Genomic DNA, 113226 nt, shown 5'->3' on the forward strand with positions numbered 1-113226 from the left:
TCTTGGGTCGCCACGCCCACGAGGAGAACATCCACGCCGACAGCCTTGTCTACATGCTGGCCTCACTGGGCATCAACCCGCACGAGTGCGAGGCGATGTTTGAGGATGTCGATACGATCAAGAAGAAGACGGAGTTTGTGGTGCGCAACAGCCGTTCGCTGCGCCGGGACTTCGACCTGACGAAGACCGAGAACAAGCAGGCCTTGGCCAAGAACATGTTCCTCTTTGGTCAGGTGATGGAGGGCACGCAGTTTTACGGCCTCTTCGGCATGGTGCTGAGCCTCTACCGCCAGAACAAGTTCCCGGGCATCGGCCAGATGTTCCGTTATACCCTGCGCGACGAGTCCAACCACATTCAGGTCTTCAAGAATTGCATGCTCGATCTGGTGGCCGAGAACCCCGACGTGTGGACGAAGGAGTTTCAGGACGACCTCGTCGCCACGATGAAGGAGGGCATCACGCTGGAGAAGGAGTTCATCCGCGACTGCCTCCCGGTCAACGCTCTGGGTCTCAGCGCCGACGAATTTATCCAGTACATCGACTACATCGCCGACCGCCGCCTCGAATCCTGCGGGCTGCCGGTCCTCAATCCGGGCATCACCAACCCGTTGCCCTGGCTGGCCGAGATGATGGACATCCGCAAGGAGCAGAACTTCTTCGAAGGCCGCGTCACCGAATACCGCAAGGCTTCGTCTTTGGCCGAAGTCGACGAAGACGATCTGTAGAATCCGGGTATTACAGAAGAACACGAAGAGCACAAAGTAGATCCATTTGAACAGAAGTTAGGAGAGGAAGAGAGTTTTGCGGATTTGTTTGAACCGCAGGCCGAACTCTACCCTCTCCTCTTCGTGTCCTTAGTGCTCTTCTGTTAAATTACTCCTCTCACTCCCCTAACTTCTGTTCCAATCACTTTTAAGGCTACGTCCCATGATTTCGACCCACTTTGACGAAGATCTCGCGCTGAAGCGCTTCATTACTGCCCCCGCCGACACCAAGCCGCGCTTTGACTGGCGTGGCACCGTGCGGCAGGATTCGCTGTTCTCGCCCGAACTCGTGCCGGCCACCATCAAGGTGCGCCGCGACGACGAGGTGCTCGACTTCGACCTCGCCGAGGTGGCCGACAAGATCGGCCTGGCACTGACGAACCTGCTCCTCAGCCGCGATACCGACGAAGACCTGATCTTCACCCCGAAGAATCAGGAGTTCGTGGGTGCGGTCTCTCGTTCGGTGGGTGACCGCCTGGCCAAGCTGGTCAACGAAGGCAAGCCGCTGACCCTGAGCCCGCGCGAGATCGACCTGCTGGTCGAAAAGATCCTGCTCGATCACAATGCGCCCGACGTGGCCAAGAGCCTCCTGCTCCTGCGCAATGCGGGCGAGGAAGAGCTGGAAGCGCCCTTGAGCGTGCGCGTGATCCGCCGCAACAACCGCGAAGTGCCGTGGGACTCGAACAAGATCGAGATCGCGGTGCGCAAGGCCTTCCTCACGATGGGCCTCGACAGCGAGCCGGCCGTGGTCGTCTCCCGCACGGTGACGGAGCGCGTGCGCAACCTCAACGTGGGCCGCGTCCACATCGAGGAAATCCAGGACATGGTGCAGGAAGAGTTGATGCGTCAGGGCCACTTCAAGGTCGCCGAAGGCTACATCCTCTACCGCGCCCACCGCCGCCACATCCGCGAACAGCAGGAGGTGGAAGTGCCGCGCGACGACGACCGCCAGGCCAGCATGATCCTCGTGACGATGGAGGATGGCCGCAACGAGTTCTGGGACGGCCTCGATCTGAAGCTGCGTATCGAATACGCCACCATCGGCCTCGCGCTCAACCTGAGCAACGACGCGATCGAGCAGGAGCTGCGCCGCTCCGTCTACAGCGAGATGAAGTATGTGGACCTCAAGCGCACGATCATCCTCAACGCCAAGTCGTTGATCGAGCGAGACGCAGACTTCACCAAGTTCGCCGGTCGCATCCTGCTGACCTACATTTACGAAGAGGTGCTGGATTGGGACATCGCCCGCGATGGCATCGGCAAGCTCAAGGACGCCCACCGCCGTGGCTTCAAGCGTTACCTGCGCCGTGGCGTGCAGCTCGAGCGTCTCAACCCGAAGGTGGTCGAAGCCTACGACCTCGATCAGTTGGCCGACGCGCTCGACCCGAATGCCGACATGGACTTCGATTACCTCGGCATCCAGACGCTGTACGACCGCTACCTCATCGTCGACAAGAGCGCGAGCCCGCACCGTCGCCTCGAAACGCCGCAGTATTTCTGGATGCGCGTCTCCATGGGCCTCTTCTTCCGCGAGGAGAAGGCGACCCGCGAGGGCCGCGCGATGGACCTCTACAACCTCTACAAGAGCCGTCGCTTCTGCTCCAGCACGCCCACGCTGTTCAACAGCGGCACGATGCACAGCCAGCTTTCGTCGTGCTACCTCTACAAGGTCGACGACTCCATCGAGAGCATCATGGTGCGCGGCATTGCCGAAAACGCCTTCCTCTCCAAGTGGGCGGGCGGCCTCGGTGGCTCGTGGACGAGCGTGCGCGGCACGGGCAGCTACATCAAGGGCACCAATGGCGAGAGCCAGGGCGTGATCCCCTTCCTCAAGCTGCACAACGACCAGCTCGTGGCCGTCAACCAGGGCGGCAAGCGCAAGGGCAGTGGCTGCGCCTACCTCGAAACGTGGCACAACGACGTCTACGACTTTCTGGAGCTGCGCCGCAATACGGGTGACGACCGTCGCCGCACGCACGACATGAACACGGCCAACTGGATCCCCGACCTGTTCATGAAGCGCCTCGCGCTGCGCTCCGAGCCCGGGGCCAAGAAGCATTGGACGCTCTTCCGCGCCAACGAAGTCTCCGACCTGCACGACCTCTACGGCAAGGCCTTCGAGGAGCGTTACGAGCAATACGAGCAAGCGGCCGAAGAGGGCAAGATCTGGAGCCGCCAAGTGCCCGTGGTCGACCTCTGGAAGCAGATGCTCAAGATGCTCTTCGAGACCGGTCACCCGTGGATCACCTTCAAGGACCCGTGCAACGTCCGCAGCCCGCAGGATCACACGGGCGTCATCCACAGCTCCAACCTGTGCACGGAGATCACGCTCAACACGAGCAAGGACGAAACGGCCGTCTGTAACCTCGGCTCGGTGGTGCTCGAAAACCACATCAAGGCCGATGGCAGCCTCGATCTCGAAAAGCTGCGCGAGACGATCCGCATCGCGGTGCGTGCGCTGGACAATGTGATCGACATCAACTTCTACCCGACGGACGCCGCCCGCACCGCCAACAGCCGCCACCGCCCGATCGGCCTCGGCGTGATGGGCCTGCAAAACGCGTTGTTCGTCAAGGGCATGTCGTTCGCCAGCCAGGAAGCCGTCGAATTCAACGACGAGTTCATGGAAGCGATCGCCTACTTCGCCTACGAGGCCTCCAGCGACCTCGCGGCCGAGCGCGGCACCTACGAGACCTACCAGGGCAGCAAGTGGAGCCGTGGCCTGCTCCCGCCGGACACGCTCGACCTGCTCGAGCAGGAGCGTGGTATGCCGCTCGACGTGGCCCGCGGCGGCAAGCTGGACTGGGACGCCCTGCGCACCCGGATCGGCCAGCAAGGCATGCGCAACTCCAACGTGCTCGCCATCGCCCCGACCGCTACGATCAGCAACATCATGGGCAGCAGCCCGTGCATCGAGCCCACCTACAAGAACATCTTCGTCAAGAGCAACCTCTCGGGCGACTTTGTGGTGCTCAACGCCTTCCTCGTGCGCGACTTGAAGGAGCGCGGCCTGTGGACCGACGAGATCCGCGACGCCCTGAAGTACTTCGACGGCGAACTGAGCAAGGTCGACGGCATCCCGCAAGACCTGCGCGAGCGTTACCTGACGGCCTTCGACGTGCCCTACGAGTGGGTGATCAAGGCCGGTGCGCGTCGCCAGAAGTGGATCGACCAAAGCCAGTCGCTGAACCTCTGGCTGGCTGAGCCCGACATGAAGACGCTCAGCCACATGTACCGTGCCGCCTGGGAGCAAGGTCTCAAGACCACCTACTACCTCCGCACGCTCGGCGCCTCCAATATCGAAAAGGCGACCGTGACGATGAAGCAGAGCAAGACCCCCGCCGCCGCCCCGCGCAAGACCTTCACCGAAGAGGAGAAGCTCGTCTGCTCCATCGAGGCCATGCGCAATGGCGAAGAGTGCGAAGCCTGCCAATAAGGTAGCTTCTGCTCGATTCGTTCACCTTTGCACGCTCCCGGTTCTCCGCCGGGAGCGTTTTTTATGTTTGGAAGGGCGTCTGCCGTTACGCCTGCAGGCTGGCGGTGAGGGCGGCGTCGAATTTCTGCGGGGTGGGCCAGGCGGAGACGAGGGCGAGCGTCGCGCAGGTGGCCATGAGGCCGAAGAGCGGCAACACGCCATATTCGCCGCTGACCCAGGCCGAGGCCGTGCTGAGCGCGCCGGAGATCAGGAACTGCAGCGTCCCCAGGATCGAGGCGGCGACCCCGGCATTACGCGGGAAGAATTCGAGGAAGCAGGCTTGGACGTTGGGCCCGATCGCGCCCACGATGCCCACCGAGATCATCAGAAACGGTACCACGGTGGTCAGCTCCGGGCGCAGGCTGTAGGCCAGGCAGAGGCCGATCAGCGTCACGCTCTGGATCAGCACGCCCGTGCGCAGGACCTTTACGGGGCGGACTTTGCCGATCAGGCTGCGGCTGACGAGCATTGAGCAGATCATGGTGGCGATGTTGGCCGCAAAGAGGATCGAGAACAGGCGCTTGCTCGCGGCAAAGTGCTCCTGATACAGCATCGAGGCATTGGTCACAAAGATCAGCACCACGCTGTAGCACATCGACATCACGCCCACGAAGTGCAGCGCCAGCGGGTTTTTCAACACCATTGAAAACGACTCCACCAGCGTGAGCTTGCCCATGGTAGGGATGTGGTGCGTAGCGGGCTTGAGGCCGCGCATCAGCGCCAGGGATACGACGATGGCGTAGAGGGTGAGGAAGATGAAGACGCCATGCCAGTCGGCAAATTCGAGGATCAACGTGCCCAGGCTGGGGGCTGCCGCCGGCGCGCACATGGTGATGAGCCCTACCATGCCGAAGAGCTTGGCGGCCGCGTTGCCCGATACCCGGTCGCGTATGATCGCGGGCACCGAGACGATGGCGAAGCCGCCGCCCAGCGCCTGGAAGAAGCGCAGGATGTAGACGCCCTGCAGCGTCGTTTGCGTGGCGATGCCGATGCAGCTGAGGATGAAAATGAAGAGCCCGGCCAGCAGGATGTGCTTGCGGCGAAAGCGATCGGAAAGGTACCCGCCGATGAGCTGGCCTACGGCGATGCCCCACATGTAGACGCCCACCGTTGCCGACACCTTGGAGATCGGCTCGTCGAAATACGCTGCCATGTCGGGAAAGGCGGGCAGATACGCGTCGATGGACAACGAGGTGAGGGCGGTGACGGAGGCAAGCAGGGCGGTGAACCGCAGCGAGGTGGCCGGCGATGAAGAATGGCGGGCGTCGGTAGACATGTAATTTCCGAAAGGAATTAAATGGTTGTATGATGCAACTTTTCGGCTATTCTAATGCTGACGTCAACCGCAAGATATTTTTTCCTCACTCCCACCCTCGCCTCATGTCTGTCGATCCGCATCTCCCTCTCGCCCTTGGTCAAGTAGTCCGTGGTTTTCGTGCCGAGTGGGGCGCGCGCATGCAGGCCCTCGGGTATAGTTTTTCGCTGGTGCACTACCACGCGCTGCTGTTGATCGAAGAGCAACCGGGGCTGCACCTGCAGGGGATTGCCGAGCATTGCGCGCTGGACAAGGCCAACATCACGCGCATGGCAAAAGAGCTCGTCGCGCAACACCTGGTGCGGCGCGAGCCCGACCCGAATGATCGTCGCTGTGCGCGTCTGGAGTTGACAGATGAGGGTAGGCACCAATTGGCAGAATTGAAGGCGGTCAAGGAGTCGCTGAATGAGCAGATGTACGGCCACCTCTCGCCCGAGGAGCAGCGCCTGTTGAGCGACTTGCTGAACAAGGCGCTCCGGCGCCCTACCGAGGGGTAGGGCTTGGCAACCAAGCTACTAGCGGTATGGTAACCTGTTTTAACCGCCGTCCAAGAACGTAAGGGATTTTGCGGTCCTTCAAAAGCTGTTGTCTTCAGTCATTAGCTCGTATGTACTGGATGCGTCAGGATTCTAATGGGCTTCTGCTGGTCCAGTAGTTTTTTCTCTAAGCTTCGTCTGAACAATAAATCATGAAATTGTCTCTCCTTTTTCCTCTGGTGGCAGGCGCCATGGCCTTGGGCGCTCTCACCAATTCGATCTCGGCCATGGTGAATGTCACCACGCCCGCGATCCCGATTTCCATCTCCGGCAGCGGTAGCTATGCACTTGACCTCAATGGCGACTCGATCACCGAGGTGACGATGTCCTTCTACGACTCTCTCGACTTGATGCGCATCGCGAGTTCAAACGGCACGCGGTGGGTGCAAGACCCTGCTGGAATGTCGAACTTCCCAGCTCAGTTGGGCGACGAGAGGTTCATCGACAGTAACGACACCTTTGTTACCGCCCCCGGTTGGAATTTTGGACCCCGATTGACGGAAGGAGCTGGTTGGATTGACCCCGTAACGGGTGAAGGCGGTGGCGGCATTGGGTTTATCGGTTTCGAATTCACGATTGGCACCGATACCCACTACGGTTGGGCCCAATTCGATTTCCCAGGAGGTGAGGCGGGTTATAGCATCTTGGCTTACGCCTACGAGACGACCCCCAACACGGGTCTTTATACGAGTGCCCCGGTGGTCCCCGAGCCTGCCGCGACGGCAGCCTTCGCCGGCCTTGGGATCGCGGGCTTCGTCCTCCTGCGCCGTCGCAAGCAAAGCTAGCGCAGCGCCAGAAGCACCTACGATTTTTCTTTCACCGGCACGGCATACGTGCCGGTTTTTTTGTGCCTTGCGCTCCTTACTTGCGCGCATCCGCCGCGCGTTTGCCGGTTTCCTTTTCCAGAGCGTCGTTGACTTCAGCGCCGAGCAGGGCGACGAAAGCGCTGAGGTAGAGCCACATCATGAGGATCACGACCGCGCCGAGGCTGCCATAGGTCTTGTTGTAGCTGTTGAAATTGGCGACATACCACGAGAACAGGCCGGAGCCGATGATCCAGAGGATCGTGGCGATAGCGGCCCCCCAGGTGTTCCATTGCCAGTGCGGCGGCTTGCGGTCGGGGCCCACGCTGTAGAGCAGGGCGAGCACGCCCATGACCATCGCAAAGAGGAGGACCCAGCGGGCGAAGGAGATCAGCCCCAGAGACCAGCCGGGCAGGTTGAGGGCGCTCATGATCGGGGGCAGGGCGACGACTGCGCCGATCGCGATGATGCCCGCTACCGTGATGCCGACCATCAGCCCGAAGCCGATCAGGTTGGTGCGGATAAAGCCGCGCGTCTCTTCCTCGTGGTAGATGAGGTTGAGCGCCTGCATCATGCCTTTGGTGGCGCGCGAGGCCCCCCAGAGCGCGAGCGTGATGCTCACGACGGCACTCCAGCCAGCCACTGTGGTTTGCGTGGTGATGGCAGTTACCTGGCCGTGGATGATCTGGTAAACCTGGTCGGGCATCATGCCGCGCACGCCTTCCAGCTGTTGCTGCACCTGCTGGGGGTCGGAAAGGAGGCCGTAGAGGGCCACTAGTGCGGCGATGCCCGGGAAGAGGCTCAGCAGGAGGTAAAAGGCGACGCCGGAGGAGACGAGCGCCAGAAAGTCCTTCCCCATGCTCTCCTGGGTCAGGCGGATGACGTGCCACCAGCCCTTGAGCGAGAGCTGGTGTGGCAGCTCGTGGCTGCGCTCGTGGGCGGAAACCGTGGGATTGAGGCTGGGCATGGCGAAGAGAGAAAGAGTGGGGGCGTCAAAAACTCCCCGTAGCCGGAGCTGACGGGGAGTGACGGGTTGAAAGTTTTAGTGGACTTCGGTTGGTTGCTTGTGCGGGTGCTTGGCCTCGGCTTCGGCGGCTTCGCTTGATTTTTCGGCCACGCGACGGGCGCGGGCGGTCAGCTCTTCCGGGGTGAGCCCTTCTTTTTTCAGATCTTCACGCGTATGGTCGGCTACGTGTTCGGCCTTTTCTCGGAGCTGCTGCGGCGTGAGGCCCTCGTTCTTGGCTTCGTGGCGGGCCGTCTCCATGGCGGAGCTGACGGCATGCTTGCCGCGCTGCACGAGGTCTTCGGCCTGGGCGCGCGTGTTGTCACGAATGCGCTGGCCGTAGGTGCCAAGCACTTGGCGCTCCTGGCGGCTGCGGGGCAGCGCGAGGCCGAGCAGCAGGCCGGCCACGGCAAAGCCGGCGGCGACGGCCAAGGGGTGGCTTTCGGTCGTCGCCTGGAGGCGCTGGCGACCGTCGTGGTAAGAGGCGGAAACGCGCTCCTTCACCTGGTGGCCTTGGGCGCGGGCACGCTGCTTGGCGCGGCTCATGCCTTGGCGGGCACGGCCAGCGTAGCCGTGGGCGCGGTCGGAGGCGCGGCTGGCGGCGCTGGGGCTCGAGTGGCTGGGCATGGTGGTGGCGGAGGGAGGGGTGTCCCGCAGAGGCAGGCTCCCGCCTCCGTGGATTTGAGTCGGTTGATGCTGCTGCATGGCGGGGTCGGTTTGGAGTTCGTCTGGGTTGAGCGCGGCGGCGCGGAGGTTCTCCCGGTTGGAAGGGGCCTCGGGGTCGCGGCGCAGGTGGTGGTCGGAATTCATGGTATCCTCTTCGGATTGGTGGAGTTTACCGGCGCCAATCGCAGCCAGGGCCACGCCGGAGGCGATGAGCCCGCAGGCAAAGGGATGGCGCCGCACAAAGTTACCGGTGGCATTGGCACCGTTCTGGACGACGTTCATGACTTCGTCCGGTTTGATTTCGGAGATCCAGGTCTGCGCTTCGTGGACCCATTCGCGCGGGTGCAGGCGGTCGGCCAGTTGGTCGAGCGTGGCGTCCATGCGGGCACGGGTGAGGCGGATTTCCTCGGCCCATTCGTCGCTGCTGCGCTCGCCGTCGAGTTGCTGGCGCTGGCGGATCAGGGCCTGCTCGCGCGCCACTGGGTCTACGACATCGCGGTCTTGATTTTGGACTGAGCCCATTGTTGATCCTCCTTCAGCGTTTTGGCGGTTTTCTCGGGGCGGGCGCGGGAGTCGGCGAGCTTGGCCTTGCCCTGCTGCAGCAGGATAAAGCCCACGATACCCGTGACGACGGCGACCGATAGCGGCGCGAGCCACACGAGCAGGTGCTCATCCATGCCCCACGCTTCGAAGGCCGACATCAGCGAAGTGCCGATCGTCCACAAAAGCACGAGGAAGGCGGCATGCAGGATCAGGGCGCCGGCCAGCAGGGCCATGGAAGCCCGGATGTAGTGGCGCACCATTTCCTGCGTCTCCTGGCGGGCCAGCTTCACTTCCTGCCGCACGAGCAGCTCGGCCTCGTCGCGCAACTGGCGCAAGAGGTCAGCCAAGCCCACGTCGGCATGGGGGGGTGGCGGTGGCGTATGGGTCTGCGTATCCACGGCTTAGCTCTGTTGAGAGTTCAGGGTGCCGGCGGAAAGGGCAGCGGGGTCGGCGGCGGTGGTCTTCGGGCGCTGCGGGGCAGACGGGTCGACGCGCCACTCACCTTCCGTGTGAGCGCTGTAGGCTTGGCCGCGCGGCGTGTTCTCCGGCGTATGCGGCCAATCGTCCTGCGGGCCCTCGTCTTCGTATTGGGAGACGGGGGAGGCGGTCAGCACGCGGCTGAGCGCAAAACCGGCGGCGAAGGCCAGGCCGAAACTCACTCCCGGGTGGCGACGGACCCAGCTGGAGGCATCGTCGGCCATCTCGCGCAAGCTGCGGTCTTCGAGGTAGTCGCCCGCCTGGTAGCAGGTGTCGGCGAGGCGATCCAAGTAGTCGCCTGCCCCGGCCAGACTGCTTTCTTCGCCGCGCATTTCGTCGGCGGCAGCATGGGCGGCGTCGCCGTAGCCGCGGATCACGTCGCTGAAGCGGTGGCGCTGGGCGTCCACGCCGCTTTCGACTTGCGACTGCACGTTGTGGCGGGCCTCACGGGCACGCTCCTTCACCTCGTCTTTCAGGTGGCGCGACTGCTCACGGGCGGTCTCGCGGAAGCCTTGATGCTGGGTGTCGCCGTGGCCGGCTTCATCGTGCGGCTGGGCGGGGGAAGGTTCGTTTTTGGGGGAGTAATAATGAGTTTCGGTAGGCATGGCGTCTCCTGGTTGATTGACGTTCTGCCCACCTACTTACATTTTTGATGCCAGCCTCGATTTGGGAGGCGTTTGACCGCTGCTAGCGCCTGAATAAGAGCCGCTTATCAAAGTTGGCGGATCCAAACGGGGATTGCCTGCCATGCAAGGTGCACGGCGCTGGATCAGGCAAAATGGCGCTTATCGACGCCCACGCCCCAGAGATGGGAATGCCCCGCGATCATCAAAGGTGGCGGCAATGGCTTCCTGCAAGACGGGACGCACCCGGTTGGCCAGCTCGGCATTGGCGTAGGCGGCCCACGCAATGGGCGTAGTAGTATCGAGCGGGGCGTCGAGCGGGTCTCCATTGGGCTGCTCCACCACGCCCCCCAGCTCCTGCAGAATCAGGGAGGTGCACAAGTCGTAGGGGTGGCAGGCCAGCTTTTGCGGCAGGCGCAGGTGGGTATTCACCAGGGGCCGCAAGTCGAGGTGGAAGCGGTCGCGCCCGGCCGCCAGCTCATACAGTTGGCCGCCGGTGCTCAAATACTGGTCGTCGAAGACTTCCGCGCCATGCAGGGTGGTGTTGAGCCCGAGGCCCTCGATCAGGCGTTCCTCCAGCTCCGCCAGGCGTGCCTTGCCGGTAGGGAAAAACTTCACCACGGAGTAAAAACCGTGCTCGATTTGGGCGCGCGGGTAGGGGGCCGGCTTCCACTCGTAGTTGCGGCCCGTAATCACGTCCATCCGGCACGACATGACGCCTTCTCCCCGGGCGGCCGAGAGTTGGTCCCCGATGTATTGCTTGCTGCATGGCAGCTCTGTCATCACCGCCACCTGAATGTCGGCCAAAGTGTTGTAATGGAGCCGCTGAGGGGCGAGCCCGGTCAGAATCCAGGCCGAGCGCTTGTCGAACATAAAGGGCCGCGTGCCGTCGACCGGGTCGATGATGCACTTGACCACCGTGCGGTGCAGGGGCGTGCGCGGCGGGAAGGTGACGGGCTCCGGGCCTTCGAGGCCTTCCATCACCAGCTCGACGGGGTAGTCCTGGGGCCAGTGGTCGGCAAACCAGCGCAGGATCACCTCTTCACTCCGGGCGTCGACCCGGTAGATGACATCCGCGCGCGAGACACGATCGATTTCGGATTGCCGTTGTGCGCCGCCCGCCTGCCGTGCCGCCAGGATCTGCGACTGCAGATGGCGGTGGAGCACGCAGACTTTGCGTCTGAGCACTTCCCAAGGTATTTCAAGAGCAACCGACGACATACGTTTCTCTCATAGATAAAGCGCGAGCCAAAAGAAAGCAAAAGTATAGGTTGAGAATGGTTTATTGTCTAGGCCTAAGCGCTTATACATAGGCCGTTAAGTGGTCTAAATGGCTTGTATTTGGCGGGAATTTTCAGCCGTGCTTTCGGTCTTTTGATATAGCCAGCGCAAGGCGGTCTCGAAGTGGTAGACCGGCAGCGAGTAGTGCCCCTCGCCCTCCACTGGAAAGAACGAAGCCCCGGGGATCTGCTCGGCCAGCCAGCGGGTCTTGGCCAAGGGCAGCGTCTGATCGTCGCAGCCATGCCAGAAGGCGACCGGGCGGCGGATCTCGCGCCACGGGAAGCCCCAATCGGCCAGAAACAGCTCGCCATCCTGCAAGACGGGGGCTGGGCCATTGCCGTAGGTGCCGTGCGCCATCGCGGTGTAGGCGGGCAGCGCTTGCGGCTCCTGCATCGCCTGGCGGTCGCGCGAGGGCAGGACAGGGAGGATCGCCTTGACCATCCAGCGCTCGGGCATCCACCGGGTGTAGAGCGTCGCGAGCTTCAGCGCCTGCAGTTGCAGCCCGGGCGCACGTTGGCGGATCGAGAGCAAGAGGCGGAAGACGGGAAAGAGGTCGCTCCAGTCGTCGAACTCGCTCAACGGCGGCGCCCCGCAAAGCACCGCCACTTTATCGACCCGCTCCGGTAAGGCCCAGGCGGTGGCCAGCGCATAAGGGCATCCGCCAGACTCGCCCATCACGTGGCAGCGCCCGATCTGCAGGTGGTCGAGCAGGGCGGCCATTTGCGCCGGGTAATCGGCAATGCGCCGCTCCGGCACGGGTGAACTCAGCCCCAGCCCCGGTCGGTCGGGCACGATCAACCGCACCCCGTAGCGGTTCACCAGCTCGTAGGCGTGCAAGGGCTGCAGCCGGCAGCTTGGCCAGCCATGCATGAAGAGCACGGGCTTGCCCTCCCGCAGCCCGATTTCTGCATAACCCACCACCTGCCCATCGGGCAGCTCCAGCGTGCGACTAAATTCCGGTGCCTTGAAATCCAGATTCATGACAGATGCTATTGCTCAACGCATGCCGGAATGGTGGGGTTGTGCCGTAAGGTGCAGACAGGTAGATGCTTATCGGGTTTTTCTTTTCAATCCAGGCAGTGAGTTGAGGGCCAGAATTGTCTGTTGCTATACATTTAGTGTCGTGATGGTTCCGGGCAATGCTGGAGAGGGCCTCCTTGGGTTCCAGGCAGGGCGCGAGCGGACGCAGGGTAAGCTTGCGCAGAAGCGCGGGCAGGCTATGATCACTACCATGAAGACGATGACCCTGCAAATGCCTGACCCCGTCTACGAAGACATCATGGTATTGAGCCGGGATACGGGCCGGTCGCCGGGAGAGTTGGTTTCGGAAGCGATGGCAGCCTACCGCGCGCGGATGGTGCAAAAGCCAGCCTCGCTGAAAAACCGGCGACCGACGAGTGTCGGTGGCCCGATTGCCCCGGCTTATCAGGATCGCGATCTATTGGACGAGATGCGGCATGATCCACGGGATTGATACCGACTTTCTGGTCGCCGTTGAGATTACGGACCCCCGTTTCATCTTCCCGCAGATTGTCTGTTGACGGATCTTTTGGGAGAAGGCCATACGTTTGCCTTGGCCCCGCAGACATTGGTGGAGTTCATTCACGTCGTTACCGACTCCAAGCGGATGCCGCAGCCTTTGCCGATGGCCGATGCGGTTTCGCGGGTCGAGAACTGGTGGAATGCAGAAGAAGTCGTTCCGGTGTTCCCCAATCGCGAGGCAGTGAATCGACTGGGAGGATGGCTCAGGATCCACCGGTTGGGGCGTCGCAGGCTGCTCGACACCCTGTTGGCCGCCACGCTTTTTGAAAATGGGATTCAACGCCTCATTACGAATAATGAGGCGGATTACCGCGTCCTGAACTGCTTTGAAATCCTGAGCTTCAAGGAGCGCTGATCTTATCTTCCGGCCCTCACTCCACCGGCAGCTTTTCGCGCTTGGCCGGGTTGGTCTCCTTCAAATGGCGGACGAGGACGCGGCTGCGGCGGTTGGCATCGGCCGTGCGGGTTTGCAGGCTGGAGGGGATTTCGGTCGGCTCCGTTTCGGCAAAGCCGAGGATCTTGGTGAAGTAGGCCGAGGTCTGGGTGCTGAGGGCGTAGACGCGCTCCAGCCCGGTCTTTCTGGCCTCTTCGATCGCGTATTCGACCATGGCGCGGCCAATGTGGCGGCCCTGGTAGATGGGGTGCACGAAGACGCTGGCGATCTCGGCGCTCTTGCCGTCTTCGAGCGGGCTGAGGCGGCAGCAACCGATGATGCTGTCGTCGATCTCGTAGACGCGGTAGTCGTCGATATGGTCTTCCAGCTCTTCGCGGGTGCGCAGCCGCAGGCTCTCTTCGCGCACGCCGATGAGGGTGAGGCGGTGGATCGAGTCGACATCGCCACTGCGGGCACGGCGGATCTGCGCGTAGGGGTTGGCGTGGATCATCGAACCGATGCCGACCTTCGAGAATATTTCGGTCAACAGGCCGTCGGGGATGCGGGCGTCGATGAGGTGGGCGCGCGGGGTGCCGGCCTCGATCGTCTTGACCGCGTGCAGCGCCTTGCTGCGGACGGGTTCGTCGATGGCCTCGGGTTCGCGGTCGAGCAGCTCGCGCACTTCCTGCACGGAGACGTTGAGCTGGAATTCGCCCCGCACACTGAGGCCGGGGTAGAGGGTGAGGAAGATGAGCTTGCTCGCCTGCAGCTCCAGTGCGAGGGCGGAGGCGAGGTGGTCGGAATTGAGGCGGTAGGGCCAGCCGTCGCGGTCGAAGGCGATGGGGCTGAGCACGGGCACGATGTCGTTGTCGATCATCGTGCGGATCATCTGCTTGTCGATTCGGTCGACCTTGCCCGAGTTGAGCTGGTCGACGCCCTTGAGCAGGCCCCGCTCGGTCGCGCGCACGGCGTTGGCGTTGGCGCAGCGCAGCCCGTTTTGGGTGAGGCCGCGGACGAGGCGGTGCTCCAGCAGGCCGGCGACCTCAATCGCCAGCTCCAGCGTCGCGTCGTCGGTCGGGCCCTCGCCCCGGTAGTCGGTAATGGCGAGGCCGCGCTCTTCGGCTGTCCGGCGCAGCGGTTCGCCAATCCCGTGGGTGATGACGATGCGGATGCCGAGGTTGTGCATCACCGCGAGCTCCAGCACGAGGTGGTGCAGGTTGTCGTCTTGGATCACCGCGCCGTCGATGGCGATGATGAAGACGTGCCCCCGCCATTGCGGGACATACTTGAGGATCCCGCGCAAGTCGGCGGGCTGAAGCTCACGGGCGGCCGTGCGGTCCATTGGCATAAGGGCCTTCTGTAGGCCAAGCGGCCGGCAAAGGCAAGTGCGGGGACGTTCTGGGCTCCAACGGGCTGCCTACGGCAGGGGCGTCGGCGTGTAGTCCGGCGGAGGGGGCGGCAGCTCGGTGGGGGGCGGGGGTGGCGTAAAGTCGGGCAGGCCGGATTTGGCGGTGGCCACGACGCGGAGGTAGAGCGCCTGGTTGCCGTTGAGGTTGTAGGGCGACTGCGCCAGATCGGGCAACGTCACGCGCACCAGCCCATCGACTTCCGTGCTGGCGAGGCCCGACAACTCCGTCCAGGCTCCCGATGGCTCGTGGGTCCAGAAATAGCGGTAGTTGGCGGAGGTGGCCTTCGGGGTGAAGGTGAGGAAGAAGCCGTTGTCGATCACGAGGTTCGACTTCAGGTAGGAGGTGCCGTCTTGGGGGTTGGTGCCGAGCCAGATTTCCTGGGCATCGGTGTAGCCGTCGCGGTCGGCATCCTGGGCGTGGGCGGCAAGCGGCAGGCCAGCGCAAAGGGCACCGGCCAACAGCCAAGTCAGTCTGTGGGGTCGATCAATCATGGTGAGAGAAAGGCAGCAGTAAGGACTTCCGCCACCCACGGCAAGGCGTAAGACACAGGCGCTCTCAGCGCGGAGGCGGTGTGTAGTCTGGCGGCGTATCCAGGGGCGGAGGCTCCGTGGTCGGAGGAGGCGGGGGCACATAAGTGGGGGGTGGCGGCAGTGGTGGCGCCGTGCCCACGGTTACTTCGACACGGAAGAACAACGCTTGCGTATTGGCATTGTAGGGCGCTTGCGTCAGGTCGGGCAGGACAAACCAACGATAGTCGCCATTCGGATGACCCGTGGTGTAGCCAGATTCGAAATACATCAGCGGGACCCATTCGCCGGCTACCGGATCAGTCGTCCAGTAGGGCACATAACTCGTCGTGCTGGGCCAGTCCGTCCAGTATCGGAGCTGGAGGTCGCCATTGGCATAGACCAGAGACGCATCGAGTGAGGGTAGCGGATCATCGGCGCAGACAGGTGCCGTCAGGCCGATCAGGCTGAGCGCAACAAGAGGTAAGGCAGGCTTCATGGGAGAGGATTTTCGGGGGGTGTCATGGATGGAGGTGGTGTCGTCGGGCCGCTCTCCGGCGGATCAGGCGGCAGAAAATAAGGAGCGCTGGGCTCCAGAGCGATGGAGATGGCAAAGTAGACCGGTCGATCCCAATCGATCGCAGTCCATTCATCATTCAGGTCTGCTCCTTTGCGAGGGTGGACCGGGTCTGTCCAAGGCTGCGTCGACAGGTAGATATAATGCCAGCTGACGAAGTCGTAGGTGTAGTAGCAGTGGTATCTTGCGCCTGCGGTGTAAGGCTCCGGGAAGATGTAGATGGATTCGTCGTGCCACTCTAGCGAGGCCTTGATGTAGATGACACCGTCGGTTGGATCGAGGCCATAGCGGGCCTCCTGCCGGTCTGACGTCCCATCCTTATCGAAGTCGCCAATGCCGTTGGTCGAGGTCAGATCTCCAAAATAGCGGATCTCCCATTCGTCCAGCAGGCCGTCGTCGTCGGCGTCGTAGAGGCGCGGGATTTGATCCCACCCGACCGCGAGGTGGGCGCAGGAAAATAGAAGCGTAAATGCAGCAGCGCGCATCGTTATGATCGAGGTAATGAACCGTGTAACATAACCGCAAGCAAGATGGTGGATATGCCTGGAATAGATACCTTTAAACACATCATTCCACTAAGGGGATGGCGCTGCTCCGTTGCTTTACCGCGATGCGGAAGTAGACGGGTTGGGCCTCCGCATAGAAGGGTGCCTGGCGGATATCCGGGAGGCTGATCAGGCGCGAGCCGGGTTGGTAGAATGTACTCCAGTCGTAATCCCAGGTGGTGCCTGTCACGGGTTGCCAAGGCCCGGTATCAAGGTCGTGCGTCCACTCGACCGTGTAGGTGCTGAAGCGGGTGTCCACGTAGCTTGGCTCCAGACACCAGCCGGTGGGGTCGCCACCGGGGAAGCTGTAGGAAAATCCCGCCCAGTTCTGGAACGCAGGAAAGCACCCCGCTTGAACGCGGAAGTTCTCTTCCGCATTCACGGGAGAGCGACGAAACAGAAATTCCTGAGCGTCGCTTTGGCCATCGCCATCGTAATCGCTCGTGGCATCGGCGGTGGTGAGGTTGCCGAACAGGCGCATCTCCCAATGGTCGGGCAGGCCGTCGGCATCGCTGTCACCATCGCCCCGCGTGATGAAGAAGCTGCGAAAGCTGTTGGTGTAGACGCTCAGCACATCCTCGGCGACCTTCTGCGGCACTTGCACACGAGGGGAATACTGCGGCTCTGGATCTGAGGGGACTCCAAGCTGGCCGTAGTCGTTCTGGCCGAAGGCCCACAGGCTGTCGTCGGTCTTGATAAAGAAGCCGTGGCGGTTTTCGCTGGCGACGACTTCCCGGACGTCTTCGGCCAGGACAAACGGGACCGGAACTGGATTGCCGGCGGGGGTTTCGAAAGTAATGTCTGCCCAACGATCCCCACATTCCCACAGGCGTCCGTTGGCGGTGAGGAAAAGGCTGAAGCGCGAGCCGGCGGAGATCTTCACCACATCGGTTTGCAGCAGGATGGGCGATGAAGCGTCCACCAGAGTGCCGTCACCCAGCTGCCCGCTCGAGTTGCTGCCCATGCCCCAGAGCGTCCCGTCGCTTTTGAGGAAAAGCGTATGCTGATCGCCTACGGCAACCGAGACGACTCCACTTTCGATTTCGGTCCAGTCCGCCCGACTTTCCAAATCTCCGGTGCCGAGCTGGCCGGTTGAGTTGTAGCCCCGCATCCAAAGGGTGTGGCTGGTATCGATCCGGGCAGAATGACGAAAAGGTCGGTAGACGACAGTATCACTTGGGAGGTCCGAGAGCTCGCCATTTTGTGATGATGGAGTATATAGGTTGCCGTCTTCCTTGCGATAGATCGAATCTGCCAGCAGGTATTCCACTTCCGTATCGGCAAATCGAGCGTCCCAGCGTTGTTGTAGCCAGAGCGCACCATCTTGGCGGAGGAAGAGCGTTTCGCCGCTCGCTGAAATGTCAGTAACTCCGGTGGAATGGTAGGTAGGAATATGGCCAGCCATATCGCCGGTAGCGCCCTCGTTGTAGTCGATGTCGCCCATTTGCCAGACGGTGCCGGCTGGGCGAGGGGAGACGTTGGCCGTCGCGGCAGCACTATCGACGTGGCCTTCGCCATTTGAGATCCGCACCCAGTAGGTGGTGGTGGCCGTGAGGGGGAGCGTGACCAGCAGGGGGCCGGTGGCACCGGGCACCGGAGCCGTCGTGTCGCCTGTGTTCCCGGTGTACCATTGGTAAGCGAGATCGGCACCGGAGGCTTCGACCTGGAAGAACGTCGCCTCGCGGGTGGCGAGCGAAACGGAGGCCGGTTCGGTCGTGATGCTGGGCGCGGCGGCCCAGATCGTGGAGGCGAGGGTGATGGCAAGGGCCGCAAAGAGAGCAGCAGTGGGCGCAGGATTCACTCGAAGACGTTGGGTGCGGGGCAACGGCAAAGCAAGTCTCGTGTGAACGGTTAACCTCAAGCGAATCATTTTTCAGCTTTTCCCACGTCCGTTTTCATTTCTGCATTGCCAACGGTAAGGGTGCCGATTGCCTAAGGTGCATGCGCTGGTTGTCGTGGGGTTACTGCTTCAGGTTGGTGGCGGGGCTGTTGCTCGGCTGCCCGCTGGCAGAAGCCGCTGCGGTGCCGCTGGTCGAGCGGGTGGAGTTTGCCGAGCGCGCGCCCGAGCGCCAACGGGCGGAGTGGATCGAGGTGTGCGTGCACCTGCAGGCGCGGCGCGTGTCGGGCGAGGGCGAAGTGGCGCCTTGGCGGGTACGCTTTTCCGGCCTTTGGGCGGCGCAGCGGGGCGAGGCGAAGCAGTGGGCTGCCGTGCAGGAGACGACGTTTGCGCCTCCGTCGGTCGAGACCCGCCTCGCGGTGAGCTTTTTCGTGCCGCCCGGAGTAGTCGAGATGTGGCAAATGGAGGCCGAGCCGACGGCGTGGCGTGTGCAGGTGTGGACGGGTGATCAGGAGATCGCCGTCGCTCCGACCATGTATGCGACGGCCTTGAGAGACCGGGAGGCGGCGCAGGCGTTTTTGCTCCGCGTGGCGGATGCGCGGGTGCAGGAGAGCCGTTGGCTGCTGCCGGCGCGGGCGACTCCGTTTTACCAGCCCGAGGACCTGCGTTGGCCGCTGTGGCCCGCGTTTCTGGAGGTGGGGCGATGAAGCCGCGCGGCCGGTTCGAGCTATGGATCGCGCCCACCCGTGTGCGGCTGCAAGGGACGGGCGTGCGCCAAGAGGTTGCGGTCGCGCCGGGTGCGGATGCGCAGGCGGTGGCGCTCGAACTGGCGCGCGAACACTGTGCCCCCGGCAGCGAATTGAAGATCTTTTCCGCCGCGCTGTCGCTTTTCGTCACCCGTTGGGAGTCGATGGTCTGGCCTCCCGTGCGTCCACCCGCCGAGGTGCTGCCGCTGGAGCCCAGGCAGCTCCATTGGGTGCGTCAAGGGCCGTGGCTGCTCGTGGTGCGGAAAGAGGCGCTGGCGGCGTGGCTGGCGGAGTTTGCCCGGGCGCACCTGTGGGTGACGAAGCTCGTGCCGCTGATGGCTTCTCACTTGCCGGACGATTCGCCCGCCCGCGAAGTGCGCCTGATCGACGACCAGAAGCTGGGCTGGGCGGCGCTGCTCGTCGTGTACGAGACCTTTGTGCGCGTGGAGCCCTTGGCCTCGAACCCGGAGACGTGGCCCGAAGCCATTGCTTCCGCCCGCACCGAGCTGAACCGCGAGGAGCCCGAGAGCGTGCCGGTCTATGCCTGGCAAAACGGCGAGCGCCGGGTGCCGCCGGTGGAGGGGCTGAAGGGCTTGGGCGAGCCCTCGAAGCTCTCAATGCGTTTCGACCTGCGCGATCCACAGAGCCGGAATGTCGCCGACGCTGCCCTTTGGTGTGGACCTTTTCGTGCGGCGGCCGCGGCGCTGACGTTGCTGGTCGCGTTTCAAGCCTACCGCTGGCAGGAGCTGCGTGAAGAGGCCGCACAACTGGAGGCCGAGCAGGTGGCGCTTGAGGCGCGTCTGGCCGAGTTGAAGGGGGACCGCTTTATGCGGATAGACCTGCCTTGGGCAGAGGCGACCGGGCAAACGTTGGCACCAGCCCGCAGGGAGGAAGAGCGCTTGCAACGGATGCTGGAGGTCCTGAACGAGGTTGCACAGCCCATTCCAAACCTGCACTTTACGGCTTGGCGCCTGGAGGGCGATACCGTGACCCTGTCGGGCCTGATCTGGAGCTTTAATGAAGCGGAAGCGGATCGCGATCCGGAGGTGCCGGCCAACTTTCAGGTGCTACTGGATCGGTTGGATGATCGGCTGGGGGTCGAGATCATACAAGTGGAGCCTCAGGAGCCGGGACGGTTGGCGTTCACATTCAGACTTGGGGAGCTGCCATGAGGTTCCTGCCGGGCATACCAGTCACCTTGCTTTGCTTCATCTGCCTCCTCTTGTGCAATGAAGTCCTGCGGGTGGTTATTCGATCGCGGGAAGATTCCCAGCGGGTAAGCGAATATGAAATGCACCGCTTAAGAGGCGAGGTGGCGCGTCTGGAATCCCTGAAGGCCTCGGAGAAATTGACTGCTTACGTGGCGGAGGCCGAGACTTGGAGGCCAGAGGCTTCGCGGCTGGAGGGAGGTTGGGACGTCCGTTGGCTGCGGCAGCAACAGGAGTGGCGGGCGCAGCTTGCCGATCGTTACGCGGTGGATCCAGAGGACTACGATTGGGGTATGCCTTCGAATCGGGACCGCTCGGTGCGGGAGGTCTGGCTGGCGCAGGCGGGCGTGCTGTATCCCCGGATTTGGGAGGCGCTTCCTCAGTTACCGCAGGTTCGCTGCTCGGTGGAGATGGCTGGACCGACGAATTTACGGCTGATCACCTGGGAAGTTCACTTTAGGGGAGAGACTCCTGATTTGGCACGGTTGGAATCAGCGCTCCGAGCGTCGCCGCTCAAGGTGGTCGTTACCGCTTTGGAAGTGGCTTCCGTTGCGCCCGAGAAAGGCCTGCTTCAGTCCGATGAAAGCCAATTTGTAGTGCGCTTCGTAACCCTACCGCCGGAGGCCTACTGGTGAACTTACGCTATTGGATCGTCGTGTCGCCTTTGGTTTTAGCCTCTCTAGCTTGGTGGGATGCTACTCGCCAAGCTAGAGACTTGCCTGTGTTTGTGCCTGCCGCTGGGGATACGTTGCCTGCGTTGCCCGCAAACATGCCCATTTTCCCTTCCAGCACCGACGGCGACTTCCGTCTCTTCGACGGGCCGGCGTTGCGGTGGGGGGAGGACGGGCTGGAGATCGTGCGGCCGGTGGGGGAGGGCACGGTCTTGCCGCGGCTGGAGGTGGTGGCGGTGGAAGAGCTGGATTACCGGCTGCGGCTGGAGGCGGCTTACGTGAAGCCCGATGGCGCGGAGGCGGTGCTGCTTTTCAATCGGGAGACGCAGCGCAACCTGTCGTTGTCGCCGGTGGGCGCGGTCGACGAGTGGCAGGTGGAGCTGCGTGGGCAGACGCCGGACGGGTTGCGCGTGCACGACCGGGCGCTGCAACGCGACTTGATCCTGCCGCCGGGCCGGGATGTGCCGTTGGGCGAGCGCCAGATCACCTTCCGCACGGCTGCGGGGCAGGTGGTGACGTTGCAACCGGGCCTGTCCGTCAACCTCGAAGACTGGCGGGTGGAGCTGACGGCTTCGACTGCCTCCGGCTACACCCTGCGCTGGACCCGCGATGGTCAGAGCCGCCTCGAAACGTATCCGCTTACGACTCCGTAACCCTTTGTTTATGCGCCGCCTGTTTTACGCCAGTCTTGCCCTCGCGGCTCCGCTTTTGAGCGCGGAAGTCACCATTACGCCGGTCGACCGGATGGCGCTCGCGCTGCAGGCCCAGCGGCAGGGCGATTGGCGCACGGCCGAGCTGCACCTGACGAAGCTGCACGAGCTGTCGCCCAACGACCCGCGCGTAAACCAGATGCTGGGCGAAGTCCGCTCCAAGCAACCGCCCGAGGGCAAGCTGCTCGATCTGGTGGAGCTGGAGAGCGAGCGGCTGGAGCCCAGCGGGCCGGTGGTCCGCCCGACGCCCAAGCCTGCCCCGGTAGCGGTGGACGAGCCAGAGCCGGAAGCCGATTTGGCCAAGTTGGAAAAATCGCGCTGGCAGACGCGGAGTCGGCTGCTGGAGCGGGTGGAGGATTCGTGGCAGTGGCCGGAAAGCGAGTCGCGCCTGGCCGAGCCCCGCCCCACGCCGGAGACGGAGGCGCTGCGCAGTCGGCTCGACACAGTGGTGCTGCCGCGTGTCAGCTTTACCAGCATGCCGCTGAGCCGCGTGCTCGACGCCCTCTCGACCATGAGCGAGGAATTCGACCCGGCAGGCGGCGTCAACCTCGTGCTGATGGATCCCGGCGGCAACGACCCGGACGTGACGATCACCCTGCGCGGGCTGTCGCTGGCGCGCGTGCTCGATCTGGCGGCGGGCAGCGTGGGCTACGAATACGACGTGCAGCCCGATGCGGTGGTGGTGCGGCCTCGGGTGGGGCCGGGCACCAACCTGGAGACGGCGTTCTTCCCGCTCAACCGTTCGACCCTGATTCGCCTGATCGGCGTGCCGGAGCGCGAGCTGGCGGGCGAGGCGATCGACCCCTTTGCCCCGGCCCCGGCGCTGGAGTCGGGCGCGCCGAGTGGGCGGCTGCGTTCGCAGGAGGAGGCGTTGCGGGCGTTTCTGCAGCGGGCGGGCGTGCCCTTCGAAGGCGTGGCGGGGGCCAACCTTGCGCTGGCCGACGGGCAGATGATCGTGACGCAGACGCCGCGCAACCTCGAACGCGTGCGCAACCTCCTGCGCCGTTACCGCGAGGTGAAGCAGGTCGAGATCGAGGCGCGTTTCATCGAGGTGCAGCAGGGCGACCTGGAGGAGATCGGCTTCAACTGGCAGGTGACGAGCGGCAACGACCGTTATCGCTCCGGCAATCGGCGGCTGTCGCAGGCCATCAGCCCCACCTCCGCCGGCAACGCCCTGCGCATCACCGGGCCCAGCGCCGGCCCTTCGGGCGAGCTGACGGTGCCGCAAGACGCGCCCCAGCTCTCGCGCGAGATCGACCTCGGGGCCGACGTGGTCGACCCGCTGGCCGACATCTCGGGCGTGCTGGGCGGCGCGCAGGTGCAGCTACTGTTGCGCGCGCTGGAGCGCAAGACGGGTAACGACCTGCTGAGCGCGCCCAAAGTCACCGTGCTTTCGGGCAAGACGGCGGAGATCGTGGTCGCACAGGAGCTGCGTTACCCGCAGAACTTTGGCGACCTTGACGCGCAGGTGGGCCGAGGCGATTCCGACGCGGGCAGCGCGGGCGTGGCCATCACCACCGGCACCCCGCGCGACTTCACCACCCGCAATGTGGGCGTCGAAATGGCCGTGACCCCAACGGTGGAGGAAGACGACAGCATCAGCCTGTTGCTGGAGCCGCAAGTGACCGAGTTCGAAGGATTTGTCGAATACGGCGGCACCAGTGTCGCGATCTCCAGCGGCAACACCGTCACGGTGCCCAGCGGCTTTTACCAGCCGATCTTCAGCGTGCGCAAGGTGAAGACCGAAGTCACCATCTGGGACGGCGCCACGGTCGTCATGGGCGGCCTCACCCGCGAGCAGGCGGTCAAGATCGAAGACAAAGTCCCCCTCCTCGGCGACATCCCCCTGCTCGGCCGCCTCTTTCGCTCCGAAGGAGAGTCGACACAGAAGCGAAACTTGCTCATCTTCGTCAGCGCCCGGTTGGTTGATCCGGGCGGTGGGGAGTAGAAGATTCAAAAGGAGCTAAAAGGTGAGTCATTAGCTGATCCTCTTGTTTCTCAAGTATGTTTAGTGATCCATGGCTTGTTCTAAAAATTTCATCTTTAGCAATTTTTAGCCTTTCAAGGTAAGGGACGACTCGGCTTCTAACCATATTGATGTAGGTGTTTATATCCGTCTGAGAGGCCGGAATTTTGTATCCGGAGCTGCTGCTAGCCACTATAACATTGTTGCTTCTGAGCTTGTTGATTATATTTCTGCGTAAGAAGTCCGTGTTTATCTTTTGATCTCTGAACTGTTCATTGAGATTTTCGCAAATGGCTGGACCGCTTAAATAGGAGTTAGGGTTTTCTAAATTGTAGTTGATTAGCATTTCCACTGTTGCGACGTGATATTCAAAGTCAGAATCATGTTCTTTGTTGCTGACGAAGATGTTTGCTAGCCTGATGCTGTGGTCAGCGATTATGCCATCATGCTTCTCCTGCTCTAAGCTTTCTGTAGTAGCTTCAACTGTAACAGGCGGGTATGGCCACCAGCTGCTTTGCAGTATATTTTTCCTCAAGATCTCAAGTACAGGGGGATAGCTGTTTGAATCGTATTGCCGCCGTATATTTCCCGCAGCTAGGTCAGCGATTCCTAGGAGTGGTTCATCTTTGTCATTTGTGAACTGGAAATCGTAAATAGGCCAGAGGCTCTCCGAGAACTTGGACCTCAGATACGATTCGAATCCTTTCATGAAGTCGGGGCTTCCATATTCGTCAGCGCGTATCACGAGGTTTTCGTAGGACCGAAAAATCAAATCATAAATTTTTCGGTAGATATACTTAAAATAGCTTTTTTTGTACTGAAGACCCGAGAATTTATGGATGTTACGTTTGTCAATTGAAAGAATAACGATCTTAAAGCCTCCCATGGCCATCTCGTTAAGAATTAGATTAATCCGAGGCTTGTTGCCGCTCTTTAGCTTGCTGGTCTTCATTCCATTCCCCCCGAACTGCTTGTTCTTGATCTCTAGCGCGGCTAGGCGTTGAGAGTGGATCAAGCTTTCGGGAACAACCACTGCTGCTATTACATAGAATGGGCTTTCACCTTTTTTATCCGCATTTAGATCTGTGTTACCGGATTCATCTAAAAATACCCATGTCCTCTCTGCGGTCATCATGAGCCGCGAGATTAAACTGCGTCCAAAGAGATTTAAAGAAGTAAATAACCTATTTTTAGTTATGTCTATGTACTGGAGAGAGCGCTACCAAAAGAGCTTCTCGCGCAATCGGGCATGAACTTCTTCCGCCGGAATGGGCTGGACCTTACCACTTTCGAGGTCGTGCAAGCGGCGAACGATTTCGGCCTCCCAGGCTGGGCTGAGGTCGTCGCCCTGCTCAAAACTCTCTAATAGCTGCTTCACCAGGTAAGTCCGATCTTCCTTGGGCAAAGCCAAGGCTTCCCGGCAGAGCGTTTCCGTTCGCGTGTCCATGCCGATAATATGAAGTCCCACCGCTCACACGTCAATCGAACCGCTCGCGCCCACCTCCGTTTGACCCCCTGCCGTCTCTGTAGTATCGTCGGGTCAACGCGTTATGGGATTAGAACTGGAATATCACTCGCTGGCGGAGGCGGCGGAGAGCGCGCAGCGTCTGCTCGACGATAATTGGCAGGGCACGCATACGCTGCCGGCCAAGGGCATGTATCCGCACGCGTGGTCGTGGGACAGTGCGTTTGTGGCCATCGGGCGCGCACGGTATTCTCCGGAGCGGGGGGCGGAGGAGCTGCGCAACTACTTCCGCGGGCAGTGGCGCAACGGCATGTGCCCGCACATCGTCTTTACGGATTGGGAGACCGATTACACGCCGGGGCCGCAGTATTGGGAGACGCATTTCCGCAGCGACGATGCGCCGGACGACGTACCGACGAGTGGATTGATCCAGCCGCCGATCCACGCGACGGCGGCCTGGCATGTCGCGCGGTTGTGGGACGACGAGGCGGCGCGCACGGCCTTCCTGCGCGAGATCTACCCCAAGCTGAGCGCCTGGCACGACTACCTGTACCGCGAGCGCGACCCGTTGGGCGAGGGGCTGGTTTACATCCGCCACCCGTGGGAGAGCGGGCGCGACAATTCGCCGGTGTGGGACCAGTTGCTGAGGCGCTTCGACCTCCAGGCGATCGACATCCCGCAATACCGGCGCGGAGACGGCGACAACTGGAAGGAGGCGGGCCGCCCGAGTAACGCGGAATACGATGCGTATATGTTTCTCGCCGAGCAGGCCAAGCGGGAGGGCTACCGCGAGCGTTCGCTGCAGCGCGTCTGCCCCTTCCTCGTGCAGGATTTGCTCTCGAACACGGTGCTGGTGCAGGCCGAGCTGGATTTGATGGAGATTGCGCGCGCCATCGGCGAAGACGTGGACGGCCACCAGGCGCGGGCGGACAAGACGGCGGAGGCCATGCGCCGCAAGCTGTGGGATGGCCATCTCAATACCTTCCTGCCCTACGATATTCAGCAGGGGCGTCGCTTGCACAGCCACGAGCTGGGCGGCTTCACTCCGCTCTTTGCCCGCATCCCCAACGACGAGCAGGCGGCCCAACTGGTGGAGCAGATCAAGAGCGAGGCCTACTCTGGCAGTTGCCACTACCGCAGCTTCACCGCCGCCGGCTACAGCCGCATCGAGTCGGGCTACCAGCCTCGCAATTACTGGCGCGGGCCGCTCTGGCTCAACATCAACTGGCTGATCTACCGGGGCCTACTCGACTATGGCGAACACGAATGGCTCGCCAATCGCTTGTTGCGCTCGATCTACGTGCTGCCGCTGCTCTCCGGCTTTCGCGAGCATTACAACGCCGAGAATGGGGAAGGGCAGGGCGCGAAGGATTTCTCGTGGTCGGCCGCGCTCTTTCTGGAGGAGTTCCACTCCGGCAGCTTCGAGCGCCTCGGCATCGACCCCAACGCAGAGATCGGCAGCTACCAGGCCGCGCTAGAGCTGGGGGTGGAGGAGTAGGGGGGAGGGGGCCGCTCGACCGGAGGATCAGCGGATTTGCCACGTGGCAACCGCCAAGTCCGCAAGCTTGCGCTGGCGGTCCATTATTGCTTCAAAATCCCATCTTTCATATTCCGAAATCTCACGTGTTATGGATAGCTTTGATCGTGAGTAGACAGCCTTTTTATTCTCAAAAGGCTGATTTCCGATGTTAGAATTCTCCGAAGTGGGTAGCAACGTCAAGTTGCCAAGTCTATTCACATATGACTCAGCTGTGGTCCTATTTTGATTCCACTCTGGCGAGGGAGACTCTGGTAGGATATGTTCAAGATTTACGTCGTCAGGATTGTCGTTGGCTATCAATTCTGAATTCTCTCTACGATTTTTTTGATTTTCTAGCGCGCAAAGATAATAGCGTGCTAAATAGCTCTTACCGACGGATGCGGTGATAAACGCCTCTTTGAATTGAGCATCTGAGGGTATATCTTTTTTTGATGCTTCCTTGAGTGACTTGTAGTTGGTAATCTCACCACTAGTTATGTTTTTTGCCTTTGTCGCATAGAAAATCTCTAAGTCGCTGCTTCCTAATCGGCCTAGAATGTAAAATCGAACAGAAAGGGAGACTAATAGTTGCAAGGTTAGTTCAGTGTCTTTCTTGTTGAAGTTTTGGAGCGCAGCAAGTATAAGTGGGCGGACCTGAGTCATGCGGAGCAGGTTGAGCGTTGCCATGTGCATTCTGGTGGTATGGGAATAGGCGTTCCATACCTCATGGTTTGGGTTTAGAATGGCAGCATAGACTTTGGCACCTTCGCCGAAAAGACAGGCAGTGTCGATAGCCGATTGCATACTGGTGACCCTAGATCGAATGCTCTCATACAGCTCTCGCTCCCTCGTGAGCCCCTGCTGAGTGGACCACATGTGGCGGATATAAGAAATGGTGTATTTTTCCGCTTCAACCGCAGAAAGAGCGCTGGTCATTGCGGACCAATAGTGTTGCGCTTCATTGATTCGATCTCCAGCGCGATTGAAAAGGAAGTTCTTTAGAAGATCAGAAATTGCAAGATCAAGCCCTCTATCGTTCAGGGTTTCAAAAATTGTAAATGCATTCGCTCCGTCTGGAACTTGTACCCGAATTACCTTTGCTTGTTTGTCTAAGAAGTCCAACCAATCCATTAAATGATTAGATGGGTCGTTCCTAGTTTGTGCTAGGTTTTTAACATGCCGCCTGGCGAGTTCTGCGGCTTTCTTGATGTTCTTATGTGAATCGCTTCCAGTTTCAATTGTTTTTTTCCTTTTTTGATTTTCGTACTTTAATACAAACTTTAAAAAGAAGTCGTTGTCCGTCGTGTTAAGCGTGAGGTTAGGCTGTAGTTCCTGTGTCCTCCGGTTCTGCGAAAGTAGGTAATCGCTCTCAAGGCTCGTGGCGCGGGCAGCGTCTTTGGATTCTATAAGATAATCTCTTATTGCCGCTATGAGAATTGAGCAGGTCGCAAGTCTTTGTTGACCGTCAACAACCTGATAGGACCTCTTATCTTCAAGCAAAACGATTGACCCTAGGAAATATTCCTTTCGGCCTTCGCTAATAGCGGTTTCAATATCTTTATATAGATCTTCAATATGTCGAGATTCCCATGCATAAGACCGCTGGTAGCAGGGCACGACCAAGTTTTTTTCTTTTAAGATGCTGCCGATTCCTGAGATAGTGAAGTCAATGCTATTATTATGTGACATAGGTTTGCTTTTTCGCTTTTTTAGCCGTTCTTCCTGCGGTGATCAAGGAAATATCCTCACGGCTTAGCGCAGAGACGGCTTTGAACCTTCTGCCTTCCCCCGCGCACATCCCTTCTTGAAATCTCGCCGGAACGCGCCTTATCTTTCTCGCTTCGCTTTTTCTGCAACGCTTTACCCGACTTTACTGACGATCCACATATGGCAAACCAAGCAACCGAGACGCATACGTTTCAGGCCGAGGTGCGACAGCTCCTCGACATCGTCATCCACTCGCTCTATACCGACCGCGAGATATTCCTGCGCGAGCTGGTGTCCAACGCATCGGACTCGCTCGAAAAGCTGCGCCACTACCAGCTGAAGGGGGCTGAGCTCTACGACGCCGACCTGCCGCTGGAGATCAACGTGATCACCAACGAGGAGACGGGCACGATTACGATCCAGGACTACGGCATCGGCCTCACTCACGAGGAGCTGATCGAAAACCTCGGCACCATCGCGCACAGCGGCTCCAAGGCTTTCGCCGCCGCGCTGAAGGAGGCCAAGGAAACGGGTGCCGACGCGACCCAACTGATCGGCCAGTTTGGCGTGGGCTTCTACAGCGCCTTCATGGTCGCCGACGAAGTGAAGGTCTACACGCACTCCTACAAGGGCGAGGGCCAGAGCCTCGTCTGGACTTGCGACGGCTCCGGCAGCTACACGATCGAAGAAGCGCCCGATACCCAGCGTCGCGGGGCCAAGATCGTGCTCAAGCTGAAGGAAGAGGCGAAGGACTTCGCCAAGAAGGAGCGCGTGCAGGAGATCCTCAAGCGTTACAGCAGCTTCGTGACGCACCCGCTCAAGCTCAACCACGAGCGCGTCAACCAGCTCGACGCCCTCTGGATGCGCAGCAAGAGCGACGTGAAGCCGGAGGAATACACCGAGTTTTACAAGTTCCAGGCCAACGCTTTCGACGAGCCGCGCTACACCCTGCACTTCAGCGCCGATGCGCCGCTGGCGATCAACACGCTGCTCTTCGTGCCGCAGGAAAACCTGGAGCGCTTCGGCTTCGGCAAGTTCGAGCCCAGCGTGTCGCTCTACTGCAAGAAGGTGCTGATCGACTCCAAGCCCGAGGGCCTGCTGCCCGAGTGGCTGCGCTTCCTCAAGGGCGTCGTCGACAGCGCCGACCTGCCGCTCAACATCTCCCGCGAGTCGATGCAGGACAGCGCGCTGGTGCAAAAGCTGAGCAAGGTCATCACCAACCGCTTCATCAAGTTCCTTGGCGAAGAGGCCGACAAGCGCCCCGAGGCCTACGCAGAGTTTTACGACACCTTCGGCAACTTCATCAAGGAGGGCGTCTCCAACGACTTCACGCACAAGGACAAGCTGGCCAAGCTCTTGCGCTTCGAGAGCAGCCTGACCGAAGGCGGCAAGCTGACCAGCCTCGACGACTACATCGGCCGGATGAAGGATGGCCAGGACACGATCTATTACCTGCAAGGGCCGAGCCGCAAGTCCATCGAAGAAGGGCCGTATCTGGAAGCCTTCAAGGCGCAAAACATCGAAGTGCTCTTCCTCTACGAGCCGATCGATGAGTTTGTGCTGGGCCGCCTCGGCACCTACAGCGAGAAGAAGCTGCTCTCGGCCGACAGCGCCGAAGCCGCACTCGAAGACGTGCAGGGCGAAGGCGAGCCGCTGGGCGAAACCGAATCCAAAGAGCTGACCGACTGGCTCAAGGAGCGCCTCGGCGAGAAGGTGAAGGAGGTCAAGACCTCCAAGCGTCTCGTGGGCAGCCCGGCCGCCGCGCTCAATACCGACAGCTTTATGTCGCCCAACCTGCGCCGCGTGTTGCGCCAGACCCAAGGGGACGACGCGATGCCGCCGATGCAGATCCAGCTCGACCTCAACCCGCGCCACCCGCTGGTCAAGCAGCTGCACACGCTCAAGGGCACCGACCCGGAGCTGGCGGGCCTGATCGCCGACCAGATCTACGACAACAGCATGGCGGCTGCCGGCTTTGTCGAAGACCCGCGCTCGATGGTCAACCGCGTTTACGACCTGCTCAACCGCCTCGCCCAGAAGTAGGGGGTACAGGGCAGTCGATTTTTCCTCACGGGCACCCTCTTTGCAGGGTGCCTTTTTTGTGGCTTCGCGGGAGGGGCGGCCGTGATGCGAGGATAGACGGTTAAGCCCTGTCTATAAAATCCGAGTTATAGGGTGAATTCTGGCTTGATTCCGCTGGGTATACCTCTCGGTAGCGTCAGGCTTTAACCTTGCCAATTCGGGTGCGCCGAAGCATGCTCTGCCCCCTGTCCGCTTGTCCTTTATTGCGTTATGACGGCTATTGCTGAACCTGTTGCCAAACCCGCCCCAGGGAAAGACGCCCCTCCCAGCCTCGACCAAAAGGCCTACGTGCTCGATACGCCGCTGGAGCTGACGTCGTTCATGGAAATGCATCAGGTAGGGGACGATTTGATCGTCTTCAAGAACCGCAAGAGCAAGACCTACCTCACGGTCAACCGCACGCTGGCCAAGATCATCCTTTCCTTTCGCAAGCCCACCCGGCTCAAGGACCTGTTCCCGATCCTGATCGAAGACCGCCTCTGCCCGCGGCTCGACGACCTTTACGAGTTGATCCTGCAGGCCCGCAAAGCCTACATCCTGCTCGGGCCGGACGAGGAAGAGCCTGCCTTCCCCATCGTCAACTGGCGGGGCGCCTTGCGCTCGGAGATGGCGACGGTGGTCTCGCTGGCTTGCATCGTGGTGGGCCTCGGCTGCTGGTTGTTCCAGAGCCAGCACGAAGACCTTTCGATCTTCAAACCCAACGTGATCTCGCTGGCCGCCGGCTATCTAGGGATGTGCCTGGCGATCAGCATCGGGTTCATCTTCGGTGCCTCGCTGGCGAACTGGCAGGAGCGCGAGATCTACCGGGCGCGCTTCAACGTCGCTTCGCTCTTCCCGCACTTCCATGTCGACCTGCGCGACTTGCAGACGGCGGGCACACGGGTGGAAACCGAATCGGCCCTCGTCCAGATCGCTCCGCTCTTTCTGCTGTTGGGCGGCGTCAGCCTGGCCTACCCGTCGGCCGCGTGCGTCGTCATGGTGTTTACGCTGCTGCAGATGCTGCCGGTCAAGGGCTCGGCCATCCGCATCCTGTTGCGTTCCCGCTTTGCCCGCAAAGAGCTTTCGGTGCACGAACACCAGGACTTTGTGGGCAACCAGACGTGGAAGCGCAGCGTCTACAACTTCAAGCAGAACCTCTCGATCAGCTACCTGTTCGCGGCGTTTGGCTACTGCCTGGTGTGGCTCGCCCTGGCGGGCGGGGTGCTCTACATGACCTACGAGATCACCGGCGCGACGTTCCTCGACTTTTTCTTTGCCGGCCGCGACCTCCAGCGCACGGCCATCCTCGCCGGCATCCTGACGTTTGCGGCGGGTACGATTACCGCCCTCGGGATCGTGATGGAAGCCTACTTCAAGGCCAAGACGCGCGAGAAGAGCCTCGCCGCGCGGCCCAGGAAGGTGCAGACCGGCCCGCAGCCGCACGAGGTGGCGCTCCAACAACTGGCCGAGCAGATCCGCGATGGCGCGGCCGAGCTGGAGCTGGAGCTGCTGCACGAGACGACGCTCTTTAACCAGACTTCGCTTCTGGGCCTGCACCGCCTGCAGGGTTCCCTCGGCTTCGAGCGCTTCCAGAAGGGCGACGTGATCTTCGACGGCGAGGGCCTGATCGACCGCGCCCTCTACATCTGCTCCGGCGAAGTGGAGATCGTGAAGCGCTACCAGACGGGCCGCAAGGTGCCCGTGCCCAACCAGGGGCCCAACACGATCATCGACCAGATTTCGATCATGTATGGCACCGAGGGCCACACCACGGTGCGCGCACTCACGCCGGTGACCTGCGTCTCGTTCATGCTGGAAGACTTCAAGAAGCGCATCATGCCCGTGCTCGGCTGGAATCACCTCGAGCGCATGCTGATCCGCGAGACCTACCTCAAGCGCCTGTCGCTGACCCAGAACCTGGAGCAGGGCACCCTCGATTACCTCGCGGGGCAGGCCAAGATCGTCCAGTACAAGCAAAACGAGACGGTGATTAAGGAGGGTGGGGACAACTTTTACTTCTACATCCTGCTGCAAGGGCGCTTCGACGTCTTCAAGGGCCGTCGCCGCGTAGGTAAGCTGAGCTACGGCGAGTTTTTCGGCGAGCTGGGCATCCTGCTCAATTCGCTGCCGACGGCCTCCGTGGTCAGCATCGAAGGCTGCATCTGCCTGCTCATCCACAAGAGCGCGATCCTGCAGGCGATGGGGCAAGACTACGAGTTTGCGATGGTCGTCGAGCAGGAGGCCAGCAAGCGCCTCGGCAAGCCCGTCTTCCCGCTCAAAGGTAGCCGCTTCACCAACATCGGCGGCCTGGGACGTGCGACCTAGAGCGTCAACTGCAGTATCCCGTTGTCTCGTAGCCCATTTGCCGTAGACTGGCAAACTTATGGGCCACGATCACCACCATCACGGTCATGGGCATCACCACCACGACCACGGGACGGAGAACGTCAGCGACGCCGGGCTGCTCTGGGCGGTGATCATCAATTTAGGGCTCTCGGTCGTCGAGTTTGGCGCGGGGATCTTCTCCGGCAGCGTCGCGCTGATGGCCGATGCGGCCCACAATACCAACGATGCCGCCGCGCTGCTGATCGCCTACATCGCGCGCAAGATCTCCAAGCGCGGGGCCGACCGCCGCTTCACCTTCGGCTACCGCCGCGCGGAGCTGATCGGGGCGATGATCCAGTTGACGGCTCTCATCATGGTGGGGCTTTACTTGCTCTACGAGGCGGTGATGCGCTTCTTCGATCCGCAACCCATCCTCGGCGGCTGGATGATGGGCGTTTCGGTGCTCGCCATCGTGATTGACCTCGGCACGGTCGTCCTCCTGTGGTCGCTCTCCAAGGGCAGCCTCAACGTGCGGGCGGCCTTCCTGCACAACCTGACCGATGCCGGCGCGTCGTTTGCCGTGCTCGTAGGCGGCGCGGCCATCTACTGGCTCGACTGGACCTGGGTGGACCCGGTGCTGACGCTGATCATCGCGGGCTACATCCTCTGGATGTCCGTCGGCATGCTCAAGCAAACCTCCCGCATTCTGATGGAAGGCGCGCCTCCGGGGCTCGACCTGCAGGCGCTTTCGCAGGCGGTGACGGAGGTCGAGGGCGTCCAGGAAATGCACCACCTCCACGTGTGGGAGTTGGATGAAAACCACCGTGCGCTCGAAGGCCACCTCGTGCTCTCCCCCGGCACCGACCCCAACGAGCGGGACGCCATCCGCCGCCGCGTCAAAGACCTCCTGCACGACCGCTTCGACATCAGCCACTGCACCCTCGAACTCGAATCCCACACCTGCGCCTGCGACGACCGCGGGCGGTTGGTGGCGGGGCATTAGGGTTGGAAAGCTGGCACCCGAAGGGTGCAATGCGGCAGGGTGACCTTACCGGAAGTCTTCGCTTCGCTCGAAATCCGGCTAGTGGCTGCAAGCCAAAGGCTTGTGTGAAATGTTGCACCTGTTTCGTCGAGGGCCTTGGCCTCGCATCCGCAGGATGCCAGCTATCTAGCCGCGATGTCGCCGCAGGCGACTTCCGGTTGTGTCCGCCACACCAGCCAGCATCCGCAAGGATGCCAGACAATCAGATCGTCCAGCCCTTTTCTGGTTAAATAAACCGCCCTTACGACCCACAGAGCGCGAACATCGCGATACCGGCGGCGACGCCGGCGTTGAGGCTGTTGATCTTGCCCTGTTGCTCGACGCGGACGATGTATTCGGCCTGATTGATGATGAACTGGCCGACGCTCTTGTCTTCGCCGCCGATCACGAGCAGCAGCTTGTCGGGGATCTGCTTGGCGAGGTCGCGCAGGTCGATCGTGCCCTTGGCGTCGAGCGCGGCCACCTTGTAACCGGCTTCCTGGGCCAGTTGCACGTATTTGTTGGCCGTGCAGTCTTTCGCGATCTGCATGAACTCGGCCGCGCCGGCGGAGACCTTGACCACGCTGGGGTAGACATCAGGCACGCCCTTGGTCGGCAGCAGCACGCTGGTAAAGCCGAAAATCTCGGCGCTGCGGAGGATCGCGCCCACGTTATGCGGGTCTTCCACGTTGTCGAGCAGCAGCAGGCGGGGCGGGGCGTTTTCGAAGACGCTTTCGAACTTCGCGTAGGGGTAGGTGCCCGTGCGCAACACGACGCCCTGGTGCTCGCGCGAACCGCTGAGCTGGATCAGGCGACCCTTGTCGCACAGCTCGACCGGCACGCCTTGGCGCTGGAGCAGGTCGTGCAGTTTGGCGAGCCGACCGCTCTGGTAGGTCTGCTCGTTGAGGAAGGCGTCGTAGACGGTGCGGCGTCCGGCCCGCAGGCACTCGAACGCGGGGTTCAACCCATACAGAAATTCACGCGATGATTTGGCCACGGCTGAAAATGGAGCATGCTTGGCCGCTCGCCGTCACGCGGCAAGGGGAAAACGAGTCTCTGCCTAATCCCGCTCGGTGCTGAGGTCGGGGATGCGGCTGAAGGCGATGCGCAGGGGCGCTTCTTTCATGCCGCCGAGGGCGCTGCCCATAAACACGGTGCGGGAGCCGAAGCGCTGGTTGAGCGCGTCCATCGCCTTGTCCATATGAGCGCGGCGGGGGTCGTCGAGCAGCTCGGGGAAGAGGGAGCCGGCGACGTTTTCCGCCGGGCTCAGGTCGGTCAGCGTAACCGCGACCTTGAGGGGGTAGCCGTGGTGGGGGATGTCTTCCCACAGGCGATTGAGCGCGGCCGTCAGCTCTCGGGTGTCCTGGACGGCCCCGAGGCGCAGGTGGCGCTTGTGTTTCTGGTTGCCCATCAGGCGCACGCTCAGCTCGAGGGTGCCCGCGAAGTAGCCCATCTTGCGCAGGCGCAAGGCGGCCTTTTGCAGCAGGCGGTGGGTGATGGCGCGGGCGCTCGTCCAGCTACGCTTGTCGGGCGCGATGACGTGCGAATGACCGACCGTACGCCGCTGGGTCTCCGTACCGTCCCAGTCTTCGCCGCGCAGCCGCGCGTAGTAGCGCAGGCCCTCGATGCCGCCCCACACGTCGCGCATTTCCTCCTGGCTCAGTGCGCAAAGCTGCTCGACGGTATGGACGTTATGGGCTTTGAGCCGGGCGTCCATCGAGGGGCCTATGCCGTAAAGGTCTTTTGGCTTCAGCTCGTAGAGTGCTTGCGGGAGGTTTTGGGGCTCGATGATCATGAGGCCGTTCGGCTTGCGCATCCCGCTGCCGACCTTGGCCGTGAAGAGGTTGGGGCCGACGCCGACCGAGCAGGTGACGCTGGGGCCGATCTGCGCGGCCAAGGCCTGCTTTACCTGCTCCGTGATGCGGCGCACCTCAGCGGGGCTCTGCCAATGCGTGGGGAGCAGGCCGTACATCTCGTCGATCGACATGACGGCTTCCACATGGAGGCAATTCTCGATAATGGCCTTCATCTGCTCGTGGATCTTGAGGTAGCCATCGTGCTTGGCCTCCACGAAGACGATCTCGGGGCAGAGGCGGCGGGCTTCGGCCACCTTCGTGCCTGTGCGTACGCCAAACCGCTTGGCTTCGTAGCTGGCGGCGATGCAGCAGGTGCTGTCGGCCAGCATGGGCACGACGCCCACGGGTTTCCCGCGCAGCTTCGGCTTCAGGTGCTGCTCGCACGAAGCGAAGAAGCTGTCGAAGTCGAAAAACATGTAGCGCAGGGCCATGGTGAAAGTATTCGAATGTTCACCTGAAAAGCAAGTGCAGCCATACTCCCTTTTTTGACTGTAAATTTTACAGGGGTGGGTAAGGGCCTGTAAGTTTTACCGGGTTCCCCAAACGCACTTCGTTTAAACGATCTGTAAAAGCAATTCTTACTCGCTCTATTACAAATACTTAAGGCATTGCGTGGGATGATTGGCATGAGGTAAGCAACCTAGAAGGTGTAAAACGAACACTTCTCGTCATGCACCACGCTTCCACCACCACCTCATTTTACTCGGCTCGCATCCTCCTGCTGGTCGGCCTCGCCGACACGCTGCACCCGCAGCGTCTGGCAGCCCGCTTGGCGTTCGCGGAGGAATTGCAGGCTCAAGGGCATCAGGTGACGCTGCTGGTTCGCGCCAATCGGCGCTTGAACCTCTCGCCGTCGCTCCCCCTGGTGCTCCACACCTACGGCTCGCCTTTCACGGCGGGGCGCCGGGCGGCCGAGTTTACGGCGGAGGAAGTGACCGCAGGCCGCCAGGCGCTGCGCCGGCTGACGGAGGAGAAGACCTTCGACCTCGTGCACGTATTCGGGGTCCACGCGGCCTCCAGCATCGTCCGGCCAGAGCTGGCCCAAAGCGCCCTGCCCTGGGTGGTGCACGTCGAAGACGACGAGCTGCGCTCTTGCCTGGGCCGCCGGGTGTTCCACGAGCCTTTTGTGGACACGCTGAACAGCGCCTTCGGCATCACCACTTCTTCCCAACTGGGCCAAAGCCTCGTCCGCGACTGGGCACATCGCAGCTCGACCGTGCTGCCCACGGCCACCGAGCCTTGCCGCCAGCAGCTGGTCAACCTCAGCAAGAGCGTCGTCCCCATGATGTTCATCCGCATCCTGGGCAACGAACGCGGCCAGCTGGAGCGTGCCCTGCGCCTCGTGGCCAGCCTGCAGCGCGAATCGGCCGTGCTGGCGCAAATCTACGCCCCCGGCTTTGCGGTGGGTGAAGTCGAGCGCCTCGCAGTGACGCTCGGTGCCCGCTTGCGGGTCCACTCCCGCCTCAGCGAGCGCCTCGAAGAAACGCTGCTGCGCTACTCGGCTCTTTACTTGCAGATCAACGACGGCGAAGACGCCCAGCAGATCGAGAGCAACCTGCTGCAGGCCCTGCGGTTCCGTGCGGCGGTTATCACGACGCGCAGCCCCTTGGCCAGCGGCCTCGTGCGCCACATGGAGACGGGCCTCGTGCTCGATGAGCACAACGAGCAGGCCTGGCTAATGAGCGCCCGCTTTATGCTCGAATTCCCCGAGCGTCGTCGCAGCCTCGCCGAGCGCGGTGGCCAGTTTGCCAAGTGGTACCTCGATGCCCACCGCATCGCCCACGAAGCGACCGCCGCCTACGCCTTTTACATCGACTGGGCGCAACGTCACCTGGTGGCTTGATTCACACTTTGGGCGGGTGCGCAAAGCCCGCCCAGACAGGATACAGACAGAGAAGAGAGATAGAGAGAAGCGTAAGTAACAGGAGCAACCATAGGCAAAGAGCCGCCCCGCCTTGAGAAAGCGGGTGCGGCTCTCTCGTTTTAAAAGGCGTTTGTGGGCCACGGATGAAGCACGGATGGACACCGAAAGTTAGCCATCGCCTACAATCGGATCCTACGCCTTCTCCCCTTCCATGGTGAAAGGAATGAAGGTAAAAGCAGCCGAAAGATCCTTTATATCCGTGCCTATCTGTGTTTCATCCGTGGCAAGTCATCCTTCTTCAAACAACCGCATCCAGCGCGTGCGGACATCTGCCGGGTCGTAGCCTTGGGCGAAGGCGGTGCGCAGGGCCGCCGGTGAGGTCTGGCCATGTTGCAGGGCGGTGCGCAGACGCAGGACAGCTTCGAGCGCGTCGGCATCAGTAAAATCGGCGGGCAGTACCTGGCAATCGGGCGTGCGCAGGGCCAGTTCGCGGGTGCCGCCGCGGTCGGTAGCGATCCACGGCAGGCCCAGCTCGGTCGCTTCGAGCAAGGTGATGGGCAGGCCTTCGCTGTGGCGCGAAAAGAGCACCATGCCGTGCGCCTGAGAGAAGGATTGCAGCAGCTCGGCCCGGCTCTCGTAACGCCCGTGGTAATGGACGCGCGGAAGGCCCTCAAAGTCCGCCGCGCCGTAGTCGCCGCTGCCGTAGAGGTGCCACTCCACATCGGCCAGCTCCGGTTGTTGGGCCAGGTGTAGGATGGTGTCGATGCCTTTGGAGGCCGCCAGCCGGCCCGCGAACAGCAGCCGCCAGGGCGGCCCGAGGGGAGGTGTGTAGACGGTGTCGCCCGGCTCCCACGGGTAGAGGCAGGGCAGGTGGTCGAGCGAATCCCGCCCGGTGGCCGCCCGGATGTTGAGGCGCGTGGCGTGGGAGCACGAAACGAGGATGGGCGCGTGCTGCAAGGTGAGGCGGAAGGGCAGGTTCCAGCCCGCCTGTTCGCTGGCGTCGGCGGAGGTGTGGTGGTGGTGGATCACGCGTGTCTCAGGTTGTGCCGCCATCCACACAAAGGGGGCGAGCCCGCCTTGCGCGTTGGTATAGACGACGTCCCACCGTTCGCGGCGTAGCGCAACCACCTCCCGCAGCAGCCAGGTCAGCTTTTGCCGGGCCGAAGCATGGCCGCGCGCTACCGGCTGCATCCGCAGGCGCACGCCGGCCTCCTCCAGGCTCTGTTGCACGGCAGGGTGCAGGGAATTGCTGGTCGAAAGCAACGTCACCTCCCAATCATGCGCGCGCAGGAGGCGGCAGGCCTCGACGAGGTGGCGTTCGATCCCACCCAAGGCGTCGAGCTGCGGAGAGTAAATGAGGATTCGACGTCGCACGGGCGGTGATGATTCTATGCCTGCGCCGCCTCGGCAACACCATTACCGCCATGAACCGCCCGCAAATCATCTTGCCCGCCGCCTTCGACTTCGAGCTGACGCTGCCCGTGCGCCTGACCGACCTCAATTACGGCAACCACCTTGCCAACGACCGTGTGCTGGCGCTGGTCCACGAAGCGCGGGTGGCCTGGCTGCACACGCAGGGGCTGACGGAGCTCGACTTGGGCGAAGGGGTGGGGCTGATCCAGGCCGATGCCGCCGTGCGCTATCTTTCGCAGGCCCGCTGGGGCGATACTCTGCGCCTGCAACTGGCGGTTGCGGAGATGCGGCGCGGCGGCTTTACCCTCGCCTACCGGATCAGCCATGCCGCGAGCGATCAGGACGTGGCGCACGTGCAGACGGGCTTTGCCTTCTTCGACTACGCCCGCCAGCAAGTCGCGCGCGGGCCGCAGGCGTTTACGACGCGCTGGGCGCGGGAGTAGCGGGCTCGGTGCCTTGTTGCTGCTTCAGCTCCTGGAGCTTTTTGAAGTAGGCGACGGCGTCGGGCTGGCCTTGGCGGGCGGCGCGGCGATACCATTCGAGGGCCTGGCGGAGGTCCTTTTCGAGGCCCCAGCCGTTGGCGAGGAAGACGGCGTAGTTGTACTGCGCGTCGGCATGGCCTCGCTCGGCCGCTTGCTTGAAGAGGCCGCCGGCCTTGGCGTTGTCTTTCTCCACCCCCTTGCCCTCCGCGTAGAGCATCCCGAGGTTGTAAAGTGAATCCGGGTGGCCCTTGTCGGCCGCTTGTTGGTAGAGTTCGAGGGCCTTCGCGAGATCTTGCTCCACCCCGGCGCCCTGCTGGTATTGCACCGCAAGGTTGTACTGGCCGAGCGCAGAACCGGCGTCGGCTGCCTGGCGATAATAGTCGAGGGCCTTGGCCGGGTCTTTTTCGCCCGCAAGGCCGTGGAGGTAGATTTCGCCAAGGTGGACGAGGGCATCCGGCGCGCCGTTGGCCGCCGCCTGCTCATACCAGCGGATGGCTTCGGGGTAGTTCACTTCGGTGCCTTCGCCGCGTTGATACATCGCACCCACGAGGAACTGCGACTGCACATGCCCTTGGTCGGCCGCGATGAGGAACGACCGGAAGGCGGCTTCGAGATCTTGGGCTTGGCCGTGGCCGTGGTAGTCCATCAGACCCAGGTTGTATTGGGCGCGCACGTTGCCAGCCTCTGCCGCTTCTTGAAAGAGCTGGTGGGCGCGGGCCAGAGAATCGTCGGAGCCGCCCTGGCTGTAGAGCAGGGCGCCGAGGTTGGTCATGGCCTCCGTGTTGCCTTGCTCGATCGCACGCTCGTACCAGAGCTTGGCCGTGCCGAGGTCGCGTGGCACGCCGATGCCGCGCTCGTAGCACAGCCCGAGGATCATCTGCGCGGGTGCAAATTCCTGCTCCGCCGCCTGCAGGAACCAGTAGGCTGCCTGTTTGGGGTCGGCTTCGAGCCCGACGCCGTTGAGCAACATGGTGGCGTAGCGATACTGGGCTTCGAGCATACCCTGTTCGGCGGCGGCACGATACCAGCGGGCGGCGGCGGCCTCGTCCTGCTCCGTGCCGCGCCCGTATTCATACCAGCCGGCAATGAGGTTTTGCGCGCTCGGGTGGCCCGCTTCGGCGGCCTGCAGGAAGATTTCGAGTGCCTTGGCGTCATCGGGCTCGACGCCGGTGCCGTTGGCGTAAGCTTCGCCGACCAGGATCAGGGCGTTGATCGAGCCGGCGTCGGCGGCACGCTGAAACCACTGGAGGGCTTGCGCGCTATCGGCCTCCACGCCCAGGCCCTCAAAGTAGCAGAAGCCGATGTTTTGCATCGAGGGGGCGTAGCCTTGGTCGGCCGCGAGGTGGAAGAAGCGGAGCGCTTCCGTCGGGTTGATCTCGACGCCGGCCCCATTGAGGTAAAAGCCGCCCATCGTGTTCTGTGCGGCGGGCAGTCCCGTGTCGGCGGCTTCGCGCACGAGGCGCAGGGCCGTGTCCATATCGGCCTCGACGCCTTCGCCATGGAAATACATCAGGCCGATGCGCAGGGTAGCGCGGGCTTCGCCTTGGGCGGAGGCTTTCTGGAACCAGCTGAGGGCGGTGGCGTTGTTTTCCTCGACGGGCAGCCCGAGGTAGTAGCCGTAGCCGACCAGCAGCTGCGCGGCAGGGTCTCCCGCCTCGGCTGCCTCATACCAGCCCCGGAATTCCGTCTCCGCATGCTCATAAAGCCACTCCATGATGGGGGCCGTCTCCGCGGCTTCCGGAAAGCCCAACGCCTGCAGATCGACGGAGGAAGTGGCTTCGCTCGAGGCAGACGGCAGCGTGGGGCCGACTTGCTGGGCGGGCAAGTGCACGAGGGGGCTCAACAGGCTTACACTAAAAAGGGCGGGGCGGAGGGGGAGTCGCATGGGGAAGTTTGGAAAAGGGGCAAAACGTCTAGCATGGGGAATCTTGCGGTGTGATTCAACCCTGAGAATTGGAGCCCCCGATACGGCGGCAGGTTCAATTTTTGGACGCGCCGGGTTCGGCGGAGACGCGGTTGCCACGCTGGTGGCGAGGGGTATTACGGAAAATCAGCCCCGTCTGATCAAGGCGAGCCACGGCGTTTTCCTGCCCCTGGGCTGCTGCGCGGCGATAGTATTCGAAGGCTTTCGTGATTTCGCGCGGGCCGGCCCAGCCGTTTTCAAGGGCGAGGCCGTAATTGAATTGGCAGATGGCATGGCCCAGCTCGGCGCCTTGGCGAAATTGCGCCACCGCTTTGCCATAGTCGCGCGGGACGCCTTTGCCATGGAGGTAAATCAGGCCGAGGTTGAGCATCGCGTTGGGGTAGCCTTGGTCAGCGGCCAGTTGATAATAGCGGATGGCTTCCTTCGCGTCTTTCTCCACGCCGCTGCCATATTCGTAGCAAATCGCCAGATTGTAGCAGCCAAGGAGGTGGTGCTGCTCTGCGGCCTGTCGAAACCATTCCACCGCCGCCACCGGGTCGACTTCCACTCCACCGAGGCCGTTCAGGTAAAACACGCCCAGTTCGTTCTGCGCACTGGCGACCCCGCCGTCCGCAGCGGTGTGGAGAAGTTCGATTGCGCGGGCTGGGTCGGGTGCCTCCATCCCGGTGCCATGATAATACATGATCCCGAGGGAGTAGGCGGCTCCGATGCTGCCCGCTTCGACGGCTCGCTCATACCAGCGGGCGGCGGCGGCGTAGTCGTGCGGCACGCCGTTGCCGTTGAAGTAGAGGACGCCGATGTTTTGCATCGCACTCGCGTGATCCAGCTCGGCCGCGCGCTCGTAAAAGTCGAAAACGCGGTCCCAGTCGGCGGCAGACTGTGCGCTCTGGCTGTAGATCACCCCCAGGTTGAACAAGGCTTCCGGGTGATCCTGCTCGGCCGCGCGCTCAAACCAGTAAAGAGCTTGCGCGGGAGCGGCCTCGATACCCCTGCCGTTCTGGTAGCAGATCCCCAGGTTGAAGGCCGCTTGTGCGCTGCCGCCCACCGCACCTTGCTGGAACCAGCGGACGGCGGCTGCCGGGTCGGCCTTCACCCCGATGCCTTCCAATAACTGGAAGCCCCGTTGGCTTTGGGCCTCCGCGACGCCTGCTTCGGCGGCCTGAAGCGTCCAACGGACGGCTGCGTCAAGGTCTTGCGGCGTCCCAACGCCATGCTGATACCACACGCCCACAAGATATTGCGATTGCAGATGCCCCTGTTCGGCGGCCTGCAGGTAGAGTTCAAATGCGCGCGCCTTGTCTTGGGTGGTGCCGTTGCCCCCGCTGTAGCAGTCTGCAAGGGAAACGATAGCATCGAGATAACCCTGATCGGCCGATTTTTGATACTCGCGAAAGGCCGCCTCCAAGTCTACCGGTGTGCCTATTCCCACGGCGTAGTATCCTCCCAATAGATGCTGTGCCTGTGCGTAGCCTTGCTCGGCGGCGAGGCAGGCCATTGCGAATGCGCGTTGCGGGTCTTTGTCGACGCCACGGCCCAGGAGGTGAAGGCTACTGAGGAAGGTCTGGGCGGGTGCACTTCTGTCCGCTACGGCTACTTCAAGTAGCGCGCGGGCTTGCTCGTAATCCTGCTCAAAGTATTCGCCAGCCCACATCATCACGCCAAGGCGATAGAGCGCGCCAAGCTCGCCTTGCTCAGCCGCTTGGGAAAATGCGGCGGCGGCCTTCGCCATATCCTGTGGTGCTCCAACGCCGGTATAGTAGCAATAGCCGAGCAGCAGTTGCGCCTGCGGATCGCCCGCGTCAGCCTTGGTCTGCCACGCGTCGAGCGAGTCCGGTACGTGATCTTCAAGCCATGTGCAAACGATGGCGAAGCTGCGGCTGGCTGGTAATTGGCTGGCCAGTTCGGCCAGAGTGGGGGTGGATGGTTCCGGCTCGGCTGCCACCACTGGCATTGCCAACGCGGCGGACAGGAGAGAAAAGCGAAAGCGCAGGGCGAAACACATTACGAAGCAGGCTGATCCCTTATTCGTGACGCCTTCTGCGCCTTACGACAAGCACCGTTTGTTGAGGCGGGGCAGTTGGCGCTCGCGCGGAATCTGCGTAAGATACGCCCATGCCCGGTTCCGATCCCTTCCAGCACTTCATCGACGCCCAGGAGAGCGTTTACCCGCAGGTGGTGCGTGAGTTGCAGGCGGGGCGCAAGCGCTCGCACTGGATGTGGTTTATCTTTCCACAGTTGCAGGGGCTGGGGAGCAGCAGCATGGCGCGGCGGTATGCGCTGGCGTCACGGGCGGAGGCGGAGGCTTATGCGGCGCACCCGGTGCTTGGGCCGCGACTGCGGGAGGGCGTGGCGCTGGTCCTGGCGGTGGAGGGGCGGACGGCGCACGAGATCTTTGGCTCGCCCGACGATTTGAAGTTTCGCTCGTGCCTCACGCTTTTTGAGGCGGCCTGCCCGCGGGAGCCCCTTTTTGCGCGTGGGCTGGAGCGGTATTACGGGGGAGAGCGCGATCCTTCGACCCAACGTTTGCTGGCGGATTAGCTGCGCCTCCTGCCGTGCCCTTTGGGAAAGACCGTTGACAACTGCCCGACATTGAAGAGGTTTCCAACCTGCATGGTGTCTCCTGAATCCCTCTACGAGCGGGTTGCCGATCAGTGCGTGCTGCCGGTCGGTCAGCGTCCCGACCTGATCAAGTGGACTTCGCACCTGGCCGACGATGTCGTGGGCGAGAAAGAAGCCGGCGTCGCTTACCTGCACCAGTTGAGCAGCGACCTGGCCGAGCTTCAGCGCCGCCTGCACGCGGCCAAGCAGCACAAGTTGCTCATCATCCTGCAGGGGATGGATACCAGCGGCAAGGGCGGCACCGTGCGCCACGTCTTCCGTATGGTCAACCCCATGGGGGTCAACGTCGCGGCTTTCGACAAGCCGACCGTGAAGGAGCTGAGCTACGACTACCTCTGGCGTGTGCATGCCCGCGTGCCGGCCAAGGGCGAGATCGCGATCTTTGACCGCAGCCACTACGAGGACATCGTGACCGTGCGCGTGCACGATCTCTTTCCGCAGGAGATCTGGGAGCGCCGCTACCGCCACATCGCCGAGTTTGAGCAGATGCTGGCCGACGAGGGCACCACGGTCCTCAAGTTTTTCCTCCACATCAGCAAGGAAGAGCAGAAAAGTCGCCTCAAGAGCCGCCTCGAAGATCCGGAAAAATACTGGAAGTTCGACCCGAGCGACATCCGGGCGCGCGAGCACTGGGAAGACTACATGGACGCCTACGCCGACGTGATGGAGCGCTGCAACGCCAAGCACGCCCCGTGGTACATCATCCCGGCCGACCGCAAGTGGGTGCGTAACATCCTGGTGGCCGAAGTAGTGGTGCGCCGCCTCCGCCAGCTTGAGATCGAGTTCCCCGCCGCCCGTTTCGATCTCGATTCGGTCGACCTGGATTAGGCGGCGCGCGATTTCCCGTCTTTCTTGCTATTCGCCTTGGCAAACGGCGGGGGTGGCCTCATCTTGGGCCCCAATGGCTCAGTGGTGGGGCAGATTGATTGTCGGCTTGCTGGTTGGTTTGCTGGTGCTGGTCGTCATGATGGTGGGAACCGTCTGGCTGCAGGCGCACCGCGAATACAAGTTCCAGGAGCAGCGGGCGCAGGCGGCGGAAACCCGTCTGGCGGAGCTGCGCTCGGAGCGCGCCCAGCGGGAGACCTATCTGCGCCTCGTGCTGGAAGACCCAAAGTTCCTCGAACGCGTGGTGCGCGAGCGTCTGGGCTACGTGCGCCCCAACGAGACGCTTTTCCGCTTTGAAGAGCCGGCGGGGAATCGCCCCGAGTAAAAACCAAGGTGGATGCCTCGCCAGACCTACACCATTGGGTAGGGGAGGGGTGTCTGGACCGTGTCGCCGGGCGGTGAAATGTCCATTTTGATGCGCCTTTCGGTAGACGAGCGCGTTTTCCTGGTTTAGCTTCCGGCGCGACTATGGAAGCACAAGCCCCGTCTCCAGAACTGATCGAGAAGTTTAACGCGGCCGGTCAAGGCCAAGTGTTCCGCTTTTGGGACCGCCTCGACGCAGGCCAGCAAAAGCAGCTGCTCCAGCAGGCTTCGGAGATCGACCTCGACGAGGTGAAGCGCCTCTTCCACGACCTCGTGCAGGGCGATGGCGGCGAAGGCGCTGGGCTGGAAGGCCTCGAACCGGCACCCTACCAGGCGCACCCCTCGCAGGGCGGCAACCTCGACCAGTGGAAGAAGGCCTTCCTCAAGGGCGAAGAGGTGCTCAAGGCGGGCCAGGTGGCGGCCTTTACCGTGGCGGGTGGCCAGGGCACGCGCCTTGGCTACGACGGGCCCAAGGGCACCTTCCCCGTCACCCCGGTGAAGAAAAAGAGCCTTTTCCAGGTGTTTGCGGAGAAGATCCGCTCCGCCAACCAGCGCTTCGGCTGCTCCATCCCATGGCTGATCATGACGAGCCACATCAACCACGAGCAGACGGTCGCCTTCTTCAAGGAGCACAACTTTTTCGGCCTCGAGCAAGACGATGTCTGGTTCTTCTCCCAAGGCCGCATGCCGGCGGTGGACGAGGAGGGCAAGATCATCCTCGAAGCGCCCGACTCCATCGCCATGAGCCCCGACGGCCACGGCGGCGCGCTGCGGGCGCTCGTGCGCAGCGGCTCCATCGCCAAGCTCAAGCAGCGCGGCGTGAAGGTGCTCAGCTACTTCCAGGTCGACAACGTGCTGGTGCGCGCCATCGACCCGGCCTTCATCGGCTTCCACGTGCTCGCCGGCTCTGAGATGTCGAGCAAGATGATCCCCAAGCGCGATGCGACCGAAAAGCTGGGCATCTTCTGCGTGCAGGGCGGCCAGACCAAGGTGATCGAATATTCCGATATGCCCGCCGAGATGCAGGCCGAGACGGATGAAAACGGCACCCTGCGCTTCCTCGCCGGGAGCATCGCCATCCACGTGCTCAATGTGGAGTTCATCGAGCGCGTTGGCTCGGGCGGCGACTTCCAGCTGCCGTTCCACCGCGCGCACAAGAAGATCCCGGTCGTGACCGACAAGGGCGAGACGGTGAAGCCCGAAGACCCGAACGGCTACAAGTTCGAGATGTTTGTCTTCGACGCGCTGCCCTTTGCCCAAAACGCGACCACGATCGAGACCTTGCGCGAAGACGACTTCAGCCCGGTGAAGAATGCCGAGGGCAGCGACTCGCCGCAGACGGCCCACGACGACCAGCTCCGCCAGTTTACGCGCTGGTGCGAAGCGGCCGGTGTGCAACTGGAGGTCGACGAGACCGACAAGCCGCCCTTCGCCTTCGAGATCAGCCCGCTCTTCGCCGACTCCGACGCGGTCTTCGTCACCAAATGGCACCACCTCAACCCCAAGCCGACGATCAAGGCCGGCACCTACCTCGAGTAGGAGAGGAAAGAGTTTTTCAACAGAAGGACGCAAAGATCACGAAGTGGCAGTTTTTGCACGCGCTTTGAAAGCACGTGCGCTTGAAGGAGGCCTTTCTCCTTCTCATTCTGCTTCGTGTCCTTAGTGTTCTTCTGTTAACTGTTTTTCTGTTCAACACTATTTCCTGATCATGTCGGTATCCGCTACGCTCTCCCAACTGCAGCAGGCCCACGAGGCCGGCAAGCTGCTCGACAGCACGCTCGAAAACGCCACCGCCTACCTTCAGGGCGGCTTCATGCCTGCGTGGGGCGAGGCCGCCATGGCCGAGCTCGTCGAAAAACAGGCGTGGGACGAGCTGAACGACCGCTTTTACCAGACACTGAAGTTTGGCACCGGTGGCATGCGCAGCCGCACGATCGGCAATGTCGTGACCGCCGCCGAGCGCGGCACGCCCGGCCCGCAAGACACGCCCGAGCACGCGGCGGTCGGCTCGGCCATGATGAACGACTTCAACGTCATCCGCGCCACCGTCGGCCTCTTCCGCTACTGCGAGCGCCACCTCGAAAAGAGCCTGGGCCGCCGCGAAGCCCCCCGCCTCGTCATCGCCCATGACGTGCGCCACTTCTCCCGCCACTTCTGCGAGTTGACGGCCAGCGTGTGGACCAAGCTGGGCGGCTACGCGATGATCTTCGACGGCCCGCGCTCGACCCCGCAGCTCAGCTTTACGGTGCGCTACACCAAGGCCACCGCCGGCATCGTGATCACCGCCAGCCACAACCCGGCGCACGACAACGGCTACAAAGTCTATTTCGAAGACGGCGCGCAGGTGGTGTTCCCCAACGCGGAGGGCATCATCCACGAAGTCTATCAGGTCAAGCTGGCCGACACCGCGCAATACCTCGACAAGGACCTCGCGGGCGTCGTCACGCTGCCGGCCACGGCCGACGCGGCCTACCTCGAAGTGATGCAGGAAAACCTGCTCGATAAGGAGGTCTTCAAGCGCGCCCAGCCCGAGATCGTCTTTTCGCCCATCCACGGCACGGGTGGGGTCAGTGGCCCGCAGGTGCTGAAGAACAACGGTCTCGAAGTGTCGCTGGTCGAAAAGCAGATGGTGCAGGACAGCCGCTTCCCGACCGTCAAGAGCCCCAACCCGGAGAACGCCGAAGCCCTTGCCATGGCCATCGCGCAGGCTCAGGAAATCGGGGCCGACGTCGTGCTCGCGACCGACCCGGACTCCGACCGTATGGGTGCCGCCGTCCGCGACGAAAATGGCCAGATGGTGCTATTGACCGGTAACATGATTGGCTCGTTGCTGGCCGACTACCGCATCAACAAGCTGAAGGAGCAGGGCGTGCTGCCCAAGAGCGGCACCAAGAACGCCGCGCTGATCAAGACCTACGTCACCACGCCCCTGCAGGCCGCCATTGCCGAAAAGAACGGCCTCAAGGTGATCAACACGCTGACCGGCTTCAAGTGGATCGGTGAAAAGCTGCGCGATTACCAGCAGCAGATCGTCGACGCGGTGAAGAAGGAGCAGGGCATCGCCATCGACTACGACAAGTGCTCGCTGGAGCAGCGCCGCAAGCTGGCCCTCGCCCACAGCACCTTCTACGTGTTCGGCGGCGAAGAGAGCTACGGCTACCTCGCCAGCGACCTCGTGCGCGACAAGGATGCCAACGCTGCCGTGCTGATGTTTGCCGAGCTGGCAGCCTCGCTCAAGGCTCAGGGCAAGACCTTCCCGCAATACCTCGACGAAGTCTACCTGCGCTACGGCTACTACCTCGAGCGTCTGGTCAACATCTACTACGAAGGCGCCAGCGGCTCCCAGAAGATCAAGAACATCCTCGACAGCTACCGCAACAGCCCGCCCGAAAAGCTGGGCGAGTTCATGGTCACGTCGTTCAAGGACTTCGGTCGCCAGGACCTCTTCGACGCCGACGGCAAGGAAACGCCCAAGGAGAACTTCTACTTCCTCGAGCTCGATAACGGCTATCAGTTTGCCGTGCGCGGCTCCGGCACCGAGCCCAAGATCAAGTTTTACCTCTTCGCCAGCGAAGACGTGCCCGAGCCCGCCGCGCTCGACGACGTCAAAGAGAGTGTCAAGCAGACGCTCGCCACCCTGGCCGAAGCGATCGAAGCCGACGCCCGCCAGCGCGCCGAAGGCTAAGGCCTCCCGCGATGTTTTTCGCACCCTTTCGACGCAGCCTTCCCACGCGGGGGGCTGCGTTTTTCTTTACGCGGGGAGGTGAAGGGGTTAGATTGAATGTATCATGACCCGCGCGTTACCCCCGCTCCTCCGTCCTGCTCCCATACGGCAGGTTCTTTTGGCTGCTGCGGTGGCCGGGGCGGTAGTCGCCGTCTGCCCGGTGGCGGCTGTACTGAGTGTGCATCCGCTCTTTGGTGGGTTACGCGCAGAGCCTTATATCGACGACTCGGCACTATTCTATCGGGAGGGGGAACTACGAGATACCTTTTCGCCAGAAGTGGGTCTCAGCAATCTCTCCCCAGAGATTTGCCTGTGCCTCTGCATCAAATTACCACCTCATGGCATCCCGGAGTTGGAAGAGAAAAGTGAGGTGACTGGAACCGGGGCAAAGCAGAGAATTCACGAAGCTGCCCAAAACTGGATGGACCAAAAGATCGCGACCGCTCCGGATTTCGCCCGGTCTTTCGGCGACCGCTTCCTGCCGCCACCCACGGTAGAGCTGGTGATGCTTGAGGCGCGGTAGGGAGGGATACATTCACAAAAAACGCAGGATCCCTTTGGGAATCCTGCGCGGTAGAAGGCGGTAGTGGGCCAATGACGACTACTGACGCCGACGCCAAGCTAGCAGCCCGAGAGCACCTAGCCCGGCAAGGGCCGCGTAAGTGGAGGGCTCGGGGATGAGCGGAGTATAGCCGCGGATCATCCAGGGTGAGGATTTTCCATTGGGGTCGATGCCGTTTCCTATGATCACCGAGCCGTCGGCGCTGATGCCATTGGCGCTGGTGAGGGTCCAGCCTATCAGATCAAAGCCTTGGTCGATGAGGATATCATACAGGCTATAGATCTGACCATTAATCCAAATAACGGCTTCGGTCGCTTCACCAAAAGATGCAGAGCCTACCACGAATGTGGCACTATCGTCGATGGCGTTAGCTCTGCTTGCAGTGCTGTCGGCGAAGCCTTCCAGCATAGTGGTCCCGGACTCGGCACTCCATTGGAAACCAAACCCGTTCAAGTGACCAATCGCAGTCATACCGTCGCGGGTGACTGCTAGTGCTTCACCGTTGCCAGTGCTCAACGTCGTGAAGCCGCTTGCTTCGGTCCAGATTACCGGAGTGGGGGCCTCCATCCAATTCCAGGCACTACCTGCCATAACGGAGCCGTTCTGGTTGACTCCATGCACCCGAGTAATCTCGTAATCGGTGTTGGTGTAGGTCTCCAGGGTGTTGGTGGCAGTGGACCAGCGGAAGATGGTGGAAGCACTAAGAGAGGTGGTTCCGGTGATCCAGTTTCCGTCTCCACTCATCTTGCTGAGGGAGTACAGAGAGGGGCCGCTAGAGGGGGTGAGCGCGTTCTCCAGCTCCGTAAGACGTTGGGTGCCTTGGCCTTGTTTCCATTGTACAATGCCTTCTCCGAACAGGCGTCCATAGGCGGTATTTCCAGAGCTGTCCGTCGAAAAGGCTTCGAAGCCGCCTTGGATTTGGGTGGAGATGATTGGTGTGGCTCCTGGCTGGCCCCACTGGACCCGATAGGCGCTTTGGCCTGTCACGACACCTCCTCCAGGGTTATTGCTGGGCTGTTCTCCATAGATTCCAGTAAAATAGGCAACCGTTCCGTCAGCACTGAGCCCGGCTGCGCCAGGATATTTCGGAAACTCTCCGGAAAAATCACCCATGGCTTCAAACGTGATGCCGTAGGCACACGAATTTGCCAGCACCAGTGTGATTCCGAAGGCAGACAAAAACTTACAACAATAAATTTTGCTCATTGATTGCCGTTATGGCGCTAGGTCTATGAAAAGCAAGCTATAGTTACTTCTGACGGTGAAAACCGATTACACACAAAAAACGCAGGATCCCTTTTGGGAATCCTGCGCGGTAAAGTGAAAAGAATGGAGACCGGCTTTAGGCCTGCTTGGCGCTATGTTCGGGCGCGGTGGGGGCCGGGGCGGGAGTAGTTTCCTTGGCGGCTGCGGTGTTGGCCGGGGCCTGGGCTTGTTTGGCCTTGGCGTTATCCGATTCCTGGTTGGCGCTGTCCATGGCGTTCTGGAAGTCTTCCTGCACGTCGCGGGTGGCCTTCTTGAACTCCTGCATGCTCTTGCCGAGACTGCGCGCGAGGTCCGGGAGGCGCTTGGCACCAAAGAGGACGAGCACGATCAGGAGGATGATCAGCAGCTCGGTCATGTTCAGGTTCTGGATGAACGCGGGTGAAATGGCAGGCATGGTATTGAAAAACATAGTGATTTCGGCCGGTCTGTAAAACGTGAAATAGCCCGCATTAGTTGCAGGCTATTTTCACGGGCGAGATTACGACTGGGCTTCGAGCTGGTTTTTGACGTGTTCGGGCTCGAAGAAGCCGTGGAGCTGACGGAGGCGGGTGGGGTGGCGCATCTTGCGCAACGCCTTGGCCTCGATCTGGCGAATACGTTCGCGGGTCACGTTAAATTGCTTGCCGACTTCTTCCAGCGTGCGGCTGTAGCCGTCGACGAGGCCGAAGCGCAGGGAGAGCACGCGGCGCTCGCGGTCGGTCAGGCTGTCGAGCACGTCCATGATCTTTTCGCGCAGGAGGCTGTAGGCCGTCATGTCGTAGGGATTTTCCGCGCCCTTGTCTTCGATGAAGTCGCCGAAGTTGGTGTCGTCGGAATCGCCCACGGGGCTTTGCAGCGAGATGGGCTGCTGGGCCATTTTCATGATCTGCTGCACGCGCTCGACGGGCAGGTCCATCTCTTCGGCCACTTCCTCGGCGGTGGGCTCGTGGCCGAGCTCCTGGAGGAGTTGCTTTTGCACCTGCATCACCTTGTTGAGCGTCTCGATCATGTGGACCGGGATGCGGATGGTGCGGGCCTGGTCGGCAATCGAGCGGGTGATGGCCTGGCGGATCCACCAGGTGGCGTAGGTGGAGAACTTGTAGCCGCGGCGGTACTCGAACTTTTCCACCGCCTTCATCAGGCCCATGTTGCCTTCCTGGATCAGGTCGAGGAAGGAGAGGCCGCGGTTGGTATACTTCTTGGCGATGGAGATGACGAGGCGCAGGTTGGCTTCGACCATTTCGGTCTTGGCGCGGTGGGCCTGGCGCATGGCCTTGCGGGTCTCGCGGATCATGTCGAGGAACGCGCGGGGCTCGACGCGGAGCTGGTGGTGGATCTCCTTGAGGCGGCGCTCCACGCGGTTGACGTCGATCGCGCGTCGGCGGCGGGTGTTGGCGCGGCCGGCGAGGTCGATGCTCTCCACGAGGTCGGAAATTTCGCGAATGAGGGGCTCGAGGGTTTCGAGGTATTCCTCGGACACCTTGAGCTTGAAGCAGAAGCGCTTGAAGAGGGGCTTGAGCTTTTCGACGTGCTTTTGGTACTTGGCGAAGGCCTTGTCGCGCGCCGGGGTGCCTTCTTCTTCCTTCCAGAAGCCGGCCCAGATGAGGTCGAGGTCTTTTTCGAGCACGGTGATCTCGTTGACCAGCTCTTGCAGCTCTTCGTAGTAGCCTTCGCGGCTCTCGATCTTTTTGTCGAGCACCACGCGGTCGAAGCGTTCTTCCTTGTCGAGCAGCTTTTGGGCGAGCTCTTTCTGGAAGTCCTTGGTAAAGGCGGTGGAGAAGAGGATATCGGTCGCCTTCTGCTCGGCGGCTTCGATGCGCTTGGAGATGGCGACTTCCTGCTCGCGGGTGAGCAGGGGCACCTGGCCCATTTGCTTGAGGTACATGCGCACCGGGTCGTCCAACGTCTCTTGTTGGGCGATGCGCATTTCTTCTTCATTGTGCTCTTCGAGGCGCTGCTTGTAGAGCTCCACTTCCTCGGTATCGATGATGTCGATTTCGAGGTTTTCGAGGATCGTGATGATGTTCTCGATCTCGTTGGCGCTCTCCAGCTGGTCGGGCAGCTCGTCGTTGATATCCTTGTAGGTCAGGTAGCCTTGGGCCTTGGCCTTGCGGATGAGCACGGTCACGCGTTCGTTCATCTCGCCCTGGCGGGAAGCGGCGACATCGACGGCGGTCTTGGCTTCCTTGCGGGGGGCGGATTTGACGGGGGCCGTGGCGGTCTTGGCCGCCGCGGGTGCCGGCTTTGCCACCGCCTTCTTGGCCGGGGCCTTTTTGGCTTCCGGCTTTTTCTTGGCGGGGGCTTTCTTGTCGGCAGATTGGGCGCTGGCAGAATCGGTTGACATGCTTAAAAGGAAAATCGGACGGTAAAGGGATTGCGTAAGGCTTTATGCCGAGAGTTCGGCGGGCAGCAGGCGAGAGGGGTCGGCGCGGAGCTGGAGCAGTTCTTTGCGCTGGGCGAGCAGTTTTCGCAAAGTGTCGGTCTCCTGGGGAGGCAGGTTTTGCACTTGCCGCGTCAGGTGCTCCAGTTGGCCCTTCAGACCACGGTGGACGGCGCGCAGGCAGGCATGCTTGGCCCAAGCGATGAGGTCGTGTTCCTCAACGTCGCGTTCTTCAGCGAGGCAATTGTAAAAACAATGCCGTTCTTCTTTCGTTTCAAGTAGTGCGTCACTTTGTTGTGAGTCCTCCCAAATGCCTTCGCGTGCGGCGGCCAGGAACCGTTCCAGCAGTTGTCCTTCCAAGGTGGAGCGGTCGATCCAGTCATAATCCAGGATAGGGGCGACCAGGGCTGCCAGACGCGAGTCCCGCAAAATGAGCCAAAGTAGATCTTTTTCGATTGATGTCAACTTGCCATTCGCTGTTTTATCTGTTAGCAGCGCGGGTGTAGCTGTGACAGGCGTAGGCTGGCCCCGGTTTCGGGCGGCCTGAAAGCGTTGGAAATCGATCTTCGCCGCCGCCAGATCGAGGTGCAGGCACTCGGCGGCCTGTTCGAGGTAGGCGTTCTGGAGTGCCTGTTGCTCGCACTCGGCAATGATGGCAAATAGCTGCTGCAGGGCGTTGGTGCGCTCCTGTGGGCTGGCGTCGAGGCGGGGCAGGGAGGCGCGGGCGGCAAAGGGGATGGCTTCGACGGCTTGTTTGCGGCAGTCTTCCCAGGCTTCGCGCCCGCCGTTGCGCAGGAGGTCGTCGGGGTCGGTCTTGTCGGGCAGGGGGATGAAGCGCACTTCGAGCCCCGCCTTGAAGGCGAGCGGCAGCATACGCAGCGCGCCCTTGCGCCCCGCGTTGTCGCCATCGAGCACGACTTCCACGCGCTCGCTGTAGCGGCGCAGGAGGCGCATCTGGTCTTCGGTGATGGAGGTGCCCTGCGGGGCGATGGCGGCCTTGATCCCGCTGGTCCAGCAGCGCAGGGCGTCGAGCTGGCCTTCGACGATGGTGAAGGCGCCGGCGTCCTCTACATGTTCGCGCGCGCGTTCGAGGTTGAAGACGAGCTGGCTTTTGTGAAAGAGGGGCGTCTCCGGGCTGTTGATGTATTTGGCCTCGCGCGCCGGGTCGTCTTCGGGCGTCAAGTCGAGCTGGCGCGCGGTGAAGGCGATGACTTGGCCTTGGTAGTTGCGGATAGGCACCATGAGGCGGCCACGGAAGCGGTTGAGCCAGCGGCGCGGGTCGGAGACGTGGTCGCGGGCGTAAAAGAGGCCGCACTGGCGCAGGGCGTCGTCGGAGAAGCCTTTCTGCACGAGCAGCTCGTTGAGCTTGGTGCCTTGGGGCGGGGCAAAGCCGATCTTGAACTCTTTGGCGAGGTCGAGCGTGAAGCCGCGTTTCTCCTGCCAGTAGGTGCGCACCTGCTGGCTGTGCTCGTGCTCGGCGAGAAAGGCGCGGTGGAAGAAGTCGGCCGCGTAGTCGTGGATTGCGAGCAGTTCTTGCCGCAGGGAGCGCAGTTGCGGGTCGGGGCCCTGGCCCTGCTCGTATTGCAGCTCGATGTGGAAGCGCTCGGCAAGTGCCTCCACGGCTTCGTGGAAGGTCAGCTTTTCCTGCTCTTCGAGGAAGGAGAAGATGTCGCCCGCCAGCCCGCTGGAAAAGCACTTGTAGATCCCCTTGTCGGGCAAGACGTAAAAGGAGGGCGTCTTTTCGTGGGAGAAGGGGCTGAGGCCGACCCAGTTCTTGCCATTGCGCTTGAGTGTGACCACCGGCGACACCACGTCGTAGATGTTGATCCGGGCTTTGAGGTCTTCAATCGACTGGCGACTGATCAGGGGCATCAGGGAATTCTAGCGGCAGAGAAATAAACGTGCAAATGCCTGCACTGGTTTCGAGGAGGCAAACCGAGGGATTTAGGTACATCTGCAGGTGAAAGGGAAGGTCAAGTTATTGCCACTTATTCGCACTTATTCACATCGAAATGTGAGCAAGTGTAATAACTTCTGCCCTTCACGGGGTCTTACGGGGTAGGGGCAGGAGGCTTTGCGCACCTTGGCATGAAACTTTTCGGCGACGATTTTCAGCTGTTTGTCACCTCCAACGCGGTTGGGTGAGCCAATTTCGGCAAAAGAGGGTGGCGAGAGTAAAACGGAGCGTTTTCGAGAGGAGGTAGCACCTTGCGCTCGGCGGCGGCACTCGCTCCGGGGTGCAGTTTGTGTTGAGTGACCTTCCCGGGGTATCGGACCTTGCGGTCCTCGACCCCGGGCTAGAATAGTGACAAGCCTCTGGCTTCCTGGACGATGCCGTGACAATGCTTGCACCCCGGAGGGCGTGCCGCTGAGGCTGATTCAGGGACTCAGCGGGTGGAGAGGGATAATGCGAGCGAACATGCGTCCACCGCCTGCCACTTTTGGGCATCCACGTAGAGCCGTGGTTACAGGCTGCGCAGCTCCCGCTCGGCGAGGTCGCGCTGGGGGTGGGTCATGGGGGCGAGTTGGAGGAATTCGCGGTAGAGGCGGCGGGCGCTGCTGGTGTCCTTCGTCAACTGCCGGTAGGCGCGGGCAAGGGTGAGGGCGATTTCGGGGCTTTGCGGGAAGCGGTCGCGTGCCTCCAGCAGGGCGCCGATCAACTGCTCGGGGCGCAGGGTATTTTGCTGCACGCGCACGACCTGCAGGGCGTATTTCGGGTCGGTCGGGGCGCGGCGGGCGGCTTCGTTGGCGGAGGCACGGGCCCAGGAATACTGGCCGGAGGTAAAATACGTGTCGCTGAGCTCGAACCACACTTCGGCCTGGCTGTCGTTGACGGTCAGCGCGCGGGTGTAATAGCGGATGGCGTCGTTGAGGTTGCCTTCGTCGCGCTGACGGCGGGCCCAGGCGAGCGCCTGGCCGTAGGTGGCCGTACGCATGTCCGGCGGCTGCTGCGGGGTCTCTGCCGGCTCGGGTTCGGCTTCGGCCACTGGCTCCGGCTCCGGTTCAGGCGCCGGGGTGACAGCGACGGGAGCCGGTTCGGGCTCTGCGGCAGGTGGGGCCGGCGTGGGGGCGGGTTGAGGAGCGGGCGCTTGCGCCACCGGCTGGGTCGGCGGTGTCGGTTCGGAGGGGGCCGTCGGTGGTGTCTCGGCGACGGGCTCCGGTTCGGGGGTCGCGGGTTCCGGCTCTGGTTCTGCCTCGGGCTCAGGTTGAGGTTCGGCTTGGCGGCGCGCCAGTTCTTCGGCGGCGGCAAGGGCTTCGTCTTGGCGTTGGCGCCATTGCCGCAGCTGGCCCACGAGGTCGGCAACGTTGGGCTCTTCGAGGGCTTCGGGGAATTCCAGTGCCAGTTGGTCGGCCAGCATCAGGGCGTCGCCGAGGCGGTTGGCGCGGGCTGCGGTCTCCAGCAGGCCGGCGAGGGCGTCGCGGCGGATATTGTCGGAGCCGCCGTCGATGGCTTGGGCAAACCACTGCTGTGCCTGGGCAAAGTTGCCGGCCCCGAGGTAGAGGCGCCCGATGGCGAGCTGGGTTTGCGCGCGGGGGCGAAGGTTGTTGGCGCGCAGGTAGGCGTCGATCGCGTTGCGGCGCTGGTTCAGCTCCAGAAACTGCTCGGCGAGGAGGATCCAGGCGGCATCGTCTTCCGGCTCGCGCTCCAGATAGCGCTGGTAGAGCAGCACGGAGCCCTTGGGGTCGCCCGCGTCGTTGAGCGCGTCGGCAGCAAAGAGCAGGGGCACGGGGTCGCTGGGCCGGAGGCTGGCGAGCTGTTCGTAATAGATGGCGGCGAGCATGTCGTCCCCCGATTGGGAGGCGATGGTCGCAATTTCCTCGACGACGAGCAACGTTCCCGGATGCTGGTCGAGGTAGGTTTCGAGGCGCGTGACCGCGGCGTCGATCTGGCCGGCGCGGACAAAACCCCGAGCCTCATCCACAACTTCTTGCGGCGTCGGGGGTTTTTCTGCGCAGGCTGCACCTAGCAGAAGGGTGGTTCCCAAAAGGAATCCACGAAAGAGCTTTTCCCGACGGTTCGACATGATAGGTTATTCGCCCACTCTGGCAATTCGACTCATAGTGAAAAGACTTGGCTGCATCTTGGCAATGATCTTGGGAACATGCGTGGCATGTGCCCAGGTCTTTTGGGGGTATGAAGACGAACGCTCGGCTTTTCGCGGCCTCGTCTGGGAAGCGCCGCTCGCGCATTTCGACGCGCCGAGCTACGAGGAATCGGTCGAGGCGATCTTCGGGGCCTTCGAGCATCGCACGGGCAAGCAGCTTTCGCCCGGCGAGCGCCGGAGGGTGGGGATCAAGGTCTACACCAACTCCGGGCCCGGCCTGCGCACGCCGCAGGCGTTGACCCTCGCCGCCATCGAATCGCTTGAGCGTCGGGGCTTCCAGCGGGGCGAAATCTTTATCGTCGACCAGCGGGAGCGTGCGCTGAGGGATTCGGGCTACCTGCCGCTGCTCTCGCAACGCAGCGAGGTGGGTAACAATTTCCACGGCGTGCCGGTCATCTCGCTCGATACCGGGCGCTATTACAACAACCGCTGGTATTACGACAGCCCGCTGCCCAAGGAGGTGATCAACCCGCTGGGCCGGGTGGTGACGCCTGAGACCGACATCTCGGTCGAAGACCCGGAGGACCGCAAAAGCTACCTGCCCGAGCCGCTGCTGACCCAGGTCGACTTCTGGATCAATCTCCCGGTGGTGACGGATCACTCGTCGCTCGGCCTCAACGGGGCGATGGTCAATGCGACCCTCTGGAACGTGAGCAACAACAGCCGCTTTTTTGTCAGCTCCAGCAACGCGCCGGTGGCGGTGGCCGAAATTGCGGCCATCCCGGAGATGCAGGACACCTGGGCGCTGAGCATTGTGTCGCTCCAGTATTACCAGTTTATCGGCGGGCCCGCTTTCAACCACCTCTACGTGCGCTCGCAGCCGCGCCTGCTGGCGTCGGTCGACCCGGTGGTGCTCGACGCGGTGGTGGCGAAGGAGATCAGTGACGACCGCGAATCGGCCGGCTTTCGCCCGCTGCCCCGGTTGATGCCCCAGCTCGATTATGCCTACGAGCTGCAGCTGGGCGAGCCCTTGGCCGACCGGGCCAAGGTCTTCAAGCTCAAGCCTTGAAAAACCACGTAAAAGGCTGGCTCCGTCTCCAGATTCTCCCGCTTTGCGGTTGCTTTATTTCTGCAAGCTGCCGAGAGTAGTCGATCCGCGAAGTCTGACTGACCACCGCTTCCCATGGACTTGCAAGCATATCTACCCGTCTTGGTGCAAATCCTCCTCGCCGTCGTGATGGCGCTGGGCATCATCATTGCCAGCCACATCTTCGGACAGCGTGCGGCTACCAGCCGCATCAAGGACAGCGCCTACGAGTGCGGTCTCGAAGCCGAAGGCCCGCCTGAAGCCCGCTTCAGCGTCAAATTTTATGTGACGGCGATGTTGTTCATCCTGTTCGACATCGAAGTGGTTTTCCTGATCCCCGGCGTCCTGATCTACCGCGATTTCCTGAGCCAAAACCTGGCGATCTTCTGGCCGGTGATGGTCTTTGTGCTGTTGGTGGTGGCAGGGCTCGCCTACGAACTGCGCAAGGGCGCGCTGGAGTGGGACAAGTAAACACTGGCCCCGTGATGGGGTGATACGATTGGCCGACCGTCGGCCCACCGCGGCGGCTGCAGCAGCATGCGACTGGATCGTTACATCACGAAGACGCGGATCATCGAGATCGAGAGCCACGACCTGCGGGGCGCGCTGCTCGAACTGTTGAACGTGTCCCTCTTCCGGCTCTCCGACGAGCTGGACGCCAGCCGTATTGCCGACGATCTCGTCTCGCGCGAGCGCAACATGACGACCTACCTCGGGCACGGGGTGGCCATGCCGCACTTGCGCGTGAAGATGAAGCGCCCCTACCTCTTCGCCATCGGGCGCGTGCCGGCGGGGCTCAAATTTGAGGGCGCGGAAGACTACGACGAGGTGCGGCTGATCTTCCTCCTGCTCGCCTCCGAGGGGGAGAAGAACTACCTCAACGTGCTGGCCTCGCTCGCCCGGCTCTTCCGCGACCAGTTGATGGTGCAGAGCCTGATCGAAGCGCCTGACACGCAGACTTTTCAGGAGCGCGTCTTCATGGCCTTCGGCGGCCTGCTGGCCAAGCCGGAGCGCCGCCAGAACCGCTTCAACCGCATCATTTTGCGCGAGGCGGAGAAGATTGCCCGCGAGGCCAACTGCCAGGCCGTGCTCGTCTTCAGCGACACCTTTGCCGGAGGGATCGAGATGACGGACGACATCCCGAACTACCGCACGATCCTCGTCAGCCGGGCCGCGTCGGACCGCCTGCCCGCGAATTCTTCGGTCGAGGCGGTGGTCGAGGTGCGCAGTTTTTCGCGCCAACGCCTCTCGCAGGTGCGCAGCGCCATCCTGATCGGCCTCACTCGCGGTCTTTTCAAATACAGCGACCGCCTGTGCTGCGTCGGCGGCATCCCGTCGAGCAACCAGCTCGATACAGTGATGGTGGTCGATATCGAGCGCGAATTCCAGAGTGTGATCGACCGCGAAAACGACCTGCTGCCCAAAGACGTGAAGGTGGAAGTGGTCGAGCGCATGATCGCGATTGCGACCGAGCTGGCGGTGGAGGGCCGCGAAGGCAAGCCGGTGGGTACGTTGTTTGTGCTGGGCGACGCCCGGCGGGTCAACACGATGGTCAAGCCGCTCGTGCTCAACCCCTTTTACGGCTACCGCGAGGAAGAGCGCAACGTGCTCAACCCGTTCATGGACGAGACGATCAAGGAGTTTTCGGTCGTCGACGGCGGCTGGGTGATTCGGGGAGACGGCGTAATCGAGAGCGCCGGCAGCCTCATCCACGCACCCAGTGAATATTACGCCAACCTGCCCAGTGGCTACGGCTCGCGCCACAGCGCGGCGGCTGCGATTACCCAGGCGGCGGACTGCCTGAGCATCTGCGTCAGCGCCAGCACCGGGCAGGTAACGCTCTTCCGCAAGGGCGTGATGCTGCCTCTGCTCGACAAGCCCATCGGCGCAATTTAGGCGGTGTCTGCGAGCCGGTATGGTAGACCGGAGAAGGCAGAAAAAGGGTCGGGAACGTGATGGATAGAGGCGGGGATCCGGGAGTCTGAAGTGGGTTTAACCACAAAAAGCACAGAAAACACAAAAGGTGGGAGGACGTGACGCGGGTTCTGATCTTGAATTCAGGAGACGGGCAGAACGACCTACCATTTTAAAGCATGGGAGGAGAGACCAGAGACCGTCGCACACTCCAAGATATTTCCTGACTCTCTTCCTTTTGTGTTTTTTCTGGTAAACTCCCAGCGCCCGACTGCTACGACACGGCCTTGGCAGCGGCGACGAAGCGGCGGGCGGCTTCCTGCAGGTTGTCTTCGCTGAGGGTGCCGAAGCTGAGGCGCACGGCGTGGTGGGGCGCACCTTCGGCAAAGCAGAGGTCGCCGGGCACGTAGATCACCTCGCGTTCGAGGCAGGCCTTGTAAAAGGGCGAGTCGATGCGGGTATCGAAGCCTTTGGGCCCCTCCAGCCACATCAGCAGACCGCCTTCGGGTGCCTCCCAGTGCCAGCCCAATTCCCGTAGGCCTGCGTCGATCAAGGCCTGCTGGAGCACCTGCATCTTGTGCTGGTAGTGGGGGCGCACGCGCTTGAGCTGCGTCTGGTATTCGCCGCGCTGCCACAGGCGTTCGAGCAGGGCCTGGGCGTAGTTGGCGGTGCCGAAGTCCTGGTGGCCCTTGATCCGCGCCATGCCTTCGATCCATTCGTGCTGGCGGCTGACGACGTAGCCTGTCTTGAGGCCGGAGGCGAAAGACTTCGAAAACGAACCGCTGTAGAGCAGGGGCAGGTCGTTCCACTCGGGCAGGCTCAACATGCTGCGCGCGGGGTAGGGGCGGCCAAAATACAGCTCGCGGTAGGCCATGTCTTCGATCACGGGCAGCGGCTGGCCGAGGCCGCGCAACAGCTCCGCGAGCCCCAGCTTGTCCGTCTCGTCGATGCTGCGGGCGGAGGGGTTGGCGAAGACGCCCATCAGGTAGAGCAGCTTCACGTGGCTCAGCTCGCGGGATTCGCGCAAGTCTTGTAGCAGCCCTTCCAGTGCGCCGAGGTCGATCCGGCCGTCCGGCCAGGTGGGCACCGACAGGGCGCGCACGCCGAGGCCGCGTAGCAGCTCCAGAAACACAAAATAGCTGGGGGCCTGCACCAGCACGATGTCACCCGGGTCGCAGAGTAGTTGCACGGTCAGGTAGAGCGCCTGTTGCGAGCCGTTGGTGATGAGCACCTCGCTGGTCGACACATCGAGGCCAGCTTCGCCGGGGAAGGCGCGCAACATCTCGAGCACGGCCTGTCGCAGGGCCGGGCGACCGCGGTTGAGCCCGTATTGCAGCGACTCCACCAGCCCGCCTTCGGCCAGGTCACGCGCGGCCTCGGCCACGGTATCGACGGGCAGCACCGCGTTGTCGGTAAAGCCGGCGGCGAGGGAGAGGATGCCGGGGTGTTCGAGCGCGGCCGTCATCAGGCGCGTAATCACGGGCTCGGCCTGCAGTTGGCGTTGGCCGAGGGTGGCGTAGGGCAAGGTGGATCGTTGGGCCGACATACGGTCCTCCTTTTCTGCGCTCGCCATGGGGAGATGGCAACCCTAGCGTGATCCGCCTGCATGGATTGGTTCCGAATTGTTGCCCTGTTGCTCGCCCTGTATCTCCTGTTCAACCTTGTGCTTTGGCTGGTTGCGCCACGGCTGGTCTTCCCGGCGCCGGAGCCTTCCTACACCTTTGCGGAGCCGCTTTACCGCCGGCTGGAGCTGCCGGGGGGCGCCGGGCAGTTTGTTCTGACGCTGCAGGAGCCGTCGCCGGCGGAGGTGATCCAGCGGCTGCCGGGGGCGGAAGAGCGGGTCGTGCTCTACTTCCATGGCAACGCGACCGACCTGGGCTACGTGCAGCGCCGGATTGATGCCCTCAAGGCCTACGGCTTCACCGTCTGCGCGCCCGATTACCCCGGGTACGGCCAGAGCGGCGGCAAGGCGAGCGAGTCCGGCACCTTGGCCACGGCGGAAGCCAGCTACCAGTATTTGCTCGATCAGGGCTACGAGCCGCAGCAGATCGTGATCTGGGGGCGCTCGCTGGGCAGCGGACCGGCTTGCCATCTTGCCTCCCAAGTGCCCTGCGACCGCCTGATCCTCGAAACGGCGTTCGCCAGCATCGTGCGGGTGAAGTTCCCTTTCCGCATCACCTTCTGGGACATGTTCGACAACCTCGCCCGCGCAAGGGACATCCAATGCCCGGCCCTGGTGCTCCACGGCAAGCAGGATCGTATTGTGCCTTTTGACCACGCGGAGAAGCTGGCGGCGGCGCTCGCCGGGCCGGTCGAGACGCTCTACGCCGACACGGCTGGACACAATGATTTGCCCGACGTGGCCGGTACGCTATATTGGGAGACGGTTCTTAACTTTGCAGTCGGCCAGCCCCCTCAACCGTTGGTCGTGCCTGTCTCCGCCCAATTCTCCACCCTCGAAGACTAGTTTCCCATGGCCCAAGCTCTTGTTATTATCGCCCCCGGATTTGAAGAAATGGAGGCCGCCGCGCCGATCGACCTCCTGCGCCGCGCCGACCTGAAAGTCGTCGTCGCGACCACGCACGACGAACTCCTGACCGAAGGCCGCAACCAGATGCGCTGGCAGGCGGATGCCTTTCTGGAAGAAGTCGCCGATGAGACCTACGACGCCGTGATCGTCCCCGGCGGCCCCAGCCACAAAGTGCTGCGAGGTAACCCACTCGTGCACAAGATCCTGCAAACGCAGGCCGAGAGTGGTCGCCTGATCGGGGCCATCTGCGCCGCTCCGCTGGTGCTGCTCGATGCGGGCGTCCTGGGCGGCAAGCGCTACACCGCCCACTTTTCCGCCGCCGAAGAGCTGAGCGAGATCGACGAAAACTCTGCGGTGGTGATCGACGGGCAACTCATCACTAGCCGTGGTGCCGGCACGGCCACACGCTTTGGCCTCGCCCTCGTCGCCGCCCTCTGCGGAGCCGACAAGGAGAACGAAATCGCGAAAAGCATCTGCTACCTGTAAGGATAGGAAATTTGGAACAGGAGTTAAAAGGAGTGAAAAAGAGTTCCCAGCCAGGGAATTATAGAAGGTAGCGAAGGTAAATCAGAAAGAGGTATACCTGACTGCCTCGCGTTCTCTGTTCCCTCCCGTCAGAAGCTTGTGTAGAAACTCCTTTTAACTCTTTTTAACTCCTGTTCAATCCATCCCCTTCCTACCGGCCGAGGTAGATGACGTCGGCCATTTCGCTGTTGGGGAAGTTGTTGGGGCTGAGGACGGTGGATTTGCCGGTCTCGGTGTCGAGCACCATCAGGCGGGCGCGTTGCTTGGTGCGCTCGGTGTAGATGAGGTGGCGCCCGTCGTTGAGCCAGATGGGGTGGACGGCGTCGCCGGGGCCGCGGCTGACCCAGGTGCTCTTGCCTTCGGAGAAGCTGTAGATCGCAACTTCGAATTCGCCGCCGGCGGCCGCCGTGAAGGCGATCTTGTCGCCATCGACGGGGTTCCAGGAGGGCTCGGAGCAGTTGCCGCTGAGGTTGGTGGGCAGGCGGCGGGCTCCTTGGCCGTTGGCGTTGATCGTGTAGATCTGGGGGGAGCCGGCCTCATCGGAGGTGTAGGCGATGCGTTGGCCGTCGGGGGACCAGGTGGGGTCGGCCTCGAGGCCGCGCGTGCTGGTGAGGCGTTGCAGGCCGGAGCCGTCGGCCCGCGCCACGTAAAGCTCGGAGTTGCCGCTGCCGCTGAGGATCATGGCCACGCGGTCGCCGTTGGGGCTGTAGCTGGGGCCGGTGTTTACGCCGCGGAAGCTGGCGAAGACCTTGCGCTCGCCGTTGGCGAGGTTGATGCGGTAGATGTCGGGGAAGCCGTTGCGGTGGTAGCTGGTGTAGAGCAGCGAAGAGCCGTCGGGCGAGATGTCGGGCACGAGGCACTCGGACTTGTCGGAAGTGAGTTGGCGGGCCTCGCGGAAGAGCAGATCGCTCACGTAGATTTCGCGCTCGCCGGTGCGGCGGGAGACAAAGGCGAGGCGTGAATTGAAGAAGCCGCGCCCGGTTTCGGAGGTGCGGGCGACGCCGTAGTCGGCAGCCTTCGCCAGCGCTTCGCTCCAGCTGCGGCCGGAGAAGCTTTGGCGTGCCAGCTCCTGCCCATTGCTGAGGATGGCGATGGCGACGTTGTTGCCCTGCCCGCGCTCAAAGCGGAAGGTAAACTGCGTGCGCCCGCTGGCTTTGACGTCGTAACCGCCGTGCAGGCGGAAGGCCTGGCGGGCCAGCTCCAGCGACGCATCGTCGTTGGCCTCAAGCGTGAGGCTGATGCGCTGTACATTACCAGAGACAGTCCCGATGTTGTCACCCTGGGCGCGCAAGGGGGAAAACCCCAGCATCGCCAACAGGATCAAACCCATTACGTAGCTCAACACATTCCGATACACTCGCATGGTCAGGAATATGGGCCACGTTGCGCCACTCCGCAAATCAAATGCCCGTTGACAGACTGGACCGGTCGGACTACCGCTGAACCTTCAGGCCGCGCAAGCGCCCGCAATTTTTCCGATTTTTCCCATGCTGACCGAAAACCAAGTCCGCGAAGCCCTCAAGCAGGTCAAATACCCCGGTTTCAGCCGCGACATCATCTCCTTCGGCCTCATCCAGAGCCTCGAAGTGCACGGTGACCATGTCCACGTAAACCTGGCGGTGACAACGTCTGACCCGAAGGTGCCGAAAACCCTGAAGGACAATGTGGAGCAGGTGCTTGGCGCCTTGCCCGGTATGCGCGCGGTTCATTGCCACGTGGCCGTGACGGCGCCCAAGGGCAGCACCGGCACCGTGGGCGGCGAAAAGCAGGAAGGCCCGCTGAAGAACGTGAAGAAGGTCATCGCGGTGGCCAGCGGCAAGGGCGGCGTGGGCAAGAGCACCGTGGCGGTCAACCTCGCCTGTGCGCTGGAGCAAGTGCTGAGCGAGGCCAATGGCACCAGCCGCGTGGGCCTGCTCGACTGCGATATTTACGGCCCCTCCGTGCCGCTGATGATGGGCGTAGGCCAGCGCCCGGAGATCCAGAACGAAAAGCTGATCCCGCCGGTCAACTTCGGCGTCAGCGTGATGTCGATGGCCTTGCTGGTCGACGACAACGCGCCGGTGGTGTGGCGCGGCCCGATGGTCAACCAGGCCATCCAGCAGTTTGCGCAACACGTGGAGTGGGGCGACCTCGATGTGCTGGTGGTCGACTTGCCGCCGGGTACGGGCGACGCGCAGCTCTCGCTGGTGCAGATCTTCCCGGTCGACGGTGCGGTGATCGTCACGACCCCACAGCGCGCGGCGGTCGAAGTCACCTGCCGGGGCGCGCGGATGTTCGAGAAGGTCAACGTGCCGCTGCTTGGGGTGGTGGAAAACATGGCCTACCTCGAAACGCCCGCCGGTCGTCAGGCGATCTTTGGCGAAGGCGGGGGCAAGCTGGCCGCCGCCGCGCTCGAGACCGACGTGCTCGGCCAGGTGCCGCTCGAACAGGCAGTGCGCGAGGGGGGCGACCACGGGATCCCGCTTACGGTTTCGCAACCGGACTCGCCGACCGCCCAAACCTTCCAGACCATCGCCCGTGCCGTCTGGAAAAACTTGAACGCGCAGGCCTGATTTGGCGTCAAATCTTTTCTGGCCCATAAAAAGGTCGCACAAATCTTAGTGCTATCGCTTTAGGCGTGCAGGACGGGATTTTAGCTGTATATTGCCGTAGGTAAATACGAACACTGTTGATCCAGCCACGTACAGTCCTTTTCGAAAACACCCCCATGACCCGATCACGCCAGACACCGGAGGATCGCCACGATTTCGTGAAGCGGTCGAGCCTGTATCAGGAGTTCTTGGCGGAACGGGAGGAAATCCTGCGCCACAAGTGGATCGAATCCGAGAAGGCGGGCAAAGACATCGGTTTTGAGCGCGCCTTGCTCGATTGGATCCGCAACCATAAGGCGGGCTGGAAAGCCTCCCGCCGCAAGCCTTCGGACGACGCAGGGGCCGACCCGCTCCCACCCGGGGACGAATAAGCTTAAACCAACCAAAATTTGGAAACAAAAAAAGGCGAGGAGCAATCCTCGCCTTTAAAGTATCTGCAGACCAACGCGTTACTTGATTTCGCGGTGCAGCGTGTAGCGCTTCAGGGCCGGGTTGTACTTCTTCTTCTCCATACGGCCTTGCTGCTTCTTCTTGTCGCGGGAAGAGTTGTAGCGCGAGGGGCGCTTACCTTCCTTGCGGGCTTCGGTGCATTCCAAAATGATGTGTTCGCGCGGCATGTTTCCTCCGAAAGTTGAAAAAGTATCAAAATGCCCGGGCACCGCACCCAAAGCAAGCCAAAATCGCTCATCTCCTGCCCTTCGCCTTTTCGTAAAGATAATCGGCTTTGCGGGGTGAACAGGATTAGGATAAAACTTAGGTCGCTCTTCGACGCAAAATCGCTGCGCCAAATGTAAAAATTTGCCGCTCCTTGCGACGGGGAGCGCAGCAAACCGTCACACGGGTGACGAATCGAGGGCTGAGGGAGCCGTGTCGCCCACTTACGCCAGCTCGGCCAGGAGTTGCCAGGCGGGGAGGGGGATGACTTCCGGGCGGTCGGTGCTCTTGACGCCGTGGGAGGCTGCGGCGGTGGCGAGCCAGGCTTCGAGGGCGGCCTCGCCCCGCACCAGTGCGCCGATCTGTTTGCGGCGCTGGGTGAAGATCTGGCGGATGGCGTGCCGGGCGGCTTCAGTGAAATAGCGGGGCTCGGGCAGGCGTTCGAGGCCGAGCAGCACGGAGTCGACGCCGGGTACAGGGTAGAAGCACTGGCGCGAGACGGCGTGGCGGCCGAATTCGCGGTAGGCGCTCTGCAGAAAGATGGTGATCGCGCTATAGTGCTTGTGGCCGCAGGGGGCGGTGAGGCGGTCGGCGGCTTCCTTTTGCATCATCAGCACGAGGCGGGAGGGGCGGCCGGGCTGCTGCATCACTTCGTCGAGCCAGGGGCTGGTAATGGCGTAGGGCAGGTTGGCCACGATCTTGTAATCCTGCTCGGGCTGGAGCGTGAGGTGGCCGAGCGGGAAGTCGACCGCGTCGCCTTCCTTGAGGTGGAAGGTGGGCACCGGCTCGGGGGCGTTTTCGCCCAGGGTATCGCGCAGGTGGGCGGCGAGGCGGGTGTCCAGCTCCACCGCGTGGACTTCGCAACCGGCGGCGAGCAGCGCGCGGGTGAGGGTGCCGAGCCCGGGGCCGACCTCCACGACGGTATCGCCAGCGCCAATTTGCGCCATAGCGAGGGACTTGCGCACGATGTTGCCGTCGATGAGGAAGTTCTGGCCCAGCGGCTTGCGGGGCAGGTGGCCTAGCTGTTCCAGCAGGGCGCGGGTGCGGGAGGGCGTGAGCGGCAAATCGGCGTCGAGGGACGGCATTCGCTTCAGCCTTGGCGGTCGGGCTCCGGGCGCAATGGAAAAAAGCGTGTGCGCCTCAGGATGCGCGGACGCCTGCCTCGAAGTGGACGAGGTTGTCGAGCTGGTCCTGCAGTTCGTGGGAGGCTTCGCCGGAGAAGTATTGGCGGGCCAGATCGCGCAGGCGCTGCTCCAGGTCGCGCACGTTTTCTTCGCGCATGGCGATCTCTTCTTCGCGCTCCGTCAGGTCTTGAGCGCGGGTGGAGAGGCGATCTTCGCTCTCGCGGACAAATTCTTCGCGCTCAAGCAGCTCTTCGGGCAACACCATGCCGCCTCGCTTGTAGGCATCGCGTAGCGAGCGGTTTTCTTCCTGCAGCTTCTTGAGCTGGGCTTCGAGCAGGGCGATGGATTCGTCTTGCTCGCCGATGCGTTCCTTCAGCTCGGCCAGTTGGGCGGAGTCGGCCACCTCGGGTTCATTTTCCCCCAGTTGGCTCAGCAGCGCTTCGGTGATGGTGGCAAAGTCGAGGCTCGGGATCCACGCCACCTTGTTGTCGGTCGCTTTCAGCTCTTCGCGGGCGGCCTTGAGCACCAGCTTTACGTCGGGCTGGCGCACGCGCAGGCGTCGGCCGAGGCTGAGGGCGTCGAGGGCCGTGCCTTGGGCTTCACCCACCACGGCGGCAATCGCTTGACCTTGTGCCGTCGAGAGGGCGCGGCTGGGGTGGGTGCAGTGGAGGCTGTTCCAGCCTTGGTCGAGGCACCACCCCTGCAGCTCGCGATGCAGTTGGGCGTTTTCCGTAACGAAAAGGATGGTGGTTACAGAAGCAGAACCCGACAGGGGAGGCGTGAAATTCATAGCGCAGGGCAGGGGTAAACAGAAGGGCAGGAGCTGGGCGAAGGGCCCAGAGGGGTGACACAGAAAGCTCTAACGAGAACCCACAAAAGGCCGCAAAAGTGTAATTCGCAACTCCTTTTACGGCCTTAATGCGCAACTATTTAGCCTGACAGTAATATCCTGTAGCTAATCTTTGGTGGATTCAATTTAGTCCACGCTATGAATATCCTCAATAAAGGCTTCCGCGTCATCGGCTTTCATCAGTGCTTCACCGACGAGCACGGCGTCGGCCCCGGTGGCGCGGGCGCGTTCGGCGTCTTCGCGCGTCCAGATGCCGCTCTCGCTGATGCGCACGATGTCGGCAGGGATCTGGGGGATCAGTAGCTCGGAAAAGGCGAGGTCGGTCACAAAACGGCCGAGGTCGCGGTTGTTGACGCCGACGATTTTGGGGCTCATGCGCAGCGCACGCTCCAGCTCCGGCTCGCTGTGGATCTCGAAGAGGCTGTCGAGCCCTGCCGTGGTGGCGGCGTCGTAGAGGCGGCGCATCTCGTCGTCGCTGAGCGCGCGGACGATGATGAGGATGGCGCTGGCGCCGGCTTCGGCGGCTTCGACGATCTGGATGGGGTCGACAAAGAAGTCCTTGCGCAGGGTGGGCGGGGTGTCGGGCCGGCCGGAGAGCAGGTCATTGACTTCCCAGAGGTCCTTGATGTGGCCCTGGAAGAACTTCTCGTCGGTCAAGACGGAGATGGCGTCGGTGCCGGCGTTGTAATAGAGGCGGCCTTGCTCGACGGCATCGACTTGCTCGCGGATGCTGCCGGCGGAGGGCGAGCGGCGCTTGATCTCGCTGATAATGGAGAGGCCGTGGGGGCGGCGCAGGGCTTCGAGGAAGCTTTTGCCGCTGCGTTGCAGGCGCCCGAGGCGTTCCAGCTCCGCCGTGGTGACGGGGCGGGTGCGTTGGGCTACTTCCTGGCGCTTCCACGCCATGATTTCATCTAGTTTGTCCATAGGAGCGTTTACACGCTTTTAACATAAAACAGGGTCGCCAAACGACGCTTGATCCGTAAAAACTCACCTTCGCTGTGAGTGCGATCCAAGAACTGCTCTCTACGATGTCTCGCTTGCGTGCTCCCGACGGTTGCCCGTGGGATCGCGAACAAACGCATCAATCGTTGACCACCCCTCTGATCGAGGAGTGCGCGGAGCTGTTGGAAACGATCGACAAGCTCGACATGCCGCATATGCGCGAGGAGTTGGGCGACGTGCTGCTGCAGGTCGTCTTTCACGCTCAACTGGCAAAGGAGGTCGGGCATTTCGATTTCGAAGATGTGGCTCGCGAGATCAACGACAAGTTGATTCGCCGTCACCCGCACGTCTTCGGCGACGTGGAGGCCAAAGATTCGGCCACCGTGGTCAAAAATTGGGAGGAAATCAAAGCGGAAGAAAAAAAAGACCAGCCGGAGGCGCCAACTGTCTTCAAATCGTTGCCGCCACGCCTGCCTGCGTTGCAGTGGGCGGCAAAAATCCGCAAGCAGATGAACAAGCGAGGCTTGGATGCCGGACCATGGGTGTCCGAGCCTGCAGATGAATTGCCAAATAACCGCCTGAGCGAAGAATCGGCGGGGAAGCTGCTTTTCACCCTCGTGTCTGCCTGTTGGGAACATGGAATCGACCCTGAGTCGGCCTTGCGCCGCTATGGGCAGCAAATCATCGACCATCACGAACATGCCACCGCTGCCCGAACCAAGACTCTGTGAGATCCCCACCGCGGCGGGCCCGATCGTTCTGCCGTTCGAATTACAGCGCCGTCGCGGCATGCGCTACCTGCGCGTGACGGTCAATGAGGCCAACGAGGTAACGCTGAAGGTGCCTTACCGCGTTTCCGAAGCCATCGCTACCGAATACCTCAAGCAGCAGGGCGACTGGCTCTTGCGGGTGCTGGAGCGCCTGCCCCGCCGCTGGAGCCTGCAGGAGTATCTGCGCAACAAGCGCTGGATCTCGGCCATGGGCGAGCACTTCCAGCTCAACATTTCCGAATATGCCGGGCGCACGCGCGTGCAGCTCGACCGGGTGGACAAAAGCGCCACCCTCTGGCTCGACCGTCGCCTGCCGATCGAAGACGGCCTGCGCGAGGGGTTGTGGGCGGCGGCCAAGCTCGTCCTGCCCTCCCGCGTGCGCGAGCTGGCGCGGGTGCAGGGCCTGCCGGTGGCCCGGATCAGCGTGCGCGACCAGCGGACCCGTTGGGGCTCGTGCAGCGAGTCGGGCAATATTTCCCTCAACTGGCGCCTCGTGCTGCTGGAGCCGAGCCTGCACGACCACGTGATCTGGCACGAGCTGGCCCACCTGCGCCACATGAACCACAGCAAGGCCTACTGGAGCTTTCTCGAAAAACTGGATCCGCAGGCCCAGCAACATGATGTGGAGCTGACCCGCGTGAGCAGTGTGATGATGCGACTGGGTCGTCAGGCTTGCCGACCGTTCGAGAAGCCGCCACTCTTGGGGCGTGACTGAGGTAAAACCGTCCGGCGTAGCCGTCGTCTATAGTCCCGAATTCGCCCTCCACGACACCGGTCCAGGTTGCCCGGAGGGTAACTGGCGGGCCGAAGCGGTGGCGGCAGCCCTGCAGGCATCCCCTTTTGCCCCCGCGCTGAGTTGGCGCGAGCCCCGGCCGGTGGAGATCCCTTGGCTGGAGCGCGTGCATGAGCCCTCTTACCGGCAATACATCGAAGAGCTGTGCCTGAGTGGTCAGCGTGAGCTGGGGGACGACGAGACGATGCTCTGCGAGCGCACTTACGACATCGCGCTGCTCTCCGCCGGGTCTGCCGTCCGGGCGGTCGATGCCGTTTTGCAGGAAGGCTATCGGGCTGCCTTCAGCTGCGCCCGCCCGCCAGGCCACCACGCCTTGCACGCCCAGGGCATGGGTTTTTGCCTGTTCAACAACGTGGCGATCGCGGCAGAGTATGCCTGCGGGCACTATGGGATCGAGCGCGTGGCGATCATCGATTGGGACGTGCACCACGGGAATGGCACGCAGGAGATCTTTTATGACCGTTCGCACGTGCTCTTTTGCAGCATCCAGCAGCGCGACTGGTGGCCCTTTACGGGTGAGCCGGAGGAGGATGGGCGCGACGCGGGCAAGGGCCTGACCGTCAACGTGACCGCGCCGCCCGGCGCGGTGGGCGACGACTATGTGCGCTATTTCGAGCAGGTCTTCGGCCCCGCCATTGCGACTTTCGAGCCGCAACTGATCTTCCTCTCGGCTGGTTTCGATGCCCACCGGCTCGATCCCTTGGGCGAGATTACATTGCGCGCGGAAGACTATGCCCGGTTGACCCAGTTGGTGGGTAACTGGGCCGACAAGTGGGCCCAAGGGCGCCTGATTTCGGTGCTCGAAGGCGGTTACGATCGCCAGGGCCTCGTGACTTCCGCCACCGCGCACGTCGAGGCGCTGGTCGCTCACGCCCGGCGGGGATAGGGGAAGGGGTTCGTTAGCTGACGAGCACCTTGCCGTCGAAGATCCACTGCTCGGAGCGACCGCGGCTGTCCTTGATCTTGATCTTGCGGAAGGGCACCTTGCGGCCTTCGATCTCGACGAGGTGTTGGTCGCCGTTGGTGAATTCGGGTTCGGGCAGGAGGTCCATCGCGCGCTGGAGCAGGGGAAGCGACACGATGTAGCGGCGGTCTTTGCCGCCGCTGCTGCTCGACGAGGAGGACGATGACCGGCTGCCGCCGCCACTGCTGTGGCTGCTGGACGAAGATGAAGAGCGGGAGGAAGACCGGTGGCTCCGGAGCGAACTCGATTCCGAGGGCATGGTAGTTACCTATGCCACTACTCCGGTCAAAATGCAACTACAGGCAAGGCAAGCTCTTGCCCGTAAGGCACTTTTACGGTCTTTTGCGGCGGCCTACGGGGTTGCAAACCAGTTTTAGTAGGCGCTTCCACCCATGTCGACCGCTTGGGCTCCAGGGCTGATGGCCTCCTGGATATTCGCGGTGCGGGCTTTGGTGGTGTAGTGCTGCAGTTGGCCGCCGTCTTCGGCGAGGCTCGGATAAAATTTCACGTGCCCGTCGAGGAACACGACATGGCCGCCTTCTTCGCCGTAGACCCCGGGGTGGGCGGTGGCATCGGCGGCGTTCCAGGTGCCGTCGGTCGCGAGGCCGCGGGTCCAGGCCAAGGGGGTGGTGGCGGCGGGCGCGGCAGGGTTGAGGCGGGTGGCGACGGCGAAGCTGAGCGGGTAGGCTTCAAACTCGGCGGCGGGCATCCAGGTGGTGGCTTCGCCGCTGGGGGGCAGGGCGACGACGGCCGGGCGGGTGCCGCTGGCGGCGACCACGAGCGGGTCTTCGTCCACGATCCACACATCCGGCACGTTCAGCTCGGCCGTTTCGGCCAGCTTGGCGGCAAAGTCGTAGGCGTCGCTGGCCAGAATGGGTTTTTGCCCGCCCGTCTGTTGCAGGTAGGCCTGGTAGCTCTGGGCGATCTGGCGCAGCTTGTTGGCGGCCTGGGTTTTGCGCGCGCCGTCCTGGATGCCGCCCACGGCGGGCACAATCAGCGCGATCAGGATGCCGATGACGGCAATCACGGTCACCAATTCGACCAGGGAGAAACCGGAGCGACGCTTGAGTGCAGGGCGAGCGAGCATACCTTGTTTTTGGCCCGCAAGGCCCGGGGCTGCAAGCTGGATTGTATTCCTTAAACGTTTTTGTGAAGTTGCAGCCTCAGGTAGCGGGTCGGGTCAGGCTCGCTCACCATCATGGTTTCCACGTAGGCGTTGCGCTCAAACCAGATGACTTCGAGGTCCCACACGCAGTAGGAGAAGCGGTCACGATCTTCCACCCACTTGCCGCGTTCGTTGAGCACGAGCACGCGGGTAAACAGCTCGTTGTCGTTGCCCCACCAGGCGACGATCAGGTAGGGCTGGCCATTGGCTGCCGGGTGCGCGATGGCAAAGCCGAGGCGGTGGCGGTCGTGAGGTCGCGCCTGGGTGGCCTGCTGCAGGAAGTTTTGCGCGACTTTGAGGCCGGCGGAAAAGGCGTCCCACTCGAACACCTGATTGGCGGGGGTGATCCGGTAGATCTTGAGTTCGTAGCCCGCCAGTCGACGGAAGGGGAGGGCGCTGATAGGTCGGCTGACGTAAGTCATGTAATGCGGGGATAAAAAAGAAACCGCCCGTTGTATATCGGGCGGTTTCGGCGATAGCAAATAGCCAGATTGAAATGCGGCCTTAGTAGGGCAGCGGATAACGGGCGCAGAGGGCGAGGGCGATGTCGCGGGCCTCCTTGATCGCCTTTTCGTCGTCGGGCGCGTTGAGCACGATGTCGATGGCGCGGCCGATCTCGCGGAAGTCGTCTTCCTTCATGCCGCGGCTCGTGCAGGCGGGGGAGCCGATGCGCACGCCGCTCGTCTGGAACGGGCTGCGGGTCTCGCCGGGCACGGAGTTGCGGTTGGTGGTGATGTGAGCCTTGTCGAGGGCGATCTGGGCCTGCTTGCCGCTGAGGTCGGGGTGGCTCTTGCGCAGGTCGATCAACACGAGGTGGTTGTCGGTGCCGTCGCTGCTGAGCTTGTAGCCCTTGCTCATCAGGAACTCGCCGAGGGCGGCGATGTTGCGCTTCACCTGCTGCTGGTAGAGCTTGAACTCCGGCTTGGCGGCTTCGCGGAAGCAGATGGCCTTGGCGGCGATCACGTGCATGAGCGGGCCACCTTGGCCACCGGGGAACACGGCACTGTTGAGCTGCTTCTCGTACTGGCCCTTGGCGAGGATGAGGCCGCCACGAGGGCCGCGCAGGGTCTTGTGCGTGGTGGTGGTGACAAAGTCGCAGTGCGGCACAGGGCTCGGGTGCTCACCGGTGGCGACGAGACCGGCGATGTGCGCGATGTCGGCCAGGATGTAGGCGCCGACGCTGCGGGCGATCTCGCCCATGCGCTCGAAGTCGATCACGCGGGGGTAGGCGCTGGCGCCGACGGTGATCATCTTGGGCTTCTCCTTCTCGGCCTGGCGGGCGAGTTCTTCGTAGTCGATGCGGCCCGTCTCGGGGCTCACGCCGTAGTGGACGACTTCGTAGAGCTTGCCGGAGAAGTTGACGGGGTTGCCGTGGGTCAGGTGACCACCGTCGGAAAGGTTCATCGTCAGGATCTTGTCGCCTGGGTTGAGCACGGCGGTGTAGACCCCGAAGTTGGCCTGGCTGCCCGCGTGGGGCTGCACGTTGGCGTATTCGGCGCCAAAGAGTTCCTTGGCCCGGTCGATGGCGAGCTGCTCGGCCACGTCCACGTATTCGCAACCACCGTAGTAGCGCTTGCCCGGGTAACCTTCGGCGTACTTGTTGGTCAGCACGCTGCCGGTGGCTTCGATCACCGCCGGGTAGGTGAAGTTCTCCGAAGCGATCAGCTCCAGGTGATTTTGCTGCCGGTTCTTTTCGTTCTCGATCGCCTCAAAGATCTCGGGATCGAGGTCACGCAAAGGCGTGGCGTTCAGGTTGAGGGACGTTTCGGTCGCAGTCGGCATATCTTGTTGGGATGCTTGGGCTGGCAAGTAGCGCGCGCGCAGCCATGCCACCACACTGGGGACGGCCTCGGCCAGCGCATCGCGCGTTTCCAGGTAATAATCGAGGGAGGCGCCGTAAGGGTCGGGCACCTCAAAATCCACATCGCCCGCCATGAATTCGCGGAAGAGGTGGATGGGCAAGTCGCGGTGCCGCTCGTCGATCAGTTGCAGGGCCATCTGGCGGTGCCCTTCCGTCATGCAGAGGATGAGGGCGGCCTCGTCGAGCAGATACGGGTCGAGCCGGCGGCTGCGGTGGTTGCTCAAGTCGAGCCCCACCTTTTGCAGCGCGCGCACCGAGTGAGCAGAGGCGGGATCGCCAGCGAAGGCGGAGATGCCTGCGCTGATCACCTCCAGCTGGTTGAGAGGGGCGGGCTCTGCGGCCAGTGCATGGGCCAGCAGTCGTTCGCCCATCGGGCTCCGGCAGATGTTTCCGGTGCAGACGACGATGATTTTGTTGGGCTGCGGCTGTGCCATGAAAGAAATGAATACTATGGCGACCCCCGTGGGCTTTGGCAAATGCAAAGGCGGGATGTGAATATGTGGCCGGGGGTAGGAAACTGTGGGAGCGTTGGGAAGTTTGGGATCCTGTGGTGAGAGAACCTCTTTTGCACAAAAAGCCCCCGTGCCGAAAAAATCGGCCACGGGGGCGAAAAAGCTAACCGGGTTGGCGTCCCTTACTTCTGGCCGTAGTAGGCGCCGGGGCCGTGCTTGCGCAGGTAGTGCTTGTCGAGCACGTGTGCGGGCAGGGGGGCGACGGCGGGGGCAATCTGGATGGCCTGGAAGGCCATTTGCGCGACCACCTCGAGGGCGATGGCGTTTTCGACTGCCTTGGCGCCGGAGGGGCCCCAGGTGAACGGGCCGTGTTGGGCCACGAGCACGGCGGGGATGGCGTCGGGGTCGAGGCCCTTGAAGGTCTCGGTGATCACCGCGCCGGTCTCCCACTCATAGCCGGCTTCGACTTCGCCGGGCGTCAGCATGCGCGTGACAGGCACCGGACCGTAGAAGTGGTCGGCATGGGTCGTCCCGTAGCAGGGGATGGGCGTGCGCGCCTGGGCAAACGACACCGCGTAGCGCGAGTGCGTGTGCACGACGGAGCGGATGTTGCCGAAGGCGCGGAAGAGGCAGCGGTGCGTGGGTGTGTCCGAAGACGGGCGCAGGTCGCCCTCTACAATCTTGCCGTCGAGGTCGACGAGCACGATCTGCTCGGGCTGGAGCACGTCGTAGGCGACGCCGCTGGGCTTGATCGCAAACACGCCGGCGTCCCGGTCGAGCACGCTCACGTTGCCGAAGGTCAGGTCGACGAGGCCGGACTTGACCAACTGCTTGTTGGCCACACAGCACTCTTCGCGGATGTCCTTGAAGCGTGGGTCCATGGCTTAGTGCCCTTGGCGGGAGGCGAGGGTGTAGTAGAGGTCGTTCCAGCGCACCTTGTCGCGGAAGGCGTCGAGCTTGGTGTCTTCGCCGATGAGCAGGTATTCGATCCCGGCCATTTCTGCGAAGTGTTCGAGTACCTTGGGCGAGTATGCGCAGGTGTAGCCGGTGTGGTGGGCGCCGCCAGCGATGATCCAGCCTTCGAGGCCGGTGCGGAAGTCGGGCAGGGGCTTCCACACGGCACGGGCCACGGGCAGCTTGGGCAGGTCGGCGGGCGGCTCGATGGCGTCGACCGCGTTCACGATGAGGCGGAAGCGGTTACCCACATCGACGATCGAGGCGTTGAGGCCACGGCCGGCGGGGGAGTTGAAGACCATGCGTACCGGGTCGTCCTTGCCGCCGATGCCGAGCGGGTGGATCTCGATGTTGGGCTTGCCGGATGCGATGGAGGGGCAGATCTCCAGCATGTGCGAGCCAAGGACCATCTCGTTGCCCGGCTCCATGTGGTAGGTGTAGTCTTCCATGAAGGAAGCGCCTTCGGGCAGGCCGTGCGCCATCACCTTCATCGCGCGGACGAGGGCGGCCGTCTTCCAGTCGCCTTCGCCGGCAAAGCCGTAGCCGTCACCCATCAGGCGCTGCGGGGCCATGCCGGGCAGCTGGCTGAGGCCATGCAGGTCTTCGAAGGTGGTGGTGAAGCCGCTGTAGTTGCCGGCTTGCATGAACTGGCGCAGGCCGGCTTCGACGCGGGCTTCGGTGCGCAGCGACTGGTGGCGGTCGCCACCCTTGCGCAGCGCGGGCACCACGTTGTAAAGCTCTTCGTACTCGGCGCAGAGGCGGTCGACTTCGGAGTCCGCGATCTGGTTGACCACGTCGACGAGGTCGCCGATGCCATAGCCGTCGACGGTGAAGCCGAAGCGGGCTTCGGCGGCCACCTTGTCACCATCGGTCACGGCCACCTGGCGCATGTTGTCTCCAAAGCGGCAGAACTTGGCACCTTGCCACTCTTGCCACGCACCGGCGGCGCGCATCCACTCGGCCATGCGCACCTGGGTCTCTTCTTCACCCCAGAAGCCGGCCACGACGGAGTGCGGGCGGCGCAGGCGGGCGTTCATGAAGCCAAACTCGCGGTCGCCGTGGGCGGCCTGGTTCAGGTTCATGAAGTCCATGTCGATGGTGTCCCACGGCAGGTCGCGATTGAACTGCGTGTGGAGGTGCAGCATCGGCTTTTGCAGGTGGGTGAGGCCGCCGATCCACATCTTGGCGGGCGAGAAGGTGTGCATCCAGGCCACGAGGCCGGCGCACTGCGGGTTGGCGTTGGCTTCGCGCACGAGGTCGCGGATCGAATCCGGCGTGACGAGCAGGGCCTTGAAGGTGAGGTTGGTGGGCAGCTTGCCGCCCGCGTTGAGGGCCTCGACGATTTGCTGCGAGTGGTTCGAGACCTGACGCAGGGCTTCGGGGCCGTAAAGGTGTTGGCTTCCGGTAACGAACCAGAATTCCAGGGCTTTGGGAGCTAATTTCATAGGGGGCTAACGGCTTTGCTGTTCCTTGAGATTGAGAAGGTCTTTCATCACGTGGCCGAGCGGGGCATTGCCCACGCCGCCGAACTGGTCGTGCACCTGTTGGTAGAGGGCGTAAAGCTGGTCGTAGACCTTGCCCGATTCGGCGTTGCGCTGGTACGACACGCCTTCCTTGATGCCGGTCATGGCCTTTTGGGCTGCGGTGAAGCTGGCGTGGCCACCCTTTTCGGGGCCGGCCATCACAGCGGCGGCCACGGCCGAGCCGAGCGCGCAGGCCTGGCTGGAGCGGGCGACGAGCATTTCGCGGCCGGTCACGTCGGCGTAGATCTGCATCAGCATGGCGTTCTTTTCGGCAATGCCGCCCGCGCAGATAATTCGGTCGACCTTCACGCCGTAGCTCTCGATGCGCTCGAGGATGGCGCGGGCGCCGAAGGCGGTGGCCTCGATCAGCGCACGGTAGATCTCGGCGGAGGTGGTGGCGAGGGTCTGGCCGAGCAGCAGGCCCGTCAGGCGCTGGTCGACGAGTACGGTCCGGTTGCCGTTGTTCCAGTCGAGCGCGAGCAGGCCGCTTTCGCCGGGCTTGAGGGCCGCAGCTTCCTTGGTCAGGCGGGCGTGCGCGTCGGGGCTTTCGCCACAGACGCCTTCGACCCACCACTTGAAAATGTCACCCACGGCCGATTGGCCGGCCTCGATGGCGTCGAAGCCCGGCAGGATGGAGCCGCGCACGATGCCGCAGATGCCCGGGATGTCGTCGGTATGCTTGTCGGCGGGGACCACGACGCAGTCGCAGGTGGAGGTGCCGATGACCTTGACGAGCGTGCCTTCTTCGATGCCGCAGCCGATCGCGCCGTAGTGCACGTCCATCTCGCCGATGGCGATGGGGATGCCGGCGGGCAGGCCGAGGGTCTGGGCCCACTCGTCGCAGAGCGTGCCGGCGGTGACGGAGGCGTCGTAAGCCTTGTCGTAAAGGCGGTCGCGCAGGTCGGCGAGGGCCGGGTCGAGCAGGCTCAAAAATTCCTTGTCGGGCAGGCCACCCCATTCATCGGAGTAGAAGGCCTTGTGACCGGCCGCGCAGACGCCGCGCTTGATGTCTTCCGGGCGGGAGGCACCGGCGAGCACGGCGGGCACCCAGTCGGAGAGTTCGACCCAGGAGTAGGCAGCCTTGAAGACGTCGGGCGCCACTTTGCTGCACTTCCAGATCTTGCTCCAGAACCACTCCGAGGAGTAGGTGTTGCCGCACTTGGCGACGTATTGCGGGCGGTTTTCGCGGGCGAGGCGCGTGATGGTGACGGCCTCTTCGTGGGAGGTATGGTCCTTCCACAGCCAGCACTGGGCGGCGAGGTTGTCCTTGAATTCCGGCAGCATGCCCAGCGCTTCGTTACGCGCGTTGACGGGGATCGGGCTGGAGCCCGTGGTGTCGACGCCCAGGCCGATGACCTGATCGGGGCTAAAGGAGGCGTCCGTCTGCTTCGCTTCCGCGATCGCGAGGGACACCGCCTGCTTCATGGCTTCGAGGTAGTCGCCCGGGTGCTGACGCGCCAGGTGACTGTTCTTTCGATCCAACAAGACACCCGCTTCGCCCGAGGGGTAAGTCACGACGCCAGAACCTAACTCTTTTCCGTCCTGGCAGCGGACCAGCAAAGCACGCACCGAGTTGGTCCCGTAATCAAGACCGAGGGTAACGCTCATAGGATGTTTGAGGCTGGCAGATGCGCTTTTCCTCGCCAAGGGGGCACTCACTTGACAGTCAAGTCTACATGCCCCGCGTCACCATGCAAGACGTTGCCCGCCAAGCCGGTGTGTCGAAAAACGCCGTCTCGTTGGCGTTGAAAGGCGATGCCTCGATCTCGGCCACCACCCGCGCGCGCATCCTCGCGGCGGCGGATGAGCTGGGCTACACCCGCAACGCCACGGTGAGCGAGCTGATGTCGCGCCTGCGTCGGGAGCGCGAGCCGCGTTACCAGGCCACGCTCGGCCTGCTGCACGCCAACCAGGACGCGAAGGCGGCCTCCGCGCACCCGACGATCCCGGTGTATCTGGAGGGGGTGCGCCGCCGGGCGCGTCAACAGGGCTACCGGCTCGACAGTTTTTGGCTGCACGACCCGGAGATCCGGGGCGAGACGCTGCTGCGCATCCTGCGGCACCGCAATATCCGGGGCCTGCTCATCGTCGGGATGATGAAGGAGAATCGCCTGCCCGATCACTTGCGCCCGGTGCTGGAGCAGACCGCTTGTGTGGTGACGGGGGTGCGTACGCGCGAGCCGACGCTGCCGTTTGCGGCGGTCGACCACCACGCGCTGAGCCTGCGGGCGGTGGAGAAGGCGTTTTCCCTGGGCTACCAACGACCGGGCCTCGTGCTCGATCCGGTGATCGACGGGCTGGTGGACCACCGTTTCAGCTCGGGCTACTTCGTGGGCGTGCAGCACTTGCCCGATTCGCAGCGCATCCCTCCGTTTTTCAACGTGGAGGGCGCGCGGCAAAACCCGGCCCTGTTTTACGACTGGCTGCACCAGCACCAGCCCGACGTGCTCTTTACGCTCTACAACTCCGTTGCGCGCTGGCTGGAGAATGTCGGCTGGCGCGTGCCGCAAGACATTGGGCTGATCCAGCTCGAATGGCGCTCATCCCGCCCGCACTGGGCTGGGATGAACCAGCACAACGAGGTGGTGGGCGAGGTGGCGGTCGACATGCTCATCAGCATGCTCCACAGCGATCAGGTGGGCCTGCCCGATTTTCCTCGCGCCAGCCTGATCGACAGCACCTGGATGGATGGCGATACGGTGCGCCAGCGGGGCTAGATTCCAGTCTCGCTTTCGGGGTGTCAGGAGCTTAGGCTGCGTTCAAGCAACTGTTTGAATGCATATGAGCGTGCCTGAAATCGAAATCGCGAAAGCGGAAGGGGTTTTGGAGATCCAGATCGCCCGCCCGCAGAAGAAGAATGCGCTGACCTCGGCCATGTACGCCGCCTTGGCCGATGCCTTTACCGCTGCGGCGGAGGACCCGAGCGTGAAGGTGGTCTGCATCCGGGGCGCGCAAGGCGTGTTTACGGCGGGCAACGATCTGGGCGATTTTCTCAACCACCCGCCGCAGGATGGCGGGGCCCCGGTGTTCCGCTTCATCGAGGCGGCGGCTTTCTTTCCCAAGCCGCTCGTGGCGGTGGTGGAGGGTCTGGCGGTGGGGATCGGCACGACGTTGCTGCTGCATTGCGACTATGTGCTGGCCGCGCCGGATACGCGTTTCATTTTGCCGTTCGTCAATCTGGGGCTCAGCCCGGAGGCGGCTTCAAGCTACCTGTTGCCTTTGCGCGCGGGCCACGCCTTGGCGGCCGAGCTGCTTCTGTTGGGTAGGCCTTTCGATGCGGCGACGGCGCAACGGGCGGGGTTGGTCAACGCCATCGTGCCGGCGGAAGAGCTGACGGGGCAGGCGCAGCAGCGTTGTCGACAACTGGCGGCCCAACCGGCTGCAGCCTTGCGCGCGACGAAGCGCCTGCTCAAGCAGCCTTATGTAGACGGCGTGCGGGCGGCGTTGAAGGCCGAGCAGGAGTTGTTTCTGGAGCGGCTGGCCTCGCCGGAGGCGCGCGAAGCGTTTGCCGCTTTCGCCGAAAAGCGCGCGCCGGACTTTTCGCGGTTTTCCTGAGCGGCGTGCAGAGGCGGATGCGATCTTGATCGCGCGCAATTTGGTTTGAAATCACCGAAGTGGGGGCGTAGGTTGGGTGCTATCCGATGAAACCGACGCTCGATCTTCCGTGCCTCGACCTTTACGCCACCTCGCGGGCCGTGATCAAGGCCTACGGCCCGCTGCTCAAGGACTTGGGGCTGACTTACCCGCAATACCTGGTGATGATTTCGCTTTGGCAGTACGGCACGCTGTCGGTCAAGGACTTGAGCGGGCTGCTCAACCTGGATTCGGGCACGCTTTCGCCCTTGCTGAAGCGCTTGCAGGCGGCTGGGCTGGTCGAGCGCACCCGCAGTACGGTGGATGAGCGCGGGGTCGATATTTCGCTGACCGACGAGGGGCGCCAACTGGAGGCGAAGTCGGCCGCCGTGCGGGAAAAGATCGGCGAGCTGTTTTGCCTGCCGGAGGCGGAGATGCGCCAGATGCAGGCCACCTTGCGCGCCATCACCGGGCGCATGGAAGCGTCGGCGGAAAAGTAGCGACGTTGTGGGGGGGGGGGGTAATCTGTCCCTGCTTCGCCCTGGTCCCCAACAAAAAAGCGCCGGCTGTTGGGCCGACGCTTTTTGAAAAGGAAACGGTGAGACCTCGTGCTAGACGAGCATCACGGAGGGCGTCTCGAGGATGTCCTTGAGGGCCTGGAGGTATTGGGCACCCACGGCGCCGTCGATCACACGGTGGTCGCCGGAGAGGCCGACCTTCATGCGGTAGCCGATCGTGATGTTGTCGTTTTCGTCGACGATCGGGGTCTTGACGGTGGCACCGACGGAGAGGATCGCGGCATTGGGCGGGTTGATGATGCCGTAGAAGTCGCTGATGCCGAACATGCCGAGGTTGGTCACCGTGAGGGTGCTGCCGCTCATTTCGTTGGGCTTCAGCTTCTTGTTACGGGCCTTGCCGATGAGGTCCTTGGCTTCGAAGGCGATCTGGCGCAGGCTCTTGGCGTGCGCGTCGCGGATCACCGGGGTCAGCAGGCCGTCGTCGATGGCTACACCGAAGGCGAGCTGCACGCCACCGTGCTGGACGATCTTGTCGCCCTTCCACTCGCGGTTGATGGCGGGGACGCGGCGGACGGCTTCAGCGGCGGCCTTGAGGATGAGGTCGTTGACCGTGAACTTCACGCCGCCTTGCTCTGCCGGGAGGTTGGAGAGCTTGTGGTTGAGAGCGGCGCGCAGGTCGGTGATCGGCTTGCCGTCGACTTCGATCTGCAGGTAAAAGTGCGGGGCCTGCGTCTTGGAGCCCACCAGTGCGCGCGCGATGGACGAGCGCATATTCGTGACCGGGATCGTCTTCTCTTCGATAAAGGGAGCGGCGGGGCCAGCGGCAGCGGCGGCAGGAGCCTGCTTGGGCTGGGGCTTGGCGGTGCCTTCCTTCTCGGCCTTCAGCACGTCGTCGCGCACGATGCGGCCACCGGGGCCGGTGCCCTTGATCATGGAGAGCACGAGGCCCTTTTCCTTGGCCAGCTTGCGGGCGAGGGGGGAGACCTTCACGTCCTTGTCGTCGCCGGCGTCGGCCTTGGCGTCTTCGTCGTCGGAGGCGTCCTTGGCTTCTTCCTTCTGGGCGTCTTCGGCCTTGGGCTGCTTGTCTTCCTTTTCGCCCTTGGTTTCTTCGGACTTGGGGGCCTCCTTGGGCTCCTTGGAAGATTCGGGCTCCTTGGCCGGCTCGGCCTTGGATTCGCTTTCCTTGGCGGACTTGCCGCTGTCGTCGGAAGACGCGCCACCACCCGCTTCGACGGCCGGGGCTTCTTCGCCCTTTTCGCCGACCGCGCAGATGGGCTGCCCGATGGCGACGGATTCACCTTCCTTGGCGTAGTGCTTGAGGATCACGCCATCCTCGAAGCATTCCACTTCCATGGTCGCCTTGTCGGTTTCCACTTCGCAGATCATGTCTCCGGCGGAGACGCTGTCGCCTTCCTGCTTGAGCCAGTTGACGAGCGTACCAGTAGTCATGGTATCGCTCAGCTTGGGCATCTCGATGATTTCGGCCATTGTTCGAAACGGGTAAACGGGTTGGGAGGCGGAGGAGTCTAGCGCTTGACGTTGAGCATGTCGAGGGCCTCGCGAATGATGATCGGGGCCTCGGGCAGCTGGACTTTTTCGACGGGCGGGCTGTAGAAGGCCGGGGCGTCGACGGCGCTGATGCGGTGCACCGGGGCGTCGAGGTAGTCGAAGCAGCGGCGCTGGATGAGGTGGCTGATCTGGGCGCCGATGCCGCAGTAGGGCTTGTTTTCCTCTACCAGCAGGGCACGGCCGGTCTTCTTGACCGACTTGATGATCGTCTCTTCGTCGAGCGGGCGGATGGAGCGCAGGTCGACGACCTCCACTTCGATCTTGTGCTTTTCGGAGAGTTCCTTGGCCGCTTCGAGGGCCATCAGCACGCTGCGGCCGTGGGCGACGATCGTCAGGTCCTTGCCTTCGCGCTTCACGTCGGCCTTGCCGAGGGGCACGATAAAGTCTTCGTCGTCGGGCACTTCACCTTCCATGCCGTAGAGCACGGTGCTTTCCATCACGAAAACGGGGTCGTTGTCGCGAATGGCGGCCTTCATCAGGCCCTTGGCGTCGGCCGGGGTGGCGGGGCAGACGACCTTGAGGCCGGGGAAGTTGGCCACGAGGTTTTCCGGCGTATGGCTGTGGGTGGCGCCGACGTTGGTGCCGCCGTTGGCGGGGCCGCGGATGACGAGGGGCACATTGATCTTGCCGCCCGACATGTAGCGGAGGGAGGAGGCGTTGTTCACGGCCTGGTCCCACGCGACGTAGACGAAGGAGAAGAACATCATCTCGATGACGGGGCGCAGGCCCATCATGGCGGAGCCGATGCCGAGGCCGATGAAGCCGGCTTCGGAGATCGGGGCGTCCACGAGGCGCTTGTCGCCGAAGCGGGCCCAGAGGCCTTCCGTCACCTTGTAGGCACCATTGTATTGCGCGACTTCTTCGCCCATGACGAAGACGTTTTCGTCGCGCATGATTTCCTCAGCGAGCGCGTCCTTGATTGCTTGGCGGTAAGTGATAACGGCCATGTTCTTAAATTCGGTTCCTGATGCTCAGGTGGTTGCCGGAAAGGGTTTAGGCCTGGTACTCGTCGTCCCAGGGGAGGCGGTCGTTGAAGAACATCCGGCCTTGGTTGCTGTGCTGGCCGGGGTTGTCGGTCGTCCAGTAGACGTCGGTCAACAGCTCCTGGGCGGGCGGGTAGGGGGAGTTTTCGGCGAAGTCGACGGAGGCCTTGGCTTCTTCCTTGGCCGCGGAGTCGATGTCCTTGATCTTGTCTTCGTCGAGCACGCCTTCGGCGACGAGGATCTGCTGGTAGACGCTGATCGGGTCCTTGTTGTTCTGGTAGTCCTCGATCTCTTCCTTCGTCCGGTACTTCTTGTGGTTGGCGTCGGCGATGGAGTGGCCGTAGTAGCGGTAGGTGTCGATCTCGAGGATCATGGGGCGGCTTTCGTTGCGCGCGCGCTCCATGGCCACGTGCACCTTGGCCCGGATTTCGTAAAGGTTGGAGCCGTCGATCCGGTCCCACTCCATATTGTAGCCTTCGGCGCGGGAGGCGAGGCCGGCCTCCGGGTAGGCGCTGGAGCGGGCTTGGCTGGTGCCCATGGAGTAGCGATTGTTCTCGATGATGTAGATCACCGGGATGCTCCAGAGGCTGGCGAGGTTGAGGGACTCGTGGAACGCGCCCTGGTTGATCGCACCGTCGCCGAGGTAGCAAAGGCAGCAGCCCTTGAGGCCGCGATACTTCAGCGCGTAGGCGATGCCGAGGCCGAGCGGGGTCTGGCCGCCGACGATGCCGTGGCCGCCCCAGTAGCGCTTTTCGGGCGCGAAATAGTGCATCGAGCCACCCTTGCCCTTGGAGCAGCCGGTGAACTTGCCGAAGAGCTCGGCCATGCACTCGTTCATCGTCATGCCGACGGCGAGGGCGTGCCCGTGGTCGCGGTAGGCGGTGATGATGTGGTCGTTCTCCTCCGTCAGCGAGATGGTGCCGATGGCGGTCGCTTCCTGGCCGATGTAGAGGTGGAGGAAGCCACCCATCTTGCCCTTCTGGTAGCTCTGCAGCGCCGCTTGCTCAAACTTGCGGATGCGCACCATGTCGGTGTAGAGCTTGATTTTCTGCTCCGCAGTCAACTTTTGGTTGATGGGAGCTTTGGCGTGGGCGAACAAGTCTTGCTTCGCCTGGGCGGCTTGATCCTTGGTTTCGGTACTCACAGTTTCTGGGTCGTTCGACAGATTGAACAAGGGCAGTTGAGGGAAGCTTTCAAAGATCCCCCGTCAAGCAATGTGGAAACAACCCGGCGGCTTGTCCAGCTAAACGGCGGAACTTTCCCGCCAGCCCGTAGTCGGGCTGATGGGGATAGAAGGGTATCTAATCGAATTTCGGCAATCCGATCTGCTCTCACAAAGGGCACCAAGGCACAAAGAACTGGTTTTCAGGAGGCCCGGTAAGGATGAGTTCTGAGAGGGTGGAGTTGTACTCCTTGGTGTCTTCGTGTTCCTGGTGAGAGACTTCTCACGCCCCCCTACGGGTGCATCTGCTGCTCGGTGACGATGTGCAGCGGTTGGCCGGGGGAGCAGTCGGCACGGAGGGAGACGAAGCCGTGGCGGTGCTGGAAGTAGATCGGCCAGAGCGACTGGCGGTCGGTCTCCGGGATTGGCAGGCGCATGATTTCGCTCTGCCGGTGGAAGGCGAAGGTGCCTTCGTCGATGGAAGGGGGCAGCGATTGCAGGGGCTTGCGGCAGTCGAAGAGGAACATCAGCCAGTGGGTGCGTGCCTCGTAGTTTTTTTCCGCAAACATGCAAAAGAGGTGCAGGTCGTGGTCGCCCACCTGCAGGCCCACTTCCTCAAAAGTCTCCCGCCGGGCGGCTTCGAAGGGGCTTTCGCCGGTCGGCATCTCCAGCTTGCCGCCGATAGGGCTCCACAGGCCGCGATTCGGCTCCTTGTTGCGCTGCAACAACAGGAGGTCTCCGGCCTCGTTGTGGAGGTAGACGAGCGTGCTGATTTTATACGGAAGCGACATGAAGGAGGTTTTAACAGGAGTGAAAAGGAGTCAAAAGGAGTTTTAAATACATAGAAGGACAAATTCAGCTCAGGATTCTGAGGAGGAGATGGTGATGGTGATTCAATTCTTCCCTCCCTTTCCTGGCTTCTGTTCGAAACTCTTTTTCACTCCTTTTAACTCCTGTTCCAAATGTTATTCTCCTACTCCAGGCGCCCGAAGCGGCGCTCCAGCTCTTTGTGGCGGAAGGTGAAGATGGATTGCACCTTGTCGCGGACGAAGAAGGCGTGGGCGAGATCGCCGATCCACCATTTGCCCACGTCGTAGTGGAGAATGTCGGTCATGCGCACGCCGCCGGGGATCTCCTCGAAGTGGTGCTGGTGGTGCCAGAACTTGTAGGGCCCGAAGCGTTGCTCATCGATGAAGTACTGGCGGTCGCGCACGGTGGTGATCTCCGTGACCCATTGGTGGTGGATGCCGGGGAGCACGGAGATGCGGTAAGCGATGATCATGCCTTCATACATGCGCACGCCGCCCCCGCTGAGGATCTCGAACGAAAGGTCGGGCGGGGTGATGGCGTCGAGATTGTCGGGCGCGCTGAAGAAGTCCCAGGCGGTATCGAGCGAGATGGGCAGGTCTTGGACGCGTTGGAGCGAGTGCAGAGCCATGGGTTGCAAACATACGCGACGCATCTGGCACTTGCACGCCCTGGAGGGCCGAATGGCCGTAAACGTAGCCTGGGCGGGCGTTAAGGTGAACTCTGCCGCAGTGGCACGCCCTCCGGGGTGCAAGCTTGAGCTTGGAAAACCCGGGGTGTCGGTCCGCTGGCGCGGACCTCAACCCCGCGCTAAGAGCTGGCAAGCCTCTGGCTTGCTGGATGATGCCACGGCAATAGGGTTCATCAAAACAGCTCGGCCAACTGGGCGAGGGCTTTGTCCTGGCCTACTTTGGCGCTGTCGATGACGACGGTGCCGTGGCGGTCGGTCACGACGAGCTGCGGGATGCTATCGCCGAAGAGTGCTTCGAAGGCCGGTAGCTGGTCGCGGCTGGTAAAGCTGAGCATGGGCCAGTCGATCCCGAGGCTGGAGGTGTAGTCCTTGGCCTCGCGTGCCGATTTGTCGCCCGAGACGTAGACGAAGGCCACGTTTTGCGCGTCGGGGGCGGCGTCCTTGAGGGTGGCCATCAATTTGGGCGCAAAGACGCGGCAGGGCGGGCACCAGCCAGCCCCCATGTAGGCGACGACGTATTCCGGTTGCTCGGTGGCCAGCTGGCTGCGGCGACCGTTGGCGGGGTCGACGAGTTTGCCTTCCAGCTCTTCGACGAGGCGACCGCGTGCGCCGCCGTTGGCCAGATTGTCGCGTGAGCGCTCAAAGAGGTCGGTATTTTCCGGCTCAAGATTGAAGGCGAGGTTGGATTTGGTGGAGCGGAGGAAGAGCTGGCGCCCGTCGTAGCGGAGGAAGATCACCTCGTCGCCCGCTGCCATGCTGGGTGCGCCGGAGAATTCCAGCGGCACCTTGAGCTTTACGTGGTAGGGCCACAATTCGGGGCGGCGGGGCAAGTCGCGGTAGGTCAGCTCGCGCTGTTCGGGCGTAAGGGCGGCCCAGGCGGTGTTGGCGGTTTCGAGCACGTTGGTGGCGTCGGCCTCGACGGAGAACATCACGCGCCCCCGGTTGCCCCGGGCGACCACTTCGTTGCCCTTCAGCTCCACGATTTCGATCTCGCTGCCTTCGCGCACCACCGCGCCGTCGGCAAAGCGCAACTCGCGCTGGAGGGTGGCGGTCTGGGGCCAGGCCTCGCGCTGGCGTACGAGCTGCCGCCATTCAAGAGGCTCGACCGCTACCGCTACGGCGGCGGTCGGGGCGGGCTTTACCTCCACGCGTACCGGCTCGGCCATCACGGTGTTGGCACCGATCTGGATCGAGCTGGTCTTGGTGGTCGAGGCGGCGGCCACGGGTGCACTGGCCTGAACTCCGGTGGCCATGGCGGCCTGTAGATCGAAGTCGCGGGGCGGGATGATGGTGTGGCGTAAGATGCCTTCGGGTGTGCCGGCAATGATGCGCAGCTTACCGTCGTCGCCCATTTTGACGGCGCCCACGTATTTGAGGATGCGATCGTTCGGCGGGCGTTGCAGGTCCATCGCAAAGATGCGTTGGCCGTTGCTGTAGACGACCTCGTCGGAGCCTTTCCGGCCTTCGGCGCGTTCGCGATGGAACCACAGGAGGTGCTGGCTGTCGGGCGTGAACATCGGGTGAGAGCGTACGCCGCGTTCGCTGGACCAGATGGGCTGGCCGTCGACGCGCACGTGGTAGGTCTTGAAATCGCCGGTGACGTAGGCGGTGTGCTTGCTGTCGGGCGAAAAGATCACGCCCCGGCGGTCGGTCGAGGTGAAGGTGTTGTCCGTCCAGGCGAGTGCCGGCTCGCCCTCGAGGTCCACGGCCTTGCCGTCGATGAAGTGGGCCGACTGCTTCATGCTGCCGATGCTGAAGGCGGTGCGCTTGCCGTCGGGGCTGAAGGTAAACGATTCGCCGATCACGCTGGGAATGGTGTTGGCATTGCCGGTGCGCCACTCGGGCGCGCTGATTTCGCGGTCGTCGATCACGATGGCGGAGGCGCGCGTACGCTTCGTCACTTTGTAGCCGAAACGGCCACCCACGGGTGCGGTCGTAACGTGATCCACAAACTCGTAGCCGTCGGACTCCTCGCCGTTGACGAGCGGGAACAGGAGCCCACCTTGAAAAGCCAGCGAGATGCAGCGGCTGGAGTCGGCGGTGAAGCGCGCGTAGACGGGGCGGCCGTCGACCTGCTCGAAGGCCTTGAAGCTCTGGTAATTGGGGCTGCGCTTGCCGTCGAGCCATTGCCACATCGCGCTGGAGGCCCGACCGTGGACGACGACGCGCTTGCCGTCGGGGCTGAACTGGACGGTTTCCGCGCCGTCGGTGCCGGGCAGGATCTTGCCGTCGAGCCACACGCCGTCGGAGACGACCCCCGCCACGCGCCCGGTGCTGGAGACGACGGGTTGGCGCAGTTGCGGGTGCAGCACCTTGCCGTCGAGCAGCGTGCCAGAGTCGTTGACCGACACGAGCTTGCCGTTGGGCAGAAACGAGTGCGGGTAGGCGGAGTAGTCGGTCGCCTTGCCGTTGACGATGAGGTTGCCGCGCCCGACGAGCAGGGCGTAGCGGGAATCGTCTTCGCTGAAGCGCATGGCCGTCGCGTCGCGGGTCAGCAGGCGCTCGGGCACGAGCTTGCCGTCCATGAAGAGGTAGTAGCCTCGGTCTTTGCCCTTGGGCTCGTGCGACGCGATGAACCAATAGTGCTTACCCTGCGGCGAGAACTGGATCGTGACCGGGCTGGAGCCGATGGTCCCGATCGAGTAAGCCCCGCGGTGGACCTCCTTGCCGTCGACGACCACGACGTATTCTTCGCCTTGCAGCGCGATGTAGGCGTGGCGCTTGCCGTCGGGGCTAAAGAGCACGGGGTGGTCGAGCTTGTCCTGGCCTTCCACGGCAGGGAACTGGCTGCGACCGATCATCGGCTGGCCTTTGGCACCGAGGAAGCGATCGAAGCGGGGGCCGACTTCGCCGTCGATTGAAACGGCCATCCGGCTGCCCTGGCGGACCACCGCCGAGACGCGGCCCGAGGGCTCGATCTGGACCGACAGGGCGTCGAGCGGGGCTAGCATGGTCGTTTCGACGGGAGACTCGACCGCCGAAACCGTTGGCAGCAGCCCGGCGACGAGGGCAAAGAGGATCAGGCCCGGGAGGGGGGCGCGAGAAGGTTTCATCGTGAAGAGCGGGGCCGCCCATCCTGGCCGTTCGCGCGGCGTAGCAGGCTAACGCCCCTGGGGAAGAGGGTGAGAGTTACTTATGCGCCGGATCAGTAACTCATAAACCTACGCCTGTCGAATCCTCAGCTGCCGCAATTCGCTAAATATGTGTAAGTTATTCAGCTTTTATTTTAGATGAATATTATATAGCGTTAGCAATGGGGTGCAGTCTCGGCGTTATCCAGGGGCGGCTCCCGCTGGTACGGCCTGTTCGCTATCCGTTCAGCACTTCGAGGATCTGGCGCAGGTCGGTCACGATCAGGTCGGGGCGGACGTCTTGCAGTCGCGCGTCGTCCTCCCGCCAACGCAGGGAGCGTTGATCGCCCGCAAAGAGTGCGGTGCGGTAGCCGCAGAGCTGAGCCGGCCACACGTCGTTGCGCAGGTCGTTGCCCACGTAGAGGACTTCCTGCGGCTGGAGGCCCAGCGGGGCGATCTGCTGCGTGAGGCGTTCGTAAAGGGCGGTGGAGGGCTTGCCTTCGCGCAGGGCAAAGGAGTAGACGCAGGCCTCTTCGGTAAAGCCGAGCTGTTGCAGGCTTTGCCCGAGGAAGGACTCGAACATCAGCGGGGTGTAAAACTGGGCGTTGGAGACGATGCCGAGGGTCAGCTGGCGCTCGCGCAGGGCCTTCAAGACTTCTTCGAGGTGGGGCATGGGCCAGACGGGGTTGACCCGTACTTCGTATTCCACTGCCAGTTGCTCGACCAGGTCGTCGGAAATGTCTTCGGCGGTCAGCTCGTGGGCCTTGAGTTCATCGGCCAGGAACTCGCGCCAGACGTCGCGGATCTCGACTTCCGGGTATTCGATGCCTTCTGCGCGGCGGGCCTGCTGGTGCTCCTTGATCGCCTGGTTGAGCAGCTCGGAGCGCTTGTGCGGCACGGCCAGCAGTTCCAACCCGCAGGCTTCGAGCGCCTCCTTGAGCTGGGCTTCCCGGTCCTGCTTCTCGGCCAGGCTGATGTCGCCGGTGCCGGAGATGATGAGGGTGCCGTAGATGTCGAAGACGACGGCGCGGATGCCTTGCAGAGGCGTCAGCACCGGCTTTTCGTCTGTCGGCAGGGGTTCGAGCGGTTCGGAATGGGTGCGATACAGTTCGACAAGAGGATTCATGGCAAGCTGCGCCAGCCTACCCTGCCTCTCCCGCCTTGCCAAGTGCGCAGGGCGGAATGTGGGGAGTGGGAGGGATGGAATGCCCACTCCTCAAGCCGCCGCTCGTAATTTCGTCTTCCGCCTACGCCAGCTTGATCAGCTCGCGGGTGGTGGGGACGTCCTTGATGATCTGGCTCGGGTTGGGGCCGACGCCGAGATAGCGGACGTTGGGCAGCACTTCGGGCCACTGGGCTTCGTTTTCGCCAAAGGCCACGTCGATGGTGTGGCGGACCATGCCGGCGACGTACTTCTTGGCGTTGAGCGGCAGGGCGTCGAAGGAGCGCACGCCGGAGATGTCTTCGCTCCAGCCCGCGTATTGGCGGTAGATGGGCTGCAGCTGGCGGTGCGTCTCGAAATCGCGGGGGACGTGGCGCAATCGCGTGCCGTCCGGTGCCTTGTAGCCCGTGCAGATGAGCAGTTCGCCGCCGTTCCAGGCGCCGCCAGCGTCATAGCTGAGCGCGTCGAGCTTGTTGATCGCGAGGTCGGTGCAGCCGGCGTAGCGGATGGCGTCGCCCTTTTCGACCGCGTCGTACCAACCCACCATGCGTTGACGGCCGGTAGAGGTGCCAAACTCGATCTGGCTCAGCTTCTGGCCCAGCGGGTGGTCGGTGGGGATGCGGCAGACGAAGGTGTGGGTCCCTACCTTGGTGTCGTAGGCCTTGCAGACGCCGAAGGTGTGGGCGTTTTGCAGCGGCAGGCCGCAGCTGAGGAAGAACTCGGCGGGCAGGGGGTGCGAGGCGGTCACGTTGGGCGTGAAGCCGAAACGCTTGTCGAGCCAGAAGGCCTGGCCGAACTCGGCGAGCAGATACTGGCCGCGTTGGAGCGAATCGAGCAGGCGCTCGCGCACGTTGCCGATCTGGGCGAGCAGCTTTTGCCCGGCCTCGAAGTAGACTTGCTCCAGTCGCTCGAAATCGAGCGTGAAGGGCTTGCTGCCCTTGAACTGGTGGAAGTCGAAGTCGCTCTCGGTCAGCAGCCCGGCCTCGATCGTCACTTGGTTGGCGCGGATTTCGGCCTTGGTCAGGGTGTCGAAAAAGCCGTCCCAGGCCTCGGGCGTCACGCGGCAGACGTGCTGGATCGTGAGCAGCGCGCGGTCGACGCGGCCTTGCAGCAGGCGGCGGAAGCGTTCGCGCGAGCGGAAGTCGCTATAATAAATGGGGAAGCAGCCCGTTTCGTCGGAATAGGCGGGGGAGATGCCGCGCCCGGTGCTGCCGCGGGCCTCTTCGCCGAGGGTGTGCACGCGGTAGTGCTCCCAGGCGAGGTCGAGCAGGCGGTGGCACACGTCGCTGACCATAGTGCGCTCGTCGATCAGGAGGCGGTCGAGCACGCGGTAGCCGTTGTGCTCGATGTAGGCAGCCTCCCAGATGAACTTGCGGGGGTCGGCCACGACGCCGGAGCCGATGGCCAGGCAGCCGGCTTCGGGGTTGACGACGCCGGCGGGGAAGAGGTTGAGCTTGAGCCCGCCGCAGGTATGGCCGCTGTTGGCACCTCCATTCACCTTGATGACGGCACCCACGATGTCGGCGCGGCCGCTCTGCTCACGGAGCTCGGCGATCACTTCGGGGATGAGCCGCCCTTTGCCCTCGTCGCCAAAGCTGATGCCGGTGTCGAGGATGATCTGGTGGTGGAAGGGGGGTCGGGCCATGGTCTGCAATGGAAACGGTGCGAGGAAAAAGCAAAAGCGCCTCCGTTGGGCAGAGGCGCGTTGTCAGAATGAAGACCGTGACCCCATCGAAGGCAAGCAAAAGCGGGCGATTACCTGTTTGAAGGTTACTCTCCTGCGTCCGGCAGGCGCAGCAGCAGCTCGTCGACGCGGTCGAGCGAGAGGGTGCCCGTCTTCAGTTGAAACTCCAGCACGTGGCCACCTTGCTTGTGGTCGTGGCTGACGAAGTGCAGGTGGATGCCGGGCGCGTTGATGCCTTGGTAGCCCGCAGGGAAGTAAAAGCCGATCATCGTGCCGCGCACGTCCTGACCCTCAAAGACGGCCTGAGTCTTCAGCACTTCGGGCAGGGGCGGGTAGGGCTCGCTCTGGGCGCGGGGGGCGCGGGTCTTGAGCGTGGCGCAGACGCCGTCGAGCCGCAGGGCCACGGGGCGGTCGAGCGGGCCGAAGCGCTGGAGCAACTCGTCGGTCAGGCCCGGCAGGCCGGTGATGTCGCTTAGCTCTGCCGATTCTTCGGCCGCGAAGTCGATCATGGTGGCGAAGGGGATGCGGAGGTGGCGGTCGGCTTCCAGCACCGAGCCGTCGGCCCGGGCCTGGTAGACGACGCCGTCGAAGGCGATCATCTCGCCGTCGATGTGGGTGAAGGTGCCGATGCCGTGGTGGCCGGTGGCGACGACTGCTTCGTGGCTGAAGTGGCCGTGATAGTCGCCAGCCATCAGGGCGTCGATGGTGGCGAATTGGGTGATACGGTCGCCAGCATAGGCCAGCGGAAGCAGGAACAGGGGCAGGAGCGAGCGGAACATAAAGGGGAGTGCGTCAGGCAGGAGGCGGATCGCTGGGGCGGCGCGACCACCAGGCGGCGAGGGCCGGGCCGCTGAGGTTGTGCCAGGCGGAGAACAGCGCGGCAGGCACGGCGGCAGCGGGAGAAAAATGAGCGACGGCCAGCGCGGTGGCGAGCCCGGAGTTTTGCATCCCCACCTCGATGGCGAGTGCGCGGCGTTGGGCGGGGCCAAGCTTGCCCAGCCGCCCCGTCAGGTAGCCGAAGGCGAGGCCCAGGCCGTTGTGCAGCGCCACGCCGAGCAGCACGAGCAGGCCCACCGCATGGATGGCGTCGGCCGCCTTGCCGACGACGGCCCCGACCACCAGCACGATGATGGCGACCGAAAAGAGCGGTAGCACGAGGGTCAGCCGCGCCATGAGCGGGGCGGCAAAGCGGCGGGCCAGCAGGCCGAGCGCGACCGGCGCCACCACGATCTGCACGATGGAGAGAAAGAGCGCGCCGCCGTCGATCTGCATCCAGTGCCCGCCCAGCGCCCAGATGATCAGCGGCGTGAGCAAGGGCGCGCAGAGGGTCGCGACGGTCGTCATCGAGACGGAGAGGGCGACATCGGCGCGCGCCAGGTATGCAATGACGTTGGAGGCCGTGCCGCCGGGGCAGCAGCCGAGCAGGAGGAAGCCGATGGCCAGATCGGGCTCGAACCCCAGGCCGCGGGCGATCCCGTAGGCCAGTAGCGGCATGATCGTAAACTGCGCGGCCACGCCAAGGGCGACCTCACGCGGGCGCTGGGCCACGCGGCGCAGATCTTCCACCGTCAACGTCGCGCCCATGCCAAACATGATCAGCCCGAGCGCAAGGCTCAGGTGAGGCAGCACAAAGGCGAACGCCGTCGGCTGGTTATAACCGATCACGGCAAACAGGAGCGCCCACAGCGGGAAGCTGAGCGTGAGGAAAGTCGACAGGCGTTGGAAAAACCGCATGAAGCGCCTATCGGATAGCGGGTAAGGAGGGCGTTGTCAGGCTCTTAATGGCGATGAGCCTTATCCTACCATCACAAACACCGCCCCAACGATATAGATGAGGATCGTGGCGACGCTCTCGAAGCCGATCTTGGCCGGCCCGGTTTTCTCGCGGTGGATGAGGCCGAGCAGGAGCACGCCCGTCATGATGACGCTGAGGGAGATCATCGCCGTCTCGCGACTGCTGGCGGCGTGGTAGATCGAGCCCGCGCGGTAAAAGAAGTCCGACACGGCGGCAAAGAGGGTATCGAAGCAGTTGCCGCCGAGGATGCCGCCCACCGCGAGGGTCAGTGCGCCCCGGCGCACCGCCGCGATGGACGTCACCAATTCGGGCAGCGAGGTGGCGACCGCCGTCCCGAGCGCCCCCACCGTGCTGGCGTTGAGCCCCGTGCGGCTCGCGATGGAGTTGCCGGACTGCGTGAGCGCCCAACCGGCGGCGACCACGGCGGCGGATGCGGCCACAAGCTTGGAGATCTGGACCCAGAGCGGCGCCGCGTTCGATTGATCGTCGGGGACGTCTTCGCGGGTCTGTTGGGTGCGCACGGGCTGCCACATCGGCTTGTCGCGGGCGGCCTTGATAAAGCGCAGCAGGCCCACGTAGGTAAAGAGCATCACGACAGAAATTGGATGCACGCCCCACACGGTGATGGGCGGTGCGCTGGTCGCCCAGAGCAGGATGCCGAGCAGCACGATCAGCACGGCGCCGAAGATCAGGTTTTCGACCGAAGCGGCCGCGTGCTCGAGGTTGACGCCCCGGTAGGCGAGGTCGGCAATGGCCAGGAAGGCGGTCTGCACGGCGATGCCACCATAGGCGTTCGCCAGCGACAGCTCGGCCAGGCCTTGGGTGGCGGCCACGACCGAGAGCGTGCTGCCGGAGAGGGAGGTAATCGCGCCGAGGAAGACGGCCCCCATCATGGCCTCGCCCATGCCCGTGCGGTCGGCCAGCTCGTCGGCCAGCGCACTCAGCTTGGTGCCCACCGCGAGGATAACCAAGGCGCAGGCGATGAAGACGGGCACGGCCCATTGCAGGGCCCATGGCTCGGAGCTGGCAAACATAGCCAGAGAGAGGCAGCAGGTTACATTCCGGCTTCAGCGGCACCTTTACCTCGCCGGCCTCCCGATGAGCCGTATAAAGGCGGGCAATGGGGTACAAACCGAGAAACGGCTGGTGGCGCGCAGGGCGGTGGTTGCTCGTGCTGGGGCTGCTGGTGTTCGCCTGCCTCTCGGCGATCAACCTCTGGATCTTCTTTTCGACGCACGAGCGCGTTTATCGCGAGCTGGAGGCGGTGCCGGTGGCGCAGACGGCCCTCGTGCTGGGCGCAAACCCCGACGGTCAGTTCCTCCCCAACCGTTTGCAGGCGGGTCTCGACCTCTACCGCGCGGGCAAGGTCCAGCGCCTGATCCTGAGCGGGGCCGCGCAGGGCAAGCAATACGACGAGGTCGCGGCCATGCGGGCCTGGATGCTGGAGCGAGGCGTGCCGGCGCAGGCGTTGATCGACGACCCCATCGGCATCCGTACGGCGGCGAGTATCGACAACGTGCAGCCTTTGGCGGATGCCGCCGAGCCGTTGATCATCGTGTCGCAGGCTTTCCACGACTACCGCGCGCTATATCTGGCCGATGCCTACGAAGTGCACGCCGTCGCCTACGCGGCGCCCGAAGCCGAATGGCGCTACCGCTTCTTCAGCGAAGGCCGGGAGTTTTTGGCGCGCGTGAAGGCGTTTGCAGAGGTGGTGGGGCGGTAGGGGTTGTTTAGCCGCAGATGGACGCAGATTTCCCAACTACCGTTCCCGGCTGAGCAGCACGGAGTTGACCCACGTAGAGAGCAGGCAGCCGAGGGCGAGGAACAGCGGGCCGTTGAAGAAGAGCGAAGGATCAATCACGCCCAAGATTGCGAGGATCGGACACAGCAGGCCACCTATCACAAATATGGCCACTTCGCCGCCGATGATCCAGCGGTTCATCGGGCGCTCCGCCCGGCCCAGCGCGCCCAAGGGCAGCGCCAGCGCAAGGAACAACAAGCCGAGCCCGAGCAGCCCCAGCAACTTGATCGAGGCCAGGCACAGGCCAATCCCGAGGACCATCGACGCGGCCAGTCCAACAGTTACGTTGCGCTCAAACGGTGGCAGCGCATGACGCCCCAGCGGGTGCACCAGCAGCATGACGTTGAAGAGCGGCCCCACGATCCACGTGCTGAAGACGAAGAGCACATACACGGCCCCCACCGCACCGGCATAGGGTGCCAGATGCGGCTGCGATCGAAAGATGCCGCCCAAGGCCTTTGCACCCAGCCAGAGGCCGATGATGAAGGCCCATTGCGCCTTGCTGGAGAGGCTCTGGATCCAGAAAAGGTAGGCGAGAAAGACGCGGTAGATCGGGTTGGCGGCCTTGATCGCCTGCAGCATCCCTTGCCGCGCGCGGTCGTCCTGCGGGTCGAGGCGCAGGGCCTCGCGAAAGCTCTCCATCGCCGCCCGGTGGTCGCCCTGGTGCAGCTTGGCCCAGCCCATCTCGACATGCGCCCCGCTGTCGCCGGGGGTGCGGCGCAGGGTATCGCTGATAAAGCGCTCGGCATCGTGTTTGCGCCCCTGGATACGCAGGGCCTGCGCATACATGTTGCGGCACATGGTGTCTTCGGCGTCGAGCTGCAGGCCCGTGGCGGCGGCCTGCTCGGCGTCGGCGTATTTGTGCAGCCGCAGCTTGATCGAGGCGAGCAACCCGTAGGCCGCCGGCAGGTTGGGGTTGATCTCCAATAGCTGCCGTACCGCCTGTTCGCTCTCCTTCAGCTTGCCTTGGTCGTGTGTGATCACGGCGAGGATGTATTGCGCGTAGGCGTCGTGCGGGTCGAGCCCCACGGCCTCCTGGGCCGCCTCCAGCGCGGGCTTGCGCTTGTCTTGCTGCTGCAGGCACAGGGCCAGGATCGCCATCGCCTCCGCGCTCTGCGGCTCGATTTCCAGCGCCTGCCGCACCGACTCTTCGGCCCGGTTCACATTACCTTGTTGCAGCAACAGCCGCGCGCGTTCGACGTGGGGATTCATGGGGTAGGGCTAGATGTAGCGGGAGATGAGGCGGTTGATAAAGAGTACGAACGCTGACAGCATAAGCAGAAAGATTCCAATCTCAGCCGGCGGCAGGCCTTTGGTGTATAGCATACAGACCAAGTAGTAAGGTACGACTACGAGCTCAATCCCGAGAACCGCGGCGCTGATAGTAGACTTTATGGGAAGGTATCGAATAGGCACCGCAAAGCACACCAAGGCAGTTCCGAAGCAAATGGTAGCAGTCTGGAGGAGCAGAACGCCTGCAACAAAGGCGATCACTCCAGCTAAGAAAGTTGCGGCGATGGCAGCGGAATGGAGCAACTCGTAGCGGTGCACAAGATATCGCCGCTCAGGCCGGGTGAGTAGCAGGAGGTTGGTGCATGCGGGCCACATTGCAACCCCCGTGTACAGTGCGCAGCAGAAGCCGAAAATCGAGGCGAAGACCGCAGCATTGGCATCAAACGGTACAAGCTCTCGTAGGCCCATCATCAGGAAAAGGCTCATGACTGCGGGTACGATAAAAGACGCGAGCGCAGATTGCCCAGACAGCTTTGTACCCAATCGCGTCAGGAGGCGGTAAGTTAAGTGCCGATTTTTGATAGCTGTGATCAGGCCCTTTGTGGCGTCGCGGGAGAGCGGGTTGATGCGGAGCGCCTCGCCAAAAGCACCAACCGCCTCAGGGTGGCGGTGGTTTTTTAGGCAGAGTGCGCCGAGTTGCAGGTGGCCGTCTACATCTTCGGGGGCCAGCTTGAGCCAGTCGCGTAGTACGACTTCAGCTGCGGCGATGTTCTGCTTTTCTTGCAGGCTGTGGATGAGCGCGATACGAGCGTTCGAGAGCGTTGGATCCTCCGCCAAGGCCGATCGCGCGAAGTATTCTGCGTCATCTAGCTTCCTCAGGTTAAGGGAAACTATTGCAAGCAAGGCAATGATCTGGGCATTCCAGGGATTAAGGGCCAAAGCGCAATGCAGCGTTTCCTCTGCTTCCAGATATTCTTCACGTTTGGCTTGGATCCATCCGATGGTGTACAGTGCTCCTGCGTTGTTTGGGTCCAGGGAAATTGCATCGCAGGCTGCGGAAAAGGCCTCTTCAATCTCACCTATCCCAATATAGCTGCTCGCAATCACACACAACGCCTCTGCGCACTGCGGATCTGCCTCCAGTGCCCGTCCGGCTTCCTCTGCCGCGTCGCGGTAGCGTTTCAGCTCCAGCAGTTGCTGGGCGCGCTGGAGGGCGACGTTAGAGGGGCGGACGTCGGGGGTCATGACGCTTTGGCGGTGGCGCGCGAGACGGTGTCGTTGTGCTGGTAGGCGAAGGTAAGCAGCGCGAGGGCGACGAGGCCGCCGATGGCCGGGTGGGGCAGCGGGGCGAGCAGGATGCCTACCAGCACGAGGGGCAGCCCCAGCGCCTCCAGCCAGAAGAGGGACGCCTTGCCGGGGTGCTTCCACAACGCGAGACCGCTGAGGGTGACGCCGAGGCAGGCCACGAGCACGCCAGCCAGCAGGCCAAGCGCGCTCTGGATGACAATGCCGCCAAGCAGGAGCAGCCACGCCGCGACGACGGCCCCGCCTACCATGCCGAGGCGGCGCAGCTCGATCCGGGGCAGCACGATCTCGGAGGTCCGGCGCGCGACGAGCAAGACGGCGGCGCAGGCCCCAAAGGCGGTTAGCGACGCGTAGAGGGTCGTGAGGATGCTCAGGACGCTGAAGACGATCACCGGCGCGAGCCCATCGCCTTTGACGACCATCAGCAGGTTGATCAGCACCAGCCCGGCACCAAACACGCCGAGCGGAAATTCGGCCACCTGCAGCGCGAGGCGGGTCAAGGGGCGTTCGGCTTCGGTCGCGCCGACTTGCTGGGCGGCTTCGCGGTAGCGTTTCTGCTCCAGCAGTTGCGACACGGTGGGGGGCGGCTCGGTTGACGACGTGCTCATGATCGTGGGGTGGCACCCCGCCGGGGTGCGGCGGTGTTTGCCTGCGTTCCCGGGGTATCGCTCTGCTGGGCAGATCTCAACCCCGCGCTAAGAGCTGCCAAGCCTTCGGCTTGCGGGCTTCGGTTGAAATTCGGCTCGATGAGGCGGGTTGATTCGATGCTCGGCGGCATGGGCCTTACTTCTTGATGCCGAGGTAGGCGAGGATGTCGTCGTAGAGGCCCGCCTGGTTGGCGTAGAGCGCGTAGTTACGGGCGGCGGCAAACCACTCCTTGGTGCTCGGCTTCACCTTTTTGGCCGACTGCTCGAGGTCTTTGGTCGAGAGGGGCACGAGGCCCCCCTTCTTCATCGCTTCGTCCAGCTTTTGCTCGACCGCACGTTCGACCACAGCCTTGAGGTCGGCACCGGAAAAGCCGTCGGTGCGGCGGGCGACGGCCTCGTAGTTGATATTTTCCGCCGGCTTGTCCTTCAACATCACACGCAGGATGGCCGCGCGGGCCTCCTCGTCGGGCGGGGGCACGAAGATGATCTGGTCGAAGCGGCCGGGGCGGCGCAACGCGCTGTCGAGGTGCCAGGGGGCGTTGGTCGCGCCGAGCACAAGCAGGCCGTCGTTGGAGCTTTCGACGCCGTCCAGCTCGGAGAGGAACTGGTTGATCACGTTGCGGCCCGCGCTGTGGCGGAGGTCATTGCGGTTGGCGCCGAGGGCGTCTACTTCGTCGATAAAGAGGATGGTGGGGGCGCTGCGGCGGGCTTGCTGGAAGACTTCGTGGAGGTTCTTTTCGCTCTGGCCGATATACATGTCGAGCACCTCATGGAGGCCGAGGGTGTAGAAGCTGGCCTTGACTTCTCCGGCGGTGGCGCGGGCGAGGTAGGTCTTGCCGCAGCCGGGCGGGCCGTAGAGCAGGATGCCGCCACCGACCGCCTTGCCGTAGGCCTTGAACAGGTCGGCATGGGCGATGGGGTGGATGATCTTCATGCGGATGTCTTCCTTCACCGCGTCCATCCCGCCCACGTCGGCAAAGGTGATGCGCGGGCGCTCCGGGTCGATCTGGTAGGGCGCGTCGCCCCGGCCCTCGCGCAGCGGCTCGGTGCGCGGACGGTCTTCGACCGGGTCGTCCATCAAAAACGGAGCCAGCTCTTCCTCCAGCTCGGCATCTTCGCAGCTTGGGTCGGCCTCCTTGGCTGCGAGGTAGAGCTGCGCGGCCTTGATCAGCTCGGTCGTCTGCGAGAGCAGGCGGGCAAACGTCACTTGCGCCGCCGGGGTCAGCACGCCGCGCTTTTCCTGGCTTTCGAGGATCACGAGGGCCTCGTCGCGCTTCTCCAGTTGCAGGTAGGCCTGCGCCATCGCGTGCTCCAGCTCCGGGTTTTGCGGAGAGACGCGCAGGGCCTCCTTGCACGCCTCCAGTGCGGCCTCGTGGCGACCGTATTTCTGCAACGTGCGCACGAGGTGTAGGTGCAGCGGCACATTCTCCGGCGAAAACGCCAGCGCATCCTTCAAGGCCTTGATCTCGGCAGGCTCCTCCATACGGCCATTAGCAGGGGCCGCGTGCGCGTGGTCAAGGCGGAAGGGTGCCAAACACGTTCGCCGCGCCTAGACCGCGCAGGTGGAGGGATACCACTGGTGGACGAGCCCTTCGAGGCGGCGGCGCACCTCTGCGAGTTTGGCCGGGCGGGTTTGCGGGTCGCGCAGGGAGACACCGATGCTCTCCCACGCGCTGAAGCCCATGAATTCAAACAGGATGCGGGAGAGGGCATGCACGCCGTCCCAGTTGGGGAATTCGTGCATCGGGCCGGTGCCCAACTCCAGACCCGAGGTGTAGAGGGTGAGCGCACGGAGGTGCTGCATCACGGGGGCGGGGCCGGCGGGAGTCCAGTCGAAGGTCTCGCCGATGAACATGATCGCATCGATGTAGGCCTTGACCGGGGCGGGCAGGGAAAAGTTGTGCATCGGGTAGGCCATCACGAGCACGTCAGCCGCTTTGAGCTGGGCGATGAGCGCATCCTGTGGGGCAAACAGGGCGGCTTCGGCTTCGGTCAGTGGCTCGTGGCGGTAGTTGCGCTTGAGGTAGGCGGCCATGCTCGCGCGTCCAAAGGTCGGGGCAGGGGTCTCCAGGAGGTCTAGCACCTCCCGTTCGCCCGTCGGGGCGACCTCTTCAAACAGCTTGAGTAGCTGCCGCGTATGGGAATCCGCCCCCGTGGGCAGGTAGTGGACGATCAACGTTTTCATGAGACGATTTTACCTGGAGTGGGCACGGCAGACCATGGCCCGGCGTCTGCGAAACCTGTCGTTGCGTCTCAAGGGCAAAGAAGGTGAAATGGACCACGACGCATGGATCTATTGACCGACATCCTGCAACAAGCGGGGCTGCAGCGCGCGGTTTTGCGGCAGCGCGAGGGCAGTGCGCCGTGGGTGATCACTTGCCGGTGCGACCGTAGCATCGCGTTTCACCTTGTCCGGGCGGGACAGGTGACGATCGAGGGCTGCCGATGCTCCCAGCGTCTGGAGCTCGAGCCGGGAGACCTGGTGATGCTGGCCCGTGGGTTTGACCACACCGTGACGACGCGGACGCCTGCCGGGCAGGAGGTGGCGGTGATCAGCGGGCACTATCGGCTGTGGAACGACCCTGTACACATGATCTTTCGGGAGCTGCCCACCACCTTTGTCCTGCGCGGGGCCGAAGCGGAAGAAATCCCGGCGATCCGACGCCTGCTGCCGGTGATCGAGGCGGAGCTGGCTGACCTGCAAATGGGTGCCGACTCAGCTCGCCGGGGGCTGCTCGACGTGCTCTTCAACTACCTGCTGCGTGCGTGGCTCGATCGCCATACGGGCAGCGAAACGGGCTGGGCGGGTGCATTGCAGGATCCGCAACTGGTGCGCGTCTTCACGCTTTTGCACACCCAGTGGACCCGCTCTTGGACTTTGGACGAGCTGGCGTCTGAGAGCGGCTTTTCACGCCCCACCTTGGCCCGCCGATTCAAGCAGCATACCGGAGATACGCCGCTGCATTACCTCACGACTTTGCGGGTGCAACGGGCGATGCACTTGTTGAGCAATACGCTGTTGCCCATCGGGGCGGTGGCCGACCAGTGCGGCTACAGCGATGCCTTTGTCTTTTCCAAAGCCTTCAAGAGGCTGACGGGTGAATCTCCACGCGATTTCCGCCAGCGCAACCTCGCGGAGGCGGTGGCGCGCCAGGAAGGGGAGGCGTAGCCGGCTCTTCGCCTCCTCAATCGGCCGGCAGGGCGTCGAGGATGTCGTCTTCGGCGAGCCGGGCGAGGGCGAGGTCCATCGCGTGTTCCTCGTCGGCCGAGGCGCGGAGGCGCTCGATGTCTTGCCGGCAGCCGATGCGTTTGGCCAAGGCTTCGACGATGCCATAGGCCGCCAACTCATATTGCTTCACCCGGCGGGTGTGGGCGACGATCAACACGTCGCGTGCTTCGGGGGTGGGCATGTCCTTGATGTGCGCGTGCCCGCCCTTGATCAGGCCCTCCATGGCCTTTGAGGGGTCGCCGCCGAGGTCCCAACCCTGCGCGTGCCCGACAGCCGCGAGCCGCTCCTGTTGCAGTCGTGTTTCCTCGACGTGGCGCTCGAAGAGCCGCTGCAGGTTGTTACAGCTCGCCAACTTCGCCAGCTCCTCAAAGGCCGGGATCAACTGGCACTCCACGCTATAGAGATCCCGGAGCTGATCGAGATACAGATCCCGCAGCCCCACGCTTCGCTGCTGGCTGGTGTCGCTCATCACGAAGGAAAACGTTGGCGGCTTCCGGCGCGGGTGCAAGCGGGGGCGGGAATAAAAACCGCCCAGCCGGGTGAGGCGGGTGGTGGGGGAGGTTCTATGGTGTGGGGCTGCTGAACTGCGGCCCGGCGGATTCGTCGTAATAGGGCCCACCGAGAATGGTTGGGGCATATTCGAGGCAGGGCTCTCTGGTCAGATCCCATCTGGTTATAGTGCCATCGGACTTCCGGATCAGGAGCCCGCGCTTGAACACGTCCTCGGGTGGCGTGTTTTTGCCGGTGACGCAGATGACAAAGCGGTCCGTATTTTCATGAACCAGAAAGTTTATCACGTTACGCGGGTAAGAGATCTCTCTGAAAACGTAATCCATCACTCGGGAGATGTCGGTGGCATCCGCCGGCATCGGAGCATATCCATGGCAGTCCGGATTGTCGGCATGCGCGATCAGCTCCGTTTCAGGGACAGGAAAGGTTGTTACGCGGCGGACTGAGCTGACCCCCTCCGATCGGTCATAATAATAGACTCCCTGTTCTGCTGACTGCGGGTCCGGCACAGGTTGGATCGGGAGTTCCGAAGACAAAAGCTTGGGTAGGGAGGGTTCTTTGGGCGATTGAGCAAGATTCCAGTAAGCTGCTTCGCCGTCAGATTTTCGGATCAGCAGGCCCACTTGGAACATCTGGTGGGGGAGCGTTAGATAGGTGGGGAGGGCGATGGCAAAATGGTCGTCGCCCTCGTAACCAAGCAGGGTGAAGCTCGGTTGTCCGAAGAGATGTTCCACAACCTTTTGCTTGGTAAGATCCGAAAGAGGAACTGCTTGCAAACCAAAGGCACCACCTCTCTTATCAAGATGAGCGGTAACGGTTTCTATGGAAATCGGAAAATTGTCCAGCCAGTGGACCGGAAGAGGTGGAAGGCTGGCCTCTTCGGGTGATGTACATCCCCATCGGAGGGAGATAGCTGGCCCCGGGGTAGGCTTAATGTTCCGGTTCCAGAAGCTGATGGATCCATCTTTTTTGTCTACCAACATCCCTTGCTGCAGTTGATCGGGATACGGGTGGTCCAAGGTTCCAATGCAAACCACGAAATAGCCCGGGGTTTCGTGCAATAGTAGACGCCATATGCCTGTCGGGCTTGGCAAGCTGGCAAGGAGGTGCTGAAAGAGACGGTCTCTGTTCCGACCTTGAAGAGGTATGGGCTCAACCCGACAATCGCGGTAAGGAAGTATATGCGCCAGGATTTCTTCTTCCGGATAAGGAAAGGCTTCAAGCCACTGATATCGGGACGGGTATTCGTTCCCCAAACTCCAGGAGAACACATGCCCCGTTCCTTTGTCTACGAGTAGACCGGAAGGATAGGGGTGAGACGAAGGAGATTGCTGATAGTGAAAGCCGATGAGGAAGTACGTGTCACCTTCGTAGGCCGCGAGCGTAAGCCCCGTTAGGGCGAGGGAAACGTATTGAGTGGCGGCACGCACCACCCGTTCACGAGTGAGAAGCTCCGGTTCGAGCGGTCCCGCTGCCAGTTTGCCGCGCACGAGGAACCTAGTGTGCGTGATTGCCTCTTCGTAAGAAACCGGGAACTCGTCGACCCAGATTGACGCGTCGTACTTGGGCAAGACGAACGGCATGGGCTCTCCGGGGGCTGCTGAAGCGAGCGGTGCGCTGAGCAGCACAAGCAGCGAGCAGGCGAGAATGGCAAAGGGTAAGCGCATAAAGGGTATGAGGCGAGCGGGGTGGTGGTGAGGCAAGCTTTGGCTGCCGCATCGTCTCCTACAAGCCTGAAGTATCCGCTCCCCTCACGCCAGCTCGTCTCGCAGCCATTGGACGGCGAAGTCGACGAAGGCGCGGGCGCGAGCGGGCAGGCGCCGGTGGGCGGGGTAGACGACGTGGACGGGGAAGGAGGGCGCGTGCCACTCGGGCAGGAGTCGAGTCAGGCGACCGGCTGCGATGTCTTCCTCGACCAGCCAGTGAGGCAAAACGCAGCCGGCGAGGCCGGTGTAGGCGACTTCGCGCAGGCTGGTGACGCCGCGCGCGACGAGCACGGGCGGGAGCGGCACTTCTGCGGGTTCGCGACCTTCCGCTTCGAGCACCAACTGGTCGCTGCCGCCAAACTGGGCCCCGGCAAGGCTCATCCACGGCCAGTCGGCGAGATCGGCAGGCTGGTGGGGCTGGCTACGCGAGGCAATCAGAGCGGGGGCGGCCACCGGGTAGCGCACGATCTCTCCCGCTGGGCGCGCCACCACGAGGTCGTCCTGCAAGTGACCAGCGAGGATGCCCGCGTCGAAGCCTTCTTCGATCATGTTGAGCGGGCGGTTGCTGTAATCCAGCTCGGCGGTGAGGCGCGGGTGGTCTTGCAAAAAGGCCGCGAGCAGGCGAGGCACGGCCGTCTGGCCAAACTCGATGGTCGAACAGATGCGCAAATGGCCCTGCAGCGCCACGCGATCTTCCCACAGGCGCTGCTCCGCTTCGTCGGCCAGCTCCAGCATGGCAAGGGCATCGGCGTAAAAGCGCTGCCCCGCTTCGGTCAGGCGCATGCGGTGGGTGTCGCGCTGGATCAGGGTGGCACCGCAACGCTCCTCCAGCGTGCGCAGGTAGCGGCTCATGGTCGGCTGCGGCTTGTTGAGCGCCTGCGCGCCGCCCGAAATGCTGCCCCCGTCCACGATGGCAATAAAGGCCCGCAGCAGCGAGAGGTCGTCGAAGGGCGTCATTCAGTTTTTGAATATAGAATATGCCGCCGCCGTGGCTACCCGAAACGCTCCGGCCGTGCGACAATAGGCACATGAGCACAACCGACAATTCTCACCCGGCCCGCGTGGCCATCGTTACGGGTTCTTCGCGAGGGATCGGGGCGGCGATTGCCCAACGTCTGGCGGCCGACGGGTTTGCCGTGGTCGTCAACTACGCGGGTCGGGCGGATGCGGCCGAGCAGGTCGTCTCGCACATCGAAAGCGCGGGCGGGCAAGCCATGGCGGTGCAGGCCGACGTTTCGAAGGTCGCCGATGCCGCCCGGCTGTTCGAACGCGCGGTAGAGGCCTTTGGCGGCGTCGATGTGCTGGTCAACAGCGCAGGTGTGATCCAGCCGGGCTTCGTCAACGTGGCGGATACCGACGAGGAGCTGTTCGACCACATCGTGGCGGTCAACCTCAAGGGCACCTACAACACCTTGCGCCTCGCTGCCGAGCACCTGCGCCAAGGCGGGAGCGTGGTCAACTTTTCGACCAGCGTCGTGGGGCTGTCGCTGCCGGGCTACTCGGCCTATGCGGCGACCAAGGCGGGCGTGGAGTCGTTGACCCACATCTTTGCGAAGGAGCTGCGGGGGCGGAGCATCACCGTCAACGCCGTTGCGCCGGGGCCGGTCGCGACCGAGCTGTTCCTGAAGGACAAGACGGACGAGCAGGTCGAGCGGCTGGCGAAAATGCCTCCGCTGGAGCGGCTGGGCAAGCCGGAGGATATCGCGCCGGTGGTGGCCTTCCTCGTCGGCCCCGAAGGCGGGTGGATCAACGGGCAAGTGATCCGTGCCAACGGCGGTCTGGTGTAAGGGCATCTGCCGGCGCTCATTGGACTAGACTCCGGGCGTTACAGCGTCGATAACTGGCCGATGCCCCGCTATCTCGGGATCGACTACGGAGAGAAACGCATCGGCCTTGCCTATGGCGACGACTTGGGGGTGGCCACTCCCCTGCCTGCGGTGGTCGAGGCCACGCTGGAGGCGAAGTTCGCGGCGCTGGCCCGGCAGGTGGAGCAGCGTCGCCCGGCGGCGTTGATCATCGGCTACCCGTTCAACATGGACGGGTCGGTCGGCTTCAAGGCGCGCGAGGTGGATGTGTTTATCGCGCAGCTCGAAGAGCGTTTTGGCCTGCCGGTGCACCGGATGGACGAGCGGCTGACGTCCCACCAGGTCGAGACGCAGTTGCGTGCGATGGGCCGCAAAAACAGCAACGACCGTAAGACGCGGGCCACGGGCGAAATCGATTCCCGCGCCGCCAGCCTGATCTTGCAAGACTACCTCGACCTCCACCACCCGCCCGTGCTCGAAGAGCCGTGGGACGACGAGGACGAGGATTACCGCTAGCGCGGCTGGGCGAGCGCATAAAAGGTTGCGCTCCGCGTTTGCCTTTGGGGCAAGAGGTGGCCCATGCTGTAGGGCTATGCGGTTGTATTTCATGAGTGTGTGCGGCACGGGGATGGGCAATGCGGCGTTGTTGATGCGCCAACTGGGGCACGAGGTGCTCGGGTGCGACCGCAATATTTACCCGCCGATGAGCGACGCCCTCCAGGCCGCCGGGATCGAGATCCTGCCCGACTTCGATGCCGAGCGTCTGCAGCGTCTCCAGCCCGACCTCGTGGTGGTGGGCAACGTGAATACGCGCGGAAACCCGGAGGTGGAGTGGCTGCTGCGCACGCGCGCTATCCCGTACACCTCGCTGCCGGGCTTGTTGAACAGCCACCTGCTCACCCACCGCCGCAACATCGTGGTGACGGGTACCCATGGCAAGACGACCACCACCTGCCTCGCGGCCTACCTGTTGCGCCAGCATGGTCAACAGCCCGGCTGGCTGGTGGGGGGCATCCCGCGCGACTTGCCGAGCGGGGCCGAGTTGGGCCAGCCCGACGCGCCTTTTGTGATCGAGGGCGACGAGTATGACAGCGCGTTTTTCGACAAGCGCAGCAAGTTCATCCACTACGCGCCCAACATCGTGATCCTGAACCACCTGGAGTTCGACCACGCCGACATCTTTCGCGACCTTTCCGACGTGCAGCGCACGTTTAGTCACCTGCTGCGCATCGTGCCGCAAGACGGCTTCATCCTCGCCAATGGCGACGACCCCAACCAGCGCGATCTCGTCGACTCGGTGCATTGGTGCCGCGTGCTGAAGGTAGGGACCGATGCGGCCAACGATTTGCAGATCCGGGGCTTTACCGAAGACGAGCGTGGCTCGCGCTTTCAACTGGTGTGGCGCGGCACTGTATGGGGTCGGGTGCAGTGGAAGCAGTGGGGGCTCTACAATGCCCGCAATGCCGCCATGGCCTGCCTCGCTGCCGGTTTGGCGTTGAAGCCCGAAGACCCTTTCTGTGCGATTGAGCCGGAAAAGCTGCAGGGCTACCAAGGCGTAAAGCGTCGCCAGGAGGTGCTGTTCGACAATGGCACGACGACGCTGATCAGCGACTTCGGGCACCACCCGACCGCGATCCGCCAGACGCTGGAGTCGATGCAGCAGCGTTACAAGGGGCGGCCGGTCGTGGCGTGCTTCGAGGCGCGCAGCAACACGGCTTGCCGCAAGGTGTTGGAGGCGGACTTTGCGACCGCCTTCGCCCCGGCTGACCGTGTGCACTTCGGCGCCGTTTTCCGCGCCGAGCGTTACCGCGACGAAGACCGGATCGACCTGGAGGCGATTGCCGCCGGGCTCGGCACGCAGGCCGTCGCGCACGGCACTAATGAGGCGATGGGCGCGGCGCTGCGTCAGAGCCTGCTGGACGAGCCGCGTCAGGTGGTCGTGTTCTTCTCCAACGGGAGCTTTGACGGCGTGATCGAGCAGACGGTGCAGGCGGTGCGCGAGGGGGCATAAAAGCTGTTTTGGCGTGTAACAAAACGCCGGGCCGGTTCGTCTCCTCTGCATGATGCAAAAAGTGATGTCTCGCGGGGCGGCGATCAGTGCCGCCGTCTTCCTGCTGCTGGCCTTGAGCGGCTGTTTCTCCACCCCCTTGGTCAAAGGCACGCGCACGGCGTCGATGGCGATGCCGGAGGGCCGTGCGCTGCAGGTGGAGACCCGCAACGGCTACATTGAAGTCATCCGGGGCGATACGGCCGAGGTCGCGGTGGAGGCACAGGTGCGGGTGCGCTCGCAGGAGCGCCTCGACACGGTCGACGTGATGCCGGTGGACGACGGCCAGCGCGTGTCGCTGCGCCCGTTGTGGCCCGATGGGAGCTCTCTGCAACGCAATGAGGGCGTGAGCTTCAAGCTCGTGGTGCCGGGCGTGGAGGGGGTCACGCTGGAGACGGGCAACGGCCACCTCAAGCTGCAAGGGCTGAGCGGGCCGGCCGCATTGGAAACCTCCAATGGCCGCATCGAGGTGCGGGAGCACGCAGGGGAGGTCTCGGCCCGCACCAGCAATGGCAGTGTGGTCGTCCATGAGGTGCAAGGGCAGGTGGATGTGCACACGAGCAATGGAGATGTGGAAGTAAGGGGCGCGGCGGGCGCCGTCCAAGTGCGGACCTCCAACGGTTCGATCGAGATTGCGCTGGCGGAGGCAAGCCGTGGGCCGCTGACGGCTATTTCTTCCAACGGTAGCGTTTCGGTGGTGCTGAGCCCAAGCTTCAGCGGCATCCTGACGCTCAAGACGTCCAATGGGGGCATCAAACTGCGGGACTTGCCGGCGGCGCGGATTATCGATAGCGGCAAGCACGAGATGAAGCTGCAGTTGGGCGAGAGCACCGAGGAATCGCGCGTGGTCACGAGTAATGGCAACGTCACCGTACGCCTGGCTGCCGAATAGGCGGGGGCAAGTTGCAGGCTTGCATGGCCAAAACAGCCGGTAGAACTGCAAGCTGCCATGTGGTACGTTTTATGTGAAAACCCTGTTTTCTGTTACATCTTTATTATCAACTAGATGTAAGTTTTTTGAAGAGGTTGGCACGCGATAGGCAATATAAAGGGGCAAACCTAAACAAGGAGTTATTCCAATGCTTACCTGGTCCATCGTCTTCTTTATCGTAGCCCTCATTGCCGCCGCCCTTGGTTTTGGCGGGATCGCCGGTGCCGCCGCCGGGATTGCGAAGATTCTGTTCTTCGTGTTCCTCGTGCTGCTCATCGTCTCCCTCATTGCTGGCGCTGTGCGCGGCCGAACCCCTACGGTCTAGTCTTTCCCAGACCGGAAGGAATTTTTTAGATGTCGGACGTTGATCGACAACCGCTGGATTCCGGCCAAGCCCGGGATCCAGCTGCTTTTCCCGAAACTGGCCGTGACGGGAACTCGCTGCCGCCGGTGAGCGACGAGCAGCAGATCCCCGAAGATCTGGTAGACGCCGGGCTTGAAGCTGCGGCGGACGACCAGGCGGCCAACGCGCAGGACCCCGCCGAAGACGAGGAGGACACGGCCCGATAGGGGCGTGGCATTACCATGGTCTCAGGCGGGATCTTGTTTGCAGGGCTGATCGCCGGAGTGTTTGCCGCTCTGGTGATGCACCTGTTTATGCGACTCGTCAGTCGCTCCCCCGCCATCGATGTGGACATGACGCGGGTCGTTTCGACCGTTTTGCACCACGACGCCAAGGCAAGTGGGCCTTTGCCGCTGGTCTTGCACCTATTTTTGGGCGCATGTTTTGGGGCGGCCTACACCGTGATTTTTGCCTGGTTTGGCGACTTCAACGCCGGTTTCGGTGTTTTGATGGGCGCTGTGCTGGGTTTTTTCCAGGGGATGATCGTCGGCTTTGCCCTCATGTATGGGGCCGCCGAGAGCTCACCGGATCGCACGCATTACCGTGCTACTTGGCAAATAGGTATCGTTCACCTGGCAGCTCACGTTATTTTCGGTGTGGTTTTGGGGTTCATCGTAGGGGCGATTTAAGTAAATCGCCAGTAAAAGCATAGGCGTACAACCCCCTATTAGACGCGCTATAGTCTTCAGTGGGTTGGCTCATATACCCTAGCGTTTCTTTTCGATTTGAAGAAGAGCTAGGAGGTGCCTAGCTTAGCTTCCGATGTCGCCCAACCCTACTAGTCTTCGTCTCTTGAAGCGTCTCCGATCTCGTCTGCCCGAACGTGCGCTAGGTGCTTACGAATCGGTCGAGGCACTTTATTACGAGCTGTGTCGGGAGGAAGAGGCGCAACGTCTCCAACGTGGCGTAAATGCATCTTCAATTCAGTGCATGATGCATGACCTCGAATCTCGAATCGAGCAGCTTGAAAGATTGGCATACGCACAGCGTAGCGTGTCGCGCAGAGTGCATTGATTATACCTGTGCATAGCGGCGTATGTTTTTGAAGTGTGGCATCCGGGACATGGGTTCCGGATGTTTTTTACGCGAGTTTCGCGTTAGAATGCGAATTACACGCAAGGTTGGCACACCCCTTGTTGAAGAAGGGGTATCCATGAAACAACTCCGCTACTTCGCCCGACAGCTGGCACCTGGTTTCTCTCGGGAAGCTCAGCCCAGGTCGTCGACCGAGAAGTAGCCTTCTTTCAACCCCTTCTTGATCGCCTCGGTGCGGCTGTGGACGTTCAGCTTCTGAAACAGTCGGATCACATGGGCCTTCACCGTGCCCTGGGTCAGGGTCAACTCCGACGCAATCATCTTGTTGGAATAGCCTTTGGCCAGCAGGTGCAGGATCTCCCGCTCGCGGGGGCTGAGGGGGTTTCGAAAGTCGTCTTCGATAAAACTCTGATGCTCTGCCTTGATCACTACGTCTCCGCCTGCGACTCGTTGCAACCCGTCGACCACGTCTTCGATGGGGTCGTCTTTCGTAAAGTAGGCATTGATGCCGAGGCGGTAAGCCTCCTTCACTTCTTGCGGGTAGGCATAGGCGGAGAGCACGACTCGCCGGCACTGCGGCGCGCGGCTCTGGATCTGCCTCAGCAGGTCGAGCCCGGAGACCTCCGGCATACGGAGATCGACGACGACGATGTCCACGGGCCGTTCGGCCAGCCACTCGAGCGCCTGATCGGCGGAGTCCGCCGTCCACGCGATTACGAAGTGCGCCTGCTCCTCCAGAAGAGTCCGGAGGCCCAGTAGCACTACGGGGTGATTATCAACTATCCCTATTCTGATGCTCATCTGTAAACAGCCGTAGATCAGGAAGAAAGCCTTGTTCTACTGTCGAGACAGAGTGGCCGATAGGCAATGAAGTTCACATCTATAATTTGGCCTAGCCAATTTAAAAAAATGTCTGAAAGAAAGCAACTCCTTCTCGTGGTCGAGCAGCTCGGCCAACGGCGTACTGAGATCCTGCGCGAATGGAAGCGGCGCTCCGAAGAAGACATGCCGCCGGGCCAGCCGCTGCTCACGCGCAACCAGTTTTACGACCACATTCCCGACTTCCTCGACCTGCTCGAACGGCGTTTGCAAGACTACGCTGAGGGAGTCGTGACTCGGCGGACGCATGCGCCCTGGATGCCCGACCTGCCGGAGATGCTCCGCCAGCATGGGCGGGAGCGCTGGCACCAGGGCTTCCACCTCGGTAGCCTCGTGCGCGATTGGTACCACCTGCGCGGCGCCGTCTTCCACCAGCTGGAAGAGGTGCTGGATGCGGAGCCTTGCACGCCCGAGGGGCTGCGCATCATTTATGGCGTGATCGGCGAGTTGATCACGACCGGCGTGTCGGAGAGCGTCAGCCAGTTTGAGCAGTTGCGCCAGGCCGAGGCCCAGAGCCGTCTGGTGGATCTGGAGCAGCACCTGGAGGTGCTCGACCGGGTGGGCCGCACGCAGCGCGAATCCGTCTTGCAGGTGGCGCACGATCTGAGCGGCAACCTCGCGATCCTCTCCAAGGTGACTCGCCGCCTGCGCGAGATCGGGCCCGATGAGCAGAACGGTCGCCTGACCGACGTGCTCCTGCTGGGCCTGGAAAGTGCCCTGCGGCTGCTCGACGAGGTGCGCGAGCTGACTTCGCTCGAAGCCCGCGATCCGGAGCTGGAGGTGGAGCGGATCAATGTGGCCCGCTTTGTCCACCAGGCCAGCGCCCCGTTTATGACGGTCAACGAGCATGGCCCGTCGGTGCTTTTCAAGGGTGACGAGCAGCTGGAGGTGCAGGCCGATACCTTGAAGCTTGCCCGCATCCTGCAAAACCTGCTGCACAATGC

General features: G+C 62.7%; 104 protein-coding genes and 1 pseudogene (2 of these 105 cut by a window edge). 46 read left to right on the top strand and 59 right to left on the bottom strand.

Annotation, left to right across the window (positions count from 1 at the left end):
* Both Q7P63_03975 and Q7P63_03980 read left to right on the top strand, forming a co-directional pair.
* On the top strand, positions 1-725 hold the 3' portion of the coding sequence (locus Q7P63_03975; GenBank protein MDP0499238.1) for a ribonucleotide-diphosphate reductase subunit beta. Its footprint begins 367 nt before the window's first position; only the last 725 of its 1092 coding nucleotides appear in the window; its start codon lies off the left edge, out of view; the stop codon is at positions 723-725.
* 202 nt (positions 726-927) lie between these two features.
* The gene (locus Q7P63_03980) at positions 928-4200 is read left to right on the top strand and encodes a ribonucleoside-diphosphate reductase subunit alpha (GenBank protein MDP0499239.1); all 3273 of its coding nucleotides are present in this window, start codon (positions 928-930) and stop codon (positions 4198-4200) included.
* Between the two features lie 85 nt (positions 4201-4285).
* On the opposite strand, the gene Q7P63_03985 is transcribed toward Q7P63_03980, so the two are convergent.
* Positions 4286-5515, bottom strand: a complete 1230-nt coding sequence (locus Q7P63_03985) for a multidrug effflux MFS transporter (GenBank protein MDP0499240.1) — start codon at positions 5513-5515, stop codon at positions 4286-4288.
* Positions 5516-5619: 104 nt separating this feature from the next.
* Between Q7P63_03985 and Q7P63_03990 the strand changes: the two genes are divergently transcribed.
* Both Q7P63_03990 and Q7P63_03995 read left to right on the top strand, forming a co-directional pair.
* Positions 5620-6051 carry a MarR family transcriptional regulator gene (locus Q7P63_03990; protein MDP0499241.1) on the top strand — a complete coding sequence of 144 codons (432 nt, stop codon included), beginning with the start codon at positions 5620-5622 and terminating at the stop codon, positions 6049-6051.
* A 191-nt stretch (positions 6052-6242) separates the two neighbouring features.
* Entirely contained in the window at positions 6243-6875 is a 633-nt protein-coding gene (locus Q7P63_03995; protein MDP0499242.1) for a PEP-CTERM sorting domain-containing protein, read from the top strand.
* A gap of 76 nt (positions 6876-6951) precedes the next feature.
* Here the strand turns inward: Q7P63_03995 and Q7P63_04000 are convergent, their stop codons facing one another.
* From Q7P63_04000 to Q7P63_04025, 6 genes are all read right to left on the bottom strand, one after another.
* A complete protein-coding gene (locus Q7P63_04000; GenBank protein MDP0499243.1) occupies positions 6952-7860 on the bottom strand; it encodes a YihY/virulence factor BrkB family protein in 909 nt (302 codons plus the stop codon).
* 75 nt (positions 7861-7935) lie between these two features.
* Positions 7936-9084: a DUF3618 domain-containing protein gene (locus tag Q7P63_04005; GenBank protein ID MDP0499244.1), complete on the bottom strand. Its 1149-nt coding sequence runs from the start codon at positions 9082-9084 to the stop codon at positions 7936-7938.
* Positions 9048-9503, bottom strand: a complete 456-nt coding sequence (locus Q7P63_04010) for a phage holin family protein (GenBank protein ID MDP0499245.1) — start codon at positions 9501-9503, stop codon at positions 9048-9050. The genes Q7P63_04005 and Q7P63_04010 overlap by 37 nt, the downstream gene beginning before the upstream one ends.
* A 3-nt stretch (positions 9504-9506) precedes the next feature.
* Complete coding sequence (locus Q7P63_04015) at positions 9507-10187, bottom strand: hypothetical protein (protein MDP0499246.1); 681 nt, start codon at positions 10185-10187, stop codon at positions 9507-9509.
* Between the two features lie 180 nt (positions 10188-10367).
* The gene (locus Q7P63_04020) at positions 10368-11426 is read right to left on the bottom strand and encodes an inositol monophosphatase (protein ID MDP0499247.1); all 1059 of its coding nucleotides are present in this window, start codon (positions 11424-11426) and stop codon (positions 10368-10370) included.
* Positions 11427-11531: 105 nt separating this feature from the next.
* Positions 11532-12467: an alpha/beta hydrolase gene (locus Q7P63_04025; GenBank protein MDP0499248.1), complete on the bottom strand. Its 936-nt coding sequence runs from the start codon at positions 12465-12467 to the stop codon at positions 11532-11534.
* 250 nt (positions 12468-12717) lie between these two features.
* Here Q7P63_04025 and Q7P63_04030 point away from each other — a divergent pair, with 250 nt between their 5' ends.
* A complete protein-coding gene (locus Q7P63_04030) occupies positions 12718-12960 on the top strand; it encodes a hypothetical protein (GenBank protein ID MDP0499249.1) in 243 nt (80 codons plus the stop codon).
* Between the two features lie 63 nt (positions 12961-13023).
* Entirely contained in the window at positions 13024-13383 is a 360-nt protein-coding gene (locus Q7P63_04035; protein ID MDP0499250.1) for a hypothetical protein, read from the top strand.
* Between the two features lie 16 nt (positions 13384-13399).
* On the opposite strand, the gene argA is transcribed toward Q7P63_04035, so the two are convergent.
* The 5 genes from argA to Q7P63_04060 all read right to left on the bottom strand — a co-directional run bounded on the left by argA (position 13400) and on the right by Q7P63_04060 (position 18239).
* On the bottom strand, positions 13400-14749 hold the full coding sequence (argA, locus tag Q7P63_04040; protein MDP0499251.1) for an amino-acid N-acetyltransferase: 1350 nt from the start codon (positions 14747-14749) through the stop codon (positions 13400-13402).
* Between the two features lie 69 nt (positions 14750-14818).
* On the bottom strand, positions 14819-15301 hold the full coding sequence (locus Q7P63_04045; protein MDP0499252.1) for a hypothetical protein: 483 nt from the start codon (positions 15299-15301) through the stop codon (positions 14819-14821).
* A 64-nt stretch (positions 15302-15365) separates the two neighbouring features.
* Complete coding sequence (locus Q7P63_04050; GenBank protein ID MDP0499253.1) at positions 15366-15815, bottom strand: hypothetical protein; 450 nt, start codon at positions 15813-15815, stop codon at positions 15366-15368.
* Positions 15812-16378, bottom strand: coding sequence for a hypothetical protein (locus tag Q7P63_04055; protein MDP0499254.1), 567 nt, complete (start codon positions 16376-16378; stop codon positions 15812-15814). The genes Q7P63_04050 and Q7P63_04055 overlap by 4 nt, the downstream gene beginning before the upstream one ends.
* A gap of 82 nt (positions 16379-16460) precedes the next feature.
* On the bottom strand, positions 16461-18239 hold the full coding sequence (locus Q7P63_04060; protein ID MDP0499255.1) for a hypothetical protein: 1779 nt from the start codon (positions 18237-18239) through the stop codon (positions 16461-16463).
* A 140-nt stretch (positions 18240-18379) separates the two neighbouring features.
* Between Q7P63_04060 and Q7P63_04065 the strand changes: the two genes are divergently transcribed.
* The 5 genes from Q7P63_04065 (at position 18380) to Q7P63_04085 (ending at position 23558) form a co-directional block, all read left to right on the top strand.
* Positions 18380-18982 carry a hypothetical protein gene (locus tag Q7P63_04065; GenBank protein MDP0499256.1) on the top strand — a complete coding sequence of 201 codons (603 nt, stop codon included), beginning with the start codon at positions 18380-18382 and terminating at the stop codon, positions 18980-18982.
* On the top strand, positions 18979-20193 hold the full coding sequence (locus tag Q7P63_04070; GenBank protein MDP0499257.1) for a hypothetical protein: 1215 nt from the start codon (positions 18979-18981) through the stop codon (positions 20191-20193). The genes Q7P63_04065 and Q7P63_04070 overlap by 4 nt, the downstream gene beginning before the upstream one ends.
* A complete protein-coding gene (locus Q7P63_04075; GenBank protein MDP0499258.1) occupies positions 20190-20864 on the top strand; it encodes a hypothetical protein in 675 nt (224 codons plus the stop codon). The genes Q7P63_04070 and Q7P63_04075 overlap by 4 nt, the downstream gene beginning before the upstream one ends.
* A 134-nt stretch (positions 20865-20998) precedes the next feature.
* Complete coding sequence (locus Q7P63_04080; protein ID MDP0499259.1) at positions 20999-21553, top strand: hypothetical protein; 555 nt, start codon at positions 20999-21001, stop codon at positions 21551-21553.
* Between the two features lie 10 nt (positions 21554-21563).
* Positions 21564-23558 (top strand): hypothetical protein, encoded by a 1995-nt coding sequence (locus tag Q7P63_04085; GenBank protein ID MDP0499260.1) that lies wholly within the window; start codon positions 21564-21566, stop codon positions 23556-23558.
* On the opposite strand, the gene Q7P63_04090 is transcribed toward Q7P63_04085, so the two are convergent.
* Both Q7P63_04090 and Q7P63_04095 read right to left on the bottom strand, forming a co-directional pair.
* Complete coding sequence (locus Q7P63_04090; GenBank protein MDP0499261.1) at positions 23521-24711, bottom strand: DUF3800 domain-containing protein; 1191 nt, start codon at positions 24709-24711, stop codon at positions 23521-23523. The genes Q7P63_04085 and Q7P63_04090 overlap by 38 nt on opposite strands.
* An 84-nt stretch (positions 24712-24795) precedes the next feature.
* Positions 24796-25023 (bottom strand): addiction module protein, encoded by a 228-nt coding sequence (locus Q7P63_04095; GenBank protein MDP0499262.1) that lies wholly within the window; start codon positions 25021-25023, stop codon positions 24796-24798.
* Positions 25024-25126: 103 nt separating this feature from the next.
* Here Q7P63_04095 and Q7P63_04100 point away from each other — a divergent pair, with 103 nt between their 5' ends.
* A complete protein-coding gene (locus tag Q7P63_04100) occupies positions 25127-26539 on the top strand; it encodes a trehalase family glycosidase (protein MDP0499263.1) in 1413 nt (470 codons plus the stop codon).
* Positions 26540-26566: 27 nt separating this feature from the next.
* Here the strand turns inward: Q7P63_04100 and Q7P63_04105 are convergent, their stop codons facing one another.
* Positions 26567-28249 (bottom strand): DUF262 domain-containing HNH endonuclease family protein, encoded by a 1683-nt coding sequence (locus Q7P63_04105; GenBank protein ID MDP0499264.1) that lies wholly within the window; start codon positions 28247-28249, stop codon positions 26567-26569.
* A gap of 198 nt (positions 28250-28447) precedes the next feature.
* Between Q7P63_04105 and htpG the strand changes: the two genes are divergently transcribed.
* The 3 genes from htpG (at position 28448) to Q7P63_04120 (ending at position 33656) form a co-directional block, all read left to right on the top strand.
* Positions 28448-30310 (top strand): molecular chaperone HtpG, encoded by a 1863-nt coding sequence (gene htpG, locus Q7P63_04110; GenBank protein ID MDP0499265.1) that lies wholly within the window; start codon positions 28448-28450, stop codon positions 30308-30310.
* A gap of 249 nt (positions 30311-30559) precedes the next feature.
* Positions 30560-32653: a cyclic nucleotide-binding domain-containing protein gene (locus tag Q7P63_04115; GenBank protein ID MDP0499266.1), complete on the top strand. Its 2094-nt coding sequence runs from the start codon at positions 30560-30562 to the stop codon at positions 32651-32653.
* A 58-nt stretch (positions 32654-32711) separates the two neighbouring features.
* Entirely contained in the window at positions 32712-33656 is a 945-nt protein-coding gene (locus tag Q7P63_04120) for a cation diffusion facilitator family transporter (GenBank protein ID MDP0499267.1), read from the top strand.
* Between the two features lie 280 nt (positions 33657-33936).
* Here the strand turns inward: Q7P63_04120 and Q7P63_04125 are convergent, their stop codons facing one another.
* A complete protein-coding gene (locus tag Q7P63_04125) occupies positions 33937-34671 on the bottom strand; it encodes an RNA methyltransferase (protein MDP0499268.1) in 735 nt (244 codons plus the stop codon).
* Positions 34672-34734: 63 nt separating this feature from the next.
* A complete protein-coding gene (locus Q7P63_04130; protein MDP0499269.1) occupies positions 34735-35961 on the bottom strand; it encodes a DNA polymerase in 1227 nt (408 codons plus the stop codon).
* A gap of 239 nt (positions 35962-36200) precedes the next feature.
* Between Q7P63_04130 and Q7P63_04135 the strand changes: the two genes are divergently transcribed.
* Positions 36201-37373 carry a glycosyltransferase gene (locus Q7P63_04135; protein MDP0499270.1) on the top strand — a complete coding sequence of 391 codons (1173 nt, stop codon included), beginning with the start codon at positions 36201-36203 and terminating at the stop codon, positions 37371-37373.
* 309 nt (positions 37374-37682) lie between these two features.
* Here Q7P63_04135 and Q7P63_04140 read toward each other — a convergent pair whose 3' ends face one another.
* Positions 37683-38768, bottom strand: coding sequence for a glycosyltransferase family 4 protein (locus Q7P63_04140; protein ID MDP0499271.1), 1086 nt, complete (start codon positions 38766-38768; stop codon positions 37683-37685).
* An 8-nt stretch (positions 38769-38776) separates the two neighbouring features.
* Between Q7P63_04140 and Q7P63_04145 the strand changes: the two genes are divergently transcribed.
* Positions 38777-39250, top strand: coding sequence for a thioesterase family protein (locus Q7P63_04145; protein ID MDP0499272.1), 474 nt, complete (start codon positions 38777-38779; stop codon positions 39248-39250).
* On the opposite strand, the gene Q7P63_04150 is transcribed toward Q7P63_04145, so the two are convergent.
* Together Q7P63_04150 and Q7P63_04155 are read right to left on the bottom strand one after the other, a co-directional pair.
* A complete protein-coding gene (locus Q7P63_04150) occupies positions 39225-41174 on the bottom strand; it encodes a tetratricopeptide repeat protein (GenBank protein MDP0499273.1) in 1950 nt (649 codons plus the stop codon). The two genes, Q7P63_04145 and Q7P63_04150, sit on opposite strands and share 26 nt — an antisense overlap.
* A gap of 94 nt (positions 41175-41268) precedes the next feature.
* Positions 41269-43215 (bottom strand): tetratricopeptide repeat protein, encoded by a 1947-nt coding sequence (locus Q7P63_04155; GenBank protein MDP0499274.1) that lies wholly within the window; start codon positions 43213-43215, stop codon positions 41269-41271.
* A gap of 110 nt (positions 43216-43325) precedes the next feature.
* On the opposite strand from Q7P63_04155, the gene Q7P63_04160 reads away from it, so the two are divergent.
* The 6 genes from Q7P63_04160 (at position 43326) to Q7P63_04185 (ending at position 49327) form a co-directional block, all read left to right on the top strand.
* Positions 43326-43751 carry a DUF1810 domain-containing protein gene (locus Q7P63_04160; protein ID MDP0499275.1) on the top strand — a complete coding sequence of 142 codons (426 nt, stop codon included), beginning with the start codon at positions 43326-43328 and terminating at the stop codon, positions 43749-43751.
* Positions 43752-43823: 72 nt separating this feature from the next.
* Positions 43824-44660: a polyphosphate kinase 2 family protein gene (locus Q7P63_04165; GenBank protein ID MDP0499276.1), complete on the top strand. Its 837-nt coding sequence runs from the start codon at positions 43824-43826 to the stop codon at positions 44658-44660.
* 73 nt (positions 44661-44733) lie between these two features.
* A complete protein-coding gene (locus Q7P63_04170) occupies positions 44734-45042 on the top strand; it encodes a septum formation initiator family protein (GenBank protein MDP0499277.1) in 309 nt (102 codons plus the stop codon).
* A 143-nt stretch (positions 45043-45185) separates the two neighbouring features.
* Positions 45186-46619, top strand: a complete 1434-nt coding sequence (locus tag Q7P63_04175) for a UDPGP type 1 family protein (GenBank protein MDP0499278.1) — start codon at positions 45186-45188, stop codon at positions 46617-46619.
* 169 nt (positions 46620-46788) lie between these two features.
* Positions 46789-48765, top strand: a complete 1977-nt coding sequence (locus Q7P63_04180; protein MDP0499279.1) for a phospho-sugar mutase — start codon at positions 46789-46791, stop codon at positions 48763-48765.
* Positions 48766-48922: 157 nt separating this feature from the next.
* Positions 48923-49327 (top strand): hypothetical protein, encoded by a 405-nt coding sequence (locus Q7P63_04185; protein ID MDP0499280.1) that lies wholly within the window; start codon positions 48923-48925, stop codon positions 49325-49327.
* 78 nt (positions 49328-49405) lie between these two features.
* On the opposite strand, the gene Q7P63_04190 is transcribed toward Q7P63_04185, so the two are convergent.
* The 5 genes from Q7P63_04190 to Q7P63_04210 form a co-directional block, all read right to left on the bottom strand.
* Positions 49406-50572, bottom strand: coding sequence for a PEP-CTERM sorting domain-containing protein (locus Q7P63_04190; GenBank protein MDP0499281.1), 1167 nt, complete (start codon positions 50570-50572; stop codon positions 49406-49408).
* A 136-nt stretch (positions 50573-50708) separates the two neighbouring features.
* Positions 50709-51026, bottom strand: coding sequence for a twin-arginine translocase TatA/TatE family subunit (locus Q7P63_04195; protein MDP0499282.1), 318 nt, complete (start codon positions 51024-51026; stop codon positions 50709-50711).
* Between the two features lie 84 nt (positions 51027-51110).
* Positions 51111-52955: an RNA polymerase sigma factor RpoD gene (rpoD, locus tag Q7P63_04200; protein MDP0499283.1), complete on the bottom strand. Its 1845-nt coding sequence runs from the start codon at positions 52953-52955 to the stop codon at positions 51111-51113.
* Between the two features lie 42 nt (positions 52956-52997).
* Positions 52998-54863, bottom strand: a complete 1866-nt coding sequence (dnaG, locus tag Q7P63_04205) for a DNA primase (protein ID MDP0499284.1) — start codon at positions 54861-54863, stop codon at positions 52998-53000.
* A gap of 593 nt (positions 54864-55456) precedes the next feature.
* Entirely contained in the window at positions 55457-56914 is a 1458-nt protein-coding gene (locus tag Q7P63_04210; protein MDP0499285.1) for a tetratricopeptide repeat protein, read from the bottom strand.
* 166 nt (positions 56915-57080) lie between these two features.
* On the opposite strand from Q7P63_04210, the gene Q7P63_04215 reads away from it, so the two are divergent.
* The 3 genes from Q7P63_04215 (at position 57081) to Q7P63_04225 (ending at position 60020) form a co-directional block, all read left to right on the top strand.
* A complete protein-coding gene (locus Q7P63_04215; protein ID MDP0499286.1) occupies positions 57081-58106 on the top strand; it encodes a DUF362 domain-containing protein in 1026 nt (341 codons plus the stop codon).
* A gap of 114 nt (positions 58107-58220) precedes the next feature.
* Positions 58221-58595, top strand: a complete 375-nt coding sequence (locus Q7P63_04220) for an NADH-quinone oxidoreductase subunit A (GenBank protein MDP0499287.1) — start codon at positions 58221-58223, stop codon at positions 58593-58595.
* Between the two features lie 66 nt (positions 58596-58661).
* Entirely contained in the window at positions 58662-60020 is a 1359-nt protein-coding gene (locus Q7P63_04225) for a PTS sugar transporter subunit IIA (GenBank protein ID MDP0499288.1), read from the top strand.
* Between the two features lie 292 nt (positions 60021-60312).
* On the opposite strand, the gene Q7P63_04230 is transcribed toward Q7P63_04225, so the two are convergent.
* Positions 60313-61584: a PLP-dependent aminotransferase family protein gene (locus Q7P63_04230; protein ID MDP0499289.1), complete on the bottom strand. Its 1272-nt coding sequence runs from the start codon at positions 61582-61584 to the stop codon at positions 60313-60315.
* A gap of 60 nt (positions 61585-61644) precedes the next feature.
* Here Q7P63_04230 and Q7P63_04235 point away from each other — a divergent pair, with 60 nt between their 5' ends.
* Positions 61645-62505, top strand: coding sequence for an alpha/beta hydrolase (locus tag Q7P63_04235; protein ID MDP0499290.1), 861 nt, complete (start codon positions 61645-61647; stop codon positions 62503-62505).
* A 6-nt stretch (positions 62506-62511) separates the two neighbouring features.
* Positions 62512-63054 carry a DJ-1/PfpI family protein gene (locus Q7P63_04240; protein MDP0499291.1) on the top strand — a complete coding sequence of 181 codons (543 nt, stop codon included), beginning with the start codon at positions 62512-62514 and terminating at the stop codon, positions 63052-63054.
* Positions 63055-63244: 190 nt separating this feature from the next.
* Here Q7P63_04240 and Q7P63_04245 read toward each other — a convergent pair whose 3' ends face one another.
* Positions 63245-64456, bottom strand: a complete 1212-nt coding sequence (locus tag Q7P63_04245; protein MDP0499292.1) for a biopolymer transporter Tol — start codon at positions 64454-64456, stop codon at positions 63245-63247.
* A gap of 127 nt (positions 64457-64583) precedes the next feature.
* Between Q7P63_04245 and Q7P63_04250 the strand changes: the two genes are divergently transcribed.
* Both Q7P63_04250 and Q7P63_04255 read left to right on the top strand, forming a co-directional pair.
* Positions 64584-65645, top strand: a complete 1062-nt coding sequence (locus tag Q7P63_04250) for an Mrp/NBP35 family ATP-binding protein (protein MDP0499293.1) — start codon at positions 64584-64586, stop codon at positions 65643-65645.
* 155 nt (positions 65646-65800) lie between these two features.
* The gene (locus tag Q7P63_04255) at positions 65801-66055 is read left to right on the top strand and encodes a hypothetical protein (GenBank protein MDP0499294.1); all 255 of its coding nucleotides are present in this window, start codon (positions 65801-65803) and stop codon (positions 66053-66055) included.
* A gap of 78 nt (positions 66056-66133) precedes the next feature.
* On the opposite strand, the gene rpmG is transcribed toward Q7P63_04255, so the two are convergent.
* From rpmG to trpC, 4 genes are all read right to left on the bottom strand, one after another.
* A complete protein-coding gene (rpmG, locus tag Q7P63_04260; GenBank protein ID MDP0499295.1) occupies positions 66134-66301 on the bottom strand; it encodes a 50S ribosomal protein L33 in 168 nt (55 codons plus the stop codon).
* Positions 66302-66562: 261 nt separating this feature from the next.
* Positions 66563-67423: a 16S rRNA (adenine(1518)-N(6)/adenine(1519)-N(6))-dimethyltransferase RsmA gene (gene rsmA, locus Q7P63_04265; protein MDP0499296.1), complete on the bottom strand. Its 861-nt coding sequence runs from the start codon at positions 67421-67423 to the stop codon at positions 66563-66565.
* Between the two features lie 55 nt (positions 67424-67478).
* Positions 67479-68252, bottom strand: coding sequence for a hypothetical protein (locus Q7P63_04270; GenBank protein MDP0499297.1), 774 nt, complete (start codon positions 68250-68252; stop codon positions 67479-67481).
* 186 nt (positions 68253-68438) lie between these two features.
* The gene (gene trpC, locus Q7P63_04275) at positions 68439-69236 is read right to left on the bottom strand and encodes an indole-3-glycerol phosphate synthase TrpC (GenBank protein ID MDP0499298.1); all 798 of its coding nucleotides are present in this window, start codon (positions 69234-69236) and stop codon (positions 68439-68441) included.
* Between the two features lie 104 nt (positions 69237-69340).
* Between trpC and Q7P63_04280 the strand changes: the two genes are divergently transcribed.
* The 3 genes from Q7P63_04280 to Q7P63_04290 are packed head-to-tail and all read left to right on the top strand — an operon-like array spanning position 69341 to position 71703.
* On the top strand, positions 69341-69985 hold the full coding sequence (locus tag Q7P63_04280; GenBank protein ID MDP0499299.1) for a MazG family protein: 645 nt from the start codon (positions 69341-69343) through the stop codon (positions 69983-69985).
* A 58-nt stretch (positions 69986-70043) separates the two neighbouring features.
* On the top strand, positions 70044-70739 hold the full coding sequence (locus Q7P63_04285) for a SprT family zinc-dependent metalloprotease (GenBank protein ID MDP0499300.1): 696 nt from the start codon (positions 70044-70046) through the stop codon (positions 70737-70739).
* Positions 70732-71703, top strand: coding sequence for a histone deacetylase (locus Q7P63_04290; GenBank protein MDP0499301.1), 972 nt, complete (start codon positions 70732-70734; stop codon positions 71701-71703). The genes Q7P63_04285 and Q7P63_04290 overlap by 8 nt, the downstream gene beginning before the upstream one ends.
* 13 nt (positions 71704-71716) lie before the next feature.
* Here Q7P63_04290 and Q7P63_04295 read toward each other — a convergent pair whose 3' ends face one another.
* From Q7P63_04295 to Q7P63_04330, 8 genes and pseudogenes are all read right to left on the bottom strand, one after another.
* Entirely contained in the window at positions 71717-72040 is a 324-nt protein-coding gene (locus Q7P63_04295; GenBank protein ID MDP0499302.1) for a hypothetical protein, read from the bottom strand.
* A gap of 114 nt (positions 72041-72154) precedes the next feature.
* On the bottom strand, positions 72155-72868 hold the full coding sequence (locus Q7P63_04300; protein ID MDP0499303.1) for a type II secretion system protein: 714 nt from the start codon (positions 72866-72868) through the stop codon (positions 72155-72157).
* A 50-nt stretch (positions 72869-72918) separates the two neighbouring features.
* A complete protein-coding gene (locus Q7P63_04305; GenBank protein ID MDP0499304.1) occupies positions 72919-73368 on the bottom strand; it encodes a hypothetical protein in 450 nt (149 codons plus the stop codon).
* A gap of 82 nt (positions 73369-73450) precedes the next feature.
* Positions 73451-74728 carry a serine hydroxymethyltransferase gene (gene glyA / locus Q7P63_04310; protein ID MDP0499305.1) on the bottom strand — a complete coding sequence of 426 codons (1278 nt, stop codon included), beginning with the start codon at positions 74726-74728 and terminating at the stop codon, positions 73451-73453.
* A gap of 69 nt (positions 74729-74797) precedes the next feature.
* Positions 74798-75241, bottom strand: a pseudogene (locus Q7P63_04315) (low molecular weight protein arginine phosphatase).
* 200 nt (positions 75242-75441) lie between these two features.
* Positions 75442-76140, bottom strand: coding sequence for an L-ribulose-5-phosphate 4-epimerase AraD (gene araD, locus Q7P63_04320; protein ID MDP0499306.1), 699 nt, complete (start codon positions 76138-76140; stop codon positions 75442-75444).
* 3 nt (positions 76141-76143) lie between these two features.
* A complete protein-coding gene (gene araA / locus Q7P63_04325; GenBank protein MDP0499307.1) occupies positions 76144-77658 on the bottom strand; it encodes an L-arabinose isomerase in 1515 nt (504 codons plus the stop codon).
* A 6-nt stretch (positions 77659-77664) separates the two neighbouring features.
* Positions 77665-79344, bottom strand: coding sequence for a ribulokinase (locus tag Q7P63_04330; protein MDP0499308.1), 1680 nt, complete (start codon positions 79342-79344; stop codon positions 77665-77667).
* Between the two features lie 68 nt (positions 79345-79412).
* Between Q7P63_04330 and Q7P63_04335 the strand changes: the two genes are divergently transcribed.
* The 3 genes from Q7P63_04335 to Q7P63_04345 all read left to right on the top strand — a co-directional run bounded on the left by Q7P63_04335 (position 79413) and on the right by Q7P63_04345 (position 81809).
* Positions 79413-80453 carry a LacI family DNA-binding transcriptional regulator gene (locus tag Q7P63_04335; protein ID MDP0499309.1) on the top strand — a complete coding sequence of 347 codons (1041 nt, stop codon included), beginning with the start codon at positions 79413-79415 and terminating at the stop codon, positions 80451-80453.
* A 70-nt stretch (positions 80454-80523) separates the two neighbouring features.
* Entirely contained in the window at positions 80524-81291 is a 768-nt protein-coding gene (locus Q7P63_04340) for an enoyl-CoA hydratase-related protein (protein MDP0499310.1), read from the top strand.
* Positions 81292-81377: 86 nt separating this feature from the next.
* On the top strand, positions 81378-81809 hold the full coding sequence (locus tag Q7P63_04345) for a MarR family transcriptional regulator (protein MDP0499311.1): 432 nt from the start codon (positions 81378-81380) through the stop codon (positions 81807-81809).
* Positions 81810-81920: 111 nt separating this feature from the next.
* Here the strand turns inward: Q7P63_04345 and Q7P63_04350 are convergent, their stop codons facing one another.
* From Q7P63_04350 to Q7P63_04400, 11 genes are all read right to left on the bottom strand, one after another.
* Positions 81921-83315, bottom strand: coding sequence for a dihydrolipoamide acetyltransferase family protein (locus Q7P63_04350; protein MDP0499312.1), 1395 nt, complete (start codon positions 83313-83315; stop codon positions 81921-81923).
* A gap of 38 nt (positions 83316-83353) precedes the next feature.
* Positions 83354-84343 (bottom strand): alpha-ketoacid dehydrogenase subunit beta, encoded by a 990-nt coding sequence (locus tag Q7P63_04355; protein ID MDP0499313.1) that lies wholly within the window; start codon positions 84341-84343, stop codon positions 83354-83356.
* 46 nt (positions 84344-84389) lie between these two features.
* Complete coding sequence (pdhA, locus tag Q7P63_04360) at positions 84390-85523, bottom strand: pyruvate dehydrogenase (acetyl-transferring) E1 component subunit alpha (GenBank protein MDP0499314.1); 1134 nt, start codon at positions 85521-85523, stop codon at positions 84390-84392.
* Positions 85524-85834: 311 nt separating this feature from the next.
* On the bottom strand, positions 85835-86332 hold the full coding sequence (locus Q7P63_04365) for an NUDIX domain-containing protein (protein ID MDP0499315.1): 498 nt from the start codon (positions 86330-86332) through the stop codon (positions 85835-85837).
* Positions 86333-86514: 182 nt separating this feature from the next.
* A complete protein-coding gene (locus Q7P63_04370) occupies positions 86515-86979 on the bottom strand; it encodes an SRPBCC family protein (GenBank protein MDP0499316.1) in 465 nt (154 codons plus the stop codon).
* Between the two features lie 233 nt (positions 86980-87212).
* Complete coding sequence (locus Q7P63_04375; GenBank protein ID MDP0499317.1) at positions 87213-90092, bottom strand: thioredoxin-like domain-containing protein; 2880 nt, start codon at positions 90090-90092, stop codon at positions 87213-87215.
* A 256-nt stretch (positions 90093-90348) separates the two neighbouring features.
* Positions 90349-91236 carry an HAD family hydrolase gene (locus Q7P63_04380; protein ID MDP0499318.1) on the bottom strand — a complete coding sequence of 296 codons (888 nt, stop codon included), beginning with the start codon at positions 91234-91236 and terminating at the stop codon, positions 90349-90351.
* Between the two features lie 121 nt (positions 91237-91357).
* Positions 91358-92917: an adenylosuccinate synthetase gene (locus Q7P63_04385; protein MDP0499319.1), complete on the bottom strand. Its 1560-nt coding sequence runs from the start codon at positions 92915-92917 to the stop codon at positions 91358-91360.
* A 125-nt stretch (positions 92918-93042) separates the two neighbouring features.
* On the bottom strand, positions 93043-93735 hold the full coding sequence (locus Q7P63_04390) for an acetolactate decarboxylase (protein ID MDP0499320.1): 693 nt from the start codon (positions 93733-93735) through the stop codon (positions 93043-93045).
* A gap of 13 nt (positions 93736-93748) precedes the next feature.
* Positions 93749-94690 (bottom strand): bile acid:sodium symporter family protein, encoded by a 942-nt coding sequence (locus tag Q7P63_04395; protein ID MDP0499321.1) that lies wholly within the window; start codon positions 94688-94690, stop codon positions 93749-93751.
* A 60-nt stretch (positions 94691-94750) separates the two neighbouring features.
* On the bottom strand, positions 94751-95785 hold the full coding sequence (locus Q7P63_04400; GenBank protein ID MDP0499322.1) for a sodium:calcium antiporter: 1035 nt from the start codon (positions 95783-95785) through the stop codon (positions 94751-94753).
* 86 nt (positions 95786-95871) lie between these two features.
* Here Q7P63_04400 and Q7P63_04405 point away from each other — a divergent pair, with 86 nt between their 5' ends.
* Positions 95872-96474, top strand: a complete 603-nt coding sequence (locus tag Q7P63_04405) for an ElyC/SanA/YdcF family protein (protein MDP0499323.1) — start codon at positions 95872-95874, stop codon at positions 96472-96474.
* Positions 96475-96510: 36 nt separating this feature from the next.
* Here Q7P63_04405 and Q7P63_04410 read toward each other — a convergent pair whose 3' ends face one another.
* The 5 genes from Q7P63_04410 to Q7P63_04430 all read right to left on the bottom strand — a co-directional run bounded on the left by Q7P63_04410 (position 96511) and on the right by Q7P63_04430 (position 101922).
* Complete coding sequence (locus Q7P63_04410; protein MDP0499324.1) at positions 96511-97764, bottom strand: tetratricopeptide repeat protein; 1254 nt, start codon at positions 97762-97764, stop codon at positions 96511-96513.
* Positions 97765-97773: 9 nt separating this feature from the next.
* On the bottom strand, positions 97774-99030 hold the full coding sequence (locus tag Q7P63_04415; protein MDP0499325.1) for a tetratricopeptide repeat protein: 1257 nt from the start codon (positions 99028-99030) through the stop codon (positions 97774-97776).
* On the bottom strand, positions 99027-99698 hold the full coding sequence (locus tag Q7P63_04420; protein MDP0499326.1) for a hypothetical protein: 672 nt from the start codon (positions 99696-99698) through the stop codon (positions 99027-99029). Before Q7P63_04420 ends, Q7P63_04415 begins: the two co-directional genes overlap by 4 nt.
* 175 nt (positions 99699-99873) lie before the next feature.
* Positions 99874-101220: an AAA family ATPase gene (locus Q7P63_04425; GenBank protein MDP0499327.1), complete on the bottom strand. Its 1347-nt coding sequence runs from the start codon at positions 101218-101220 to the stop codon at positions 99874-99876.
* A 66-nt stretch (positions 101221-101286) separates the two neighbouring features.
* Positions 101287-101922, bottom strand: a complete 636-nt coding sequence (locus Q7P63_04430) for an NAD(P)H-dependent oxidoreductase (GenBank protein MDP0499328.1) — start codon at positions 101920-101922, stop codon at positions 101287-101289.
* 102 nt (positions 101923-102024) lie between these two features.
* Between Q7P63_04430 and Q7P63_04435 the strand changes: the two genes are divergently transcribed.
* On the top strand, positions 102025-102906 hold the full coding sequence (locus tag Q7P63_04435; protein ID MDP0499329.1) for an AraC family transcriptional regulator: 882 nt from the start codon (positions 102025-102027) through the stop codon (positions 102904-102906).
* A 16-nt stretch (positions 102907-102922) separates the two neighbouring features.
* On the opposite strand, the gene Q7P63_04440 is transcribed toward Q7P63_04435, so the two are convergent.
* The 3 genes from Q7P63_04440 to Q7P63_04450 all read right to left on the bottom strand — a co-directional run bounded on the left by Q7P63_04440 (position 102923) and on the right by Q7P63_04450 (position 106139).
* A complete protein-coding gene (locus Q7P63_04440) occupies positions 102923-103435 on the bottom strand; it encodes a DUF892 family protein (GenBank protein MDP0499330.1) in 513 nt (170 codons plus the stop codon).
* 94 nt (positions 103436-103529) lie between these two features.
* Complete coding sequence (locus Q7P63_04445) at positions 103530-105143, bottom strand: hypothetical protein (protein ID MDP0499331.1); 1614 nt, start codon at positions 105141-105143, stop codon at positions 103530-103532.
* Between the two features lie 84 nt (positions 105144-105227).
* Positions 105228-106139 (bottom strand): LysR family transcriptional regulator, encoded by a 912-nt coding sequence (locus tag Q7P63_04450; GenBank protein ID MDP0499332.1) that lies wholly within the window; start codon positions 106137-106139, stop codon positions 105228-105230.
* A gap of 71 nt (positions 106140-106210) precedes the next feature.
* Between Q7P63_04450 and Q7P63_04455 the strand changes: the two genes are divergently transcribed.
* The 7 genes from Q7P63_04455 to Q7P63_04485 all read left to right on the top strand — a co-directional run bounded on the left by Q7P63_04455 (position 106211) and on the right by Q7P63_04485 (position 110997).
* Complete coding sequence (locus tag Q7P63_04455; GenBank protein ID MDP0499333.1) at positions 106211-106969, top strand: SDR family oxidoreductase; 759 nt, start codon at positions 106211-106213, stop codon at positions 106967-106969.
* A 60-nt stretch (positions 106970-107029) separates the two neighbouring features.
* On the top strand, positions 107030-107503 hold the full coding sequence (ruvX, locus tag Q7P63_04460; protein ID MDP0499334.1) for a Holliday junction resolvase RuvX: 474 nt from the start codon (positions 107030-107032) through the stop codon (positions 107501-107503).
* Positions 107504-107579: 76 nt separating this feature from the next.
* Positions 107580-108998 (top strand): Mur ligase family protein, encoded by a 1419-nt coding sequence (locus tag Q7P63_04465; protein MDP0499335.1) that lies wholly within the window; start codon positions 107580-107582, stop codon positions 108996-108998.
* Between the two features lie 49 nt (positions 108999-109047).
* Entirely contained in the window at positions 109048-109926 is an 879-nt protein-coding gene (locus tag Q7P63_04470; GenBank protein MDP0499336.1) for a DUF4097 family beta strand repeat-containing protein, read from the top strand.
* Positions 109927-110113: 187 nt separating this feature from the next.
* Complete coding sequence (locus Q7P63_04475; protein MDP0499337.1) at positions 110114-110290, top strand: DUF1328 family protein; 177 nt, start codon at positions 110114-110116, stop codon at positions 110288-110290.
* Positions 110291-110319: 29 nt separating this feature from the next.
* A complete protein-coding gene (locus Q7P63_04480; protein MDP0499338.1) occupies positions 110320-110535 on the top strand; it encodes a hypothetical protein in 216 nt (71 codons plus the stop codon).
* 33 nt (positions 110536-110568) lie between these two features.
* Complete coding sequence (locus Q7P63_04485; protein ID MDP0499339.1) at positions 110569-110997, top strand: hypothetical protein; 429 nt, start codon at positions 110569-110571, stop codon at positions 110995-110997.
* Between the two features lie 580 nt (positions 110998-111577).
* Here the strand turns inward: Q7P63_04485 and Q7P63_04490 are convergent.
* The gene (locus tag Q7P63_04490) at positions 111578-112204 is read right to left on the bottom strand and encodes a response regulator transcription factor (protein ID MDP0499340.1); all 627 of its coding nucleotides are present in this window, start codon (positions 112202-112204) and stop codon (positions 111578-111580) included.
* A gap of 108 nt (positions 112205-112312) precedes the next feature.
* Here Q7P63_04490 and Q7P63_04495 point away from each other — a divergent pair, with 108 nt between their 5' ends.
* Positions 112313-113226: the 5' portion of a sensor histidine kinase gene (locus tag Q7P63_04495; protein MDP0499341.1), read on the top strand. 334 nt of this gene lie beyond the right edge of the window; the window shows 914 of its 1248 coding nt (coding positions 1-914); the start codon lies at positions 112313-112315; its stop codon lies beyond the right edge, outside the window.

It is taken from the genome of Verrucomicrobiota bacterium JB022 (assembly GCA_030673845.1).
Taxonomy (GTDB): domain Bacteria; phylum Verrucomicrobiota; class Verrucomicrobiia; order Opitutales; family Oceanipulchritudinaceae; genus WOUP01.

Bases quoted from the DNA above. Each gene is read 5' to 3' on its own strand.
- Q7P63_03980 (MDP0499239.1), top strand. From the start codon at position 928: ATGATTTCGACCCACTTTGACGAAGATCTCGCGCTGAAGCGCTTCATT.
- Q7P63_03985 (MDP0499240.1), bottom strand. From the start codon at position 5,515: ATGTCTACCGACGCCCGCCATTCTTCATCGCCGGCCACCTCGCTGCGG.
- Q7P63_03990 (MDP0499241.1), top strand. From the start codon at position 5,620: ATGTCTGTCGATCCGCATCTCCCTCTCGCCCTTGGTCAAGTAGTCCGT.
- Q7P63_03995 (MDP0499242.1), top strand. From the start codon at position 6,243: ATGAAATTGTCTCTCCTTTTTCCTCTGGTGGCAGGCGCCATGGCCTTG.
- Q7P63_04000 (MDP0499243.1), bottom strand. From the start codon at position 7,860: ATGCCCAGCCTCAATCCCACGGTTTCCGCCCACGAGCGCAGCCACGAG.
- Q7P63_04005 (MDP0499244.1), bottom strand. From the start codon at position 9,084: ATGGGCTCAGTCCAAAATCAAGACCGCGATGTCGTAGACCCAGTGGCG.
- Q7P63_04015 (MDP0499246.1), bottom strand. From the start codon at position 10,187: ATGCCTACCGAAACTCATTATTACTCCCCCAAAAACGAACCTTCCCCC.
- Q7P63_04020 (MDP0499247.1), bottom strand. From the start codon at position 11,426: ATGTCGTCGGTTGCTCTTGAAATACCTTGGGAAGTGCTCAGACGCAAA.
- Q7P63_04025 (MDP0499248.1), bottom strand. From the start codon at position 12,467: ATGAATCTGGATTTCAAGGCACCGGAATTTAGTCGCACGCTGGAGCTG.
- Q7P63_04030 (MDP0499249.1), top strand. From the start codon at position 12,718: ATGAAGACGATGACCCTGCAAATGCCTGACCCCGTCTACGAAGACATC.
- argA (MDP0499251.1), bottom strand. From the start codon at position 14,749: ATGCCAATGGACCGCACGGCCGCCCGTGAGCTTCAGCCCGCCGACTTG.
- Q7P63_04045 (MDP0499252.1), bottom strand. From the start codon at position 15,301: ATGATTGATCGACCCCACAGACTGACTTGGCTGTTGGCCGGTGCCCTT.
- Q7P63_04050 (MDP0499253.1), bottom strand. From the start codon at position 15,815: ATGAAGCCTGCCTTACCTCTTGTTGCGCTCAGCCTGATCGGCCTGACG.
- Q7P63_04055 (MDP0499254.1), bottom strand. From the start codon at position 16,378: ATGCGCGCTGCTGCATTTACGCTTCTATTTTCCTGCGCCCACCTCGCG.
- Q7P63_04065 (MDP0499256.1), top strand. From the start codon at position 18,380: ATGCGCTGGTTGTCGTGGGGTTACTGCTTCAGGTTGGTGGCGGGGCTG.
- Q7P63_04070 (MDP0499257.1), top strand. From the start codon at position 18,979: ATGAAGCCGCGCGGCCGGTTCGAGCTATGGATCGCGCCCACCCGTGTG.
- Q7P63_04075 (MDP0499258.1), top strand. From the start codon at position 20,190: ATGAGGTTCCTGCCGGGCATACCAGTCACCTTGCTTTGCTTCATCTGC.
- Q7P63_04080 (MDP0499259.1), top strand. From the start codon at position 20,999: ATGCCCATTTTCCCTTCCAGCACCGACGGCGACTTCCGTCTCTTCGAC.
- Q7P63_04085 (MDP0499260.1), top strand. From the start codon at position 21,564: ATGCGCCGCCTGTTTTACGCCAGTCTTGCCCTCGCGGCTCCGCTTTTG.
- Q7P63_04090 (MDP0499261.1), bottom strand. From the start codon at position 24,711: ATGATGACCGCAGAGAGGACATGGGTATTTTTAGATGAATCCGGTAAC.
- Q7P63_04095 (MDP0499262.1), bottom strand. From the start codon at position 25,023: ATGGACACGCGAACGGAAACGCTCTGCCGGGAAGCCTTGGCTTTGCCC.
- Q7P63_04100 (MDP0499263.1), top strand. From the start codon at position 25,127: ATGGGATTAGAACTGGAATATCACTCGCTGGCGGAGGCGGCGGAGAGC.
- Q7P63_04105 (MDP0499264.1), bottom strand. From the start codon at position 28,249: ATGTCACATAATAATAGCATTGACTTCACTATCTCAGGAATCGGCAGC.
- htpG (MDP0499265.1), top strand. From the start codon at position 28,448: ATGGCAAACCAAGCAACCGAGACGCATACGTTTCAGGCCGAGGTGCGA.
- Q7P63_04115 (MDP0499266.1), top strand. From the start codon at position 30,560: ATGACGGCTATTGCTGAACCTGTTGCCAAACCCGCCCCAGGGAAAGAC.
- Q7P63_04120 (MDP0499267.1), top strand. From the start codon at position 32,712: ATGGGCCACGATCACCACCATCACGGTCATGGGCATCACCACCACGAC.
- Q7P63_04130 (MDP0499269.1), bottom strand. From the start codon at position 35,961: ATGGCCCTGCGCTACATGTTTTTCGACTTCGACAGCTTCTTCGCTTCG.
- Q7P63_04135 (MDP0499270.1), top strand. From the start codon at position 36,201: ATGCACCACGCTTCCACCACCACCTCATTTTACTCGGCTCGCATCCTC.
- Q7P63_04145 (MDP0499272.1), top strand. From the start codon at position 38,777: ATGATTCTATGCCTGCGCCGCCTCGGCAACACCATTACCGCCATGAAC.
- Q7P63_04150 (MDP0499273.1), bottom strand. From the start codon at position 41,174: ATGCGACTCCCCCTCCGCCCCGCCCTTTTTAGTGTAAGCCTGTTGAGC.
- Q7P63_04155 (MDP0499274.1), bottom strand. From the start codon at position 43,215: ATGTGTTTCGCCCTGCGCTTTCGCTTTTCTCTCCTGTCCGCCGCGTTG.
- Q7P63_04160 (MDP0499275.1), top strand. From the start codon at position 43,326: ATGCCCGGTTCCGATCCCTTCCAGCACTTCATCGACGCCCAGGAGAGC.
- Q7P63_04165 (MDP0499276.1), top strand. From the start codon at position 43,824: ATGGTGTCTCCTGAATCCCTCTACGAGCGGGTTGCCGATCAGTGCGTG.
- Q7P63_04170 (MDP0499277.1), top strand. From the start codon at position 44,734: ATGGCTCAGTGGTGGGGCAGATTGATTGTCGGCTTGCTGGTTGGTTTG.
- Q7P63_04175 (MDP0499278.1), top strand. From the start codon at position 45,186: ATGGAAGCACAAGCCCCGTCTCCAGAACTGATCGAGAAGTTTAACGCG.
- Q7P63_04180 (MDP0499279.1), top strand. From the start codon at position 46,789: ATGTCGGTATCCGCTACGCTCTCCCAACTGCAGCAGGCCCACGAGGCC.
- Q7P63_04190 (MDP0499281.1), bottom strand. From the start codon at position 50,572: ATGAGCAAAATTTATTGTTGTAAGTTTTTGTCTGCCTTCGGAATCACA.
- Q7P63_04195 (MDP0499282.1), bottom strand. From the start codon at position 51,026: ATGCCTGCCATTTCACCCGCGTTCATCCAGAACCTGAACATGACCGAG.
- rpoD (MDP0499283.1), bottom strand. From the start codon at position 52,955: ATGTCAACCGATTCTGCCAGCGCCCAATCTGCCGACAAGAAAGCCCCC.
- dnaG (MDP0499284.1), bottom strand. From the start codon at position 54,863: ATGCCCCTGATCAGTCGCCAGTCGATTGAAGACCTCAAAGCCCGGATC.
- Q7P63_04215 (MDP0499286.1), top strand. From the start codon at position 57,081: ATGATCTTGGGAACATGCGTGGCATGTGCCCAGGTCTTTTGGGGGTAT.
- Q7P63_04220 (MDP0499287.1), top strand. From the start codon at position 58,221: ATGGACTTGCAAGCATATCTACCCGTCTTGGTGCAAATCCTCCTCGCC.
- Q7P63_04225 (MDP0499288.1), top strand. From the start codon at position 58,662: ATGCGACTGGATCGTTACATCACGAAGACGCGGATCATCGAGATCGAG.
- Q7P63_04230 (MDP0499289.1), bottom strand. From the start codon at position 61,584: ATGTCGGCCCAACGATCCACCTTGCCCTACGCCACCCTCGGCCAACGC.
- Q7P63_04235 (MDP0499290.1), top strand. From the start codon at position 61,645: ATGGATTGGTTCCGAATTGTTGCCCTGTTGCTCGCCCTGTATCTCCTG.
- Q7P63_04240 (MDP0499291.1), top strand. From the start codon at position 62,512: ATGGCCCAAGCTCTTGTTATTATCGCCCCCGGATTTGAAGAAATGGAG.
- Q7P63_04245 (MDP0499292.1), bottom strand. From the start codon at position 64,456: ATGCGAGTGTATCGGAATGTGTTGAGCTACGTAATGGGTTTGATCCTG.
- Q7P63_04255 (MDP0499294.1), top strand. From the start codon at position 65,801: ATGACCCGATCACGCCAGACACCGGAGGATCGCCACGATTTCGTGAAG.
- rpmG (MDP0499295.1), bottom strand. From the start codon at position 66,301: ATGCCGCGCGAACACATCATTTTGGAATGCACCGAAGCCCGCAAGGAA.
- rsmA (MDP0499296.1), bottom strand. From the start codon at position 67,423: ATGCCGTCCCTCGACGCCGATTTGCCGCTCACGCCCTCCCGCACCCGC.
- Q7P63_04270 (MDP0499297.1), bottom strand. From the start codon at position 68,252: ATGAATTTCACGCCTCCCCTGTCGGGTTCTGCTTCTGTAACCACCATC.
- trpC (MDP0499298.1), bottom strand. From the start codon at position 69,236: ATGGACAAACTAGATGAAATCATGGCGTGGAAGCGCCAGGAAGTAGCC.
- Q7P63_04280 (MDP0499299.1), top strand. From the start codon at position 69,341: ATGTCTCGCTTGCGTGCTCCCGACGGTTGCCCGTGGGATCGCGAACAA.
- Q7P63_04285 (MDP0499300.1), top strand. From the start codon at position 70,044: ATGCGCTACCTGCGCGTGACGGTCAATGAGGCCAACGAGGTAACGCTG.
- Q7P63_04295 (MDP0499302.1), bottom strand. From the start codon at position 72,040: ATGCCCTCGGAATCGAGTTCGCTCCGGAGCCACCGGTCTTCCTCCCGC.
- Q7P63_04300 (MDP0499303.1), bottom strand. From the start codon at position 72,868: ATGCTCGCTCGCCCTGCACTCAAGCGTCGCTCCGGTTTCTCCCTGGTC.
- Q7P63_04305 (MDP0499304.1), bottom strand. From the start codon at position 73,368: ATGACTTACGTCAGCCGACCTATCAGCGCCCTCCCCTTCCGTCGACTG.
- glyA (MDP0499305.1), bottom strand. From the start codon at position 74,728: ATGCCGACTGCGACCGAAACGTCCCTCAACCTGAACGCCACGCCTTTG.
- araD (MDP0499306.1), bottom strand. From the start codon at position 76,140: ATGGACCCACGCTTCAAGGACATCCGCGAAGAGTGCTGTGTGGCCAAC.
- araA (MDP0499307.1), bottom strand. From the start codon at position 77,658: ATGAAATTAGCTCCCAAAGCCCTGGAATTCTGGTTCGTTACCGGAAGC.
- Q7P63_04330 (MDP0499308.1), bottom strand. From the start codon at position 79,344: ATGAGCGTTACCCTCGGTCTTGATTACGGGACCAACTCGGTGCGTGCT.
- Q7P63_04335 (MDP0499309.1), top strand. From the start codon at position 79,413: ATGCCCCGCGTCACCATGCAAGACGTTGCCCGCCAAGCCGGTGTGTCG.
- Q7P63_04345 (MDP0499311.1), top strand. From the start codon at position 81,378: ATGAAACCGACGCTCGATCTTCCGTGCCTCGACCTTTACGCCACCTCG.
- Q7P63_04350 (MDP0499312.1), bottom strand. From the start codon at position 83,315: ATGGCCGAAATCATCGAGATGCCCAAGCTGAGCGATACCATGACTACT.
- Q7P63_04355 (MDP0499313.1), bottom strand. From the start codon at position 84,343: ATGGCCGTTATCACTTACCGCCAAGCAATCAAGGACGCGCTCGCTGAG.
- Q7P63_04365 (MDP0499315.1), bottom strand. From the start codon at position 86,332: ATGTCGCTTCCGTATAAAATCAGCACGCTCGTCTACCTCCACAACGAG.
- Q7P63_04370 (MDP0499316.1), bottom strand. From the start codon at position 86,979: ATGGCTCTGCACTCGCTCCAACGCGTCCAAGACCTGCCCATCTCGCTC.
- Q7P63_04375 (MDP0499317.1), bottom strand. From the start codon at position 90,092: ATGAAACCTTCTCGCGCCCCCCTCCCGGGCCTGATCCTCTTTGCCCTC.
- Q7P63_04380 (MDP0499318.1), bottom strand. From the start codon at position 91,236: ATGAATCCTCTTGTCGAACTGTATCGCACCCATTCCGAACCGCTCGAA.
- Q7P63_04385 (MDP0499319.1), bottom strand. From the start codon at position 92,917: ATGGCCCGACCCCCCTTCCACCACCAGATCATCCTCGACACCGGCATC.
- Q7P63_04390 (MDP0499320.1), bottom strand. From the start codon at position 93,735: ATGTTCCGCTCGCTCCTGCCCCTGTTCCTGCTTCCGCTGGCCTATGCT.
- Q7P63_04395 (MDP0499321.1), bottom strand. From the start codon at position 94,690: ATGCGGTTTTTCCAACGCCTGTCGACTTTCCTCACGCTCAGCTTCCCG.
- Q7P63_04400 (MDP0499322.1), bottom strand. From the start codon at position 95,785: ATGTTTGCCAGCTCCGAGCCATGGGCCCTGCAATGGGCCGTGCCCGTC.
- Q7P63_04405 (MDP0499323.1), top strand. From the start codon at position 95,872: ATGGGGTACAAACCGAGAAACGGCTGGTGGCGCGCAGGGCGGTGGTTG.
- Q7P63_04410 (MDP0499324.1), bottom strand. From the start codon at position 97,764: ATGAATCCCCACGTCGAACGCGCGCGGCTGTTGCTGCAACAAGGTAAT.
- Q7P63_04415 (MDP0499325.1), bottom strand. From the start codon at position 99,030: ATGACCCCCGACGTCCGCCCCTCTAACGTCGCCCTCCAGCGCGCCCAG.
- Q7P63_04420 (MDP0499326.1), bottom strand. From the start codon at position 99,698: ATGAGCACGTCGTCAACCGAGCCGCCCCCCACCGTGTCGCAACTGCTG.
- Q7P63_04425 (MDP0499327.1), bottom strand. From the start codon at position 101,220: ATGGAGGAGCCTGCCGAGATCAAGGCCTTGAAGGATGCGCTGGCGTTT.
- Q7P63_04430 (MDP0499328.1), bottom strand. From the start codon at position 101,922: ATGAAAACGTTGATCGTCCACTACCTGCCCACGGGGGCGGATTCCCAT.
- Q7P63_04435 (MDP0499329.1), top strand. From the start codon at position 102,025: ATGGATCTATTGACCGACATCCTGCAACAAGCGGGGCTGCAGCGCGCG.
- Q7P63_04440 (MDP0499330.1), bottom strand. From the start codon at position 103,435: ATGAGCGACACCAGCCAGCAGCGAAGCGTGGGGCTGCGGGATCTGTAT.
- Q7P63_04445 (MDP0499331.1), bottom strand. From the start codon at position 105,143: ATGCGCTTACCCTTTGCCATTCTCGCCTGCTCGCTGCTTGTGCTGCTC.
- Q7P63_04450 (MDP0499332.1), bottom strand. From the start codon at position 106,139: ATGACGCCCTTCGACGACCTCTCGCTGCTGCGGGCCTTTATTGCCATC.
- Q7P63_04455 (MDP0499333.1), top strand. From the start codon at position 106,211: ATGAGCACAACCGACAATTCTCACCCGGCCCGCGTGGCCATCGTTACG.
- ruvX (MDP0499334.1), top strand. From the start codon at position 107,030: ATGCCCCGCTATCTCGGGATCGACTACGGAGAGAAACGCATCGGCCTT.
- Q7P63_04465 (MDP0499335.1), top strand. From the start codon at position 107,580: ATGCGGTTGTATTTCATGAGTGTGTGCGGCACGGGGATGGGCAATGCG.
- Q7P63_04470 (MDP0499336.1), top strand. From the start codon at position 109,048: ATGATGCAAAAAGTGATGTCTCGCGGGGCGGCGATCAGTGCCGCCGTC.
- Q7P63_04475 (MDP0499337.1), top strand. From the start codon at position 110,114: ATGCTTACCTGGTCCATCGTCTTCTTTATCGTAGCCCTCATTGCCGCC.
- Q7P63_04480 (MDP0499338.1), top strand. From the start codon at position 110,320: ATGTCGGACGTTGATCGACAACCGCTGGATTCCGGCCAAGCCCGGGAT.
- Q7P63_04490 (MDP0499340.1), bottom strand. From the start codon at position 112,204: ATGAGCATCAGAATAGGGATAGTTGATAATCACCCCGTAGTGCTACTG.